Origin of the sequence: Streptomyces sp. NPDC048584, from assembly GCF_043199595.1 — a bacterium.
Classification (GTDB): domain Bacteria; phylum Actinomycetota; class Actinomycetes; order Streptomycetales; family Streptomycetaceae; genus Streptomyces; species Streptomyces edwardsiae.
On the sequence record NZ_JBICWF010000001.1, the window covers coordinates 228,189 to 343,531 of the forward strand.

The following is a 115,343-nucleotide window of genomic DNA, read 5'->3' on the forward strand; positions in this document are numbered from 1 at the left end:
CATGTCGCTGATCGAGCAGCTGCTGCGCGACAAGGACAATCTCTCCGGTGTCGCCCTCGCCAACGCCAAGTCCCTGATCCGTCGTTACGTCGACGAGGTCACCGAAGTACTGCGCACCCAGGTGGAGAAGTCCACGGTCGGCGAGCTCGACCGGTCCGTCCCGCCCAAGCGGGTCTACCGCAACCTCGACATCGACCGCACCATCTGGAAGAACCTCGTCAACTGGGACCCGGAGGAGGAGCGGCTCTACGTCGACCGGCTCTACTACCGGCACACCAGCCGCAGGACGACACCCCAGCGGCTCGTCGTCGTCGTGGACCAGTCCGGGTCGATGGTCGACTCGATGGTCAACTGCACCATCCTGGCGTCCATCTTCGCCGGACTGCCGAAGGTCGACGTGCACCTGATCGCGTACGACACGCAGGCGCTGGACCTCACGCCCTGGGCGCACGACCCGTTCGAGACGCTGCTGCGGACCCAGCTCGGCGGCGGCACCGACGGCACGGTCGCCATGGCGCTCGCCCAGCCGAAGATCGCGGAACCGCGCAACACCGTCGTGGTGTGGATCTCCGACTTCTACGAATGGCGCACCGACGAGCTGTTCGAGAGCATGGCCGCCATCCACCGTTCGGGGGCGAAGTTCATCCCGGTGGGTTCGGTGACCAGCTCGGGGCGCGGCAGCGTCAACCCGTGGTTCCGGGAGAAGTTCAAGGACCTCGGTACGCCGGTGATCTCCGGCCACATCAAAAAGCTCGTGCACGAACTCAAGACGTTTCTCACCTGATCACCGTTCGCCCTCATCACCGTGATCACCGTATGGAAAGGCTGTTCCCTCATGTCCGACCTGCTGCGCGCCCCTGCCGAGATCAAGTACGCCGAGGAGCTCGACTGGCTGGAGTCGATCGACGACGGCCCCAAGCCGTTCTCGTGGCGGCTGTCCCCGAAGATGGTCCGTCTGTTCATCCTGGGCTCCGAGCGGGCCGACGGGCTGGACCGGGAGGTGTCGCAGAAGTGGTTCGGCGACCGCAGCTTCGTGGAGCGGTCGATCGTCACCCTCGCCTCCGACCGCGGTCTGCTGCTCATCGGTGACCCCGGCACGGGCAAGAGCTGGCTGGCGGAGCTGCTGTCGGCCGCGATCTCCCGCAACTCCACGCTGGTGGTGCAGGGTACGGCCGGCACCACCGAGGACCACATCAAGTACTCGTGGAACGTGTCGATGGTCATCGCCAAGGGCCAGTCGCGGGAGTCGATGATCCCCTCGCCGATCATGACGGCGATGGAGGCCGGCTCGATCGGCCGTTTCGAGGAGCTGACCCGGTCGACGAGCGATGTGCAGGACGCGCTGATCTCGATCCTCTCCGAGAAGTACATCTCGGTGCCCGAGCTGGAGAGCGGCGGCGGTGACGACAACATCGTCTTCGCCAAGCCGGGCTTCTCCGTCATCGCCACGGCCAACAGCCGCGACCGGGGCGTCAACGACCTGTCCTCCGCGCTGAAGCGGCGCTTCAACTTCGTCCGCATTCCGGTGGTGACGAACAAGAGGAGCGAGGCGGAGATCGTCCGCTTCCGCACCGAGGAGCTGCTGCGCCGGCACCGGATCGAGCTGGACGTGCCGCCGACCCTGCTGGACGTGCTGCTGCAGAGCTTCGCCGATCTGCGGGCGTCCGCCGCGGCGGCCGGCAGCGACGACGAGAAGCTGGAGTCCGCCCTGTCGACGGCCGAGCAGATCGGTGTGCTGGAGGACGCCGTGCTGCACAGCAACTTCTTCGGCGAGCGCGCCCTGACCGCCCGCACCCTCGCCTCCTCGCTGGTGGGCTCCCTCACCCGGCGTGAGCCCGAGGACCTGGCGATCTTCAACAAGTATCTGCACGGTGTCGTCGAGCCGCGCAGCAAGGAAGAGGGCGGCTCCTGGCCCGAGTTCCTCGAGGGCGGCCGCGACGCGATCGCCACCCTGTCATGAGCGGGACCCACGAGAGCACGTCGTTCGCCGCTCTGCGCGGGCAACTGCAGGAAGCCGCCACCGAGTTCGCGGACGGTCCGGACGCCCTGGAGGGCATCCTGCTCGGCATGGTCGACGACGTCGACCGGGCGGTGCGGGAGCCGCTGGAGATCTTCCCCGTCTGCCACCACTCCCCCGCCTCCGCGCTCGCCATGGCCCGGCGGCTGCGGGAGAAGCAGCCCAAGGTGGTGTACCTGGAGCTGTGCGAGGACATGGCCCCGCTGCTGACCGAGCTGCGCAACTGCCGGCTGCCGGTGGCGGTGCAGGCGTTCGCCGGTGACGTCGACGGCTTCCCCGCCGCATGGGCGCCACTGTCGGTCGTGGCGCCGGTCACGGAGGCGTCCGCCGAGTACCAGGCGATCGCGTACGCCCTGGACACCCCGGGCGTGGAACTGGTCCTGGTCGACCGGTCCACGGACCATGTCTTCCAGTGGGACCGCGGGGATTCGAACGACGTTCCTCAGGAGGCGGAGGCCGCGCTGCACGGTGAGGCCGTCGGCGTGGAGATCGGTGATCTGCGGCCGCGTTTCGCCGAGCTGGAGGAGCATCTGCTGCGCCACGGCAAGGTGCGGCACTGGTCGGAGTGGTGGCACCAATATGTCGAGGTCCCGCTCGGGGACAGCGACCACGCCACCTACCGCCAGGTGATGTTCCTCATCGGCAGTCTGTTCCGGCGGCTCACCCCCGGCTACGGGGCCCGGCTGCGGGTGGACGAGGACCGCGAGCGGTACATGTGGACCCGGATGCGGGAGCATCTGGCGGCGACCGGCACGAACCCGGAGGACTGTCTCTACGTGTGCGGCGCGTTCCACGCGGCCAGCCGGGTCGAGGAGTTCGGCGTGGAGGGACGCTCGGACACGTTCACGATCTCGCCGCGCACCGCCACCACCTGGCAGTACGGACTGATCCCGTCCAGTCACGCGGCGATCGAGGCACAGTTCGGCCTCGCCGCCGGCTCGGTGTCGATCGCGGCGACGGAATGGGCGAAGGGGCTGAAGCGCACGCGCGTGAAGCCGTACGTACTGGAAGGGCAGGCCGGGAAGAAGAAGTCCACGGCGAAGAAGTCAGCCTCGGTCCCGGCACCGCCCCCCGAGGCGCCCGCCACGGACAGACTGTCCGGCTTCCTGCGGCGGCCGCCCGTGCTCGACGGACTGGACGAGGCCGAACTCCTCGGCTGGTCGGTGGAGATCGTCCGCGCGGCCCGGCGCAACGGTTATCTCGCCTCGACCGCCGACGCCATCGCCGTCTTCGAGACGTCGATCCTGCTCGCCGGCATGCGCGACCGCGCCAAGCCGACGCCGTACGACTTCCAGGACGCGGCGGTCACCTGTATCGAGAAGGACAGCGTCCCCGGACGGCGGGACGTGCGGCGGCTCGTCGAGATCATGATGGGTGGCGACCGGATCGGCCAGGTCGGCTACGAGTCACTGCCGCCGCTCGCCCGCGACGTGTACGACCGTCTCGCGCCGCTGGAACTGGGGCTGGAGCAGCGCGGGGTGCGCCGGGCGCTGCTGGACATGGCCTCCCGGCCCGAACTGAGCGCCTGTTCCGATGTGTTGTGGATGCTGCGGCGCCTGATGCCGCAGGGCGCGGCACGGCCCATCATGGGTGAGCGGCGGCTCGGCGAACGCTCGATCCAGGAGTCGTGGGACCTCGCGCTCGGCACGCACCAGCGGGCCCTGATCGAGCTCGGCTACGAGGGCGTCAGCCTGGAACAGGTACTGGAACAGCGGCTGCGGCGCGACGCGTACGGGCCACAGGCGACCACGGCGAGCGTGCTCGCGGCGGTCGAGGACGCGCTGCTGTACCTGCGCGGCCACCGTCTCGCCGACGAACTCGGCACCCATGCCCTGAAGTTGCTCGCCGCCGAACGCAGCGTGGACGGGGCGCCGGAGGTGCTGCGCCGGGTGCGGGCACTCCTGGCGTACTACCGCACCAGCGAGCCGGTGCTGCCGGGGTGGATCGAGTCGTTCGTCAAGACCGGTTACGCCCACTACTGCACGCTGCTGCCGACGGCGTTCCGGGACGAGGACGCGACGGTCGGGCAGGTCGCGGCGATGCTCGGCTTCCTGTTCTCCCTGGAGAGCCTCGCGCTGTCCCTGGGCTGCGACCGGCACCAGCTGGAGCTCGCCGTCGCCCAGTCCCACCCCGACGACCCGGCGAAGACGGCTCTGCTGTGGGCGGCCCAGGTGCAGCTCGGCACCCTGTCCCGCACGGAGCTGCGGGCACGGTGCGACGAACTGCTGGACAACCCGCTGGTGGTGTCCTCCTATCCGCGCTACCTGAGCGGCTTCGTGCACGCGCTGGAGCCGGTGCCGGGGCTGGCGGACGTGGTGGTCGAGGCGGTCTCGAACGCGTTCGGGCGGCTCCCGGACACGGTCCTGCTCCCCTGGCTCCCGCTCCTGATCACCACCCTGCGCTCGGGCGCGGCGGACCTGGCCCCGCTGATGGTCCGCGAGGCGGGCCGTGTCTTCCCGGGCCGGCTGCCGGAACTGGACGCCTGGACCCCGCCGTGGCGCATGCCGGAAACGGATCTGTTCGCCGCGAGGCCCGTGGCCCCTGTCCCCCGCGGCGCGGCGCTGCTGACCGCGCACCCCGCGACGTGCGACGCGGTGGCGGAGCTGCTCGGCTGCGAGGAGGGCTGGGCGTCGTCCGAGCTCCCGGCTCCGTCGGGCGCGGCGCTGCTGACCGCGCACCCGGCGACGTGCGACGCGGTGGCGGAGCTGCTGGGGTGCGACGGGGGATGGGTGACGGCGGTTCCGGCTCCGCCGGGTGCGGGCGCCGCCCTGACGGCCCGGCACCCGGCGACGGCCGGTGCCCTGGAGCCGCTGCTCGCCGCCCTGTGACAGCTGTGGCCGGGTCCCCCCGTTCGGGACCCGGCCACAGCCACCACCGGTCTGTCCGCGTCATCGGGTGAGCCTGCGCTCGGTCCACTCCTTCGCGGCGGTGAGCCGGGTGCGAAGCTCGGCGGCGATGTCGCACCGCTTCAGCGTGACGCCGACCTTCTTGCTGACCCTCCACGGCCACAGGCGGCGTCGGCGCTCTTCCGACAGGGCTGCGATGTACTTCTCGATCAGCCCGTCGAGGCCCTCGAGGGCCTCGGGCCAGCGCCGGGCATCGTCCTGGAGCTGACTGCGGAGCGTGTCGAGGGTGGCGAAGTGGCTTCCGGTCACCGTCCCCTTCGCCTCGAGCGTCTCCATCTCCCGCTCGACCGCGCGGAGACGGTCGTGGAAGGGCTGGAGCTGGGTCGCCATCTTGTCGAAGGCCCGCTTGCGCCAGCCCACGCGGGCGATCACCGCGGAGACGACGACCGCGGCGACCGCGATCACAGCGGTCCAGGTCCACCCGCCGAGGAAAGTGTCCCCGCCTTGCGCCGTGTGACCTTCCCGCGCCACTTCCACGCAGGTCTGGATCACCCTCCGGCCCGTCGAAGAAACAGAACAAGACATGTGGCGTCGTCCTCATGGAGATGGGGCCCGCACGCCAAAGGGGGAGGCGCGCCGAGTGACCGCTGTGTGTCCGCAGCCTCCCCGGAAGGGAAAGGCTCCCGCAAATGCACGCGTTGAGCCATTCGCGACGCCTCATTGAGGAGCGGACGCCACCGGTACTGTCCGCACGCTGGGCCGTCAACCCCGCCCCGCCGCGTATTCGTTGACGTCGTGTCATGCCTCTTTGAGATCCTTTGACGGGCTGGTGACGACGCTCCTACGCTACGGCGGGAATGAGGAGGTATGTGGGGTGCCCGCTTATCTGCACTGGGGCAAGGTGCTCGGAATCTACGACGACGAGGCGCCCGCGACCCTGCCGAGTCAGCTCGATCTTCTGCGCGCTCTGCAGGATCTCGACACGCCGGGTGTGGCGCTGGTCTATCGGCTCAGGACTTCACCGGAAGGCGGTCCGAACGCGGAGCCGAGTGCTCTTTTCGATCTACGGTGCCTGTCGAAAGACGCAGAAACCATTTCACCGGCCGAGGCACGCACACTCGATGATCTCAGCGCGGTTGCCCTGCTGCCCGCGTACAACATATCCGCGGCTTCCGAAGTCCGCGTGGGCTACAAGTACCGGACGCGGATCGTTCCGGCCGCCCGGCGGGGAGACGAACTTCCCATCAAACGGGACTGGGCCGAACTCGTGGATCTTTTCCGTCGCCGTGAGGACGACGTCGCCCTGGACATCACCTGCACGCTGACGGGCGCACGGGTCGGAAACCACCGGCCTTCGATGAGGACCGGCCACATCACCAGCATCGACCGGGCCACCGCGTTCTTCGAGGCGGCCGCGGCGGAGTGCCGATTCCATCAAGAGGACCAGCACCAGCTGATCGTGACGGTGGCGCTCCAGTCGACAGCGCCCATCGACCAGGTCTTCGCGAAGGCCACCGGCCGCATGCTGTTCGGAACACCGGTGAGACTACGGCCGGTCAACCGGTACCGGCCGATCACCAGCAGCGCAGAACTGGGCGTGGTCGGCTGCCCGGAACAGCTGATCCGGGTCTGGCACGCCCCGTACGGGAACATGCAGGGCCGGGGTCTCAGCTCGTGGCGGGACACGCGGATAGCCCTGCGCCGGAAGCCGCCCAAGGTCGAGGCGGGCGTCCTTCTGGGCAAGGCGCGATGGCACGGAGCACGGTTCACCACCAACGAAGTGGTGGAGGTCAGCGACGAGGACCGCACCAAGCACACTTATGTCGTCGGGAAGACCGGTTCGGGGAAGACCAACGTCCTGAAGTCACTGGTCCGGCAGGACATCATCAACGGAAACGGATGCGCCGTCATCGACCCGCACGGCGATCTCGTCGACTACGCCCTGGAGCACTCCGGCGACCGCCTGGAGGACGTCGTCCATCTGGACTTCGGCGACCCGGAGTATCTGCCGGTGGTGAATCCGTTCCTGATGGACGTGGAGGGGGAGAGCGACTACCAGATGGCGGTCGAGGAAATCCTCGAGATCATCATCCGGCGTTCGTTCAGTCAGTTCACCGGGCCGGTATTCGACGACACGACCCGGCTGATGCTGAAGACGATCTGGCACCAGGAGATCCGGGGCGACCTGCTGCCCAGCATCCCGCTCGCCCTGGAGGTCCTGCGCACACCGGTCATGCGCAAGTGGGCCACCGGCGTCATGCAAAGCGTCGACGCCGAACTTGCCGACCAGTGGCGGGCGTTCGAGGGAATGCTGGCCAGCACGGTGGCCGAGACGGTCCGCTGGGCGGCGGCGAAGTTCGCGGACTTCACCAGCGGCAATCCGCTCCAGTTGCTCACCGCCGGATCCTCGCCGCTGTCCATCCGGGACATCTACGACAAGCGGAAGATCCTGCTGGTCAGGTTGCCCGAGACCATGATGGGGCCGATGTCCGGCCAGTTCCTGGGCTCCCTGCTGTTCAACCGTATCTACCGTGCTGCCCGGGCGAGCGGCTCCACCACGTCAGCACCGTTCTTCATCCACGTCGACGAGTTCCAGCGCTTCGTGAGTCACGAGGTGGAGGAACTCGTGGCCGAGGCACGCAAGTTCAATGTGGGGCTGACCTTCGCCCACCAGAACCTGCGGCAGTTGGAGGCTTTCTCACGGTACGAGGGATCCGCCAACGCACGGCTCGCCGAGGCGATCTTCTCGAACGTGGGCACCATGATCGTCATGAAGACCTCGGGCCGGGACGTGAAGGCCTTCGCGGACGAGTTCTCGGTGAACGAGACACAGGTGCGCAACATCGCCCAGTACGAAGCTCTGGCACGCACGGTGATCGGGAATGTGGAACAGCCGGTGTTCAGCCTCGTCGTCGACCACGAAGTCTCGGGCCGCGGCGATTCGACGGTGGCCGCCCTGGTGCGGGAACGCATGATCGCTCAGGGGATCATGCGGCCGCGCGACGAACTGCGCACCGTCCAGAAGGAGCTGGAGACGTTCCGGGCCCACGGCAGACCCAGCCGGCCGCGGGCACCGGGCCGCCCCTCCCCCGCCCCCGCGACGCCGCCGGACGACGAGCCGTTCGATCTCGCCCCCGACGGTTCGGACGGCGAATCCGGCTCGTCGTCGACCAGCGCGTTCCTCGACGAATGGCTGGCCAAGCGCAAGTCACGGAACGAGCGGGGCACCCGGACGGACGCGAAGCCCGCCGACACCCCATCCGAATCCCCTAGCCTGCGGAGTTCACCATGAGCACCCCCGATTTCGAGAACCGTGCCGAACGGATCGACCCTGTACTGCAGACCGCATGGGAACACCTGGACACCGATATCGACGTCCGGATCGACGCGATCGCGGAGGAGCTGAACATCGAGCGCGACAAGGTCATCGCCCTGAGCGTGCTGTTCTTCTCCAGCCAGCTGCAGTTGCGGCGGGAGGACAAGATGGTCATTGTGTGCGGCCGGCCGGCCAAGGCGTATCCTGACCCGCTGGCCGCGCTCTTCGACCAGGACGACTCGGGCAAGTACACCGCGATCTATCAGCAGTTGGCCGGTACGTGGGAGGCGTCATGACCGAGGGCGATCAGGACATCGACGACTTCAACGAGAGCGCCGAACGCGCGGGGGAATCGAGCGGGATCCCTCCGGCGCCTTCCCGGGACAGACTGGAACCCGGATCGGGGTTCCGGACCTACCGGGTGTCCAAGGCCGGGCAGCTGACGCTGCCCGGCTCGGCGCGCAAGGAGTGGGAGCTGAAGGAGGGGGGACCGGTCCATGTCGCGCACATCGGGGACTTCGTGGTGATCGTGCGCTCCGGGGCATGGTCCCACCGGCTTCAACAGTGGCGGCTCGAAGCGGATCTGGCCGAACAGCTCCAGGAAGAGATCGATCGTGAGGCGTGATGGCGACGCGAGTGCTCATCGACCGCTGGGGGTTCGCCCTTCTGCTGAAAGGCCACCGCCCGCGGACGGTCGAGGGTGAACGGTTCGACGAGTATCTGATCGGCGAGCGGGAGTACCTTCGCTTCCTGACCATCACGCAGCAGGCCGAGCCGCGTACCGGCATCCTCCTGCTCCTGGAATCGATACAGCGCACCCAGGGGAAGTCGCCGTCGATCACCAGTGCGCTGTCCGCCCTCCTCAACCCGGAGCAGGTGCAGGAGCTGTACGGGATACCCGTCGCCCTCTCCCGGCTCCCGGAGCCCACCCTCGGGCTGCTGCCGGCCACCTGTCACCGCTTCGGCCTGCAGGAGAGCGAGGCGGAGAGCGTCCTGCTCGCCCTTCAGGAGGAGGTCGCGTTCCTGACCTGCTACCAGTCGCTGGTCATACGCCGCTGGATGTGGATGGCCTTGTCCAAACACAGGATCCACGCACTCGACCTCGACCACGGCTGCCCTCGGCTGAAGAAGGCCGGTCTACTGCCGCGCGGCAGTGGACCGGGGTGAGGTCCGCGAGGAACTGGCCGGTGAAACGGTCCGGTTCCTCGGGTGGCTACGCCTGGGGCCGGACATCCGGGCCGCGTTCGACCAGGACATCGGTGAGCTGCTCGCCAGTAACGCGGTCGAGGAAGGGCCATCGGGCTGGCGCTTTGGGAGGGACCTGCCGAAACCCACTGATGGACGGCCGGCCGCCGTCCCTGTCCTTCTTCGTCGGAGCTGACGGAGAGGGACAGGGACGGCGGCTCCTCTGGACGGCTCTCACGCGCCGCGCATGAGCTCCGCGTTGACGGCGTCGACCCACGCGTACGAGGGTTCTCCGGTGACGATGCCGTCTCCCTTTCCCCGACGCCAAGGATGCACGTCGATCACGGTGACGAGCGCGTTGTCCAGTCCGACCACCACCCACCAGAACCGTTTGTAAGCGGCGAACGGACAGGGGACGGAGGATGGCTGCTCTTCACCCTCCAGTTGAAGCCCTTCTCAGGCAGAGCCGCTCAAGGCCTGTAGGCGCACGGGCTCGGACAGCACCCTGCGAGCGCCTTCGAAGTCGGCCAGACGGGCCGCGACCGTGGCGACGGCGAGGCGTTCCGGGAGGGCGGCGGAGAACTTCAGGCCGCGTACGGCCCGGGGGTCCACGTCAGGGAGGACGAGGGTCTCACCGACGCTCTTTCGGGCGGCGTGCCAGTCGGCCGAGTCGAGGTCCTCGCGCAGGCGCAGCCAGCTGTCGGTGGGGCGCTGCAGCGGGTCGGTGACCGACTGGAGGGTGGCCGCGAGGGTTGCGTTGGCGCGGTAGCCGGCCCAGGTCCACCAGCGCACGTCGCTGCCGACGCGCGTGATCAGGGTGCCGCCCGGGTGCACGGTGTCGGGGGCGTCGGTCTCGCGCTGCTCGGTCAGGCACGACTCGGCGCGTCGGGTGAGGGAGACGGGCGGGTCCGCGCCCAGCAGTACCTCGCGCATGGCGCGGGTGAGGGCGTACGACAGTCCGGCGATGCCGCCGTTCATCCACTTGGCGACGCCACCCCCGTCGGCGGGTTCGACGAAGACGCGCTTGCGCAGCCAGTCGATGTAGGTGACCTGCCAGCTGCGTCCGCCGAGCAGCAGGCGGCGCGGGCCTGGGCGTTCCTCGGTGAGCACGCTCGGGTCGGTGCGGCCGATCTCGGTGCGCCCGGACAGGACGGTGAACTGCGGTGGCGCGGTGAAGGACGCGGTGAGTTCGATGAAGTGGCGCTTGCCGAAGCGGCGTTCCGCCTCGGGGCCGACGAACAGCAGACCGCCGTCGCTGTCGAGGAAGCCCTCCTCGGTGAGATGGCGCAGGATCGGGGCGGCGGACCGGTCGAAGGGAGCGAGGCCGTTCCACTGCTGTTCCCAGAGCTGGTCACCGAGCTTGTGCTGTTGCAGGGTGACGGCGAGGAGCTGCTGGGCCACGAGGTGACGCGGCTCGGGCGGCGGGAGGACCGGTTCGACCCAGCCGCGCGACCAGAGCAACAGCAAGCCTGCCGCTTGGAGCAGCGTGTCCTTGTGAGTGGTGAGGAACAGGCAGTTGCGTACGGTGCCGGACCGTCGCCCGGTACGGCCGATGCGCTGCAGGAAGGAGGCGACGGAGGCCGGCGAGTCGATCTGGATGACGCGGTCCAGGTCGCCGACGTCGATGCCGAGTTCGAGGGTGGAGGTGGAGACGATGACGCAGTCGCGCGCTTCGGCGAAGGCCTGCTCGGAGCGGTGGCGTTCGTCGACGGAGAGGGAGGCGTGGGACAGGAAGACGGTCACCTCGCGGGCGCGGAGCGCGGCACCCAGTTCCTCGACCTGGCGGCGCGAGTCGCAGAAGACGAGGCGTTTCTCTCCGCGGTGCAGGGCGGCGATGAGCTTGGCCGCGTTGTCGAGGGAGCCCACGTAGTCGAGTTCCACCTCGCCCGCGGGCTTGGGGGACGGGTCCGCAGCGGCCGGTTCTTCGTGTGCGACCGCACCGGTGGCGGGCAGGCGGACGCCCGGCGCGACGACCTGCCCGGTGCGGCTCCCGGCGCCGGACCCCTGTAGCCAGTGCAGCAGTTGCTCGGGGTTGCCGACGGTCGCCGAGAGTCCGACGCGCTGGATGCGTCGGCCGGTGACCCGTTCCAGCCGTTCGAGTACGGCGAGCAGGTGCCAGCCCCGGTCGTCACCCGCGAAGGCGTGCACCTCGTCGACGACGACGGCCCGCACACTGCCCAGCAGCCGCGCGTGGTCGGTCTTGACGCCGATCAGCATCGCCTCGAGCGACTCGGGCGTGGTCAGCAGGACGTCCGGCGCCTCGGTGCGGATGCGCTGCCGCCGCGACTCCTTGGTGTCGCCGTGCCAGAGGGCGGCGCGCCGCCCCAGCCACTGGGCGTAGGTGTCGACGCGGCCGATCAGGTTGTTGAGGAGCGCCTTGAGCGGACACAGGTACAGCACCGAGGTGCCGGTCCACCGCTGCCCGGCCATCGCCGACAGCAGCGGGAAGCAGGCCGCCTCGGTCTTGCCGCCGGCCGTCGGTGCGAGCAGGACGGCGTCCTCGCCGTCCATGAGCGGGGTGATCGCCGCCCGTTGGAGGGGGCGCAGGTCGGGCCAGCCGAGGGTGTTGACGATGTGGTGCAGGACGACGGGGTCGAGCCGGTCGAGCACGTCGGCCCCTCCCCGGGCCGGACCGTCCGCGTCCGCCATCACAGCTCCAGGTCGATGTCATCGGCGGACGCGGAACCGCCGAACACCGTGGCGGCCAGGTTCCGCTCCACGTCGGTGAGTTCACTGCTCGCGACCGTCAGCTTGTAGTGCTGTCGGGGGTCGAAGTCGTCGAACTGGTCCACGCGGTCGAGGACGTCCCCGACGAGCTTCTTCAGGAACAGCCGGGGAGCCACCCCGACCTTTCCGCCCAGCGCCCCGCCGACGGCCCGCGCGAGGTCGGCGACGTAGGCGTCGTCGACGACCGTCCGCACGCGCTCGGGCGATGTGGCGGCGTCCGCGTACAGGTCCCGGATGGTGACGCCGAGGCCGACCAGGGACTCCTGGGTGAAGCCGGGCAGCCGGATCTGCACCGCGCGGGGGTTGTCGAAGCGCGGGTCGGTGGTGAAGTCGGTGGCGAGCCGCTGGGCGAGCGGGGCCAGGCGCTGGACGCCCTGCTGGCCGTCGTAGAAGGCGGGTGTGCCGGTGATGACGAGGTACAGGCCGGGGAAGCGGCCGGAGTGCACCTCGTCGATGAGCTGCCGCAGCGCGTTGAGCGCCTTGTCTCGGGCGTCGGAGCGGACGCGCTGGAGCGTCTCCACCTCGTCGAGGACGACGAAGAGCCCGGTGTGGCCGGAGTCGCGCAGCACGGTGAGCAGGCCCTGCAGGAAGCCGAGGGCGCCGAAGTGGTCGAGGTCGCCGCGCACCCCGGCGGACCGGCGGGCGGAGGCCGCGACGTGCGGCTGGCCGCCGAGCCACGCCAGCACGGCCGCGGCGGTCGCCTCGTCGCCGTCGGCGAGGGCGGCCCGGTAGCCGCGCAGGGCGGTGGCGAAGGACGGGGCGTGCCGGGAGACCTCGGCGAGCCGCGCGACGAGCAGCTTCTCCACCTCACCGGGCAGCTCCTCCTCGGTCGCGCCGGCCGCGAGGGCGTCCTCCTCCAGGGCGTAGAACCAGGCGTCCACGACGGGCCGCAGGGCGCTGGGCGGGAAGCTGGAGGTGGCGAGGCGTTCGGTGAGCCGCCGGTAGACCGTCTCCAGCTTGTGCAGCGGCGTCTCGTTCTCGGAGACCTGGATCTCGGCCACGGCGAAGTTGCGGCGCTTGGCCCGCTCCCCCAGCCAGCGGGTGAAGAAGGTCTTGCCGGACCCGTACTCACCGCGCACGGCCTTGAACACGGATCCGCCGGACGCGACGGCGTCCAGTTCCGCGTCGAGGGCCGCCTCGAACCGGTCGAGCCCGGTGGCGAGCAGGTCGAGCCCGCTCTTGGGCACGGCCCCGCGGCGCAGGGCGTCGACGACGGTACGGCGGCGGGCGGCGCTGACCTGTGCGTGGCGCTTGGATCCGGTGGTGCTCACGGGGTCCAGTGTTCCATCTTCCGGAGTGTTGCCGTACGGGACCGGAAACAGCCCCGCGAGCGGTGCACGACCGGGCGTGAACCTCACCGCCTCTGACACTGCCGAGGCACAGTTCACCGTTCAGGGCGAGGTCGCCGTCGCGGCACTCCGTCAAGAGGCCGTCATATTGCTCAAGCCGCGTGTATGGGACAGGACTTGGTGGCAGAATGCGTTGCGTAGGTCGTTCCCGTCTTCCCGGAGGGCTCACTTGACTCGCTCGTCAGGCGCAGATCAATCAGCAACCGGCTGGTTGCGGGCTCCGTAGAGTCCGCCTGCGCATTTCTGGAAATAACGCCTCACCGAGGTGAGGCGTGCCCTTTTCCAGCGGTGCGAGTCAACAAGTCAATGGAGGACCGGTGTCGACCAACCCGACCCATCAGGGGTGTCACCACCCGGCGCGTGACATCACCATTGTCGCTCTCGTGGCCGGCGTGCTCTCGCTCGGTACGGCCGTCACGACGATGGCGTTCGGTGTCAGCCCGTTGGCGATCCTCACGAGCAGCGGTGGTGCGTTCATCGCCGTTCTCAGCGCGGGGATGAACGTGCTCAACCATGTGAAGCGCGAGTCGTAGCCCTTGCAGGGGTGGTCTGCCGGAAGCAGACCGCCCCTGCCTCAGGGGTGAGCGCTACTGAGATCACCCTCCGCGCAGACAGCGATGGACCGTGCTCAACGCGACCCCAGGACGAACTGCTCGCGCAGCAGTGCCTCGTGGAGTCGTAGGGTGCGGCCGTCCGGCAGGGTCTCCAGGACCTGTACGCCGTCGTAGTTGAGGAGTTGCCGCAGGACGGCGGCGAAGCCGTCGCCCCGGGTGACGGGCATGCCGGCGCGTTGGGCGAGCGCGGTGACGGGCAGGGTGCCGCCCGCGTCCAGCAGGGCGGCGAGCGCCTTGTGGACCTGTTCCTGCTGCGGCTTGCGGGCCAGGCCTCCGAGCTGTGCCTGGTACGTCTCCGAGTCGAGCAGTGCCGTCACCAGCGTCTCGGTGCGGGAGACGAGGGTCGGGGTGAGCAGGGCGTCGTCTCCCCCGGTGGTCAGCGCCACGTCGAAGAGCTCACCGTGGTGCATCCGGGCGACTTCTGCCTGGTCCCTCTTGGCCTTCGCCGTCGGCTTCTTGGGAGCGGGAGCCGTCGCGGTCACCGGCCGGGCGGTGTGCCCGTCCGGCAGCGGTGCCTTTCCGGTCTCCTCCGGGGCCCACCAGGCCGGCCGCTGGTCGCCCAGTTCCCGCCATCCCTTGGGGGGTTCCGCGCCGAACGGCAGGAAGGCGAGCACCGGGATGGTGACCTCGGCAAGGGAGGCGCCGCCGTGGTAGCCGGCCTTGAGGGCGGTGTAGCGGGAGTCGGCGTCCCACAGGGCGACGACGGACGCGCCGGGTTCGGGCCAGACCACGCGCGGCCCGGAGAGGGTGATCTCCCGTTCGGCGAGCGGGCCGTCGCCGGGCAGGCGGTGGCGGGCGGAGGCGGGGTCGGTGGCGGGGTCGACCTTCGTGCCGTGCCGGTCGACGACGTGGCCGTGGTCGCTGGTGACGATGACCGCCATGCCCTCGGTGGCCGCCGCCCGCAGCAGGTCGCGCAGGCCGGGCACGTCGTCGATCCGCCAGGCGCCGTCGCCGAGCTTCTGTTCCTTGGCGAGCCGGTCGTCGATGGCGTTGAGGACGACGGCGACGTGGGTCCTGCCGTCGCCGAGCGCCTCCGTGAGTGCCGGGCCGAAGGTGTCGCCCGCGGTCTCGGTGCGCAGGTCGTCCTTGTGGAACACGGCGGCCGGTGCCCCGCCCCACAGCTTCAGCGCGGGGAAGAGCCGCTTCTCGTCGGCCTGGGTGCCCTTCATCAGGGTGCCCGCGAAGAGGGAGGTGCGGGACACGGCCGTCACGGTGGGCAGGGCGGCGGCCATCGCCCGCCGGTGCGGGGTGCCGCCCTCGGGCAGCGGGTCGAACTCGGCCCAGGAGCGACGCAGTTCCTCGCCGAGTTCGTTGGCGATGGCTGCGCTCATGCCGTCGAGGACGAGCAGCAGGACCCGCCGTTCCTCCCCGCGTCGCACGACCGGGCCGACCACGCGGTCGAGGAAGGTCTCGACGGTGAGCATGGAGCCCGGCTGGGTGCCGGCCTGTGTCCAGGCGGCCAGGGAACGGGCGAAGGACGCGTCGATCTGCCGGCGCCGGTCCCGCACGCGGGTGCCGAGGGTGTCGTAGGCGGTTCTGAGGACGGGGTCCGGGTCGCCGCCGGCCTCGATGTGCTCCAGGGCGAGGTCCACCCAGCCGGTCTCGGCGACCTGTCGCTGTACGGCGTCGGCGACGGTGGGGGCGTCGGCGGGCGGGTCGGTGGCCAGCCAGCGGGCGAGGCGCTGGCCCATGCGGGCGCGTTCGATGCGGGCGGACTCCTCCGGCTCGGCGGCGAGCCGGTGGTCCTCCAGGCGGCGGACGGCGTCCGCCACCGCGGTCGTGTCGCCCGCCGCGAGGGCCCGGCCGACGGCGGTGAACCGGGCCTCGAGTCCGCCGCGCAGGACGGGGCTCGCCGCCACGGCCTCCTCCGCGCCGAACTGGCGGGCCAGCGCGGCGGCCCGGTCGAGCACGATACCGGTGGTGCGACGCGCCTCTCGGGCCTGGTCGGCGTCGGTGCCGCCGGTGCGGTGTCCGGCCGCCAGCAGTGTGGTCACGTACTCCTCGGCGGCCCGTCCGAAGACGCTCACCAGGGCGTCGAGCCGGTCGCCGGTCGCCGGGGGCTGGTCGCCGAAGTAGCGTTCCGCGCGGCCCCGGGCCCGGTAGGTCTCGGGGGCGGCTTCGGCGTGCTGCCACAGCGCCGCGCAGACGAGGCCGAAGGCGGCTGCGTCCGCGCCGCGTTCGGCGTCGACGAGGGCGAGCAGGGCGCGGCCGGCGAGGCCCGCCTGGTCCTCCTCGCCGAGGAAGGCGGTCAGCCCGGCACGTTCGGGGCCGCGCAGGGTGAGGAGCCGTTCGGGGGCGCCGGGCCGGGTCGACCAGTGCAGCAGGGCCTGGGCGTCGAGCCGGTCGTCGCCGGGGCGGCGCGTGCCGCCGTCGGTGTCGTAGCGGCCCAGGCGCAGGCGGCGCTGGGCGAGCGCGGTGAGGGCGTACTGACGGGACAGCCAGCCGCCGGGCACGGCCGGCCAGCTGCCGGGCGGGGTGGCGTCGAGCAGGGCCTCGGCCGCCCAGTTGACGTCCTTGAGCCGGGGGTCTATCTGCCGGGCGCCGAACGCCTCGCGGACGACGTCCCAGCTGTCGACCGTGTCGATGCGCAGCTTGTGCACGCGGGCGAGGATCGCCGGGTCGAGTTCGTGCTGCTCGCGGTCGGTGAGGACGACCAGGACGGCGGGGCCGGGGCGGCGGCCCGCCAGGTGGTCGAGGACGAGCTCGTGGACGGCGAGCGGCGACGGCGCCACCGCCACGCCGGTCGTGCGACCCTCGCCCCAGGCGGGTTCGGCGGGGCCGTCCCACTGCGGTGCGGACCGCAGCAGCACGACCCGGCGCCTGCCCTCGCCGTCCCTCGTGAGGGAGGCGGCGAGGGAGGACTGCGAGGACAGGTACTGGGTGACGGTCGCGGTGTTCAGCCGGACCGCGCCCGGTGCGACGGTGGCGGTGTCCGTCATTCGATGACCTGCCAGGTGATCTCGATGGTCGCGTTCGGGTGGCGGGCGGCCAGTTCGGACAGCTCCGCCTGGAGGTCGGCGGCGGCCCGGGACACGGTCGTGCTGCGGCGCCCGGACGTGCGCGCGGTGCCGCCGCCGCTCACCGGGGAGGGCGTCTCCTGCGGCGGGGTGTAGGGGATGCGCGGGTCGCTGGTCGGCGTGTCCAGGGACTGGCCGTCCGCCGTGGGGGGCAGGGACGTGGGCGGCGGGGTGGCGGCGGCCTGGGTGCGCTTGATCAGGGCGACGACCTCGCGCTGGGTGCGGGCGAGGGCGTCGCGCAGGTCGGCGGTGCGCTGGTCGTCGCGGGCGACGTTGCGCAGCGAATCGAGCAGCGCCGCTCCCTCGGGGCCGAGTCCGGCGGCGAGTTCCAGGGTGGTCCAGGGGGCGGAGGCGACGGCCTCCGCGACGGCGCGGGCTTTCTTGACGGAGGTGCCGTACCGGTCGGCGCTGGTCTCGCCCAGGTCGAAGGCGGCGAGGGCCTCGACGGTCTTCTTCGCCCCGGCCGCGCCCTTGCCGGCCTCCGCTGTGAGGGCGTCCAGCAGTTCCAGGGAGCGGCGGGCGAGGGCGAGCCGTCCGGTGTCGGCGGTCTGGTCGAGGCCGAGGAAGGTGGCGTGGGCCTCCAGCTGGTGCACCAGGTCGGCCGCGTGGTCCCGGTGGTCGCGGGCGGCCTCGATGATCTGGCGGGCGAACTGGTTGACCATCCGGCCGCGCCGCAGCGCGGGCGGCTTCGCGCCGAAGACCGTCTCGAAGCGCTGTCGTGCGGTGTCCCAGTCGGCCTCGGCGGGCAGCGGCTGGCTGCGCAGCGCGTCGTGGTCCTTGATCGCGGTCAGTTCGGGCGCGGGGTCGAGGACGGTGCCGCCGCGCACCCATACCCGGTCGTCCATCTCGGCGAAGGAGGCGACGACGAGCCGGGCGAGGAAGTCGGGCAGGCCGCGCGGGTCGGGCCGGTCGGTCCAGTCGGTGAGGGTGATCAGGGACAGGTCCCCGGTGACGCCCTGGGAGCTGGCCTGCTGGCGGAAGTGGTCGGCCCAGTAGCGGGACAGCTCGAAGTACGCCTCCTTCTGCTGTCCGAGGCGCAGGGGCCCGGCAATCCGCTGCATGAGCTTGCGGTCGGCGGCCGGGACCTCGATCCGCCCGTCGCGGGCCTCGGCGGCGGCGCGGACGTGGGTGAACACCTTCTTGGTGTCGGCGGGCTTGACGGCGGTGCCGGTGGCGTCGGGGTCGAGGTCGGGGTGGGCCGGGTACTGGTGGGCGAGCAGCTTGCCCGCGATGTGCCGGATGCCGTCGTGCAGGCTCTGCCCGAAGGACAGGGTGAGGCCGTCGACGTCGGGCAGTGCGACGAGGTGGTCGTCGAAGTCGGGTACGACGTCGGCGGCCTGCTTCTGGGCGAGTCCGTACGCCTGCTTGAAGGCGCCCTTGACCTGCTTGAGCAGGGCCTCGCGCTGGGTTTCGAGGAGGCCCTTGGCACGGCTGCGGTTGTCGGCGTTGAGGTGGCCGGCGTACTGGGTGTCGAAGCGGTGTTCGTCGGCGAGGGCCTTGTCGATGACGACGAGGCGCCGGAAGTCGGCGAAGCGCGTCGCGGACAGGTGCGCGGGCAGCCAGGCGACGGTGCGGGACCGTTCGCCCTGCTGGCGTTCGCGCAGCCGCCGGATGCGGTTGACGTCCTCGACCGGGCCCCATTCGCCCTCGTCGAAGGGGAGGTCCATGGCGATGCGCCAGCGGCCCTCCTCCTGCGGCATCAGGTCGTGGTCGGGCAGTTCGTCCTCGTCGGCGACGTTGCCGAAGACGATCTCGGCGGTGCGGGCGGTGCCGCGCCAGGTGAAGCCGAGCTGGTCGCTCAACTGGCCGTGTTCGACGCCCAGTTCTTCGGAGAGCAGGCGGCGGGCTAGGGCGACGCGGTTGCCGGGGTTGTCGTTGACCTGGGCGTTGGCGATGACGGAGTCCACGTCGACGCCGGAGAGTTCGAGACGGACGCCGGGGTTGGCGTCGGTGCCGGTCTCCTTGATCTCGGGGAACCGGGCCGCCCATTCGGCGACCTTGTTCTTGATGATGCCGACCTCGGCGCCGGGGATGGGCGCGAGGACCGATCCGTGGTTGAGTGCTCCGAGCCGCCGGATGGTCAGCTCGGACAGCGCGGGCACGCTGGGCGCGAGCGCGGACAGCAGCAGCGTGCACACGAGCCGGTTGTCGCCGGTGAACATCCGGCAGCCGTTGAGCCGTTTCGGGTCGGTGAGGGATTCCGGCCGGTTGCGGTACTGCTCGACGTCGTCCTCGGTGATGTCGTACGAGCTCAGCAGGTAGGGCCGCAGCTTGGTCTTGTAGAGCTTGTCGGCGGCCTCGAAGACGACCTTCAGGCTGTCGGTGAACGGCTTGTCGCCGCCCTGCGCGATCACCGGGTAGAGGTCACCGACGGGGACGAGCTGTCCGAGGCGGATCTCGTCGCGGTGGTCGGCGAGGAGCTGGCCCATCAGCTTCAGACCGGTACGGGAGCGCTGCAGCGCGGACGAGATGTGGACGAGGGTGTCCATGAACGCCGGCGAGAAGGGGTACGTCAGCCGGAACGACTCCGCGTCCGCGCCGGTGGTGCCCTTCTCCGAGCCGAGCAGGGTGTCCCAGACCTGGGGGCCGACCCGCTTGGTCTGCTCGAAGGCCGCGTCGACCTGCTGGGCCGCCTCGGAGTCCTTGGGCTTGAGGAGGCGGGCGTGGGCGATCTGCGGGAGGTTGCGGTCCTCCAGGGTGATCTTGTCGAACCGGCCGGACGCCAGGTTCAGGGTGTCCTGAATGGACGACTCGGCCGCGCCGGACACCTCCTCACCGACCAGCTCGCGCAGGTCGCGCTGGCGGGCGATGAACGACACGACGGGGACGGCGCGGCGGGCGTCGCCACCCTCCACGAAGTTCGTGATCTTGCTGGCCTCGCGCGCCACGAACTTCTCGTCGTGGATGAGGGTGGCCAGCCACAGGATCAGCTCGTCCATGAACAGGATCAGGCCGTCGTAGCCGAGCGACTTGGCGTGCTCGGCGATGACGGAGAGACCGGCGTCCAGGGAGATGAAGCCGTGCTCGTCCTCGGCGGCGTTCTTGGTGAAGCCGGGGAGGAGGTTGGTGCCTGCGTCGTTGACCAGCTTGGCCCGCAGCTCGATCGGGGTGGAGGGATTGGTGAGGTTGACCGGGACACCCGCCTCGTGGTTCTCCTCGGCGGCGAGCGCGGTGTCCAGGAGCTGCGGGGTCCAGGCGAAGCCCTCGCCCCACTCGTCCTCCTCGCCGCCGTCCACCCCGCTGCCGCCCAGGCCGCGGATGACGGCCTCGTCGCCCGTGCTGGCACGCAGTGCGCGGATGTCGTCGAAAAGGGAATCGGTCCGGTACACCTGCGGGGTCGGCGCCTCGGGGTGCAGCTTCTTGACGTGGTGCACGTACCCGCCGAGCACCCGCTGTTCGAGGGCCTTCGCGCCGAGCATGTGGTACGGCACGAGCAGGAACTTCTTGCCGTCCGTGCTCAGCCACTCGTGCCTGGTCAGCACCGGGTCGAACTCGGTGCGGGAGCGGGCGGCCTGGTTGCCGCTGAGGAGCGCGTACAGCACCGCCATGAAGTGCGACTTACCGGAACCGAACGAGCCGTGCAGGTACGCAGCCTTGGAGCGGTGCCCGTCCAGCGCGGACTTGATGAGGGCCAGCGCCTCGTCGAAGTTCTCCAGCAGCCGCTCGGTGACGACGTAGTCCTTGAGCGCGTGCTGGGCGCCCTCGGAGGTCGTCGCCTCGGCGAGGGACAGCACGAAGTCCGAGGTGGAGATGGACTCCTTGATGTCGATGACATCGCGGAGGAGGGGCGGCTGGGCCATTGCGGGTTCTCGCTCTCCCTGACGGTGATCGGTGCTGCTGCTCGTACACGGTGTCGTACGGGGTCCGCCGCCGAGGCCCGGGGCCGGTCCGAGGGATGGGGCGGGGCTCAGAGGTACGGATGGCCGATGCGGCGGGCCGGCGGTAAGGATGAATCCGGCCGGCCGTACGGTGGCGGGACGGGCACGACGCTCACGGCGTCGGCCGGTTCAGGTGGGACGGGTTCGCGGCGTCTGCACTCTTCGTCCCCCTCGTACTGAACGTCACCCGTACGGCCTGCGCATAGCACCCTACATCGGTACTCCCACCGGCCCCGTGCCGTATCCCCTCGCGCACCGCCTGTAGCGGGGCCTCACGGAGCGACCGCGCGTACGAGGAGCGTCCCGATGTGTCCCGGGTGAGGCGCGTCGAGCACCCGCGCGTCGGCCGTGGCGAAACCGGCTCGGGTGAGCAGGCGCTCCCAGACGGCCGGCCGGTAGCTGTAGCGGTAGGTGAACATCGCCTTTCCGGCGAAGCCTCCCTTGTACATGCCTTGCGGCCCGTACGCGCCCGGGATGGCGGGCGGCTGCGAGAACACGAAGACACCGCCGGGCCTGAGTCTCCGGCGGACAAGGGGGAAGAGACGGCTCGGGTCGGTGAACCAGGCGGCTCCGAAGATCGAGTAGACCGCGTCGTACACCTCCTCGTGCCCGCTCAGGTACTCCAGCACCTCGGAGCACACGAACTCCGCGCCGGTGCCGTGCCACTTCGTGGTGGTCTTCTCCACCATGACGGGAGACAGGTCGACACCCCGGGCGACGACACCGCGCTCGGCGAGGTGGGCGAGGGCGCGGCCTGTGCCGCAGCCGATCTCCAGCACGCGGTGCGGGTCGCCCAGCAGCTCCGGTCCGGGTCCGTGACCGGCGTACTGGGTCCAGCAGAAGCCCCGCTCCGCGTCTTCCTTGAAGGCGGAAGCGGCGAACGTGTCCCACAGCTCCGTCTCGGCGGCGATGTCGTGTTGTGCGGGCAAGGCGATTCCTCTTCGCGAAGGCCGGCCCCTTCTCCGGGGCCGAGGACAGGGAGGTGACGCAGGGCCGTTCGGGTGCCCGACGCCTGAGCTCCGGACATCGGCGCCCCGGTGTGCGGGGCAGGGGCAAATCCGCTGAGGTGGACCATGACGCGACCGGGCTGTCGGCCGGTGCCCGGGATCGGCTCCTCTCAGACTGCGATGACCTGCTGGGCCAGCAGCAGTGCCAGCGGTCCCCCTTGGAGCAGGAAGCGTCCCTCGGTGGCGGCCCGAATCGCGTCGGGCATCGGCCACCACATGAGCTTGAAGTCCTCTTCGCCGGGCGTGAGCTGCTGCGGGCCACAGGTGAGCCCTTCGGCCAGGAAAAGGTGGATGCGGGCAGTGGAGTCCAGGGTGATGGCGTACGAGCCGAGGGGCCGCCAGGTCCGGGCGATGACGCCGGCTTCCTCGCGCAGCTCACGCCGCGCGCAGTCTTCCGGTGTCTCGCCCTCCTCCCTGCGTCCCCCGGGCAGGAACACGTACTCGCCGCCGTGCTGGGTGAATTCGGCGCTCAGGACGGCGACCAGGCCCTCCGCGTCTCGGGCCACGGTGACGGAAGCGTCGCGCTTCGCCTTTTGTCGGGTTGTGTCGGTCATGGCCCGGGAGCGTATCCGCCTACTCCGACAGCCAGGCCGTCACTACGTCCGCTTGGCATGTTGGATGAAGATCGTCCAGGTGTCCCGCGGGACGGTCACGGTTCCCCGACTGCGTGCCTTCGTGTCCCGGATTATCACCTTGTTCGGATCGCTGTCGGCCAGTTCAACGCAGTTCTGTGTCTCGGTGTGGGAGCTGGTTCGCCAGTTCGGGGTCACGGGCTGCATGGGGCCGCTCCCCTAGTCCGTAGGCATCTGGTCGAAGTGCTGAATCGCTGTGGAGATGAGGCCGCGGACGGCGGTGCCGTAGACCGCTGACTGTTTCAGGAGGGCGAACGCCTTGGTGTACAGCTCGATTTCTCGGGGCTGGGTGACGGAGAGCTCAGCCGAGTAGGTCTCGACGAGGACGAGTCGGCTGTCGAACATCGAGAACGCGTTGCCCGGCCAGATGCAAGTGGGGGCGGACTTGGGGACGATGCCCAGGCTGAGGCGGGGAAGTCTCATCACGGCCAGGAGACGGTCGAGTTGCCCCTTCATCACTTCCGAACCACCGACGGTCACGCAGGCGCACGCACTCGGCCACGGTGTCGGGGTCCTCGACGATCTCCGACCCGAGCACTCTGCCGTCCGAGTCGAAGTGTCCGACTGCGAGGAGGCGGTTGTCGTACAGCCACCAGTCGTTTCCCTCCACGGGAAACGTGACGCCCTCGGGCAGGTGGTGTCGGGGCAGCCAGCGGATCTTCTCGCCGGCCTCCTCGTTGAGGCCGGTGGCGGCGTGCTCCCACTGGATGTAGGGGGTGTGGGGCTCTGTGACCACGCGGACGCGTCGGACTGTCCTCCCTTCCCCGGTGACCCGCCTGATGAGTTGCGTCCACGGTTCCATGTAGGAGTAGTCAACGCGCTCGCCGCGGAGCCAGCTCGTGAAGGGGCTGTCCTCGTCGGGGACGGAGTAGTCGTCCCTCAGCTCCAGATGGAACGCGTCCTGTGCGAAGCCTTCAAAGAGCTGGTTGCGCTCGGCGCTGGAGATCAGCTCCATGCGGTTCCTCCAGTAGGGCGGTGATCGCGGGCTTGGGGACCTCGACCACGGTCTCGTAGTCCGGAATCTCCATCTGGGCCAGGGCCTCGATGTCGGTGACCTCCCGGCCCTGGACGACGAACGTACCGCCCGACGTGAGGATCATGATCGGGTCCTCGACGCGCCTGACCTCCCCGGCCGGCAGGCCGTCCTTCACGAGGTGCTCGAACAGCTCTGTGGGGACCTCCACCGCCGTCTCCCCCTCCGGGATCTCAAGCTGCGTCAACAGGTCGTTCGCGAAGATCTTCCAGCCCTGGACAAGGTAGGTGTCCCGGTCCGTGGCGTACAGGGTCGGGCAGTCACCGACCGTGGAGTTCTTACCAAGGAACCGTAGCTTCATGGTCGTTCTCCTGTCTGCTGCCTTGCTCAGGTTTGCGCGACATGACGATGGTCTGCGGGCCGTTCCGGGCCGTCAATCGAGTTGCCGCAAACTCGCGCAATCTCCTGGGGACTTGAGTGACGACTGCTCTACGTTCGTCTCCGTACCCGAACAACCGACGCAGCCGCCGCGCGTTCCGGTACCGAGGGAGATGCGCTGTGACCAGCGTGGCCGACAGACGCAGGGCTCCAGCCGTCGACAACCTGCCCCTCGACCCGCATCCGATCGCGGACAGCATCGACGCCACCCTGAGGACGGAGCCGTACATCGTGTTCAAGCACCGAGCGTTGAGAAGTGTGGGCAACCAGGCTCTGGTCCGGGTCACGATGGACCGCACACTCCGGGTCAAGGTCATCGATGCCTGCGGAATGACCTGCACCTTCTGCCACAACGAAGGCACACCCGTCAGCGGCGACAACCACGCTCGGACCGCCGGCGAATTCGGCGCTGCCGGCCGGTCGGGACGGGTCTCCCTCTACCTGGCGACCAACGGAGCGCGCTTCGTGGCAGCTCCCATGTTCCCTGATGACGCCTTTCGCGCCGCCTTGGCGAGGCTGCGTGACGCCCTGGGCTTCGAGGAGGTTCACCTCACGGGAGGGGAACCGACCCTGCACCCCAAGCTCGCGGCGATCGTCGCCGTGGCCAGGGAGGAGGGATACGAGGTGGGCGTCACCTCCAACGGTGAGAACGGCGCCGGAGTCCTCCCCGCGTGCGCGAAGGCGGGCCTGGGCCGCGTCAACTTCTCGATCTTCGGCACCACGCCCGAGGAGCTGGCGCAGGTGCAGAACGTCCGGTTCCGGACGGCTTCCCTGGCGGCGCGGAAGATCGAGGCGCTGGAGCAATCGATCCAGGTGGCGACCGACGAGGGAATCGGCGTGAGCGCGAACGTGGTCATCCCGGACCACAGCCACATCGAGCGCGTCCACCGGCTCCTGGACCGGTACTCTCCGCAGGTGTCGTTGAGGATCCTGTCGTCGCTGGCCGACGGGGACAAGTCACTGGACGCCATCGACGAGCTTCTCGGCGGCCTCGGCGCGGTGCCTCAGGAAGTCCACGTCATCGCCGGAAGCTCCGGATTCCGCATCTCCTACACCCTGCCCGGCGGACGCGTGATCAAGGTCAAGCACATTCGGCCCCTGCGCCTGCCCGAGACCTGCGCAAGCTGCCGCTTCAACAACACGACCGACTGCCATGAGGGTTACTACGGGGTCCGTCTCTACCGCGACCCCAGGGGAACCTTCCACGTAGGCGTCTGCATTCAGCGCATGGACCTCTGTCTGCCCATCGACGAGTTCCTGGACGGCGCCGTGTGCAGGGAGATCAGCACGATGCGCGAGCAGGAGTTCCACGCCCTGACCGCTCAGACCGTCACATGACAAGGAGAACCATGGCGCAGAACGAGTACGAAGCGAAGTTCCTGGAGATCGACGTGGAGGCCACCCTCGACGCTCTGCGCACTGCCGGGGCGCAACAGGTCTTCCCCAGGACCATGTTCACGCGTCTGATCTTCGAGAACGACGCCGTGCAGGGCGAGCAGTGGCTGCGGTTGCGCGACGAGGGCGGCAGGACGACGCTCACCCTGAAGCAGGTCACCGACGCGACGCACATCCACGGGACCACCGAGATCGAGATCGAGGTCGGCGACCTGGCCAGGACCGCGGAACTCCTCGCGGCGCTCGGCCTGCGGCAGGTCCGCTACCAGCAGAACTATCGCGAGGAATGGCACCTGGACGGTGTCACCTACGACTTCGACACCTGGCCGGACCTCCCCACCTTCCTGGAGATCGAAGGCTCTTCCGAGGTTGCCGTGAAGGAGGCGGTGGCGGGACTCGGCCTGGACTACGACCAGGCCCGCTTCGGCAGCATCGACCTGATCTACAAGAGCGAAGAGGGGCGTGACATCCTCGCGGAGCCCACACTCCTCTTCGCCTGATCCGGCCGGCACCTCGGCGGTGTGCCCGCGGCAGCGGCCTGACTTCCGACATCACCGCTCAGAGCGGGTGGAGGCTCTCACCTGCGCACAGGGCCCTCGGTGAGCACTCGCCCGCCGAGGGCCCTGTCCCGTCAGAGTGCCGCGAACTCGACGAACGCGGCCCACGCCGTGGGTTCTACGGCGAGTGCGGCGCGGGTGGTGTCCTTCGAGTCGCGGACGTGGACTTTGGCGGGGCGGGTGGCGACCTCGATGCATTCGCCGCCCGAACCTGTGCTGTAGCTGCTCTTGAACCAGGCCGACTCAGGTACCGGCTTTATGGGCTGTTGGGTTTTCATCTCTCTCCAAGCAACTTCTCGACGACGGCCAGCGACTCGCGCGGAGTGAGCGCCTGGGCCCGAAGGATGCCGTACTGATCCTCGATCTCCCGTACCAGCCTCCGCTCCGTGTAGAGACGGCTGTCCTTGTACGCCTCCACGTAGGCGATCCTCTGCCCTTCATGCGTCTCGATCAAGGTGAAGGGACCTTCCAGCCCAGCATGCTCGTCCCGCTCGATCGGCATCACCTGGATTTCCACGTTACGCCGGTGCCCGTACAGCAGAATCTGCTCCAACTGGCCCTGCATCACAGCTCGCCCACCGAGTGGTCTCCGCAGAACGAACTCCTCGATGACAAAGCTGATGGTGGGCATCGAGGTCTGCGAGAAAGCCTCCTGGCGTGCCAGGCGAGCCGCCACCCGCTGGTTGATGGTCTCCTCGGCCAGCAGCGGACGCCACATGGAGAACACCGCTCGCGCGTAATCTTCCGTCTGCAACAGCCCTGGTACTGCCTTCGTCGCGTACACATGCAGAGCTACCGCCTTGGCCTCCAACCTGGCTGCGTCCCGGAAGAACGCCGGATACTGAGCCCGAGCCACCTCCTCCTTGCTCGCGCTCAACACCCCACCCGCGCCCAGCACTTCATCTGCCTGGTCGATGAACTTGGGCTGCGGAATACGTCTCGCCTGCTCGAACGACGCAATCGTCGAGGCCGAGTACCCGGTCAGGGACCCGAGCCCCGCGCGGTCCAGGCCCGCCCGTTCCCGGAACAGCTTCAACTGCCGCCCGAACAGGCACAGCATGCCCGTCCCGACCTCGTACTCCTCCGGCTGCTGAACCTCTTCGTCCACGCCGCAGCTCCTCTCGTACAACCGCCCAGTCAGCCAACTCGGGGCCCGGGAACCGGTCACGCCCAACACCGGGTACAAGCGCACCGACCGCGTGTACAGCCCGTACCCGTCAGTGCATCGCTCCTGGTCAACGCTACGCAGAGTCCGTGATCGTTGACCCTATGAAGTCGGAAACTCCCCCGAATGGGCATATGCCGCAGCGTTCCGCACCCGAACCCGAGTTCGCCATGCGCTTCACCTCGACGTCGCGCGGTGCCCGCCTCGCCCGCCGGCTCGTCTCGCACCGCCTGGACGACTGGGGCCACCCCTACACGAGCCCGGTGAACGAGTCGCTCACCCTCATCACGGCGGAACTCACCGCTAACGCCGTACGCCACGCCCACGTCCCCGGCCGGGACTTCCACGTCCAACTCACCCTGGCCGAGGGCACCCTCCGTATCGAGGTGACCGACACCCTCACTGAGAAACGGCCCCCGGCCAGTCCCTCGGCGACCGACTCGCTTTCCGAGTCCGGCCGGGGCCTGTTCCTCGTCGCCGCCCTCGCGGACGACTGGGGTGTCAGCCCTCGCCGGGCCGCCCCGGGCAAGACCGTGTGGGCGCAGCTGCACGTACGGACAAAGGGCCACCCGCTCACGCACCGGGTGGCCCCTGGACCGACAGATGTCGATCTACTCCTGGCTACTGCTTCGCTGCTGCGCGACGACCTCGGGTCGCGGCCGGAGGACGCCAGCCACGGAGGTCGTCGTCCGTGAGTCCGTGCTCACCCTGCTTCTGCTGGCGGTAACTGGCGAAGAAGTCCGCCGGGGAGCCGCTGTAGAGCATGTCGAACTCGTTGTGCCACTGGGACAGCCAGGGCTGGAGTTCCAGCAGGCCGGCGAGGAACGGCGTGATCTCCTCGGTGGACAGCGCGGTGTTGGTGAAGTACGTCGCCAGCGCCTGCGCCTGCTCCTTGTGGTCCCAGCCGGCCCAGCCGTACAGCTCGGGAGTGGCGGCATTGGTCTGCCCGTAGGAGATGAACCGCTCCTTGGGCACGTCGAGCTTGCCACGCGCCCTCCAATAGGAGGGGCGGAGGAAGTCGGCCGAGGTGTACTTCGGCGGCACGGGGATGGAGTCCCGGATCTTCCGCTTGGCCGACTCGTCGGGAGCGGCATCCTCCTGGCGCTGCAGGTCCCACACCTCCTCCCAGTCCGCGCGCTTCTTCAGCCCGGCGGGCTTATAGCGCAGCGCGGACAGGAACGGCACGTGCTCATCGGTGATCAGCTCCGCGACGACCTTCGCCAGGTCCTTGCGGGGCGCGTAGAGCCTGGCCACGGAGACGAAGTCCTCGTCGCGGGAGAGGGCGTCGGTGAGCCGGGCCAGGGTGAGGATGGCCGACTGGCCGTTCTCATCGAACCAGTGATCGCGGTTTTCCATGCGGTCGAGCAGCCAGGAGCGCAGAGCCTTCTCCTGGAGGGCGTCCCAGCCCTCGGTGGCCCATCGGCGCTTGTACTCGGGCCGCTCGACCATGCCGATGGCCCGGTTCGACTCGATGGCGGCGATCCGCTTTTGGACGATCTCGCGGTAGGCGGCGGGCCAGTGGGCCGGGATCTCCGTGATGGGGGTGGAGTGGTGCCGCTTGAACCACTCGTCGCTGACCTCGCCTGCGGCTACGCGGCGGGCAAGGACGATCTCGAAGGCGCGCTCACCGAGAGCGAGTTCCGGGATGTTGGGGTCGTCGGGCTCCTCGGAGACGCGGAGGTCTTCGGAGTGGAGGTGGTAGAGGGAGTAGACCTGCCAGTCCAGCTCCTCCTGGAGGGCGATCATGCGGGCACGGATGGCATGCCAACGGGCCTCGGCCTCGCGGAGTGCTCCAGTGGTAGGGGTTGACTGGGTGGCCACGGCGGCGGCGCTGGTAGAGGTCAGCTGCTGGGCGAGAGCGTCCATTGCTACCGCCAATACGCTGGGATAGGCGGCAGGTAGCGGAAACTGTTCAACCTTGGAACCGTTGTACTGCCCCCGTTCTTCCCAGGCTTCATCCTGGAATCCCCTGCCGAGCCCACTGCCTCCCTTGCTATGGCAGTTTAGCTTAAGCCAAAGAGCAGCAACGGAGCTGTTAAGCAAAGCTGTGAGATCAACATGCTCCTGGTCACTCGAACCCTTGCGTAGTTTGATAACAGGAGCAGACTGCTTATAGATGGAATGACCTCGGTCCAAAATGAAGTGGTTGTGAGTAGCAACCTCGGCGAAGGTGATAGCCCAATGATGGGCATCTTTATCTCTGGGCAGTTGATGCCATTCCCACCATGGGCGGCCAGCTGAGCTATAGGTTCCACCCGAGAAGGTTGCACGGGATCCAAGTTCCGCCCGAAATGGCCACAGTCCTATGGACGTAGCAACAGATTCCGTCAAAGGCTTCAGAACCCGTTCGGATGTATACGGAAAGAATGCCGAAGTCTCGACCGATGCCACCCAGTCACGCACATCGTCACCTCCCGCGATTGGTTGCAGAAAGTCCTTCATTTCGGCAGGCCAAGTCCTGTGAGGACGCACCATCACGTCATCCGCGTGAGTCATGCCCACGAAGCCGACCCTTTGAGCAAGACTTGCCAACTGAGTTACCGAGAATGCAGCTACCGACTCAATGATTTCGAGTCCGCCATCAGCTAGAATCCATGGCTGCTTACGGAAATACCGAGCCCGATCCAAATCCTCTACAGAAACCCACTGGCTCAGTGACCCCGGAACATCGATTTGGCCCAAAATCGCACGCCAAACTCTCCCTTCTTCAGCAAATTCAGGCACGCCCGGTTCTCCCTGGACACTACGCACCGCCCTAATCGCCGTCGATCGCCTGCTCCCCTCCCGTCGCTTTCCCACGAGGATGACGGTCGGCGTCCCGTGCCCGGGAATGTAGGCCCCTGAAGTGTCGATGACCTCCGTCAACTCAACCCGGTCACGAAAGTAGTTTTCAATCAACTTCGTACCGAATTCGCGTTTCATGAAAGAGTTTGCAGTGATCTGCCCCACCATGCCGTACCCGCGACCCTCGGCATCACCACGCTTGGCAAGTTCGAAGAAGCGCTGAGCAAAAGGCACGGAGAGAGCATAAATGCCACCGCATGCGTCGTACAGGTCCCGGTACAAAGCGTTCAGCTTCGTGTCCTTCACCGTGATGTACGGCGGGTTTCCTACAACCAAATGGTAGCGTCCCTGCTGAAGAATCCCCGGGTGCTCATGCACATCCTCCGTGGCATACGCGAACGACGCCAACGGGTCTTCCATCCCGTCCTCACCCGAACCCAGCGTCAGTTCCAACTGCCGAGCCTTGATGAGCGAGTCGCCCACCGCCAGGTGCATCGGCCACTCGTATTTGGCCGCCTCCGCCAGCGTCTGCACCCCACTCGCCGCCATGGCCGCAACCAGCAGTCGGAACCGGGCAATGGCCACCGCGAACGGGTTGATGTCCACGCCGTGCACCGAGTCCAGCGCTTCCCGTACTCGCTCGTGCACGTCCTTCCCCGGCTGCCCCTCCCCCCACAGCCGCACCAACCGCCGGAACGCCCCCAGCACAAAGTGCCCCGACCCACACGTGGGGTCGATCATCTTCAGTTTCTCGTGCCCAAACTCCCGCACCGCCGGGTTCATCGTCCGGTCGAGGATGAACTCCTCTACGAACTCCGGCGTCTGGAGCAGCGCGTACGTCTTCCGTGCGGCCTCGCTCAGGTCCTGGTACAGGTCGCCCAGGAACCGCGTGTCCCAGCCCTCCGTGCCGTCCTCGTTCAGCGGGTCGGTGAAGTCGTGGACGAGGACGCCCACCTCGTCGCGCCCCCGCCAGAACTCGACCAGTTCGCCCGCACCGTCGTGCGAGAGCGGGACCTGATACAGCGGGTTGTGCCGCTTGTCGAACAGCAGCCGACCCGCCTGGCCCTGGCCCAGTTCGTCGAACGCCTTCTCCAGCCAGCCCCGGTACGTCGGGTTGTCGTCCGACTCCACGTACGCGTCGTACCGCGACTCCGCCAGCTCGCGTCGGTCACCGTCCGGCCCCGTCAGGTACGGCTCCGGGATCAGCCGGTTGTCCTCGCAGAACCGCACGAACACAGACCCCAGCACCCACGCCACCGCGACCTGCGTGACCCGCTCGTCCAGCCACGAGGTCCACGTCGCCGCCGTACGCCCCAGCTTGCGCGCCTGGTCGTACTCGGCCCGCAGCCGCGCACCGACCTCATCGAGCGCCTTCACCTGCTTGCCAAGGTCGGTCTCGACCGTCTTGACCTGCTGCTTCAGGTCGTTCAACAGAGCCTTGCGGTCGATCACTTCGCGTCTCCCTCGACACCACTTGCCACAACCTCGCCGGACCCGCGATGGCGGTTGCCCACCCACGTGTCCGGAAGCTGGATCCACTCCCCCAGGCCGGCCTGGTACGGCACGGCCACCTGCCCGAGCCGGGGCTCGCGCGAGGGGTCGTTTTGCGGGACCAGGAGCCACAGCCCCCGCCCGCCCCGCCGGGCCGCCGACGCCAGCCGGTCCAGGACGCCCATCGCGTCGTACCGGGCGAACACCCCGGCCTCCGTCAGCAGGACCGGCCCCGCACTACCGCCACCGTCGCCCAGCAGCCCAGCGATCCGGGGCTCGACCGAGCCCCACGCCGTCCGCGCGTACTCCGCGAACCGCACCGCGCCCTTCGATCCCGGCTCGGCGGCGTCCGCCTTGAGCAGGGTTTCCCAGGTCGGCTTGGTACCCGGCGTGACCTGCCCGTGCAGGGCCTCCAGGAACAGCTCGGTCACCGACAGGGCCCGCGCGTCCAGCCGTTCGGCGCCCAGTTCCCGTACCGCGTCGCGCACGAGCTGCTGCCGTACGGTCAGCACCCGGTACCCGTCCCGGCGGGCCGAGGCGAGGAGCCGTTCCTCCGCGCGCACCGCGCCCGCGAGCTGCGGGTCGTCCGCGTACCGCGTCACCGTGCCCGTGCGCGTCGACTGCCGCCACGCGCCCGTCGTGAGGTAGCTGGAGACGTCCTCCACCCGGGTCGGCAGGTAGCGCAGCGTGCCCGTGTCCTCGCGCATGCTGAGCGACAGCTCGAAGCCCGCGTCGCGCAGCGCCTTGGTGAGCGGGCCGGCGGTCGGCAGTTCGTGGGTCGTGCCGCCGCGTCCGTCCGGGACGCCCAGTTCGGGGAAGCGGGCACGGACCCGCTCGTGCACGTCCTCACCGGTCAGGCCGGGCTGCCGCCCCTCCGGGACGCCCGGGATCCAGCGGACGAGCCCGGCCTGCGTGAGGCGCAGCGCCCGGACGAGCGACAGGTCGCGCGGGTAGATCTCCAGGCGCGGGGTGGCGGCGGCGTTCACGGACGCGGCGGCGGCCAGCTCCACCATGCGCCGCTCGTCCCAGTCGACGGCGCCGGGCGGGACCGTCAGCGCGCCCAGTTCGGCCAGGACGGTCGCGGCCGTCGGCAGGGTGTCCAGCTCGGCCAGCCGGCCGGCCGTCCTGCCGAGGCGCATCGCGTAGTCGAGCAGGCCGGGTGCGGTCGGGGTGTCCGGGGCGTCGTTCTCGCGCACGTCGAGGGCGAGCAGGCCGGCGCCCAGGGACTCGTCGGTCGCCTTGCGGTTCGGCTGGTGCTGGAACTCGGCCTCCTGCGGCACCAGTTGCTCGACCTCGACGACGGCCCGTACCGCCGCCAGGGCCATCGCGCGCCGCTGTTCGCGTCCGGCGAGGTGCGTGCCGCGGCGGACGGCGAGGGCGTCGGCGATCTCCACGGCGGAGGCGACGCGCCCCATGCTCTCCAGCAGGTCGATGATCTCGTCCCGCAGGGCCTGGACGGCGGGCTCCGCCTTCCAGCGCTTGCGCTCGTCCTTGAGCATCTGCGGGATGCGGCCGTGGCTGAGGCCGAGCGCGTCGGCGACGTCCTTCTGCTTGGGCCAGACGCCGATGCCGGGCAGGACGCCGTGCTCGTCGGGCAGGCGCAGCAGCAGCCGCACCATCTCCGCCTTGTTGCGGTTGGAGCCGTTGTTGTTGACGGCCGGCACGAGGACGGTGGCGAGGGTGTCGAGGCTGACCGAGCGCAGGGTGCGGGCGGACAGCGCGCCCGCCGACTCGCCCGTTGCGAGCTGTCCGACGAGGGCGGACTCGGCGGCGGTGAGCTGCTCCAGCTCCTCCTTCGCCTCCGCCCTGCCCTTCGGCGTGAGCGGCGAGACGGGGGCCTCGCGCAGCCGCTCACCCCACTCCCGCTGCCGCTGCTGGACCTCGTTGCGGGTCTTGGCGCCGAGGCCGGGGGCGTTGACGAGCTTGCGGCGGCTGTAGTCGAGGAGTTCGCCGACCGTCGTGAGGCCCAGGCCGTAGAGGAAGGACTGGGCGGCGGGCGTGAGGCCGGAGACGGTCAGTGGGGTGTCGAGGGCGGCCTCGGCGGCGAGGCGGTCGCGCTGCTGCTCGGCGGTTTCCGGCTCGGCGTCCGCGATGGCCGCCGCAGCGGCGCCCTCGGCGGGTGCGGTCCCGTCGGCGGGGGCCGCGGGGCGGGTGCGGTGGCTGGAGGGGACGGTCTGCGAGGCGTCGAGGAAGACCTTGCGCCAGGCGTCCCGCATCGGCTTGAGCTCGGGATACCGCTGGCCCGCGTCGCGGTGCAGGGCCTTCTGGAAGAAGGCGACAAGACCGTCCCGCACGGCCGGGTCGAAGGCCTCGGCAGCGATGGTCGGGTGCGGCCACTCCTTCTGGTCGGTCATGCGCGGCAGGACGCTGCCGTCGCCCCACCTGGGCAGCTCGCCGGAGGCCATCTGGTGCAGGGTGACGGCGACGGCGTACCGCTCGGCGTGGGAGTCGTAGGAGCCGCGTGTGATGACGTCGACGAAGGGGTCGAGGTAGCCGTCGGTGCCCGCGTCGGTGCTCTTCGCCGGGTAGCCGGCCAGCGAGAAGTCGATGAGGACCAGCTCGCGGGTGCGGTTGGGGCGGACGCGGACGGCGATGTTGTCCGGCTTGATGTCGCGGTGCCAGACGCCCTCGCCCTCCAGGAAGTCGACGGCGCCGAAGAGGTAGTCGCCGTACGCCTCCAGCTGGTCGACCGGGAGGCGGCCGTGCTCGCGGAGCTGGCGGGCGACGGTCTCCTCGCGGCGGCGCGGGCGGGCCGCACCCTCGGCGCCCTGGCCGTCGTCGTCGCGCTCGTCGCCGACGTACTCCATCGCCAGGACGGTGCGGCCGGCGATGTGCAGCGGCTCGGGCTCGACGAGGCGGATGATGCCGGAGTGGGGGCGCAGGCGGCCCATCGCCTCGGCCTCGCGGACGAGGATCTCGCCGCGGCTGTCGGACAGGGCGACCTTCAGCACGGCCAGCGGGCGTGTCCTGCGGGTCTCCGCCTCCAGGTCGCGGACGAGGAAGGCGCGGCTGGTGGAGCCGGTGCCGAGGCGGCGGCGGACCTCCCACCGGCCGGCGAACACGTCACCGGCGACGGCCTCCAGCGGGTCCTTGTCGACGCTCGCCCCGGTCTCCTCCTCGGCGTGCCCGTCGAGGGAGGCGGCGGGGGCGGTGAGGGAGTCCTCGACGACCTCCAGCAGCTCCAGGAACTCGTCGACGCTGGAGAGGCGCTGGCCGGGGCGGTAGGCGGTGGCGGCCTGCACCAGCTCGTCCACGTCCTCGGAGAGGCCGTCCACCAGGGAGCTGGGGCGCAGGCCCTCGCCCGCCTCCAGGCGGGCCAGCAGCTCGGCCTGGCTGGCGGCGGGAGCCTTGCCGGTGACCAGCAGGTAGGTGAGGACACCGAGCCCGTACACGTCGAGGTAGACGGGGTCGGGGTTGAGGGCGGTGAGTTCCGGGGCGAGGTAGGCGTCGGCGTCGTCGGACAGGTGCATGGCGGACAGGGCAGTCGGCGCGAACCGGGTCATGCCCTGGCCCTGCGAGGAGTCGCCGCTGCGCTGGGTGGCGATCTGCCAGTCGGAGATCTGCAGCTGCGGGGTGAGCCAGGCGGCCTCCTCCCCGACGGCCTGCCCCTTCCGGCCGCGCGGCCGGGGGACGACGTGGACGGAGCGGGCGGCGAGCCCGCGGTGGTGGATGCGGCTGGCGTGCGCGGAGCGCATCGTCTCGGCGAGCTGACGCACCAGGGCCATCCGGCCGAGGATGTCCAGCTTCTCCCCGTACTGGACCAGGTACTCGTCGAGCTTCAGGGTGTCCGGGTGGTAGTCGAAGATCAGCGCGGGGCCGGCGGCGTGCCCGGAGGGGAAGTACTGCTTGAGCTGGACGACACCCGGGTGCTTGAACCGGCCCAGCACCGCGGCCTCGCGCCGGGCGGCGTTCTCCACGGACTGGCGCAGGGAGGCGTCGGAGCCGCGCTCGCTGAGGTAGATCCGCACGCGGGCGGCCTCGGGCAGGTCGCTGTGGCGGGCGAGGTAGTCCGCCCAGGTCTGCCCGGACTCGAAGGACTTCCGCTCCAGCTCGTACGGGCCGACCTTGTACTGCGCGTCGCTCTTGCGGATGCCGATGTTCGCCAGGGCCGCCGCGACCTCGCGCGAGCCGATCGCCGTGATGCGACGCCGCTCGTCGGCCGGGGCCTGCTTGAGCATGTCGACCAGCTCGTCGACCGTGTAGACACCGTTCTGGTCGTGGGCGGGCAGCCGTACGCGCAGGCCGCTGTCGGTGAAGCAGACGGCCTCGGCGACCCAGACCCGCCTGGCGCCGGGCTGGGCGAGCAGGCCGGCCAGCTCCTTGGCCTTGCGGTTGACCAGATGCAGCGGGTTGCCGTGGGTACGGCGGTAGCCACCGGGCGTGGTCTGCACCCAGGTGCCGTTCTCGGAGGTGACCGAGCCGTGCCAGTCCTTCAGCTCGATCATGCACAGGCCGCCGGGGGCGACGACCAGCAGGTCGACCTCGCGGACGTGGCCGGTGTTCGCGGTGAAGGTGAAGTTCGACCAGGCCCGCCAGGGGTCGCCGTCCGGCAGCTTCCGGCGGATCGCCTCCAGGCCGCGGCGTTCATGCTCGAACTCGGACTCGGTGACCGTGACCCACCGGCCTTCCCGCATGCCTGTTCCCCACTCCTCGTGTCCCTCGAGGCCCACCGTTCCCCATGGCTATGCCCTCGGGCAGATCCTAGTGGTTGCCTGTGTCATGAAAAGAAGCGGTGAATGACAGGACTATAGGACATAGGGACCGCATGATCACCATGGGATGCCGCGCTTCAGACAGACGTACGGTGACGACGAGAGTCCACCTCTTCGCAAATTGACCGAAACACCCCAGGTCGACCTGACCACGCGAGTCGAGGGCCGCCCCGCTCTCCGCTTGTCGTGCACGCGTACGAATCGGAGAGTATGCCTGACCTCCACATAGTCGTTGCTCCCTGGCTTCTGAAAGTCGCCCTGCACGGCGGAAGCTCGTTGACGTCCCTACGTATGCGAGTTCCGCGATCCGCCCTTCCTCTCCACCGGAGGAACACTAAGGTCGCCGTCAGGCACGTCGACAAGGGGAGCCGACGTGGGCAGCGCCGGGGGGAACAATGACGATCAACACCAAGACCGACGCGAACGTCCGCGGACTGTTCGACGACTTCGGGGCCTTCCGCACTCCGACTGCTGCGGACTTCAGCTCGGTGCTGACGAATGGCCTCGTCACCCCGGACGCCAACGTGCTGCTCAATCTCTACCGCTACACCGAGCAGGCGCGTGCCGATCTTCTGGCGGCGCTCGGCTCCCTGGGCGATCGCTTATGGATTCCCCACCAGGTCCTGGTGGAGTTCTGGCGGAACCGGGAGACCACAATCTCCGACGCACGGTCGACCAGCGCCAAGGCCGCCCAGGAGATGAGCGGTCACTCAGTGCAGGCGGTACAGACACTACGCACCTGGGCCAACCGGGTCGCCTTGAGCGATGACGACTTCGATGACCTTCGCGATCGGTTGAGCGAGGTCTTCGAGGAAGTCCGAAAGAAGATCAATGAGGTTGGCGAGGGCGAGTGGCAGCACATCGGGCATGACACGAGGACCGATCCGGTGATTGCCAAGCTGGAGCCGGCACTGACCGGCAGGGTGGGGGCTCCCTTCTCCCCAGAAGACCGCACCGCGTTGACCGCGCTGGGTCAGAAGCGCGTCGACCAGCGCGTTCCACCCGGTTACATGGACGCCAAGAAGGACGGCAACGGAGCGGTCGGTGACTTCTTCGTCTGGGAACAGTTGCTGCGCGAGGCATCCCGCCGTCAGTGCGATGTCCTGTTCGTGACCGCGGACGCCAAGGAAGACTGGTGGCGCAAGGAGCGCGGCCACAGCCGAGGCCCGCGCCCGGAGTTGACGGCGGAGCTCCGGGCGCGTGGCGGAGGTCGACTTTACCTGTTGTCACCGAAGCAGTTCCTGGAAGTCGCCGCCCCCGTTCTGCAACTCAGTCTTCAGGCCGGTTCCGTCGAGGACATCGAACGGGTCGAGCGCATCGAAGCAGGGGCCACATACGGCGGATGGACCGCCGAGGCCCTGGAGGCTCTCTTCCGCGGGCTGGCTTACGAGGGTTACACCAACCGCGTCGACGTCATCCGCTACGCGGCAGATATGGACGGTCACGCGGAACCGGAAGCGGTCTACGACCTCTGTGACTACGACGACGATCGAACACTGAGAGGCTTTACCAAGCCGATCACCCGGATCAGCCGCAAGCTGCAGGAACAAGGGCTGATCCCGGACTCGGCGGTTCCTGTTCTCACGGCCGAGTACAAGAACGGCCCGGGCCGCACCTCCGGCTTCAGAGTCCACCCGCTCCTCGCTCCCCTCATCAACGACGCGGGGGACGATGACGAGGAGTCGTGACACAACACCGGCGCCCGGCGTGCACGTGCCCTCTCCTACGGTCGTCAAGGAACGAGCAGTCCACCTTCGACCACCTCGGCGACCAGCTTGGCGAGGCGTTGCTCCCGCACCCTCCCGAGCCGTCGGTTCGCCTCGTCCGCAAGATCCCGTTGCGTGATCCCGGCAGGGAAGGCAAGGACGAACTCCGCGCTCTTCCTTGCCGTCCCGGAAGCGGCCGGCCCACTCCCCATGCCTCCACGCCCCTTGCCGCCACGGTTCTGTGCGCAGAGCTGCATGGCTTCCGCCCTCCAGTTCCGCCAGCGAATCCTTACTTTCGCAACCTCCTGAAGTGAACAAGGCATTCAAATCTCCTTGCATGTCCGCAGATTGACCACGTAGCTTTAAATTTGCTTTCACGAACTCCAGTCATGTCGTCAGATCGGAGCAGAGAAGATCGGGGGACCGGGCCATGGTTGTGGTGATGGCGGCTGCGGCCATCTGGAGTGTGCTGCAGTTGTTCGCTGTCGCATGGCCGACACGCTCGGTTCGCCTGTCGACCGTACTGATCGCCTTCGCGGTGGGCGTGTACGGGTGCGGTGTCGCGACGGGGCTGCTGGAACTCGCGTACACACGCCTCTACGCGGATCGGTCCGGGCTGTCGCTGGTGAAGGTGGAGACCATCACCAGCTACACGGTCGCGCCCTGGTTGGAGGAATTGGTCAAGGTCTCACCGCTCCTGCTGGCCGGACTGAGCCTGAAGGTCCGACGGCAGTGGGGACTGACCGACTTCGTGGTAGTGGGTGCCGCACTGGGCGGCGGGTTCGGACTGCTGGAGGCGGTACTCAGGTTCGGCCTGGACGTGGATCGAACCCTTGCACGGGACGGCGGGTGGATCATCCCGGACTCGCTGTTCCCGCCCTATGTACCCAGCCCTGGTGAGGTCTTCACCGCCTGGTTACCCGCACCCTTCGGACAGTTGTCGACGGGTGGTGCGTTGGTCGCCGAGACGTTCACGCACCTGGTGTGGACGTCCGTGGCCGGGCTGGGCGCCGGCTTGCTGTGGCGCAGCCGGGGATGGGTGCGTCTCCTGGCAGCGGGACCGGTTCTGGCGGCGGCCGCGCATCACACGCTGAACAACTACGTCATCCAGAAGTCCGGCGGGCAGGCCGAACAATGGCTGGAGACGCTGGACGCCCAGGCGTGGGCCGCACCGCTGGCCTGTCTGGCCGTCGCCGTGGTCGTCGACGCACGCCAGTTGCACCGCGGCAAACGCACCATGCCGGATGTGCTCCTGCCCTCCGAACAGGCCGACGGCGACAGCGTGGGCGCACTGCTGCGCTACGCCGCCTGGAGCGTCCCGTGGAGTCTGCTCATCGCCCTGCGCTATCTGCGGCTGCGCCGCTCCCTGCTGTACGCCACCGCGGTGACGTCCACGGACGACGCCACCGTGCGGCTGCGCGAGGCAGTGGCCGGCATCGCCTCCCGCATGGGTGCCTCCGACCACCCGGAAGCCTGGCAGAGGAACACACTTCGCGCCTGGTTGAAGCATGCCCGTCCGCGCGACGCCCGTCGCATATGGCTGCTCCTCATACCCTTCGTTCTCAGTCTGCCGGCGTTGCTGTTCCTCGGCGCCGGCTCCTTCACCGTGACATCCGGTCTCCAGGAGTTCTTCAGCACCGGCGCGGGACCGAAGATCCTGCTGGGCTTCGGTGTCGCCGCCCTCCTCTGGATCGCCTGGCAGTTGTCCGTCCTGCTGCGCACTTGGCGGACGACGTCGGCCCAGCTCCTGGGCGAGCCGCTCGCCGTCCACCGTTTCCGCCTCGCCACCGCGCTCGGGGCCGGCACAACGGGCGTCTTCCTCCTCCATCGCGGGCTCGGCAGCGCGGGTCCGGACGGCAGGTCCATTTCGACTTTCCACCTCCTCGACGCGCTCGACGCCTTCCTGGTCCACCTCGGTTTCGCCCTGCTGCTGTTGTCCCTGCTCGCACTGTTCCCGCCGGAAGGAGTCGCCCTCGCCGGAGTTGGCACGGTCGGTTCGGCCGCGGCCGGAACGGTGTTCCCCGCCGCTCTTCTCGGTACGGCGGGCATCGTCCTCATGGTCGTGGGCGCGGGCGGAGGCGCCGGCGCCCACGACGGCTTCTCGCAGCATGCTTGGCCTCGCACCAAACGGAAGGGCCCGGTCAAGCCCAGGCACCGCGCAGACGTCAAGGGGGACGAGGGCAAGAACGGATCGCACACCATCGGGCGACATGTGAAGAAGACAACGCAAGACATGCGCCGTCGTCTACGCAGCGAGCCGGAACTCGACGCCGACTCACGGTTCCTGAGCGAATCCGACGCCCAACGCTTCGCCGACGGGACCCTGCTGCGCAATCAGAAGCGCATCGACAACTGGCTGCAGGGGAAGAGGAGCAAACTCAGACTGGACGCGGCCTTCGACGAGACCACGGGCCTTCACCTGACCCGGTACGACTTCAAACACGGCAATCCACCACAAGAGGTGCGTTCAGTCCGTGTCATCCTGAAGCGTGATCCGGAGGCCCCCGCCGGCTACCGCGTCCTGACCTCGTTCCCCACTCCCTGATCCCACACTTGACGGAGCAGCCTCATGCCATCGACTCCCGCGCCGGGTTTCCGGTTCTCCGAGGTTCAGGACCTCCTGGAGGCTTACGCGGCACAGGACTACACCTTCAACGACTCCCCCGAGGCTCCCGGACCGGCGCTGTCCGCGTACCTCAGGGTCGTTTCGAACGATCCGCAGCGGGCCGCCACGGCTGTACAACAGCTCGATGACCTTCTCCGCACCGGCCTCCAGTCCCCGGAGATCGGTGACGACATCGCACTCCTGCCGGAGATCGCGCCAGTCTCGGGCAGAAGCGTCGAAGAAAGTTTGCGTATCGCCCGTGATCATCTGGCCCGTCGGATCGGGCACGCCGCACCGGACGCACGCTTGCCGCAGAACAGCTGGGAGTACCGGGAGCAATTCCCCGAATTGAGCCAGTTCCTCGGTGCCTATTTCCACCAGGACTTCTTCGACGAGTACGCCTCGTACGGTGAGGCCGTCGACGACTACTTGGCGGGGGCGTCCGAGGCCGACCGGGGGCAGCTCGTGCGGGACATCGGGGAACTGCGTGCCCTGGCGGGGACGGACAGGGCGTTGAAGGAGGCCGTGTCCGTCCTCGGCATGGGCGTGGCTTCGCCGGCTGGGGTGGGGATCCGCCAGTGGTTGGATGACGTGTCCGGCATCGTTTCCCGCCACACCGGTGGTGGTCGGTAGCAGCTGCTCAGCCGTAGCAGGCCGGCAGGGGTTCCAGGCCCTCCGGCACTCCGTACCTGATGACCGCCGTGTACGCCTCCGCGATGTCGCAGCCCCTGTCGAACCATGGGTAGGCGAAGAAGCTCCAGATCACGAAGGCGATGACCAGCGTCCGGCGGGTGACCTTCGACATGGCTGGGTTGTTCCACCTCGCACGGCGGAATATGCGCTACCGCGTCAGCCCGTCACGCCGGCAGGGCGTGCAGCTTCCTGCCATGGAGGGCGAAGACCCGCTTGCCGTCGGTGGCGACCAGCCAGGCGTGGAAGTCACCGGTGCCGTCGTTGAACGTCCAGCGCACGTCACCGGTCTTCGCGTCCAGGGCGACGATGCCGCCCTTGTCGTCCAGGTCCGTGGCGCCGTAGAGGGTGCCGCCCGCCTTGACGTACTGGCGCGGCACCTGGAGTCCCGCCTTCGCCAGGGCCTCGGACTGCCAGAGCAGCTTGCCGGTGCGCGGATCGACGGCCCGCAGCGTCCTGTCGCTGTCGGCGATGTAGAGCACGTCCTCCAGGACGGCGGGCTCCTTGAACGCGGCGAATCCCGAGGTCTTCAGGGACCACTTCTCCTTGCCGTCGGACAGGTTGAAGGCCTGGAGGGTCCGGCCCTGCGGGACGATCACCAGCTCCTGGTGGACGGCGAAGAAGCCGTAGTTGGTCCTGGTCGTCCTGTGTGTCCACACCTGGCTGCCGGTGGCGGTGTCGCGGACGGTGAGGTTCTTCCTGAAGTCGGTGTAGACGAGGTGCCGGCCGCGGACGGCGGCGTGGATGCCGTTCTGCTCGGTTCCGGTGTCGCGCTGTTCCTTCCAGGCGATCCTGCCGGTGGCGCTGTCGAGGGCGGCGATGACGTTGGTCTTCGACGAGCCGTCGTCCTCGAGGATCTCGGCGATGACGTACACCTGCCGCTCGTCCACGGCGATCGGCCGCGGCTGCCGGTAGGCCTTGCTCAGGTGGCTGCGCCAGGTCTCCTTGCCGGTGGCGGGGTCGTAGCCGATGACGGAGCCGTCGTACTCGCTGCTCGCCAGGTACAGCGTGCCGTTGCCGAGCAGCAGGGGTGCGCCGGGTATGGCGCCGCCCGGCAGGGACCACTTCTTCCCGCCGGTCGCGGTGTCGAGGGCGGCCAGCGGACTGCCGCTCGCGATCACCACGCCGGCCGCCGTCACGAGCTCGTCGTTGTCGCCGTAGGTCTGGGCCGAGGTCGACTCGGTCCACAGCGGGTCGGGGGCCTGGCCGTCCTTGCCGGAGCCGGTGCCGCTGCCCGCCTCCTTCGGCTTGCCGGCGCCCGAACCGCCCGTGCCGCCGGCGTCCTCGACGTCCACCGCGTCCTCGTCGCAGCCGACCGCGCCCAAGGCCAGGGCGCCCAGTGCGAGCCCGCCGCCGGCCAGCCGCAGCATCCGCCGGCGCGAAGACGTCCCGGGCCTCGTGGTCGCTCCGTGGTTCACCATGCCGTCGCGCGTGGCCATTCGCCGTACCCCCGTGATGTGTCGGATTTCCGTGCGGGAGCCCTCGACGTGTCGCACGTGCGGACGCAGGCCCCTGCGACCAGGCACGTTAACCGGACTTTCGCGATGCAAACGCGGCAGGATCCCAACCGGGACAGCACCGTGAACCAATCGAGACAACATGGCGCCGGAGACCGGGATCAGCCGCCGTCGGTGCCCAACGCCCCCAGCAGCATCGGCAGTGACGCGTGCAGCTCGCGTTCCCAGTAGGCCCAGCCGTGGGTACCCGGGCCGTAGAAGTGGGTCGTCACCTGCCGTGCGCCTACGCGGTTCAGCTCGGCCGCGAGGGCGTGGTTCTGGCGGTTGAAGTCGGCCTCCAGGGCGCTGGTGGCGCCCGGTGGGTCGAGGGGACCGGTGGTGCCGTCGCCGCAGGAGAGGTAGACCGGGAGTGCTTTCAGGCGCTTGGCGAGATGGACGGGGTCGTGCGCCTGCCAGATCCGGCGCTGGGCGACCGGGTCGCCCCAGACGCGGAGCGGGTCGGTGTCCTGGCCGGCGAAGAAGCCCATGATGCGGTCGACGGACTCGGAGTCGAGAAGGGGGTGGGCGGAACCGGAGTAAGCCGCCGTCGCCTTGAACATTCCGGGGTGCCGGGCGGCGTACAGCAGGGCGCCCTGGCCACCCATGGACAGTCCGGCGACCACGCGGTCGCGGCCCGCGCCCCAGTCGCTTTCCAGGAGGTGACGCAGGTCCTTGGTGTGGAACGTCTCCCATGCCGGGTCGCCGCCCTGCCCGTGGTTCCACCAGTCGCTGTACCAGCCGTTCCAGCCGGCCTCGGGCATCACGACGAGGACGTCGCGCAGGCTGTCGGTCTCCGCCACGTCGGTCATGCTCGTCCACGACGTGTAGTCGCCGCAGCAGCCGTGCAGCAGCCAGAGCGTGGGCCAGTGCCGGTGCCGCTCACCGGGGTTCCAGCCGTCGGGTGTGAGGAGGCGGACCTTGACCGTACCGCCGCCCAGCGCCGTCGAGCGGACCGACAGGTCCACCTGCCGGGGCGCGACCTGGGTGACGGCCACGACCTCCGCGCCGGGACGGCGTGCCGTGTCGGCGGCCAGCGCGCGGGGCGCGGCCGGCGTGAGGACGGCGGCCAGCACCACGGCCACGGTGAGCAGGAATCTGGCTCGCGGGTTCGTGAACACGGCGGCTCCCGGGGAGGGTTGCCGGTCGCGCTGCCGTTCCGGCCACGGACACCGACCGACCCATGCTGCGCACAAGTATCGGCCGGTTCCGGCTTACGTCAAGACGGCCCCGTGCTCCGCCCGGGGGACGCGCGCGACGCCCACGTAGAAGCCGCTGCGTTCCCGCGCCGGTGCCGGTTCCTCCTGGTACCACTCGGTGGCGAACACCAGGCCGGGCGCGACGAGTTCCAGGCCCTCGAAGAAGGGCTCGACCTCGCCGCGGGTGCGCATCCGGAGCGGGATCGCACCCTTCTTGTACGCGGTCTCGGTCTCCTGCTTCAGCTCCGGGTGCTGGTCGGCTGTTCCGTGCGAGAGGAGCAGGTAGCTGCCGGAGGGGAGTTCTTCGACGAGGGTGCGTACGAGGCGGTACGGGTCCTCGTCGTCGGGCAGGAAGTGGAGCAGGGCGATCAGGGAGAGGGCGATCGGGCGGTCGAAGTCCAGGACGGCGCGGGCGCGTTCGAGGATGGTCGCGGGCTCTCGTACGTCGGCGAGGAGGAAGTCGGTGGTGCCTTCCGGGGTGCTGGCCAGCAGCGCTTCGGCGTGGCGGAGGACGATGGGGTCGTTGTCCGCGTAGACGATCCGGGCGTCCGGTCTGGTCGCCTGCACGATCTGGTGCAGGTTGGGTTCGGTGGGGATTCCGGTGCCGATGTCCAGGAACTGGCCGACGCCCGCCTTCGCCAGCCAGGCCGCGGCGCGGTGCATGAACGCCCTGTTCCGGGCCGCGTTGCCCCGCGCCTCCGCCGGGAGGGTCTCGCCGACCTGCTGGTCGACGGGGTAGTTGTCCTTGCCGCCCAGCAGCCAGTCGTAGACGCGGGCGGGGTGCGGCTTGCTCGTGTCTATGTGGGCTCTGGGTGTACCGGTGGTCACAGGACACTCCTCCGTGCTGCGGAACGGCATCGTCGGGTCGTCAGCCTAGCCGGGCACGCCTACGCGCCCAGGGCGAGTGAACACCCGTCGACCAGACGGTTGTTGAGCCGCGTAGGGGAACAGCGACCAAGGAGCGTCGGGCTTCCTCCTCGTGCCAGGATGATGTTCCGTCAGGCACTCACGCGGGTGCCGGCCCGCGAGTTGAGAACGGAGCCAGGTCGCATGACCTCCCTGAGCAGCGGCGAGAACGCCGACCGGATCGACACGAGCAAGCCCCACCCCGCCCGGATGTACGACTACTTCCTCGGCGGGAAGGACAACTACGAGGTCGACCAGCTGGCCGCCGAGCAGTTCATGAAGGCGGCGCCCGAGGTGCGGGAGGGAGTTCTGGCCAACCGGCACTTCATGCACCGCGCGGTGCGGCATGTGGTGGCCGAGGGCGGGATCCGCCAGATACTCGACGTCGGCACGGGCCTGCCCACCGAACCCAACGTGCACCAGATCGCGCGGTCGATCGCCCCGGAGACCCGGGTCGCCTACGTCGACAACGACCCCATCGTCGCGACCCACTCGAGGGCCCTGGCGGACGACCCGGACACCACCGTCGTCCTGGCCGACCTGCGCGATCCGGGCGCGATCCTCGATGACCCCGAGGTGCGCGCGGTCATCGACTTCGACCGGCCGGTGGCACTGCTGCTGGTGGCCGTCGTGCACTTCGTCGCCGACGCGGAGGACCCGGCGGGCATCGTCGCCACCCTGCGCGACGCACTGCCGGCCGGGTCCTACCTCGTCCTGTCCCATGCGACGGGTGACGTCCACGAGGACCGGCGCGAGGACGCGGCGGCCGTTTACAGGAAGGCCACCGCGTCCCTCAACCTGCGCGCGCACACCACGGTGCTCGACCTGTTCGGCGACTTCGCGATGGTCGAGCCGGGGCTGGTACGGGTCACCGACTGGCGCCCCGAGGAGGTACGGCGCCCCGACGCCCCGCCGATCGGCATCTACGGCGGAGTGGCGCGCAAGGGCGCCTGACGCACGACGGCGCTACCCCTTCTGCTCGACCCGCACCCAGTCCACCTCCGCCCGCACTCCCCCGGCCGCGATCCGGTCCACGCTGGACTGCGGCAGGCCCCAGTACGGGGTGGTGACCTTGTTCCAGCCGGCCGGGTAGGCGCCGCCGAGGGCCAGGTTGAGGATCACGTACTGGTTGTGGTCGAAGACCCAGGCGCCGCGTGTGGATTCGAGCTTGTTGCGGGTCGTCTCCTGGACGAGGCGGTCGTCGACGGAGAACTTCATGCCGGTCGGGGTCCACTCCACCGCGTAGGTGTGCCACTGGTCGGCGCGGCCGCCGTTCGGGTAGGTCTGGCGGGCGCCGATGTTGCCGTCGGCCGAGTAGCCGGGGCCGTGCAGGGCGGTGCTGGTCCAGTCGCCGTAGCCGATGTTCTCCATGATGTCGGTCTCGCCGGACGCCGGCCAGGACACCGTGGGGTCGTCGACGTTGCTGCCGAGAAGCCAGAAGGCGGGCCAGAAGCCGTCACCGACCGGGAGCTTCATACGGGCGCTGACCCGGCCGTAGGTGAAGTCGAATCTGGTGTTGGTGTCGATTCGGCCGGAGGTGAAGTCGTAGGTGCCGCCGCCGGCCTTGGTGCAGCCCTTGCAGTGCTTGGCCTCGAGGACCAGACTGCCGTTCTCCTGGCGGATGTTGTCCGTGGAGTCGACGTACGCCTGGGACTCGCCGTTGACCGAGCCCATCTCCGTGCCGGTGCGGACCACGCGCCACTTGGCGCGGTCGAGGGAGGCGGTGGTGAAGTCGTCGAAGAACGTGGTGCGGTACGAGCCCGGCTGCTCCGCCGGGAGCGCCGGGTAGGCCGCCGCCGCGCTGCCGCCGGTGCCCCAGACCTCGAACTCGTAGAGCGAGTAGCCGAACTGGGCGGTCGCGGGAGCCGGGTTGTAGAAGGAGCGGCGCTCCTTGCCGAGCATACGGACGTAGCGGCCGGTGGCCGGCTGCGTGAGCCGGACCGAGTCGTGCAGGCCCACCGCCTCACCCGGGGACTTCACGTTGGCACGGCGGGACGCCACTTCGGAGGCCGAGGGGCGGTAGACCGTACGCCAGGTGCGGTTGTCGTCGGAGACCTGGAGTTCGTAGTCGACGGCGTAGGCGGCCTCCCAGTAGAGGTCGACCGTGTCTACGGTGGAGCGTGCGCCGAGGTCGACGGAGACCCAGCGGTCGGCGTTCCAGTCGCTCGACCAGCGCGACTGGTCCGCCTTGAGGTCGGCCGGCCGCCCACCGTCGGTGACGAATGCCGGTGAGTTGCCGGCGTGTTGGTAGAAGTTCGCGTACGCGGGGTGGTTGAGGGCGAGGTTGGTGCGGGTCGTCGACGCGGGGGCGGGTTCACCGCCGTAGACCTTGAAGGAGTAGAGGGAGTAGCCCCACGGGGTGGCGCGTTCCACGCCGCGCATCCGGACATAGCGGCCGGTGACGTCCTGGGGATAGGTGTGGGCCGTGACCGAGCCGCCGGTGCCGTCGGTCTCCGTGTAGAAGGGGGTCCAGTCGGTGCCGTTCCCGGAGACCTCGAGGACGTAGCGTTTGCCGTAGGCGGCCTCCCAGTCGAGGACGACGCGGTCGATACGGATCGTGGTGCCGAGGTCCAGGCGGATCCAGGCGTTGTCGGCGAAGTCGCTGGACCAGCGGGTGGCGCCGTTGCCGTCGAAGGCGAGGCCGGGGGCGACGCCCGCGTTCTCGCTGCCGGAGGCGGTGGCCCCGGCCGGGTTCGCGGCGTACGCGGTGGCCGCGCGGTCGGTGTCCCAGGCGGCGGCCGCGGCGAGCGGCCCGGCGGTGGGGGCGGCGATGGCGGGGCCCGCGGTCAGTACGGCCGCCGTGGTGAGGGCGGTGAGGAGGAGGCGTGGGGTACGGGATGACATGCGGCTCTCCTTGGGAGGGAGGGTGGGGCGCCGGTTCCCCGCGAGATCTCACTGAATGACACGCTCATGACATGCATGAGCCCGGGTGGCCCCCGGTGGGCGCGGACGACCGTCCGTCCGCGCCCACCGGTCACATCAGGCCGCTCGCCGTGCGCGGTCCGCGTGGCCGCGGATGATGTCCGCGTACCGGTGGCCGGAGCCCTTGATGGTGCGGGCCTGGGTCTCGTAGTCGACGTGGACGAGGCCGAAGCGCTTGTCGTAGCCGTACGCCCACTCGAAGTTGTCCAGCAGCGACCAGGCGAAGTACCCGGCCAGCGGGGCGCCCTTGCGGGCGGCCGAGGCACAGGCCGCGAGATGGGCGGCGAGGTAGTCCCGGCGCTCCGGGTCGTCGATCGTGCCGTCGGGGCGGACGACGTCGGGGAAGGACGAGCCGTTCTCGGTGATGTACAGCCTGCGCGCGCCGTAGTCGTCGGTCAGGCGCAGCAGCAGGTCCTCGATGCCGCTCGCGTCGATCTCCCAGTCCATGCCGGTGCGCGGGACGCCGTCGCGGCGGACGGTGCGGACGCGTGGGGCCGGTCCTGTGGGGTCGTCGGCGACGGTCTGCGGGAAGTAGTAGTTCAGGCCGAGCCAGTCCAGGTCGGCGCCGATCAGCTTCATGTCGCCCTCCTGCTCGGGGAGTTCGACGCCGTACACCTCCCGCATGTCCTCGGGGAAGCCGCGGCCGTGGACCGGGTCCAGCCACCAGCGGTTGGTGTGGCCGTCCATGCGGCGGGCCGCCGCCAGGTCCTCCTCGCGGTCACTGGCCGCGTGGATGGTGGAGAGGTTGTTGACGATGCCGACCTGGGCGCCCGGGGCGGCCGAGCGGATCGCCCGCATCGCCATGCCGTGGCCGAGGAGCAGGTGGTAGGAGGCGCGGACCGCCGCCGTCAGGTCGGTCAGGCCGGGGGCCATGACGCCTTCGAGGTGGCCGATCCAGGCCGAGCAGAGGGGCTCGTTGAGGGTGGCCCAGTGGCCGACGCGGTCACCGAGGCGTTCGGCGACGACGGAGGCGTACGAGGCGAAGTGCTCGGCGGTGGAGCGCTCCTGCCAGCCGCGGTCCCGGTCCTGGAGCGCCTGCGGGAGGTCCCAGTGGTAGAGGGTGACGGACGGGGTGATGCCCGCCTCGAGCAGGCCGTCGATCAACTCGTCGTAGAAGGCGAGGCCCTTGGCGTTGACCGGTCCGTCGCCGCCCGGCACCACGCGCGGCCAGGCGATGGACAGACGGTAGGCGTTGGTGCCGAGCCGGCGCATCAGGTCGATGTCCTCGCGCCAGCGGTGGTAGTGGTCGCAGGCGACGTCGCCGTGGTCGTCGTTGTCGATCTTTCCCGGGGTGTGGGAGAAGGTGTCCCAGATCGACGGTGAACGGCCGTCCTCCGCCGCGGCTCCCTCGATCTGGTACGCCGATGTGGCCGTGCCCCACAGGAAGTCGTGCGGGAGTGCGGCGAAGTCGATGCTCACGTAAGTCCTTTCGTTCTGTTCGGGGAGGATCTGTTCACGGAGGGCGGTCACTTGACCGCGCCCGCGGTCAGTCCGGCCACCAGATAGCGCTGGAGCAGCAGGAAGCCGGCCACCACGGGAATGCTCACCACCAGCGACGCGGCCATGATCTGGTTCCAGTACACGTCGTTCTGGGTGGAGTAGCCCTGGAGGCCGACGGCGAGGGTGCGGGTGGTGTCGTTGGTCATGACGGAGGCGAAGAGGACCTCGCCCCAGGCGGTCATGAAGGCGTAGACGGCGACCGCGACGATGCCGGGGATGGCCGCCGGGACCACGACCTTGATCAGCGCCCTGAGCGGGCCGCAGCCGTCGACCAGGGCCGCCTCGTCCAAGTCCTTCGGCACCGAGTCGAAGTAGCCGATCAGCATCCAGATGGAGAAGGGGAGGGAGAAGGTCAGATAGGTGAGGATCAGGCCGCCGCGGGAGCCGAACAGGGCGATTCCGGTGGCGTTGCCGATGTTCACGTAGATGAGGAAGAGGGGCAGCAGGAAGAGGATGCCCGGGAACATCTGCGTGGACAGGACGGTCACCGAGAAGACGCGCTTGCCCCGGAACTCGTAGCGGCTGACCGCGTACGCGGCGAACACCGCGATCACGACCGAGCAGACGGTCGCCACGCCGGCCACGATCAGGGAGTTCACGAAGTACTTCGCCAGCGGCACCGTCGACCAGATGTCGATGTACGGGCGGATCGTCAGGCCGGTGGGCAGCCAGCGGAACTTGCCGGTGACGTCCTCCAGCGGTTTGAGTGAGCTGGAGACCATGACGTACACCGGCAGCAGCACGAAGCCGGTGAGCAGGGTCAGGAAGACACGGCGCGTCCACAGGAAGGACGCCGGGACGGCCATCGGGGACCGGGTCACGGCCGTACGGGACCGGGGTGCGGCCGTCTTGGTGCTAGACACGGGCGGACCTCCGCCGTTCGCGCGACGTCAGGAACAGGTACACGCCCGTCACGACGAGCAGGAAGAGCAGCAGCAGGACCGACATGGCGGAGCCGGTGCCGAAGTTCCAGGTGACGAACGACGACTGGTAGATATGGATGGAGATCAGGTCGGCGGCCTCGGGGGCGGCCTTGCCGAACAGCACGTACGGCGTGTTGAAGTCGTTGAACGTCCACAGGAACAGCACCAGGACCAGTACCTGGTTGACCGGGCGCAGCGACGGCAGGGTGATGCGGCGGATCTGCTGCCAGACGCCGGCGCCGTCCAGCGCGGCGGCCTCGTACAGCTCCTTGGGGATGTTCTGCAGGCCGGCCATGACGATGAGGAACGCGAACGGCCAGCCCTTCCACACCGATACGACGAGCAGCGCGATGAAGCTGTTGTCGCCGATCAGCCAGAAGGAGGGCTTGTCCGTGAGACCGAGCTGGTCGTGCAGGACGTGGTTCACCAGGCCGTTGTCGTGCTGGAACATGAACGCCCAGGTGATGACGGCCGCGTAGACCGGCAGGGCGTACGGCACCAGGAAGACGGCCCGGAGCAGGCCCCGGCCGCGGAAGGTGTCCTGCATGCAGATCGCCGCGACCGTGCCGATGAACCAGCACAGGCCGACGGAGAGCAGCGTGAACGCGCAGGTGACGAGGAAGGAGTGGAGCAGCGCCTCACCGACCGGGGCGCTGAAGTCCACCGACATCCTGTAGTTGTCGAGGGCGGTCCAGGGCGCCGTGGTCCAGTCCCGGATGTAGAACTGGGTGAGCTCCTTGAAGCTCATCACGATGCCGATGACCATCGGCACCAGGTGGACGAGGAGTTCGAGCAGCAGGGCCGGCAGGAGCAGCAGGTAGGGCAGTCCGATGCGGCGGATCCGCCCGGTGCGGCGGCGGGGTCCGCGCGCCGCACCGGGGGAGTTCTTGCCGACCGTCCGCTCGCCCGGCCCCGCCGGGGCGGTCGTGGTGGTCATGGAGATGTCCGTGTCCGTGTCGGAGTCGGGTGGGCGGTCACTTGGCCGGCATCTGCTGCTGCGCCTTGGCGAGCTTGGCCTTCACCGACTCGGTGGTCACCTCGCGGCCGGCGGCGGCGTCGGCGAACAGTTCCTTCACGGCCGTACCGACCGCCGTCTCGAACTGCGACTCGTCCGGCACCTGCGGCAGCGCGGCGGCGCTGGTGGCGAGCGTCTCCCGCAGTACTGCGGTGGCCTGGGTGTTGAACGCCGCGTCGGACTGGGCGGCCTTGACCGGCGGGATGGAGCCGTAGGCCTTGTTGAGGATCTTCTGCTCGGCGTCGCTGGTCATGAACTTCACGAACTTCGTGGCGCCGTCGACGTTGTCGGTGTTCTTGAACACGGCCATGTTGATGCCGGCGACCATGGAGTTGGTGCTCTCGCCGGTGCCGGGGGTGCCGGACGCGACGGGGGCGGGGGCGACGCCCCACTGGTCGTCCTTCATGCCCATGGTCTTGAAGGTGGCCGAGGCGGTCTGCCAGAGCACCATCGCCGTCTTGCCCTTGGCGAAGTCGCTGAGGGACTGGTTCTGCGCGTATTCGGCGTTGCCGGGGGCGATGACCTTGTCCTTGGCCATCAGGTCGACGTACTGCTTGACGGCGGCGACGGCGCCGTCGGAGGTGAAGTCGGGCTTGCCGTCGGCGGTGAAGAAGTCGGCGCCGTGCTGTTTGCCGAGGACGAAGATCTGGTGGATGTTGTTCGACAGGTTGGAACCCTCGGCGCCGAGGCCCCACTTCCCGTCCTTGGAGATCTTCTTGCCGGTCTCGACCAGCTCGTCCCAGGTGGCCGGCGGCTTGGTGACGCCCGCGTCGGCGAACATCTGCTTGTTGTAGTAGAGCGCGTAGGCCATCGAGTACAGCGGCACCGCGGCCGGGTCCTGACCCTCGACGCCGGTCGAGCCGAGCGCGGAGTCGACGAAGCGGTCCTTACCGCCGATCTTGCCGAAGTTCTTGGCGTCCCAGGGCAGCAGCGCGCCGGTGGCCTGAAGGGAGGCGCTCCAGGTGTTGCCGATGTTCAGGACGTCGGGGCCCTGGCCGGAGGTGGTGGCGGTGAGGATCCGGTTGAGCAGGTCGGACCAGGGAACGACCTCCAGCTTCACCTTGATCCCGGTCTCCTTCTCGAACTTGTCGAGCTCCGGCTGAAGGACCTTCTTGTCGATCTCGACGCTGGCGCCCTGGTTGGAGGCCCAGTAGGTGAGTTCCTTCGGCGAGTCGTTGGACCCGCCGCCCGTCGACGAGCCCCCGCCGCAGGCCGAGGCGGCGAGTGCGAGAGACATGGTGACGGCGCCTATGGCTGCGGCTCGGATGCTGCGCATGGCTTCTGGGTCCCTTTCCGGGAGGCGAGAAGTCAGAGGCCTGCTTCCGGAAACGACACCCCGTTCGCGTCCCGAAGCTCCTCATGGCTTAATTTAGGACGTGAGTTAAACCTCAAGAGAAGGACACGTCAAGGTGTCGCGCACGGTCGGACGCCGGCTGTGGGCCACGGAGGAGGGGCGCAATGGCCAGACAGACCGGACGCACCGTCCGTGACCTGCGGCGGGACAACCGCACCGCCGTTCTGCAACGGTTGTATTTCGACGGGCCGATGAGCAGGCTCGCGCTGGGTTCCGCCGCCGGGATGAGCTCGGGCTCCGTCAGCAACGTCGTAGCCGAACTCCTCGCCGAAGGGCTGGTGGAGGAGGCCGGCAGCCTCGGCGCGGACGGCGGCCGGCCGCGCACACTGGTCCGCGTCGTGGCGGACCGGGGGCGGTTGATCGGGGTCGACGTGGGGGAAACCCGGGTGCGGGTCGAGCTGTTCGACCTCGCGATGAGCGAACTGGCGCGCACGGAGCGACTGTTGCCCGGTCATGGGAGACGGTCGTACGACGTCGGCGTGGTCGCCGGGCATATCCTCGACGGTGTCGCGGAGGTGCTGGGCGCGGCGGGGGCGGGGGGCGGTGAGCTGCTGGGCGTGGGCATCGGGGTGCCCGGGATCGTCGAGCAGACCTCGGACGGTCCCCTGGTGCACGGGCAGACCGTCGGCTGGGACGCCGTACCGCTGGAGCGGCTGCTGCGGGCGCCGGGGCGGCTGCCGTCCGGTCTGCCGGTGTTCATCGACAACGGGGCGAGGACGCTGGGACAGGCCGAGATGTGGTTCGGCGGGGGGCGCGGGGCGCGCGACGCGGTGGTGGTGCTGTTCGGTTCGGGGGTCGGGGCGTGTGTCGTCGCCGACGAGCTGGCGGGGGGCCGGGCCGTGGAGTGGGGGCATCTGACGGTACGGGTGCGGGGGCGCCGGTGCCGTTGTGGTGCGCGGGGGTGTCTGGAGGCGTACGCGGGTGCGGAGGCGCTGGTCGCGCGGTGGCGGGAGGCGGGGGGCCGGCCGCCGGACGGTCTGGACGAGGAGGGGGCGCTGACGGCGTTGCTGGCGGAGGGGGCGGCAGGGGATGTGGTGGCGGTGGGGGTGCTGGAGGAGACGGCGGAGTATCTGGGGGCGGGGCTGGCCGACCTGATCAATCTCTTCCAGCCCGAGCGGATCCTCGTCGGCGGGTGGGCGGGGCTGCAGCTGGGGGCGCGGTTCCTGGAGGATGTGCGGCGGCATGCGCTGGCGTACGCGCTGCGGCGGCCCGCCGCACGGGTCGACATCGTGCTCGGCCGGCTGGGACCGGACGCGGTGACGGTGGGGGCGGCGATCCTTCCGCTGGCGGACTTCTTCGGGCGCGGGGGGCAGCGTGCGCCGATGCCTCCGGCGCCGGCGCCGGCGTGGCGGGCGGCGCTCGGGGGGCGGCTGGCGCCGCCTGCTGTGGTGAGCGGGGGCACGCCGGAGTGAGGGCGAGCCGGGAGGCGCCGCACGTCACGGTGAACCGGGGCACGCGGGAGCAAGGGCCCGCCGGCAGGCACCGCACCTCACGGTGAAACGGGGCACGCGGGAGCAAGGGCCCGCCGGCAGGCACCGCACGTCACGGTGAACCGGGACACGCGGGAGCAAGGGCCCGCCGGCAGGCACCGCACCTCACGGTGAACCGGGGCACGCGGGAGCAAGGGCCCGCCGGCAGGCACCGCACCTCACGGTGCCCCGGGGCACGCGGGAGCAAGGGCCCGCCGGGAGGCGCCGCTGCGCCCACCCGTGCCGCCCCAGCGGCACGATTGCCCGCAGCTGGGCGGGCTGGGCAGGGCCCACCTCTCCAGCACCGCACCGGAAACACCCCCAGGGGCGCGGGGAACCGCGCGACCAGCCACCGACGGCCCGCAGCCGAGTGCCCTCAAGGAGGCGTGGAACCGCGCGGCCGGGGCCCGCTGCCGAGCACTACGCGGAGTCGCGTACCACCAGTTCCGGGTCGAAGATCACCGATGTCGGGGCGGCGCGCCGCCCGCCGATGTGGTCGTCGAGGAGGGACGACATCGTCGACGCCATGTCCTCGACCGGCTGGCGGATCGTCGTCAGGCGGGGCCGGCACGTGACCGCCACGCTCGAGTCGTCGAAGCCGACGACCGCCACGTCCTGCGGCACCCGGCGCCCCTGGTCGCGCAGGACCTGGATCGCCCCCTGGGCCATCAGGTCGTTCGCGGTGAACACCCCGTCGACGTCCGGGTGCTGGGCGAGCAGCGACGCCATCGCCGACATGCCGCTGTCGACCGTGAACCCGCCCTCGGCGACCGGCACATACGGGTCCCCGTGCCGGGCCAGGGTGTCCCGGAACCCGGCGAGGCGTTCCTGGCTCGCCGCGACCGCGAGCGGACCGGTGACGGTGGCGATCCGGCGGCAGCCGCGCGCCAGCAGATGCTCGGCGGCGAGCCGGCCGCCCTCGCGATGGGCGAGGTCGACGTAGCTGAGCGGCACCGGACGCCCGGGCCGGGCGAACAGCACCGCCGGCAGCCGGGCGTCGGCCAGCAGCGCGGGCAGCGGGTCGTCGTGGTGGGTGGACACCACGAGCGCGCCGTCCGCACCGCCCTGGCGGAGGTACGACACGACCTCCTGACGGCTCTCTGGCGTCTCGGCGAACATCAGCACCGGGTGCATTCCGCGCGGCCGCAGCCGTCCGACCACACCCCCGACGACGCGGCCGAAGAAGGGGTCGGCGAACACCCGCGTGGCGAAGGCGTTCTGCTCCGTGTCGGAGGAGTCCCCCGCGCCGGAGACGACCAGCGCCACGGTCGTGGTGCGCCGGGTGACCAGTTGCCGGGCCGCCTGGTTGGGGGTGTAGCCGGTGCGTTCGATGGCCCGGCGGACCAGGTCCTGGATGCCGGGGTCCACGTTGCGGACGCCGTTGACCACCCGGGACACGGTGGCCCGGGAGACGCCGGCCTCCCGGGCCACGTCCTCCAGGGTCGGGGCCTGTCTGCTCATGACGGCACCTTAACCGTCGGGCCCGCGCGCCCGGTAGAGCGCTCTCCCGCACTCGCCCCGGCCGGGGGTGCCGCCCCGGCCCACGGACCCGGGCCACCACCGCCGGCGCCGGCCCGGCAGGGCGCACTCCCGCGCGCTCCCCGGCCCGCCCAGGTACACCGGGGCGCGCTCCCCAGCCCGCCCCGGTGTACCTGCCTTCCGCCGGGCCCCGCCCGCCGGAGCGCACCCCGATCCCGTCCTCGTCCGAGGTGTCACGCCGACGCACGGACCTCCGCCGCCAGGGGCAGCTCCCCCGCCGAGCGGCCCGCCAGTACCCGGCACGGGCCCGGTTCGACCTGCCAGGTGTGGTGCTCCACCGACCAGTGCCGCAGTGCCCGCGCCGGGAGCCGTACCCGTGCCGTCACCGTCTCCCCCGGACCGGCGTGCACGGCCGCGTACCCGGCGAGCCACCGTTCGGGGCGGTCGACCGGGCCGGGTGGCCGGGCGAGATAGACCTGGACGACCTCCCGGCCCGCCCGCTCACCGGTGTTGCGCACCCGCACCGTCACCGACAGGTCCTCCCCCGCCCGCCAGACAGGTGGCACACTCAACTCCTCGTACGACCATGTCGTATAGCCGAGGCCGTGCCCGAACCAGTACGCGGGAACCCGCCGTTCGCGCAGCCAGCCGCGGTAGCCGACGTGCAGGCCCTCGTCGTACGGGAGCCGGCCGTCGACCGGGCGGGTGCGGGTGACGGGGGCGTCGGCGAGGACGGCGGGCCAGGTGGTGGGCAGCCGGCCGCCCGGCTCGGCGCGTCCGAAAAGCACGTCGGCCAGCCCTCCGCCGCCCTCCTGCCCGGGGAACCAGGCCAGCAGGACCGCGGCCGCCGCCTCCCGCCACGGCATCTCGACGGGCCCGCCGCTGTTGACCACGGCGACCGTGCGCGGATTGGCGGCGGCAACGGCGTGGACGAGCGCGTCCTGGCCGGCGCCGAGAGCGAGGTCGGTCCGGTCGTAGCCCTCGGACTCGCCGTGTTCGGTCGTGCCGACGACCACGATCGCCGCGTCCGCCTCCCGTGCCGCGCGGGCCGCCCCGGCCAGCGACGCGGCGATGTCCGGGGCCGGCGGGGCGGCGCTGACGACGGTCGCGCGGCCGGTGCCCGGCGCCAGTTCACGGCGGGCCACCAGCAGCACGTCCCGGCCGGCCACCAACTCGGCGGCGGCGTACCGGGCGGGCGGGTTCACGTGGACGACCGCCGGATCGTCGGTCGCGGGCGGGTACTGCCCGTCCAGGATCACACGGCCGTCCAGGGTCAGGCTCATCCGCCCGAAGCCCGCGACGCCGAGCGTCCAGCGGCCCCCGGTGTGGGGAAGCAGCCGGGCGCTGACCTCGACGGTGCGCGCGCCCGGCACCGGACGCGGCTCCAACAGACGCCCTCCGCCCCGCCGTTCGGCGTACAGTTCGGCGCCTTCGGCATCGAGTACGCGCAGCAGCACTCCGGGCAGGCCGGAGCGCGGGTCGGCGCACATCGCGGCGTCCAGCGCGGGTGCGGGGCCGTCCGGTCGGGGGCCGGGGACGTGGACGACGTGGGCGCGGCCGCGCAGTGCGGCCCGGACGCCGTCCAGGACGGAGACCTCGTCCTGCGGGAAGACGCCCGCGCTGCCGCCGCCCTGGGTGCGGGTCCGTGCGGCGTGCTCCCCGATCACGGCGACCGTCCCGAGGCGGCCGGGGTCCAGGGGCAGGACGCCCCGGTTGCTCAGCAGCACCGCCCCGGCGGCGACGGCCCGCCGGGCCAGGGCGCGTACGTCCCGGGTGCGCATCGGGGCGCGGGCGGGGGGCCGTTCGTCACCGAGGGCGCCGCAGCGGGCGGCGAGCCGCAGCAGGCGCCGTACCTTGTCGTCGACGGCCGCCTCGGGCACGCTGCCGTCGGCAACCGCGCGGGCCAGGGCCTCGCCCCAGGGGCCGTCCGGCCCGGGCATGGCGAGGTCCAGCGCGGCACACGCGGTGGGTACGGTGTCGCGCACCGCTCCCCAGTCGGAGACGACGACACCGTCGAAGCCCCATTCGCTCTTCAGCGGGTCGGCGAGCAGCCCGCTGGCGGTCATCGTGGTGCCGTCGACCGCGTTGTAGCCGGCCATGACCAGTCGTACCCCGGCGGCCACCGCGGCCTCGAAGGGCGCCAGATACACCTCCCGCAGGGCGCGTTCGCCGACGCGTACGTCGACGGTGAGCCGGTCGGTCTCGGAGTCGTTGGCCACGTAGTGCTTGGCCGTCGCGGCCACCCCTCCCGCCTGGACGCCGCGGACGAGGGCGGCGCCGATCCGGCCGGTCAGCTCCGGGTCCTCGGAGAAGCACTCGAAGTGCCGGCCGGCCAGCGGGCTGCGGTGCAGATTGAGGTTGGGGGCGAGCAGGACGTGCACGCCCTTGCGCCGTGCCTCGGCGGCGAGGAGGCCGCCGAGGCGTTCGACGAGTGTCTCGTCCCAGGTGGCGGCGAGTGCGGTCGCGGACGGCAGCAGCACGGCGGTACTGCGCTCGTCCCACGACTGCCCGCGTACGCCCGCCGGTCCGTCCGACATCACCAACTCGCGCAGCGCCACGGCCGGTTCGGCGCGGGTGCGCCAGGTCGTGGCTCCGCTGAGCAGCAACGCCCGTGCGCGCGGCGTCATTTTGCCCAGCAGCCGCTCGATGTCTTCCTCGCTCGTCCCCACCCGGGTCCCCACCCTCTCTCTTCTCGATGTCGCTTCAGCTGTAGACGCCGAACTCGTACAGCGAGTAGCCGTAACCGGTGCCGCGTGCGGTGCCGTTGACCCGGACGTAGCGGCCGGTCCCGGTCACGTCGAGGGTGTCGACACCGCCGTTGCCGTCGGTGACGGTGCGTACGGTCTGCCAGTTCTGTCCGTCGTCGGAGGTCTGGATGGTGTACGCCCGGGCGTAGGAGGTCTCCCAGTACAGCTGCACATGCCGGAAGGCGGTACGGCTGCCGAGGTCCACGCGCAGCCACTGCGGGTCGCTCCAGTCACTGGCCCACCGCGTGGTCGCGTTCCCGTCCACGGCGTTGCCGGCGGGGCAGGGGCAGTCGCCGTAACTCTGCTGGTACGACGAGGCGGTGGCCGGTCTGCCGAGGGCCACGTTGGTGCCGTCCACGGCGGGCGGCACGACCCGCGCGGAGAGGGTCTCGACGCCGACGTTGCCGTGGCCGTCGGTGGCCTTGACGTACAGCTTCCACACACCGGGCCGTTCGGGCGCGGTGACCCTCAGCCGCCCGCCGCCCAGGTCGGTGACCGGCAGGGTGGTCAACTGCTTGCTCTGGTCGATGTAGTTGCTGTTGGCCTGCACCTCGTAGGCGATCCGGTCGCCGTCCGGGTCGGTGGCACGGGTGGTGAGCATCAGGTCCTTGCCCGCCTGCACCCGCCCCGCGTCGCCCTCGACGCCGAAGCCGGAGACGACCGGCGGGGTGTTGTCGCGCGAGGTGTCACCGCCGTACGCCCGCTTCACGGCGTAGTACGACAGCCGTTTCTCGCCCGCCGGGAGGAGGTTGAACCAGATGCCGCCGAAGTCGTACTCGGTGCCGTAGTGGAACAGGGTCGCGCCGAGGGCGACGCCGCGGTGCCCGGTGACGCAGTTCCAGGCCTTGGTGTACCCCTCGGCCTTCGCCTGGTCGGTGGGCTCCTTCGGTACGCCGTTGGCGTCGTCCGGCACCTCCCACTCGCCGGCCGGACCGGACTCGGTGACGATGTACGGCTTGGTGTAGCCGCCCTGTTCCCAGGCGGCCCGGACGTCACAGACGGCGTTGTACGAGTTGACCGCGTACAGGTCCAGGTCGGGGGCGTTCCTCTTGTAGTACGGCCAGGCACCGACCCAGGCATCGGTGGAGGTCACCGGGTGGTTGGGGTCGACGGCGTGGACCTGCTTCGTCACGTCGTTGACGAAGGTGGTGTAGGCGTCGCGCTGCCGCTCGAGTTCGTCGCCGCTGTAGCAGTTCTGCAGGCCGAGCACGGACTCGTTGCCGACGTTCCACATGAGGACGCCCGGGTGGTCCTTGTACTCCCGCACCCAGCGCGGGAACTCGGCGAGCATCTGCTCCTTGTACGCCGTGTCGGTCAGGTAGTTCACGCAGCCGCCGCTGCCCGGTCCGCCGCCGGGTTGCAGCCAGAACCCGGCGATGACCTTGACGCCGTGCGCGGCGGCGGAGTCGAGCAGGGGCCTGCTGCTCGCGTCCGTGCCCCAGGTGCGGATGGTGTTGACGCCCATGGACTTCAGGTCGGGCATGTAGCGGTCGGCGTCGGCGACGGAGGGGCCCCAGGTCAGGCCCTTGATCTGGTAAGGGCTGCCGTCGACGGTCAGCTGCCAGTTCCCCTGGCCGCCGGTGACCTTCACCGTGCTGCCCGCGGCGACGGCCTCCGGGACGGGCAGGGCGGTGAGGGCGCCGACGGTGAGCAGGGCGGCGGTCAGGGGTGCGGTGAGTCTGCGGGCGTGTGGTCGGCTCATGTGGGGTCTCCGGGTACGGGGTGGGGGGCGGCCCGGCCGTGACAGGGCGTGGACGGCCGGGCCGGCCCGTTCGGTGCGGCCGGCCCGCCCTCGCGGGGAGCCGGCCGGGAGGGCGGGTTCAGGGCAGTTCGTAGTGCTCGTTCAGGGCCGCGCCTGCCTCCGGGTGGTTCTGGTCGTAGCCGCGCGCGTCGCACTGCAGACCGCCGACGACGCAGTGGTCGACCATGGCCTTCAGGGTGCGTTCGTCCCACGCGTTGAAGAAGTCGTAGTGGAACGAGTAGCCCGCGCCACTGGCCAGCCGCACCCGTGAGAGGTCGCCGTTGACCGGGAACGCCATCTTGAACTCGATCATCGGCAGGGCCACCGGGTGGGAGGCCGGGCAGATGTTGTTGTTGGTACCGGGGTTGACCACCGGATAGGCCATGTGAGCCTGGTGGTTCGGGGTGTCCAGGTTGCGGCCGTCCCAGCAACTGGGTGCCTGGAAACGGATGTTGACCTGGACATCACGGCGGTCGGGGCAGTCGGCCGGGAAGTCGACGTTGAAGAAGCTGTCACCGCACTCCCAGCCCTCGACGAAGCCCCGGTGGCCGCGGAACTCCTGGGCGCTCTGCATGGGGCTGCCGACGACATAGCGCAGCCCCTTGGGGAAGGGCCGCACGCTGGTGTAGTCGGTGACGCCGGCCTTGTAGTAGATGACCTGCGGACCCACCGGCAGCACCGGCTGGTCGCCGTCGTACATGGTGGGCATCCAGTACGCCGACCGGTCGCCGGGGGCGAGACAGGTGGTGGAACCCGCGGCGAGCGAGGCCGTCGTGCTGTTCGCGTTGGTCGTCGTGTTGCCCATGAACGTGTGGTCGTGGGACTTGCCGGGCTGCTGCGGGTAGACGATCGGGTCGTCGGGCGCCGTGTGGGTGACCGAGCAGTTGGCCTGGAACTCGTGGAAGTAGCGGTGCGGCGGCTCCTTCGTGGACGGGCTGACACCGGTGACGGGCGGGTTCGCGGGGATGTAGCCGTCGCCGTCCGGGTCCTCGGGCGAGGCGGCGGTCGAGACCGCCATGGTGTGCCCGGCGGGGTGCACGGCCGGAGCGTCGGCGCCGGCCGCGACCGTGCCCACCCCGATCGAGGTCAGCAGTAACGCGGTCGCGATCAGTGTGCCGGACAGAACTCTTGATCTCCGTGGCATGGAGACCTCCTGAGAGGGGTCGGGGAAAATCTCGGAGAGCGCTCTCCCACGGACGGAGTGTTGAGCTCCTGACGGGAAGGTGTCAAGGGATCCGGCACAAGGATCAACAGGTCATGCGCTCACATCGCCAACGGGCGACGTACGCACACTTGTTGAACACGGCGAAGGTTGAACGGTCATAACTCTTGACGTGTCTCGCACACAGATGAAACATGCAGACCCAGAGAGCGCTCCCCCACCCCCACATCGTTCACTTTCCGAACAAGGAGAGAGACGCCCCATGCCCGCTTCCCCCACGAACTCCCCCGCACCCGAGCCCTCCGGGGTACGGCGCCGGGCCCTGCTGGGCGCCGCCGCGGCCGCTCCCGTACTGGCCGCCGGCCTGTCCACAACGGCCGCCGCCGCGCCCCCGGCGGGGCGGAAGAAGCCGCGCCGACTGCGGGCCGGCGGCGATCTCGGCCCCAACGTGATCGTCTTCGACCCGTCCACGCCGGGCATCCAGGGCCGCCTGGACGAGATCTTCCGGCAACAGGAGAGCGCCCAGTTCGGCACCGGCCGCTATCAACTCCTGTTCAAGCCGGGCACATACAACGGGCTCAACGCCCAAATTGGTTTCTACACCTCCATCTCCGGGCTGGGTCTCTCCCCCGACGACACCACCATCAACGGTGATGTGACGGTCGACGCGGGCTGGTTCGACGGCAACGCCACACAGAACTTCTGGCGTTCGGCGGAGAACCTCGCCGTCGTCCCGGTCAACGGCACCAACCGGTGGGCGGTCGCGCAGGCGGCCCCGTTCCGGCGGATGCACATTCGCGGCGGACTCAACCTCGCTCCGGACGGCTACGGCTGGGCCAGCGGCGGCTACATCGCGGACAGCCGGGTCGACGGCACGGTCGGGCCGTACTCGCAGCAGCAGTGGTACACCCGTGACAGTTCGGTCGGCGGCTGGACCAACGGCGTCTGGAACATGGTGTTCTCGGGTGTCGAGGGCGCTCCCGCGCAGGGCTTCCCGGAGCCGCCGTACACCACGCTCGACAGGACCCCGATCTCCCGCGAGAAGCCCTTCCTGTACCTCGAAGGCGACCAGTACCGCGTCTTCCTGCCCGCGCTGCGCACCGACGCGCGCGGTGTCACCTGGGGCAACGGCACCCCGCGCGGCACCTCGCTGCCGCTGGACCGCTTCTACGTCGCGAAGCCGGGCGACTCGGCGGCCACCCTCAACCAGGCGCTCGACCAGGGCCTCAACCTGCTGCTCACGCCGGGTATCTACCACGTCGACCAGCCGGTCCGGGTGGACCGCGCCGGCACGGTCGTCCTGGGCCTCGGCTACGCCACCCTGATCCCCGGCAACGGGGTCACCGCCCTCAAGGTCGCCGACGTCGACGGCGTACGCCTCGCGGGCTTCCTCATCGACGCCGGGCCCGTCAACTCGCCCGTCCTGCTGGAGGTCGGCCCGGACGGCGCCTCCGGGAACCACTCCGCCGACCCCGTCACCGTGCAGGACGTCTTCCTCCGCGTCGGCGGGGCCGGTCCCGGCAGGGCGACCACCGCGATGGTGGTCAACTCCCGGCACACCATCGTCGACCACACCTGGGTCTGGCGCGCCGACCACGGCGACGGCGTCGGCTGGGAGACCAACCGCTGCGACTACGGTGTCGTCGTCAACGGCCATGACGTCCTCGCCACCGGCCTGTTCGTCGAGCACTTCAACAAGTACGACGTGCAGTGGAACGGCGAGCGGGGCCGCACGATCTTCTTCCAGAACGAGAAGGCGTACGACGCCCCCGACCAGGCCGCCGTGCAGAACGGCTCGGTCAAGGGCTACGCCGCGTACAAGGTCGGCGACCATGTCACCACCCACGAGGGCTGGGGCATGGGCAGTTACTGCTACTACAACGTGAACCCGGGCATCGTCCAGCACCACGGCTTCGCCGCCCCGAACCGGCCGGACGTGCGCTTCCACGGACTGCTGGTGGTGTCGCTGAGCGGCAACGGGCAGTACGAGTGCGTCATCAACGACACCGGTTCACCGACGTCCGGCACCGACACGGTGCCCTCCAAGGTGGTGTCGTACCCCTGATCCCGCCGCCGAGGGGCATGCCCCGACCGAACGCCGGCGGTCGGGTGTGCTCGTACGGCGGCGGTGGCGGCCCCTCCCGGCTGAGTTGCGGGAGGGGCCGCCGTCCACGCGTTACCGCGCGGGCGCGGGCGCGTAGCCGGTGGGCCGGGTGGTGAAGGTGCCCCGGCCCTGGGTGCGGCTGCGCAACCGGGTCGCGTAGCCGAACAGTTCGGCCAGCGGCACGGTCGCGGTGACGACCGTGGCACCCGCCCGGGTGACCGAGCCGGTCACCCGGCCGCGGCGCGCGGCCAGATCACCGAGCACCCCGCCGACCGAGTCCTCGGGCACGGTGACGGTGACCTCGACGACGGGTTCCAGCAGGACCATCGCGCAGGCCCGCAGGGCGTCCCGGAGTCCGAGCCGTCCGGCCGTGCGGAACGCCGTGTCCGACGAGTCCTTCACATGGGTCGACCCGTCGGTGAGCGTGACGCGGAGCCCGGTCACCGGGTGGCCGCCCAGGGGTCCTTCGGCCAGGGCGTCCCGGCAGCCGGCCTCGACCGCCCGGACGTACTCCTGCGGCACCCGGCCGCCGACGACCGCCGAACGGAACCCGAACCCGTCCTCCGGGGAGTCCAGCGGCTCGACGTCCAGCACGACATGGGCGAACTGTCCCGCCCCGCCGTCCTGTTTGACGTGCCGGTACACGAAGCCGGACACGCCCCGTCCCACCGTCTCCCGGTGACTCACCCGGGGGCGGCCGACGTTCACACCCAGCCCGTGCTCACGCCGGACCTTCTCCACCGCGACCTCCAGATGCAGTTCGCCCATGCCGGACAGCACCGTCTGCCCGGTCTCCGGGTCGCTGCGCACGACCAGCGAGGGGTCCTCCTCGGCGAGCCGCGCGAGCGCCGACGCCAGACGCCCGGTGTCGGTGCCCTTCAGCGCCTCGACGGCCACGGAGACGACCGGTTCGGCGACCCCCGGAGGTTCCAGGACCAGCGGGTTCCCCGGTGCGCACAGGGTGGCGCCGGGGCGGGCGGACTTCAGCCCGATCACGGCGACGATGTCCCCGGCGACGGCCCGGTCCAGCCGGTCGTGCCGGTCGGCCTGGACGCGCAGGATGCGGGCGACGCGCTCGGAGCGGCGTGCGGTGGCGTCCCATACCGTGTCTCCCTTCTCGATCGTTCCCGAGTACACCCGCAGATAGGTCAGCCGCCCGGTGGCGGTCGCGTTCACCTTGAACGCGAGGGCCGCCAGCGGTGCCGCCGGGTCGGCGGCCCGCCGCTGTTCACCGCCGTCGCGGTCCGTGCCGTGCACCGGCGGCACGTCGAGCGGCGACGGCAGGTAGGCGAGTACGGCGTCCAGCAACGGTTCGACACCGCGGTTGCGGTAGGCGGAGCCGCACAGGACGACGACGGCGTCACCGCGGTGGGTCAGGTCCCGCAGCGCGGCGGCGAGCGTGGCGTCGCCGAGCGTGCCGGTGTCGCAGAACTCCTCCAGCGCGCCCGGATGCAGTTCGGCGACGGTCTCCTCCAGCAGCCGGCGCCGTGCGCGCGCCTCCTCGCGCAGTTCGTCCGGCACCGGTGCCGCGTCGTCGGCCTTGCCCTCGTCGGTCCAGGTCAGGGCACGCATACGCAGCAGGTCGACGACGCCGGTGAAGGTGTCCTCCGCTCCGATGGGCAGTTGCACCGCCAGGGGTACGGGGTGCAGCCGCTCCCGGACGGAGGCGACGGCGGCGTCCAGGTCGGCGCCGGACCGGTCCATCTTGTTGACGAACGCGATCCGCGGCACACCGTGCCGGTCCGCCTGCCGCCACACCGACTCGCTCTGCGGTTCCACACCGGCGACCGCGTCGAACACGGCGACCGCGCCGTCGAGGACGCGCAGGGAACGCTCGACCTCGTCGGCGAAGTCGACATGGCCCGGGGTGTCGATGAGGTTGATCCGGTGACCGTCCCAGGCGCAGCTGACGGCCGCGGCGAAGATGGTGATGCCCCGGTCGCGTTCCTGCGGGTCGAAGTCGGTGACGGTGGTGCCGTCGTGGACCTCGCCGCGCTTGTAGGTGGTGCCGGTGGCGAACAGGATCCGCTCGGTGACGGTGGTCTTGCCGGCGTCGACATGGGCGAGGATGCCCAGGTTGCGGACGGTGGCGAGGGGGTTGGTGCGCATGGCCGGTGGCCTTTCGGATGTTTCCGGGAAAGGGCGGCGCGATTCCCCGGCGCACGGCCTCGTACGCCCCTCGTCGGTCGGGGCGTTCGAAGGTCAGACGTGCGTCACGGGCATCCGGTGCCGGCCGCGCTGCGGGCACCGGACGGCGGGAGACACCAGGATCACCACGGACCGGCGGGACCGGGAACGGGGGGCGGCAGCGGTGGCGTGGTCGCGCACGGCTGTACTCCCCTCAACGGTCATGGAAGCGCGGCCCGTTGGCGGGCGGCGCCTGTGCGGTGAGTGTAGGGAACGCGGTGGCAGCCGGGCCACGCCTTTTCCCCCGGGCCACCGCTGCGGCTGTCCCGTCGCGGACGCCTGATCGCATCAACGATCAACAAACCCTGGAGTCTTGGGTTCCAGAACGTCAAGATGTCCTTACACTGCGGCAGAGGCATGGGTGGTCGTTCTCCCATGACATGACCGGGAGTGGTGTTCGTGGAAGCGCGCGAAATGGGGGTCCTCGGGCTGTCCGCCGCCGAGGAACACGTCTACCGGCATCTGCTGCGCAACCCGGGCGCTCCCCTGGACGACGCGCACATCCTGCTGCGGCACAGCGCGGACACCGTACGGGCCGCCGTGGACCGGCTGCGCGTGCTGCAGATCGTCCGCGAGGACGACGGGACGGTCTGGGCCGCCGAGCCGCAGCTCGTCGTGGCCCGGCTCGCGGAGCAGCGTCTGGAGGAGCTCTACGGGGAGATACGCGTCCTCACCCATCTCGGCCCGATCATCGACGCCCTGACGCGTGACATGCCCGCCACGGCGACCCCGGAGGCCGTGCCCACCGTCGAGCGGATCACCGATGTGAAGGAGATCCGCACCCGTCTCGACGAGCTCTCCTTCTTCGCCCGCGCCGAGGTGCTCTCCGCCGAGCCCTACGACGCGCTGAGCGTCGAGAACATCGAGCACGCGCGTCCGCTGGACATGCGCTGTCTGCGACGCGGCGTCGTCATCCGCAACCTGGTGCGTCCCGAGGCGCTGGAGGACCCGCCGACCGTCGCGTATCTGACGGAGCTCGCCCTGGCCGGTGCCCAGATCCGGGTCTCGGGCGAACTCACCGAGCTGATGCTGGTGTACGACCAGCACACCGCGCTGGTGCCGATCGATCCGCAGGACACATCGAAGGGCGCGCTGTGCGCCCGGGAGTCCGGGATCGTCACCAACATCATCCGGCACTTCGAGCGGCTGTGGGACTCCGCCGACGTGTTCAGTCCCCTGACCGGGCTCGCGGAGTCCGCGGGCGCCGAACCGTCGGAGGCCCAGCGGAGAGTACTCACGGCCATGTGCTCGGTCGGCACGGACGAGGCCGGCGCCCGTGCCAGCGGGATGGCCCTGCGCACCTACCGGCGTCACATCTCCGCCCTGATGCAGCTCCTGGGCGCGGAGAACCGGGCGCACGCCGCACTACTCGCACGCGAACGCGGCTGGATATGACACCCCCGCGCCGCTGGGCCCGCTCCGTTCGGGCGCGGGCCGGCGCGTCGCCTACTTCTCGCACTCCTCCGGATCGGCCGGCCACTGCATGCCGCCCTGCCAGCCGTTCGCCGGGCCCCGGCAGGTCTCCTTCGGCGGGCCGTCGGCGGTGAGCGGTGTCCGGGCCGGACCGCCCGACTGCCCCGCTCCCCACGCCACGCCGGTCACGGCCAGGGCGGCCACGGCCGCTCCCGCGAGCGCCGAGCGCACCACTACGGCTCTGTTCCTCACAACGTCCCCCTCGTCGTCCGAACCGCTGCTCACTCCGGTCATGTCATGGTCCGGCCGGCCGACCGGACCGCAGCGGCATCAGGGATTCTGGCACGCGGCGGGCCGGGCGGACTCCGTCGCAGCGGGCAGCCTCCTGCCAGCCGCGCGGCAGCATCCTGCCGGTCCGGCCGCGAGACGGCTCCGTGGCTCAGTGGTGGACCCACGCGTCCTCGGCGAAGCACTCGAACACGGACGTGGTCCCGTCCCCCGGTATCCCGTCGATCAGGGGAGCGGGCCGGCTGCCGCTCCGGCCGGACGGGGCCGTCGGTCCGCCGGGACGCGGACGCCGTTCAACCGCCGACATGCAGCGGTCGGACGCCGGCGTGCCCTGGACACCTTTGACACACACGAGGGGCCGGAAGCACTCTGCCGCCCCGGCTCAGCTGCCGAGCCCCGCCGGATCCACGCCTCGGAAAGGACCGTCATGCAGTCGATGAGACGTCTCAGGGCATGTGTCGTCACCGGAGCCCTCACCACGGCTCTCCTCGGAACGGGGGCCGCCGTCGCGCCGTCCGCCTCCGCCGCGCTCTACACCTGCGTCAAGGCAGGCAACATCGTCTACCCCTCGTACTACATCCGGATGCCCGTCAACTCCGGCGGAACCGGTGAGGTGGACTGTCTGCTCCCCGTGGGCAGCACCGGATCGGCCGTGACGGCACTGCAGCGCACGCTCAACCGGTGCTACGCCGCCGGGCTGGAGCCGGACGGTGTGTACGGGGAGCTGACCGAGGCGGCCGTCCGGGAGGCGCAGCGCGCGGCGGGGGTGACCGCGGACGGGGTGTACGGGCCGCGTACCGCCGCGGCCGTCCGGCACGCCACATGGTCGAGGGAGGTGCCGGACCGTTTCCTCGGCTGCCGCCGCTACAGCCCGAGTTGACCCCGCCCGTCACCCGGGCTGAGCGGCCGCCGTACGCCGCTCCCGCAGATTGCGGACGAACCTGCGGGGCGTGGACCGGCCCGAGAAGAGGTCCGCGACCTCCTTGCGCAGGCCCGCGCGCCAGACCGGGTGGACGGCCTGCTCCCAGTTCAGCCTGAACGCCGGTGCTTCACCCACCAGTTGGTACTGGAATCGGATGAACTCGGGGTGGGGAGCAGTACCGAGCCGGCGCGCCGCGGCGGCCGTGACGGGCACCTCACCGGCCGCCAGCAGGGCGTCGGTGTGCTCCGGGGTGGAGAACTCCTCCAGGAAGCCGAGAAGTTCGTCCCCGCCGCCGGTGAGGTCCCCGGCCGACAGATAGCCGGCCGGGGTGCCGACCAGGTTCCTCGGGTCGCCCTTGCCGCCTTCGACGGCAGGGAAGGGGAGCCAGCCCAACTGCTCCCGGGCGAAGGCGGGGAAGCGGTCGACGAGCGCCGCGTGCTCACTGGAGTCCATGAGGTGCATGGCCGCCCGCCCCCGGGCGAACCGGGCGGTGGCCGATCCGCCGGTGGCCGAGACCTCCGCGAAGTCGTCGCCGAAGGCGCCGTCCTCGGCCAGGGACGTCACCTCCTGCGCGGCCCGCAGGACCGCCGGATGCTCCCACTGGGTGTAGTCGCCCGCCTGGATCCGGCCGAACACCTCGGGACCGCCGAGGCGTTCCACCAGATACGCCAGCCACATCAGCTCAGCCGACGGATCCGCGCCGGCCAGCGCGAACGGCGTGATCCCCGCCTTCTTCAGGCGTGCGGCGGCCCGGCGGAGCGTAGCCCAGTCGGACGGCGGGCGCAGCCCGAGTCCGGCGAAGAGCGCCTTGTCGTAGAAGAGCAGCACGGGCCGGGTTCCGCGCACCGGGACGCCGTAGGGACGCTCGTTGACGCGACCGCCCGCCAGCGCGGCGGGGAGGAAACTCCGCCCGAGTTCCGGATGGTCCAGCATGAGGTCGTGGAGGTCGGTCACCCGGTACTCCTCCGCGGCGGTGCGGATGGATCCGCTCCCCCAGTGGAAGAAGAGGTCGGGGCCGCCGCCGTCCAGCGCGGCGCTCAGCTCGGCCTCGTAGGCGTCGGGCGGCACCCGGCGCAGCCGCACCGAGGTGCCGGAGGACCGGTGGTAGCGCTCGGCGGCCGCTTCGAGGAGGCGGATGGCGCCGTCGTCGGGAACGAGGGCGGTGAGCGTCCGCCGCCGGGGCGAGGGCGTGGTCGCGCCGCAGCCGGTGAGACCGGCGGAGAGCAGGGCGCCGACGCCGAGGAAGCACCGTCTGGTGGGGGACAGCATGGGGCAAGTGCCCTTCCGTGAGGAGCTGTTGGCCGTGCCGCCGGATTCGTCCAGGCGGACGCGACCCGGGACGGGCCGGGCCCGGCGCCGTCACCGCGACGCCGGGCCCGGGGCTGGACGGGAACCGTCAGAAGTTGGAGCAGCCCGGGGCGCTCCAGAACGGTGACGGGTCGTGGGCCAGGTGCGTGTGGTCGTTGTGACCGTCGTAGCCCTGGCCGAGGATCTCCGAGAAGCCGGCGGTCTTGCCCTGCACGGCGTAGGAGCAGCGCCGGGCGAGGGTGCCGGTGAGGTCGGCGGCGTCACCGTAGCGGTGGCGGCTGCTGGGCGCGCTGTCCGGCGGCTGGCAGGCGTCGGAACGGAAGCCGCTGGAGACGGTCATGGAGGTGTCGCCCAGCTTGTGCCGGATGGCCTCCAGCTTCCACATGGTCTTCAGCGCGTTGGCCTTGGCGGTGGCCGCGCTGACGGCCCCGCCGGCCCAGGTGGAGTTGCACCGGTTGAGCTCGGCGTAGGAGAAGTGGATGGGGGTGCAGTCGCTGTCCGACAGCTGGTTGATCTTGGTGATGGTCTGGGTGCCGGCGACGCCGTCCACGTCCAGGTTGTAGGCCTGCTGGAACTTGCGGACGGCCGCTTCCGTGCGGTCCCCGTAGACGCCGTCGTACGACAGGCGTTCGCCGGAGGTCACCCAGCCCGCGACGCGGATCTGCAGCTGTCTGACGTCCTCGTTGGACTCGCCCGGTTCGAGGGGCAGGTTGGACCAGGTCCGGCAGGCGACCGCGTGCGCGGTGCCGGCGGTGACGCCGGTTCCCACCATTCCAATCATGAGCATGACACATGCAAGCAGGGAGTACAGAGCTCTCCTGACCATGCCGATCTCCTCGGTTCTCATGGGATTCCGTACGGGCCCGGGGCCCGATGGGCGGGCTCACCATAGGCGTGGGCGGCGCGACGGCAAACCAGTGCGCTGAACACCGCCGGACGGCGTGTGAACTGGCAGGATGCGGCCACCGGCCTGCACCCTCCTGCCGCGGACGAGGGGCCTCACGACGGCCGCGAGGGAGCACACTCCTGGAGGCGGCCCGCCGGCCGACGCACCGTCACCGGAGCGCTCGCCGCGAGCAGTCACCCGTCCTTTTCTTCTCTGCACCGGGAGAGCCCATGTTCCTCAACCGCACCCTGCGCAAGACCCTCCCCGTGGCCCTGGCCGCCGTGACGGCTCTCGGCCTCGACATCTGCGTGGCCACGTCCGCCTCGGCCAACATCAACGACGGCTACGTCTCGGGCTCGGGCGCCTTCGCGGACGACTGGGACGACGAAGGCACCCTGGCCCAGGGCTACCCGGGGACGTACTCCAACGCCACCTGTCTGTGGCAGAAGGTCCTGTACGCCGACGGCTACCTGTCCACCTCCGAGGTCGACGGGGTCTTCGGCAGCACCACGGACGCGGCCACCTACACCTGGCAGTACGACCATGGCCTGGAGGCCGACGGTATCGTCGGGAAGAAGACGTTCAGCCGGGCGGGCGACAAGCTGCGCGACCAGACCGGGGACGGCCAGGTGGACACCTACCTCGGGAAGACGCACCACATCACCATGGTCCGCAACTCCGCCGGACGGTACGCGTTCTCGGAGGGCGCCGCGACGCACGTCGCCTCCTACACCAGCCGCACCTGCTCCTGATCCGCACCCACCGCCGCATCGCGCCGCCGGGCCACCCGGCGGCGCGATGCCGTGCGTGGGCGCGGCGCCCAGGCCATAGCGCCCGCTCCCGCCCGTCACACGGCGACGCCCGGACCGTCCTGCCCGGGCTCGCCGTCGGCGACCTGCGCGCCGAAGCGCTGCCAGCCCTCCGCACAGGCACGGGCCACCAGCTGGAGCGCCTCCCGGGACTGGCTCGCGGCCGCCTGCGCGGCGGAGTCGGGCCGTTCCATGAAGGCCAGGGTCGACGTCACCAGGCGCAGCAGGGTGCGCCCCTGGTCGTTGTACCGCAGCGACGGATCCCGCAACAGCTGTTCCAGCCGGGGCCGCAGGGAGTCGGCCGGCGCGGCGGCCGGAGTCTCATCGGGCTCCGCCGCGAGCCGGCGGCGTACGTCGAGGGCCGTCCCCACGGAGATTCCCGCCCGGCGGGCCACGGCCCGCAGACTCGCCTGCGGCTCGCGCGTCATGATCTCCCGGGCCCGCTCCCGCCCCTCCCGGGCGGAGAGCGGGCGACGCCGCCCGTCCCGGCCGACGCGGTAGCCGGCGGTCTCCCCCTCCGGCGCGGCACGCGCGCGCAGTGCGGCGACGGTACGCGGCGCGACCCCGCACACCGAGGCCACCCACCGGTCGGACCGCTCCGGACACGAGTCGAGCAGACGGCGCGCGGCGGCGGCGCGCTCGTGCGGCGCCAGGGGCAGTCCGTGCGAGGAGTTCAGACGTACGGCGGCCACGAACGCCTCGTCGTCGGAACCCACGAACCACCGCACGGGCACCCGGTCCAGGCCGCGCGACCGTGCCGCGGCCAGCCGGTGGTGCCCGTCGATCACCCGCATGCCCGCCCTGCGGACCAGCAGGGGCGGCATCGCGTCCACGCGGTCGGCGAGCGACCGGACATGGACCATGTCCAGGCCGCCCAGCCGAGGGGAGTCCCCTTCGGCCAGGGCGGCGATCGCGACGCTCGCCGCCGGGGCTCCGCCGTGGTCCTCGGTGTCCCGGTGCGGCTCACGGATGTCGCGCGTCGTCATCGGGCCCCTCCCGGGAAACCTCGGCCGCTGACCGGCGCGCCCACGCGTCGCCGCCGTCAGAAGCCTGCCAGCGGCCGGCACCCGGCGGGACCGGCGGAGGTGGCAACTTGCGGTCACCCGCCGACACCCTCTTGCCACGCCGGCCCGCGGGACGCCCCGCCGTCTCACACTCTGGTACGGCGTTCCTGATAAATGAGATGTCTGGGATCGTTGGGCAACCGTTCTACCTGGAAAGACCGTGAAATGCCCGCACCATCCGCCAGCCCGGCCCCCGTCAACTCCCGGTCCCGCGTCCTCGTCGCGAGCCTCATCGGCACGACGATCGAGTTCTACGACTTCTACATCTACGCGACCGCCGCCGTCCTGGTCTTCCCCTCACTCTTCTTCCCGAACAGCGACCCGACCACGGCGCTGCTCTCCTCGTTCGCCGTGTTCGGGGCCGCGATGGTCGCCCGCCCGATCGGCGCCGTGGTCTTCGGACACCTCGGCGACCGGCTCGGCCGCAAGGGCACCCTGGTGGCCTCGCTCCTCACGATGGGCATCGCCACCTTCCTCATCGGCGTACTGCCCACGTACGCGCAGGCCGGCTGGGCCGCCACCGCGCTGCTGGTGCTGATGCGGCTCGCGCAGGGCTTCGCGCTCGGCGGCGAGTGGAGCGGCGCGGCCCTGGTCGCGACCGAGAACGCCCCGAAGGGCAAGCGCGCTCTCTACGGCACGTTCCCGCAGCTGGGCGCCCCGCTCGGTTTCATCATCGGCAACGGGCTGTTCCTGATCATCGGCGCGCTGCTGCCGTCGTCGGCGGGCGCCGACCCGTCCCAGCCCTCGGACGCCTTCCTGAACTGGGGCTGGCGGGTGCCGTTCCTGTTCTCCGCCGTGATGGTCGCGATCGGCCTGTGGGTGCGGATGCGCCTGGTGGAGGCACCGGTGTTCGCCCGGACCCGGGAGGCCGGCCTGGTGCGGAAGCTGCCGCTCGCCACCGTCCTGCGCGGTCACTGGAAGCAGCTGGTCCTCGGCACGTTCTTCATGCTGGCGACGTATGTGCTCTTCTACCTGATGACCACGTTCTCGCTGAGCTACGGCCGTACGGCCGAGGACGCCGCCGTACCCGGCCTGGGGTACGACTACACGACCTTCGTCCTGATGATGATCTTCGGTGTGCTGTTCTTCGCCGTGTTCACCCTGGTCTCCGGCCCGCTCGCCGACAGGTACGGCCGGCGCCTCACGCTGATCCTGGTCACCGCGGGCATCCTGGTGTTCGGGCTGGTGTGGGTGCCGTTGATCGGCCTGGGCACGCTGGGTGTGGTGCTGTGGCTGGTGCTCGGCTTCACCCTGATGGGCATGACGTTCGGCCCGATGGGCGCGCTGCTCCCGGAGCTCTTCCCGACGAGCGTGCGGTACACGGGCTCCGGGATCTCGTACAACGTCAGCTCGATCCTCGGCGCGGCCGTCGCCCCGTTCATAGCGGTGGCCCTGTGGGAGGCCGGCGACGGCTCGCCGTGGCTGGTCGGCGTCTACCTCTCCTCGATGGCTCTGCTGACCCTGGTCGCACTGCTGCTGGGCAAGGAGACGAAGGACGTCGCTCTCGACGAGGGCGAGGCCGTCACCGGCCCCGAGCACGACGAGGTGCCCGCCGCCACCGCGGCTCCCTGAGCCGTCCGGCGGGCCCGCCGAGGCCCTCCGCGCCCGTGCACCGGGCGCGGAGGGCCTCGGTGTGTCCGGCCGCCCGCGGGCGCAGAGGGGCGGGGTCCGGTGCCGGTCGGCCGCGCGGCTCCGCCCGGAAGCGCGTCTGCCGTGGCCGGTCGGCCACACGGCTCCGCCCGGGAGCGCGTCGTCGGCCACGCGACGGGCGACCGTGGCCCCGTGCGGTCCTGAGACCCCGACAGGACCGCGGAACCGGCGGTCGCCCGTCGCGGCGGTCGCGGCGGTCGCGGCGGTCGCGGCGGTCGCGGCGGTCGCGGCGGTCGCGGCGGTCGCGGCGGTCGCGGCGGTCGCGGCGGTCGCGAGACCGTACGCCCCGTACCGGCGGGATTCCGCACCTCCCCGGATGACACGGAAGCGACTACGATCACCCGTCGACGAGCGACGGGGGGAGCCTGAGCCGTGCGTGAGGGAGAGAGGGAGCGGCGTAGCGGGGACGACGCCACGCCGCGCCGTGTCGGGCCGTACGTCCTGGAACGGCTGCTCGGTGAAGGGGGGATGGGGGAGGTCCACCTCGCCCGGGGGACGGACGCGGGCGACGGCCCCCCGGTGGCGTTGAAGGTCGTACACGCCAGGTTCGCCCACGACCCCGGCTTCCGGGCGCGGTTCCGGCGCGAGGTGGCGGCCGCCCGCAAGGTCGACAGCCCCTTCGTCGTGTCCCTGGTCGAGGCCGACACCGAGGCCGCACGGCCCTGGCTGGCGACCGTCTACGTACCCGGTCCGACACTCGCCGACGAGATCCGGTCCTCCGGCCCACTGCCGGAGGACCGGCTGCGGGAGCTCGGCCGTGCGCTGGCCGGCGCGCTGACGGACATCCACTCCGCGGGCCTGGTGCACCGTGATCTGAAGCCGTCCAACGTGCTGCTGCATCCTGACCGGGGGGCCCAGGTGATCGACCTGGGCATCGCGCGTGCCGTGGACGGGACGCGGCTGACGGCGACCGGTCTCATGGTCGGTTCGGCCGGCTTCATGGCACCCGAACAGCTGACGGGTGACGGCGTGGGTCCGGCCGGCGACGTGTTCGCGCTGGGCGCGGTGCTCGCGTACGCGGCGACCGGCAGACCCCCGTTCGGCGGCGGGCCCGCGCACCGGATCGGCCACCGGACGCTGACCGGGGAGGCGGATCTCGACGGGGTGCCCGCCGCGCTGCTGCCGCTGCTGGTCTCCTGCCTCACCAAGGATCCGGCACAGCGGCCCACTCCGCACCGGATCAGGGGCGCGCTCGACGGCTCCGCCCCGTTACCGCGGCCCGGTTCGGCCCCGACGGTGCCGCTGGGCCCGGGACCGTCGCCGTCTTCGCCGGCACCGGACCAGGGCCGGCCACCCCGTCCCTCTCCCTTTTCCACGCCCGCGTCCCCCCGTGCTCGTCGGCCCGTGGGCGGCGGCCGGCTCCCGCTCGTCGCCGGCGTCCTGGCCGTCCTCCTGGCGGGCGCCCTGGCCGCGGGCCTTCTGGCGCTGCGCGGCGAGGACAGCCCGTCCGACGGCGGCGGTGCCGACGACCGGGCGTCGGCCCGGCCGTCGCCCTCGGTCCCGGCGCTCGCCGAACCGGTCAGCGCCCTCGGCCCGGCCGTTCCCCGGGGCGTCTGGTCGCGGACCTGGCAGGACACCATCATCCGCTACGACACGAACGAGGCGGAGTACGAGAAGGCGACGGAGCGGGGCAACGACTACGCCGTCGAGGCGTGGCTCACCGACCGTGTGCTCGCCCGTGTCGGACACCGCTCCGTCCAGGGACTGTCCCCCGACACGGGCCGGGTCCTGTGGACGCTGAAGCCGCCGGCACCCGGGATGGTCCCCTGCGCCGCCTCCCGCACCGCACCGGGCGGCATCGGCGCCGTGCTCTTCGGCGCGGCGGACGAGGACGGCGAGCGGAACGGAACCGTCGGCTGCGACCGCGTCGTCGCGGTGGACCTGGCCTCCGGCACCTCCCTGTGGGAGCACCGCCGGCCGGGCGACCCGTACGCGACCTCGGGCATCGACTCGGACGTCCTGGACATCGGCAAAGACCGCGTGGTGGTCATGACCGGCGGCCTGGTGACCGCGTGGCGCCTGCGCGACGGCGCCCCCGCCTGGTCGCACGAGGGCAGCCGCGACCGGTGCGCGATCAACGGGATGGCGGTCGGGCAGTCCAGTGTCGTCGAGGCGCTGACCTGTCCCGTCACAGAGGACTCCCGGCTCGACAACCGTCCCACGACGGTCCGTTCGGTGAACATCGCCGACGGCCGGGTCCGCTGGACCTCCACCGTCCCGGACGACGTCCCCGTGGCGCGCGTGGAGACGGCCGAACCCCCGGTCGTCAGCCTGCCGGGACCGATCGGCGACACCGAGGGCCCCATGATGGTCTTCGGCAACGAGGGCAAGCCGGGTCCGCAGCTCCGCGAGACCCAGCCCCAGGGCACCCTCGGCGCCTGGACCCGCAACCGTTTCCAGCTCACCCCCGCCTTCTTCGGGTGGCGCGACACCGCCGTCACCCTCACCCAGCAGGACGGCCTCCGGCAGACCGGCATGGACGGGGTCGCGGCCCTCGACTCCCGCACCGGGAAGATCCGCTGGCACCGTCAGGCACCCGACGGTTCCTCCCCGGTGATCGCGGGCGTCGACGACCGGGGCGTCCTGGTGGTCCACGTGACGGAGCCGGGAACCACCGCCCTGGTCCGGTACGCGCTGGACGACGGCACGCCGACGGCGGCCGGGGAACTCCCCCGGCTGCCGGACCGCGCGGAGTTCGGCGGCGTCCGCCTGTACGGCGACCGGCTCGCGCTGATGACCGGTGAACACAACCTGCTGACCAAGGGAATCATGATGTTCAAAGCCTCGGGGAGCGGGTCGTGAACGAGGGGACGACCACGCCCGCGCCGAAGGACCCGGAGCGGATGGGCGGTTACCGGATCCTCGGTCTGCTCGGACAGGGCGGCATGGGCCGGGTGTTCCTCGCCGAGGACGCCGAGGGCCACCGGGTCGCGCTCAAACTGATCCACGAGGAGTTCACGGCCGACCCGGAGTTCCGCAGGCGCTTCAGCCGCGAGGTGGAGGCGGCGGGGAAGGTGCTGAGCTTCTTCACCGTGCCGCTGGTGGACTCCGGCGCCGACGCGGAGACGCCGTGGCTCGCCACGCAGTACGTCCCCGGCCCCTCGCTGAGCGCCGCCGTGCGCCGCGACGGACCGCTGCCCGTGGAGCGGCTGTGCTCGCTGGCCGCCGCGCTCGGCGAGGCGCTCATCGTCATCCACGCGGCGGGCATCGTGCACCGCGACCTCAAACCGTCCAACGTACTGCTGGCCGACGACGGTCCCCGCGTGATCGACTTCGGCATCGCCAGAGCGGTGGACTCGGAGGAGCTGACGGGCACGGGTCACGCCCTGGGCACCTTCGGCTACGCGCCGCCCGAGCAGATCGTCGCGGAGGAGCCGGTCGGGCCGGCGGGTGATGTCTTCGCCCTTGGCGGCGTGCTGCTGTTCGCGGCGACCGGGCGTGATCCCTTCGGCGAGGGCCCGCCGGCCGTGCTGGCGTACCGGACCGTGTACGAGGAACCGGAACTCGACGGCCTGCCCGAGGAGCTGACCGCGCTCGTACGGCGCTGCCTGGCCAAGAACCCCGCGCTGCGGCCCACTCCGCGCGAGGTGATCGGCGCCGCCCGTGCCGCGCAGTCGCGCGTACCCGTCCGCACCGGTCCGGTCCCCGCCCGTACGGCCGAGGAGCCCACGTCGTACCGCATCGCGCCGCCCGCGCCGCCGTCCCCGGCCGTCGCCGGCTCCCGACCGGATCCGGGGACGGCCGCAGGGGAACGTGCGCGGCGCCGTCGCCGGGCGCTCACCGCCGCGGCGGCCGTCGTCGCGCTGGCCGTCGCGGGCGTCATCTACCTGCCGGACCTGGCCGGGGAGAAGCGGAACACGGACGGCGCGACCGGCAAGGGGCCCGGCATCGGTCCCGCCGCCGACGGTGCCGACCCGCTCCCCGACGTCACCGCGAAGGGCGACCGTCGGGTCGCGTGGACCGCGCAGCCCGGGGTCTTCGAGGTCGACTCGGAAGTCATGGGCGCCTGGCTGACACCCAAGGCACTGGTACGCATCGACGGCTCCGGCGTCCGGGGCTTCGCCCCACGCACGGGAACCTCCGAGTGGACCGTCCCGCCGCCGGCCAAGGGCCTCGTTCCCTGCGGGGCCTCGGACGCCGGGACGGCGACCAGCGGCGGCGTGGGACTCGTCAGGTACGGCAAGGCCTACACCTCGCCCGCCGTCTGTGACGTCGCCGCGGCCCTGGACTCCGGCACCGGCAGACTGCTGTGGCACCGGCGGGTCGGTGAGGCCCCGCGGCACGTCGCCTCGGTGTCCGGCGACATGATGGTGGTGTCCGGTGAGAGGGGTGTCCTCGGGCTGGACCGGGCCACCGGCAAGACGGTCTGGACGTACCCCTGGACCCGGGGGGACTGCGAAGTGGACGACGTGGTCCCCGGCGTGCGCACGATCGCCGTGTCCGACACGTGCGACCAGGAGGACATCGACACCAGACGCGTCGTCGTACTCGACCTCGCCACCGGCAGGGCCCGCGCCACCCACGAGGTCGAACGGAGCGGAGCCACGCCCGTGGAGGTCGTGGCGGCCGAGCCCCTCGTGGCCCGCTACGCCGACCCGTCCGGTGACGTGTACCTGAGCATCCTCGGATCCGCGGGCGGGAAGCCGCTCGACCTGCCGGTCAAGCAGTCCTTCGGCACCCTGCGGCGCTCCGGGACCCTCGTCGGGCGGAACGTACTGGTGATGGAGGCGCAGTCGGGGCCGGGCGGTACCGCCCGGGGGCTGGCGGCGATCGACCTCGGCACGGGAAAGGTCCGCTGGCACACCGAGCCGCGGGAGGAGGTCCTCGAACTCGACCCGCTGCGCATCCAGGGCGACTCGCTGTACGCCGTGGAGGGCGAGGACACGGAGGACCTCGGCGACTGGCTGTTCACCGTACGACGCCGTTCCCTGGCCGACGGCACCGTGACCGAGACCAGCAGGCTTCCCACCGCCTACCAGCAGAACCACCCCGACCGGCTGCTCGCCTCCGGTGGCCTCGTCGTCCAGGTCAACTCGTCCGACGACTACGGCCTCGCGGCCTTCGACACCGAGCCGGACAGCGGTCGCTGAGCGCCGCGGCCCGCGACCACCGGCCCGAACCCTCCCGGTGCTCGCCCTCACCATCGCGCCCCGGCCGTCCACCCGCTTTCCGACCGCCCGATGAACTCCGGCTGGGGAATCCGCCGCCCCCACTCCACCGACGTGGCCATGTCCTCGCCGTAGCTGAGCTTCGCTCCCCACTCCGCCCGCGTCAGCCCCCTGCTCGTCCGCAGCGACCGCAGCATCTGGCCGAAGCACCGCAGGATGCCCGTCTCGCCCTCACCGTGAGTTGTAGTCACCAGCGACCTCACCCACCCGCACAGTGACACCCGCCCCTCAACCCGCCGCAGGCACCACACCCGTCTGTCACTCACGGCTCACTCCAGAGACACACACCGTGGCTCTCACGCCACTTCGGCCCGCTGTCCCCGTACCGCTTACGAACACCCCGCCCGCCGCCACCAGCGCTCCCTCCGCGCGAGCGGGCACTCGACCCCTGCCCGGGCGCGACGGGACGTGCGCCGCGGAATGGGCTATGCGCCCCCGTCGTCATCGCGCAGGGAACGGATCATCCTCTGCAGGATGCGGAACGCGTCCGACTGCTCGGTCCCGCTGAGATCGGCCAGCATTCTGGCCTCGACGGACCGGACGGCCGCGCTCGCCTTCTCGAGGCTCCGTCGGCCGCGAGGCGTGAGCCGCGCGGGGAGCGCCTTTCCGACGGGTGCCTCCGCGGGCCTGGTCACGTAGCCGTCCCGTTCCAGGGCCTGGAGCAGCACGCTCATCGTCTGCCGTGTCACGAACGCGCCCCGCGCGAGCTCGGAGTTCGACAAGCCCGGTCGTTGCGCCAGCAGTTCGAGGCAGGAGTAGTGCGTCACGCTCATCCCGAGCGGCCGCAGCACTTCCTCCATGGCCGCGCGCAGGGCGCTCGACGCCTCTTTGAGCAGGTAGCCCAGTGACGTCTCCAGATCGACGCCGACACCTTTTTGACTCATGTCAGCATTCTGACATAGATTGCCGTGTGTCAGAAAACTGACATGGAGAGAAGGAGCATCATCATGCCCGCCACCGGCCCCGACTTCATCTCGCTCCAAGTGCGCGACCTCGACGCTTCGCAGGCGTTCTACGAGCAGTACCTGGGCCTCGTCCGCTCGCCGGCCGGCCCTCCGCACGCCGTCGTCTTCGACACGAAGCCGATCGCGTTCGCAGTCCGCGACATCGTTCCCGGAACCGACCTCGCATCCGTCGCCCAGCCCGGCATCGGCGCCGCGATCTGGCTCCACGCCACCGACGTCCAGGCCATCCACGACGCGCTCGCCGCCGACGGTCACAGCATCGTCTCCGCACCGATCGACGGCCCCTTCGGCCGGACCTTCACCTTCGCCGACCCCGACGGCTACCAGGTCACGCTCCACGACCGCGCCTGACCGGCCGGCGAACACGGCCGCGAGGAGCGCGCGGGCCCGTACGGCGAGGGTGATGCGCGGCGCCCCGGCCCGCCAGCAGGCGCCGATCCATGCGCGCTGGGCCCGGGCGGGGGCCGACAGGGGCGGGACGAGGAAGTCGGACCCCCGGCGGCGCCAAAACGGCTAATATCGCCTGAGTCTCGGCTGGGGGGGAGGGCATGGTGGCCGGCGCATCCGATGACCATTCCACTGCCAAGGTGTGGGCGCTGATCGGCGGAATCGCGTCCGTGCTCTCGATTCTGGGCTGGCTGGGCTTGAACGACGCGGGCGAGCTGAAGGACCTGCTGGCCGACTCGCCCCCCTCCAGTTCCAGCCCCGGCCCGCGCACGTCTGCGCCGACCGACCGCATTACCGATGACTCCGGCACCGGTGAGGGGAGCGCCGACGAGCCCGACCCCGAGCCGTCGACACCCACTCCGGATCCCACCGGAGAGGCGTTCGAAGCCGTCTCGGCCGGCGACTGCCTGGCGGTCTACGACACGGGTCGCGGGGGCACGACCAGCGTCGACTGGAGCGTCGGCGCTCCGCCGGACCCCGTGTCCTGCGCCGGCGAGCAGGCGCAGGTCCAGGTGACCGCCATCAACACGGCCTGCCCCACCGGCTACGGGAAGTCGTACTGGAGCTACCGGTCCGCCGCCACCGGCGACACCACGAAGCTCTGCCTCACCCGCGTCTACCACGCCAACTACTGCATTCTCGGGCGGCAGTCCGGCGACTCGATCTCCCTCGCCCTGATGACGGCCGTGGCCTGTCGACGCGAGCCGGTGCCCGTCCCGTACAACCAGATCATGCACGTCACAGGCGTCTACCGCGCCCCGGCGGGCGCCGACGCGAACAACTGCCGCCGGGTGGCAGGCGACCAGACGCGCTACTGGGCCGCCCTGGTGGACGATGGCGCCACGTTGCTGTGCACCACGATCTACCAGGGCAGCTGACCGACAGCCCGGTCCCCCGGCCGCCGCGAACCCGACGCCTTGCGTCCAGGGAACCCAACTCACCCACCATCGCGCCCGATCCGCCGGCTGCTTATCCTTGTGGCCATGACGGCCCAGACTCCGAAGCCCTCTCCGCTCCCTGTTCCGCCGGGAGAGCTCCGCGCCTCCCACGACGACCGGGAAGCAGTGGTGGAGCAACTGCGCGATGCGGCAGCCGATGGGCGAATCGACCTCGAAGAGCTGGATTCGCGCCTGGAGCAGGCACTGAACTCCAGAACCTACGCCGAGTTGGCCGTCCTGACCGCCGACTTGCCCAGGGTGCGTTCCACTGAGGACCTGCCGCCGCTGGTGCTCAAGGGCGGCCTGTACGGCGCGTCCCGAGGCCCCGGTCGCTGGGAGGTTCCCGGACACGTGATCGCTCACGGAGGCCTGGGGGGTGTGAAGGTCGACTTCACCCGGGTCGAGTGCCGCCTCACGGAGGTCGCGGTCGAGGCGTACGGGGAGACAGCCGGCGTCACCCTCGTCATCCCCGAGGCCTGGGCCGCGGACACCAGCGGCATGGATCCCGGCATCGGCGGTCTGAAGGACAGGACCACCCCCGACCGGCTTCCGGGAACTCCGCTGATCCGGCTCACCGGGTCCGGCGGCATGGCGGGAGTGGTCATCCGCCATCCCAATCGCCGGGAACGGCGCAAGCTGGACAGCGACCCGACGCTGGACTAGTGCTGCATCAAGGCGGAGCTTCGGGAGCGGTGACGGGCACCGCGTGGGCCGGCCGGGGAACGGCCCGTCCCGATGAGCGGGGTGCGGTCGTCGGGCCGTCCCGCCTCACGACCGTACGGCTCAGTCGCCTATCCGATCGGTCACCGGCTCGCTGCATTCGTCGTTGCCCAGATCGGGACCCTGGGTGCAGACCCAGAGAGTGATCGTTCCCTCCTCTCGCATGTTGTAGTTGCAGGTCTTCTCCGCCTCCGGTGTGCTCACGCTGCAGGAACCCGAGCGACCGTAGTCCGTGAACCACTCGACGGAACTCGTGCGGTGCTCGTAGTGCTCCACCCAGACTTTGTCGCCGTACCGGATGAATCCGCCCCAGGAGTAGCCGTTGGTCACCACCACATCGGCATGGGCCGATGTCGAGAACCACAGGACGGTCGCGGCAGCGCCGACGACGGCCACCGCTGCACGGGAGAGTACTCGCATGGAGTTCTTCCCTTCACTGGAGGTGGGTCATCGGCGATGACCCGGGCAGGTGATGCCGGATCGGTTCGAGCTGGGCGTACCGGCCGCCGGCGGCCATGAGTTCCTCGTGATCGCCCTGTTCCTCGATCCGCCCGTCGGACAGCACGACGATGTGGTCGGCGTGGCGGACGGTGCTGAGCCGGTGCGAGATCGGCACACAGGGCCGGCGAGCCTCCCGCCCCAGCTTTCGGTGCACGGTCTGCCTCCTCACGTTCGGAAGCGTGGGGCCACAGTTCCGGGCGCGGCGTCGGCAAACCTTCCGAGAAGCTTGAATCCGCTCAGGGAGCGCACCGGGTTCGGAGCCGGATGTCACCAGCCGGCGGGGCGCAGGTGGGGCAGGGACAGCGGATGGTGCAGGTCCAGCCGGACGCGGATGTCGGCAGCCGTCCTGTCGTGCTGCCGGGCCGTACGGGGGTCGGTCGCGGCCAGTGTCCGGGCGAGTTCGCCGTGAGCCTGGGCCTGCTCGTGGAGATGGTGTCCCTCGCCGGCGACGATGAGCGCGAACTCGTACTGCCCGATCGCCTCGGCCGTGCGTCCGAGCGCTGTGAGGGTCCGGCCGAGTTCGACCCGTGCGTAGGCCTGGAGCCGGGTGTCGTCGTCCAGCAGGGCGACGGCGACGCGCAGGAGTTCCAGCGCGTCGCCGGCGTGCCCGGAAGCACGCAGTGCCGTTCCCATGAGGGTCAGCGCCTCGGCTTCGCCTTCCTTGTCATGGATCCGATGCCGCAGTTCTCGTACCTGGCGCAGGTGGCCGAGGGCCTCCTCATGGTCGCCCAACGCGATGAGGCATCGGGCCAGGGCAGTGACCACATGGTCGTTGGGACTGGCCTGTCCCAACTCCTCGCACCCTGCGTGGGCGGCACGCAGGTACGGCAGCGCCGCCTGGTTCTCCGCTCTCAGCACCCGGTTCACACCGCGGATCCAGAAGGTGATGATCTTTGCATCGAGTCCCAGGGGGGAGAGGCCGGGGAGTTTCCCGAGTTCCGCGTGGGCCCGTTCCGCGTATTCCTCGGCCCCGGAGTGATCGCCGCCGCGCAGTCGCATCAGACCGAGCAGCGCGAGGCTGTGCGCGTGGAACTCGGTGTCCTCCTCCGTGCCCGCGGAGGCCGTCAGCAGGTCGTGTGCGAGGGAGACACGGCCGGCCGACCAGTGGGCCAGGGCCAGCAGCGTGTTGAGCATCGCTTCGCCGCCGTCCGCCGCCTCCCTCGCGGCGGACACACCCTGTTCGAGCAACTCGATCGGATCACCGGCGAGGTCGCGGCCGAGGAAACGCCAGAAGGAGATGGCGAGCCGCCAGGCGTAGTCGCTGTGTCCTTCCGCCGCGGCGCATCGTGTCGCGGCCAGCAGGTTGCTCTTCTCCGCCGTCAACCAGGCATGTGCGGTCTCGACGTCCCCTCTCCCGTCGTCAAGGCGGGCTGTCGCGGCCACGACAGCGGCCAGGTAGTGGTCCAGCATCCGCTCGATCATCCGCGGGTCCTCGGACAGACCGCGGGCGTACTGGCGCAGGAGGTCGTGCTGCCGGTAGCGGCCGACGACGGCTTCCTCGGCCAGGTGCGCGTCCACCAGTCGCTGGAGACAGTCGTCGGCCCGGGCCGTCGGCATGTCTGCCATCGCCGCTATGACCCCGGCGTCCGCGTCCATACCGGGATGCCGCCCCAGAGCGTAGAAGACGGTGCGGTCGGCCGGCGCCAGTTGCTCGTGGGACATGCGAAACGCCAACGCCACCTCCCGGTCGGCGAACAGCTTCGGCAACCGCTCACGCTCTCTGGACAGTTGCCCGGACAGATGGGCTATCGGCCATGCGGTGCGGTGTGCCAACCGGGCGCCGGACAGTCGCAGTGCCAACGGCAGTCCCGCGCACAGGCGGACGACGTGTGCCACGGCGTCCGGTTCGGCGGCCGCCCTGTCGTCGCCTACGAGGCGCGCGAAGAACTCCGTCGCCTTCTTCTCCGGCAGGACCGCCAACGACAAGGGCCTTGCTCCGGCGAGAGCCGACAGCCTGGCCCTGCTGGTCACGATCACGAGACTGCCGCCGGCCGGCAGCAACGGAGGCACCTGCGTCTCGTCGACAGCGTTGTCGAGAACGAGCAGAAGCCGCAGTCCGGCGGTCCTTGCCCGCCAGTGGGCCTGGGCATCGCCCGGCACCTCGATCTCCAGCTGTCCCAGCAGTACTTCCAGAGCCTCGTTGGCGGTCAGGGGAGTCTTTCCCGGGCTGTGCCCCTGCAGATCGATGAAGAGCACACCATCCGGAAATCGCCCGGCAAGCTGATGCGCGGCATGGACGGAGAACGCCGTCTTGCCGACCCCGGCCATCCCGTCGATCGTGTAGACGGCGCCTCCGTCCGCGGCGGCGGCCGTCAACCGGGCGAGTTCGTCTTCCCGCCCGATGAAGTCCGGCAGGTCGCGGGGGAGGTAGTTGCGCCCGCGCTGGTGTGCTCCCGAGGCCCTTTCGGCCGAACCGGGCACGGCACTGCGCACGAGTGGGGCACTCGTCGGAGCATCATCGTCGGTCAGAACCCTGGTGGTGGACGGAGTCCGCTCGCGGGTGACCGGCTCCGGCGACGGCCGCGGGCCGGTGACTCCGGACGCCGGACCGGTCAGCTCCAGCGACGGATCGGCGACGAGGACCTGCTGACGCAGCCGGCGCAGCCGTGCGCCCGGCTCCAGCCCCATTTCCTCCGACAGCCGGCGCCGGGCATGCTCGTAGCACTCCAGCGCGTCGGCCTGCCGCCCGCTCCGGTACAGCGCGAGCATGAGCTGACCACACACCCGTTCGTCCAGCGGGTCCTGTTCGGCCCAGGCCGACAGCTGGGCCAGCAGGGCGCCGTGCTGGCCGAGCCGTAGTCGCGCCTCCACCAGTTCGCCCTGCGCGGCCAGTCGTTCCTGGTCCAGGAGGGAGCGCTGCGCGTTGAACCACGGAGTGTCCGCCCCGGCGAAGGCCTCACCCCTCCAGAGGCCCAGAGCCTGTTCCCACAACGCCGCCCGCCGCTCGTCCCCGTCCGCCACCCGGACGGACCGAGCCCGGACCGACAGCTCACGGAAGCGGTGCGCGTCCACCGCCGCGGCCCCCACCGTGAGCCGGTATCCGCCCTGCTCACGGAGGATGTCCGCTCCCGAGGGCGCCAGCGCCCGACGCAGACGGGACACATATCCGTAGAGAGCCTCCCGGCCGCGCCTCGGCTCCCGCTCCCCCCATACCCGGTCCACCAGCACGTCCGCCGGCACCACCCGGTCGGCATCCATGAGCAGCACGGCCAGCACCTGGCGCTGCCGCGCATGACCCGCGTCCACCGGCTCGTCGCCCCGCCACACCTCGACGACGCCCAGGACCCCGAAGCGCACCGACATCTGCCCCCACCTCGTGTCACGGACTCTGCATCACCCGTGTACCTGCCGCTGACCAGCGGACCAAGACCAATTCGAGACGTTCCGAACGTTTCCTCCCGCTCGCCAAGGGGATCCCGATCCTGGGAGACATCGTCGGAGGGGCTGTGGCCGCGTCAGCGACCGCTGGCATCGGACGGGCCACGGACAAGGTACTGCGCGGAGACACTCTGGGGGCCGAGGAGCCGATGCGGAGACGTACACGAGAACGATCGATGGCCCCCACCGACACGGTGGGGGCCATCGATCGAGCGATGTGTCCGAGGGGGGACTTGAACCCCCACGCCCGATAAAGGGCACTAGCACCTCAAGCTAGCGCGTCTGCCATTCCGCCACCCGGACCAGGTGTCCGTCGCCTCGGCGGGTGTTCCCCCGTGGCGACATGGACAACCATACCAAGGTTTCGCAGTGCCTTTCACCTGCGTTTTCCGTGTCTGAGGGCCATGGTGGGCCGGGCGCACGGTGGGTGTCCGGGCGGTCACACGGGTCAGGGCATGAGCTGGTACTCCGGGAAGTTGCCGGGCAGGCGTTCTCCCGCCGGTCCCCGGGTCACGGCGCGGACCAGGAGGTCGCCGCCGACGAAGGCGCCGCGCCAGGACGCGCCGAAGCCGCCGAACAGTTCGTCGCGGTCGCCGCGGGAGCGCGGGACGCCGTGGCCGACCTTGAACGCGCGGATGTGCGGGGCCAGCCGGTCGTAGGTGGACCGGTCGTCCGTGGACAGGGTGGCCACCAGCGCGCCGTTGGACGCGTTCATGGCGGCCAGCAGTTCCGCCTCCGTGTCGACCAGGACGATGGTGTCGACCGGGCCGAACGGCTCCGCGTGGTGCAGCGGCGACGAGGGGGGCGGGTTCAGCAGCGTGACCGGCTGGACGTACGCCGAGGTGTCCTGGCCGGGCAGGAACCGGGTCTCGGACGGCGTGCCCCGGTGCAGCGGGACGGCGCCGCGGTCGACGGCCTCGGCGACCTGGTCGTGGAGCTCCTTCGCCTTGGCCGCGTTGATCACCGGCCCGAAGTCCAGCCGGGGGTACGGGTCGGTGGGGTGTTCGACGGCGAGCGGGTGGCCGACCCTGAGCGTGCGGACCGCGGGGAGGTAGGCGGCCAGGAAGTCGTCGAAGAGCCGGCGCTGGACGACGAAGCGCGGGTAGGCGGTGCAGCGCTGCTTGCCGTAGTCGAAGAGTTTGGGGATCACCGCGCTCAGGGTGTCCCAGTCCGAGTGGTTCCAGATGCCCCAGGTGTTGAGTCCCTCCTGTTCGAGGATGTGCCGCTTGCCGAGGTCGGCCACGGCCGTGGCGACGGCGGCGCCGGTGTCGCGGCCGCCGACGAAGGAGACGCAGCCGACCTCGGGCGCCCGCACCAGCACCTCGGACAGCTCGCCCCCGCTGCCGCTGACGAGGGTGACGGGTATCCCCTCGCGGGCGGCGAGTGCCGAGGCCAGGGTGAGGCAGGCGACGCCGCCGTCGGTCGGGGTCTTGGCGATGACCGCGTTGCCGGCCAGTGCCTGTACCAGCAATGCGTGAACGAGCACGCTCATCGGGTAGTTCCAGCTCGCGATGTTGGAGACGGGCCCGTCCAGCGGAACCCGGCCGTCGAGCATCCCGTCGACACCGTCGACGTACCAGCGCACGCCGTCGATGGCGCGGTCGGCGTCCGCCTGGGCGAGCCGCCAGGGCTTGCCGATCTCCCAGACGAGCAGCAGCGCCAGCAGTTCGCGGTGCTGGGTGAGGGCGTCGAGGGTGGCGGCGACGCGGGCCCGGCGTTCGGGCAGCGGGACGTGCCGCCAGGCGCGGTGCTGGTCGAGCGCGGCGCGCACGGCCTGCCGGGCGGTGACCCGGTCCAGACGGGGCGGGCCCGCGACGGGGGTGCCGTCGACGGGGCTGACGGCGGGCAGTGCCCGGCCGTCCGGCTGCCAGGCGGAGTTCCAGAGGTTGAGGACGCGGTCGTCCCGGAAGGCCTCGGGGGCGACGGCCTGGCAGCGCTGCCAGGCGTCGGTCCAGGAGGCGCCGGATTTGAGGGTGAGGGTGGGTGGCATGTGGTTGGCTCCGCTCTCGGTGCACGGTCGAGAGAAGTCGAGAGAAAGGGGGATGGGGCGCGGAGAGGGCTCAGCCCTCGCCGTTCAGGACGGCGAGCACCTGCCGGGCCGTCTCCGTGGGGGTGGCGCCGACCCTGACCCCGGCCGCCTCCAGGGCCTCCTGTTTCGCCCGTGCCGTACCGGACGAGCCGGAGACGATCGCGCCGGCGTGGCCCATGGTGCGGCCCTCGGGTGCGGTGAAGCCGGCGATGTAGCCGACGACGGGTTTGGTGACGTGGTCGCGGATGTAGGCCGCCGCGCGTTCCTCCGCGTCGCCGCCGATCTCGCCGATGAGGACGATCAGATCGGTGTCGGGGTCGTCCTGGAAGGCGGCGAGACAGTCGATGTGGGTCGTGCCCACGACGGGGTCGCCGCCGATGCCGACGCAGGTGGAGAAACCGATGTCCCGCAGCTCGTACATGAGCTGGTAGGTGAGCGTGCCCGACTTGGAGACGAGTCCGATACGGCCCGGCTTGGTGATGTCGGCGGGGATGATGCCGGCGTTGGACTGGCCGGGTGTGATCAGGCCGGGGCAGTTGGGGCCGATGACGCGGGTGCCCTTGCGCCGGGCGTGGTCGGTGAAGGCGACGGAGTCGTGGACGGGGATGCCCTCGGTGATGACGACCGCGAGGCCGATGCCGGCGTCGGCGGCCTCGACGACCGCGTACCTGGCGAAGGCGGGCGGTACGAAGACGACGGTGACGTCGGCTCCGGTCGCGTCCATGCCCTCGGCGACGGAGCCGAAGACGGGGACGGCTCGCTCGTCGAAGTCGACGGTGCGGCCGGCCTTGCGGGGGTTGACGCCGCCGACGACGTTCGTGCCGGCGGCGAGCATCCGCCGGGTGTGCTTCATGCCCTCGCCGCCGGTCATGCCCTGGACGAGGACCTTGCTCTCCTTGGTGAGGTGGATCGCCATGTCGTCCGGTCTCCTCAGGGTGTGGTGGCGAGGCGGGCGGCCCGGCTCGCGGCGCCGTCCATGGTGCTGACCTGTTCGACGAGCGGGTGCCGGTGCTCGTCGAGGATGGCCCGTCCCCGGGCCGCGTTGTTGCCGTCGAGCCGTACGACGAGCGGTTTGGTGAGCCGTACGGTGTCCAGGGCGCGGACGATGCCGTCGGCGACCGCGTCGCAGGCGGTGATGCCGCCGAAGACGTTGACGAAGACGGACTTCACGGACGGGTCGGAGAGGATGACCGACAACCCGTCCGCCATGATCTGGGCGGAGGCGCCGCCGCCGATGTCGAGGAAGTTGGCGGGCCGGGCTCCGCAGCCCGCCACCACGTCGAGGGTGGACATGACGAGTCCGGCGCCGTTGCCGATGATGCCGACCTCGCCGTCGAGCTTGACGTAGTTGAGGCCCTTCGCGGCCGCCGCGGCCTCCAGCGGGTCGTGGTGGTCCGCGTCGTCGGCGCCCCAGCGGGCCTGGCGGAAGACGGCGTTGCCGTCGAGGGTGACCTTGCCGTCGAGGGCCATGATCCGGCCGTCGCGGGTACGCACGAGCGGGTTGACCTCGACGAGCAGGGCGTCCTCGCGTACGAGGACGTCCCACAGCCGGACGAGCACGTCGACCGTCTGCGGCGGCAGTCCGGCCGCCTCGGCGATACGGGACGCCGTCGCCGACGTGACCCCCTCGGCCGGGTCGACGGGGACCCGCGCGACCGCCTCGGGGCGGGTCGCCGCGACCTCCTCGATGTCCATGCCGCCCTCGGCGGAGGCGATCGCGAGGAAGCGGCCGGCGGCGCGGTCGAGGACGTAGGAGACGTAGAACTCCTCGGCGATGTCGACGGGCTGGGCCAGCATCACCGTGCCGACCGTGTGGCCCTTGATGTCCATGCCGAGGATCTGACGTGCCGTGAGCTCGGCGGCGGCCGGGTCGGCGGCGATCTTGACGCCACCCGCCTTGCCCCGTCCGCCTGTCTTGACCTGCGCCTTGACGACGACGCGGCCGCCGAGCCCGCGGGCTATCTCGCGTGCCCGTTTGGGCGAGTCGGTGACCTCGGCCCGCGGCACCACGATGCCGTGTTCCGCGAAGAGTTCCCTTGCCTGGTGTTCGTACAGGTCCATCTCGGCTCCTGTCTGCGACGTCGCCGGAAGGTCCGGGGAGAGGCTGGAGACCGGCGACCGAAAAGTGCCGCGCACCCCCTGGACACCACCCATCGGATGCGGGATAACAAGCTTCATACAGTATTCGTCGACTGTATGCAATGTACCGCGAGAGCGTTCCCCGCCCCCTAGGAAGGGACAAGGACTTCGCCATGCCCGACGACACCCAGGACGTCATCTCAGGCGGTCACCTCGTCGCCAAGGCCCTCAAGGCCGAGGGCGTCGACCGCATCTACACGCTGTGCGGCGGCCACATCATCGACATCTACGACGGCTGCGTCGACGAGGGCATCGAGGTCGTCGACGTACGGCACGAACAGGTGGCCGCCCATGCCGCCGACGGCTACGCGCGCATCACCGGAAAGCCCGGCTGCGCGGTCGTCACGGCCGGACCGGGAACGACCGACGCCGTCACCGGGGTCGCCAACGCCTTCCGCGCGGAGTCCCCGATGCTGCTGATCGGCGGTCAGGGGGCGCACACCCAACACAAGATGGGGTCGCTGCAGGACCTGCCGCACGTCGACATGATGACCCCCATCACCAAGTTCGCGGCGACCGTGCCGGACACCGCGCGGGCGGCGGACATGGTGTCCATGGCCTTCCGCGAGTGCTACCACGGCGCCCCCGGCCCCTCCTTCCTGGAGATCCCGCGCGATGTGCTGGACGCCAAGGTGGCGGTGTCCAAGGCGCGGGTGCCGCGGCAGGGCGCCTACCGGGCGTCGACCCGCTCGGCCGGCGACCCCGAGTCGGTCGAGAAGCTGGCCGATCTGCTGGTACACGCCGAGAAGCCGGCGATCCTGCTCGGCAGCCAGGTGTGGACCACCCGGGGCACCGAGGCGGCCATCGAGCTGGTGCGCACGCTGAACATCCCGGCGTACATGAACGGCGCGGGGCGAGGCACGCTCCCGCCCGGCGACCCGCACCACTTCCAGCTGTCGCGCCGGTACGCCTTCTCGGGCGCCGACGTCATCGTGATCGTCGGTACGCCCTTCGACTTCCGCATGGGATACGGCAAGCGCCTCTCCCCCGACGCGACCGTGGTGCAGATCGACCTCGACTACCGCACGGTCGGCAAGAACCGCGACATCGACCTCGGCATCGTCGGCGACGCGGGGCTGGTGCTGAAATCGGTGACCGAGGCGGCTTCCGGACGGGTGAACGGCGGCGCGTCCCGTCGCAAGGAGTGGATGGACGAGCTGCGGGCGGCCGAGCAGACCGCGCTGGAGAAGCGGCTGCCGCAACTGCGCTCGGACGCCTCCCCCATCCACCCGTACCGGCTGGTCAGCGAGATCAACGACTTCCTCACCGAGGACTCGATCTACATCGGCGACGGCGGCGACATCGTCACCTTCTCCGGGCAGGTCGTGCAGCCCAAGTCACCCGGGCACTGGATGGACCCGGGGCCGCTGGGCACCCTCGGCGTCGGCGTCCCCTTCGTGCTCGCCGCCAAGCAGGCACGGCCCGACAAGGAGGTCGTCGCCCTCTTCGGCGACGGCGCCTTCTCCCTCACCGGCTGGGACTTCGAGACCCTCGTCCGCTACGACCTCCCCTTCGTCGGCGTCGTCGGCAACAACTCCTCGATGAACCAGATCCGCTACGGCCAGGCCGCCAAGTACGGCAAGGAGCGCGAGCGGGTCGGCAACACCCTCGGCGACGTCCGGTACGACCGGTTCGCGCAGATGCTGGGCGGCTACGGCGAGGAGGTCCGCGACCCCGCCGACATCGGCCCCGCCCTGCGCCGGGCCCGTGAGTCCGGAAAGCCGTCGCTGATCAACGTCTGGGTGGACCCCGACGCGTACGCCCCCGGAACCATGAACCAGACCATGTACAAGTGAGGTGCACGCCCATGACCCCCAAGGCACTTGAGGGCATCCGCGTCCTCGACATGACGCATGTCCAGTCCGGCCCCTCCGCGACCCAGCTGCTGGCCTGGCTCGGCGCGGACGTCGTCAAACTGGAGGCGCCCACCGGCGACATCACACGCAAGCAGCTGCGCGATCTGCCGGACGTCGACTCCCTCTACTTCACGATGCTCAACTGCAACAAGCGGAGCATCACCCTCAACACCAAGACCGAACGCGGCAAGGAGATCCTCACCGAGCTGATCCGGCGCTCCGACGTCATGGTCGAGAACTTCGGGCCGGGCGCGGTCGACCGGATGGGATTCACCTGGGACCGCATCAAGGAGATCAATCCACGGATCGTCTATGCCTCCGTCAAGGGGTTCGGGGACGGCCCGTACACCAACTTCAAGGCGTACGAGGTCGTCGCCCAGGCCATGGGCGGGTCGATGTCGACCACCGGTTTCGAGGACGGGCCGCCGCTGGCGACGGGGGCCCAGATCGGGGACTCGGGCACGGGTGTGCACGTGGTGGCCGGCATTCTCGCCGCCCTCTTCCAGCGGGAGCGCACCGGGCGCGGGCAGCGGGTGAACGTGGCCATGCAGCACGCGGTGCTCAACCTCTGCCGGGTGAAGCTGCGCGACCAGCAGCGCCTGGCCCATGGTCCACTCGCCGAATATCCCAACGACGACTTCGGCGACGAGGTTCCCCGGTCCGGGAACGCGTCCGGCGGCGGCCAGCCCGGCTGGGCGGTGAAGTGCGCGCCGGGCGGCCCGAACGACTATGTGTACGTCATCGTGCAGCCCGTCGGCTGGAGGCCGCTCAGTGAGCTCATCGGCCGGCCCGAGCTGGCCGACGACCCCGAGTGGGCGACGCCGGAGGCCCGGCTGCCCCAGCTGAACAAGATGTTCCAGCTGATCGAGGAGTGGTCCTCGACGCTGCCCAAGTGGGAGGTGCTGGAGCGGCTGAACGCGCACAACATCCCGTGCGGGCCGATCCTGTCCACCAAGGAGATCATCGAGGACCGTTCACTGGTCGCGAACGAGATGGTCGTCACCGTCCCGCACCCCCAGCGCGGCGAGTTCGTCACCGTCGGCAGCCCGCTGAAGCTCTCCGACTCCCCCGTGGACGTACGCAGTTCCCCGCTGCTCGGCGAGCACAACGAAGAGGTCTACGTAGGCGAACTCGGCCTCGGGGACGAGGAACTGCGCCTGCTCAAGTCGAACGGGGTGATCTGAGGTGATGGCCGGGGAACGGACACCGAAGGTGCGCGCGCTGCTCGACGCCGTGCGCGCCGAGGGGCGCACCGCGCTCACCGCGCCCGAGGGCAAGGTGATCGCCGACGCGTACGGCATCGCCGTGCCCGGTGAGGAGCTGGCGGCGGACGTCGACGAGGCCGTGGCGTACGCGGCGCGGTTCGGCGGGCCCGTGGTGATGAAGATCGTGTCGCCGGACATCCTGCACAAGACCGACGCCGGCGGTGTGATCGTCGGAGTGGAGGGGGCTGCTGACGTCCGCGCCGCGTTCTGCCGGATCGTCGAGAACGCCCGCGCGTACGCTCCCGGCGCCCGGATCGAAGGCGTGCAGGTGCAGGAACTGCTGCCGAAGGGGCAGGAGGTCATCGTCGGCGCGGTCACCGATCCGACGTTCGGGAAGGTGGTGGCGTTCGGCCTCGGCGGGGTGCTCGTCGAGGTGCTGAAGGACGTCACCTTCCGGCTGGCACCGGTGGACGCCGACGAGGCGCTGTCGATGCTGGACTCGATCCGCTCGGCGGAGATCCTGCGGGGGGTGCGCGGCCAGGCGGGCGTGGACCGGTGGGCGGTCGCCGAGCAGATCCGGCGGGTGTCACAACTCGTCGCGGACTTCCCGGAGATCGCCGAGGTCGACCTCAACCCGGTGATCGCGACGGCGGACGGCGCGGTCGCCGCCGACATCCGTGTGATCCTCTCCACCGAGACGCCGAAAAAGCGCCGCCGTTATACGCGCGAGGAGATCCTCACCTCGATGCGGCGGCTGATGCAGCCGCGTTCGGTAGCGGTGATCGGGGCCTCCAGCGAGTCCGGCAAGATCGGCAACTCCGTGATGCGCAATCTCGTCGACGGCGGCTTCGCCGGGGAGATCCATCCGGTGAACCCCAGGGCCGATGACATTCTCGGCCGCAAGGCGTACAAGAGTGTCACCGACGTTCCCGGTGAGGTGGATGTGGCGGTCTTCGCGATCCCCGCCCGGTTCGTGGCCGCGGCGCTGGAGGAGGTGGGGCGCAAGCGGATCCCGAACGCCGTCCTGATCCCCTCCGGGTTCGCGGAGACGGGTGAGCACGAGCTCCAGGACGAGATCGTGGCGATCGCCGAGCGGCTCGGCATCCGGCTGCTGGGCCCGAACATCTACGGCTACTACTCGACCTGGCAGGACCTGTGCGCCACGTTCTGCACGCCCTACGACGTCAAGGGCGGGGTGGCGCTGACCAGTCAGTCGGGCGGCATCGGGATGGCCATCCTGGGCTTCGCGCGGACGACGAAGACCGGCGTGTCGGCGATCGTCGGTCTGGGCAACAAGTCGGACCTGGACGAGGACGACCTGCTGACCTGGTTCAGCGAGGACCCGCACACCGAGTGCATCGCGATGCACCTGGAGGACCTCAAGGACGGGCGCGCGTTCGTCGAGGCCGCGCGGGAGACCGTGCCGAAGAAGCCGGTCGTGGTGCTGAAGGCGGGGCGTACGGCGGCGGGCGCGAAGGCCGCCGGCTCGCACACCGGCGCGCTGGCGGGCGACGACGCCGTGTACGACGACATCCTGCGGCAGGCCGGCGTCATCCGCGCGCCCGGTCTGAACGACATGCTGGAGTACGCGCGCGCGTTGCCGGTGCTGCCCGCTCCCCAGGGCGACAACGTGGTGATCATCACCGGGGCCGGCGGCAGCGGCGTACTGCTGTCGGACGCGGTGACGGACAACGGGCTGTCGCTGATGGAGATCCCGGCCGACCTGGACGCGGCGTTCCGGGAGTTCATCCCGCCGTTCGGCGCCGCGGGCAACCCCGTCGACATCACCGGGGGCGAGCCTCCGTCGACGTACGAGGCGACGATCCGGCTGGGGCTGGAGGATCCGCGCATCCACGCGCTGGTGCTCGGCTACTGGCACACGATCGTCACCCCTCCCATGGTCTTCGCCGAACTCACCGCGAGTGTGGTGGCCGAGTTCCGGGAGCGCGGGATCGAGAAGCCGGTGGTGGCGTCCCTCGCGGGTGACGTGGAGGTGGAGGAGGCCTGCCAGTACCTCTTCGAGCACGGGGTCGTGGCCTACCCGTACACCACCGAGAAACCGGTGGCCGTACTGGGCGCCAAGTACCGGTGGGCGAGGGCCGCGGGCCTGTTGGGGGGCGGCTCATGACGTGAGACGGCGAGGGGCCGGCCGGCGGGTGCGCGCCGGCCGGCCCCGGGGACCCGCGCGCGCACGAAAGGCATTGGACAGGGGGCGCTGGCCAGAACTTTCGACGCTAGGGGTGCAATCGACATGACAACCACCGATGTCTCACGGGTCGCCGCCTACCGGGAGGTGACCGACAGAAACGGACGCGTCTACCGCGTGGGCGAGTCCGACATCGACATCATGGGGCGCAAGCGCAAGTGGATGGTCATCCTGCCCTGGATCGGCATGATGGGCATCTCCTCCGCCGAGTACGCGTTCGCGTCCGCCGAGGACACGCTCCATGAGGCCCACAACTGGTCCAGCGGCAGCATCTACTGGATGATGACCGCCTGGGTGTTCTGCCAGGCCGCGGTCGCCTTTCCGGCGGGGCGGCTGCGTGAGAGCGGCAAGCTTCCCGCGCGCTGGGCGATGATGCTGGGCTCGGCCGGCACTCTGCTCGGCTATCTGTCGCTGGCGTTCGCGCCGCACGTCGCGCTCGCGTTCATCGGGTTCGGCGTCTTCAGCGGTATGGGCGCGGGAATGGTGTACGCGACCTGCGTCAACATGGTCGGCAAGTGGTATCCGGAGCGCAGGGGCGGCAAGACCGGCTTCGTCAACGGCGGTTTCGCCTACGGTTCGGTGCCGTTCGTCTTCATCTTCCACGGCTACATGGACGGCTCCAACTTCCGCTGGGTGCTGGTCGCGTGCGGGCTCTTCCTCGCCGCGATGGTGGCCGTCGCCGGCTTCTACTTCCGGGACCCGCCGAAGAACTGGTGGCCGGCCGCCATAGACCCGCTGAACCCGCCGGACGACCCGCGCGCCCGGCGTTCGCTGGAGAAGAACCCGCCGGCCGTCAAGCAGTACTCCCCGCTGGAGGCCTGGCAGACGGGCCGGGTGGCGCTGATGTGGTTCTGTCTCGCCTGCACCTCGGGCGTGAACATCTTCGGCATCGCCTTCCAGGTCGACATCGGTGAGGACGCGGGCTTCGCGGCCGGCATCGTGGCCACCGCGATGTCGCTGAAGGCGATCGTCAACGGCACCGGACGCGGCGTCATCGGCTGGCTCTCCGACCTGTACGGCCGCAAGCAGTGCCTGCTGTACGTGTGCGCCATTCTGGGACTGGCCCAGTTCGGCATCATCTGGTCGGCCGAGATCAAGAACCTGCCACTGTTCCTCATCTTCTCGGCCGTCTCGGGCTTCGGCGGCGGGGCCATCTTCCCGATGTTCGCGGCGCTGACGGCGGACTACTTCGGCGAGAACAACAACGCCACCAACTACGGGATGGTCTACAGCTCCAAGCTCGTCTCCGGTCTGGGCGCGGGCATGGGGGCCGTGGTCGTCGGCGCCTGGGGCTACAACGGCGCCTTCACCCTGGCGGGCTGCATCTCGCTCTTCGCCGGGATCGTGGCACTGTTCCTGCATCCGCCGGGACGCACCAAGGACAAGCACGTCACGCCCAACCCGCGGCCGCTCGGCGAGGGCTGACCCGACGGAGCCTCCCCCCCACACACGGACCGGGCGGCCCCTCCCGCAGCGCGCGGGAAGGGCCGCCCGGTCCGTGCCCGGCTCAGTGGCGGCGCTTGCGCAGGGCCGCCATGTTGTCGTAGCTGATCTTGGCCTCACGCAGCGACTGCGCGGGGTCGGTGGCGCTCGGGGAGTTGTCGTCCTCGACCATCGGGTTGTGGTAGTTCCGCTCCCCGACCCGGGAGAAGAAGGTCGTGTAGTCGATGACCCCGGTGCCGAAGGGCACCATGTCGTAGCCCATGCCGTTGGTGGTGCTGACGACGCCGTCCTTGGCGTGGAACAGCGGGTAGCGCCGGTTGTTGCGGGTGACAAGTCCCGCCGGGTCGAAGACGTTCTTCCGGGTGGAGCCGTCGTGGGCGGTGTACGTGTGGAACTTGTACTGGGCGACGTGCGCCCAGAAGATGTCCATCTCCAGCCAGACCACCCTCGGGTCGGTGATCTTGAGGAAGTACTCCAGCTTGCGGATGCCGGAGCTGCGGGTCGGCCGGCCCTGGTCGTCCAGCGGGCCGCCGTCGAGCAGGAAGCCGTAGGCGCTGTCGTGGTTGTGGGTGTAGAGCTTGATGCCCTCGCGGTGGGCGATCGCGCCGAGGGCGTTCCACTTGTCGGCGGCCACGTCCCAGTCGGCGCGGTACGAGCTGCCGGTGGGGTCGCCACCGGTGCCCATGTGGTCCATGCCGAGGATGTTGGCGATCTCGAGGTGCTTCTTGAAGGTGTCCTTGTCCGCCGTGGTCAGCGGCCAGGAGGACGGGATGAAGCCGTGGTTGCCCTGGGCGCGCAGTCCGTAGTCGTCGAGCCAGCAGCGCAGCAGCCTGGCGCCCTCGACCGACTCCAGGCTCGCGCCGCCCGGGGCGTTGGCGTGCTGGTTGTAGCCGGCGAACTCCACCTGGCGGTAGCCGTGGCGGGAGAGCTGCTTGAACACCTCGCGGAAGCCGGAGGGCAGGTCCGAGGCGAGCGGGTCGCGGGCGGTGGCGTCACGGACGGTGTAGAGGATGATGCCGCGCTTGTGCGCCGGGACGAGCACCTGCCCCTGACCGTGGCCATGGCCGTGGTCTCTGTCCCGGCCGTGGGCCAGGGCGGGGGCGGCGCCGAAGACGGGGGCCGCGACGGCTCCGGCGGCCACGGCGGTGCAGGTGCTGAGGAAACGGCGCCGGCCGACGCCGAGGGTACGGCGCAGTGCCTCGTCCGGGGTGTCGGCGGCTTCGGTGCGCGAGGGGTCGGGGTTCGGGGTCACGGGGGCCTGCCTTCTCGGTCGTGGCCGGTTCCGGTCCCGCCGGGACCGGCCCTTGTCAGTGCCGTGTGTTTCACTCTCGGTAGTCGGATGTCGGGTGCCGTACCGGAGGGTGCGTCAGCCGAGTCCGGCGAGCCGGAGCAGGAGTTGTTTGACATCGGTGGCCGCGACGCGGTCTCCGACAGCGCGGGGGGTGGAGCAGATGAGGAGCGGACCGTCGTCGTCGCTCGCGGGGAGGCGGCCGTGGCTGCCGCGAATAGGTGAGGGGTCCAGGGGCACGACCGCCATGCGGTAGCGCATACCGAGCTTCTTGCGGGCCAGGGCGCCTGCCGCCTTGACCTTGACGTAGGGGTCGAGGGGGTCCATGAACAGCTCGACCGGGTCGTAGCCGGGTTTGCGGTGGATCTCGACGAGCTGAGCGAAGTCGGGCGCGCGGTCGTCGTCGAGCCAGTAGTAGTACGTGAACCAGGCGTCGGGTTCGGCTACGGCGACGAGCTCGCCGGCGCGCGGATGGTCGAGGTGGTGGGCCTTCTTGCCCTCGTCGTCGAGGAGCTGCTCGATGCCGGGCAGTCCGTCGAGGGCGGCGCGGGTGGCGTCGAGGTCCTCGGGGCGGCGCACATAGACGTGGGCGAGCTGGTGGTCGGCGACCGCGAAGGCGCGGGAGGCCATCGGGTCGAGGTACTCCATGCCGTCCTGCGTGTGCACCTCGAGGAGACCGGCGCGGCGCAGGGCGCGGTTGATGTCCACGGGCCGGTTCACGCGGGTGATGCCGTACTCGGACAGGGCGACGACGGTACGGCCCTCGGCGCGGGCGTCGTCGAGCAGCGGGGCCAGGGCGGCGTCGAGGTCGGCGGCCGCCTTCAGGGAGCGCGGGTCGTCGGGGCCGTAGCGCTGCAGGTCGTAGTCGAGGTGAGGGAGGTAGCAGAGCGTCAGGTCGGGACGGCGGGTGCTCATGATGTGACGGGTGGCGTCGATGATCCACTGGCTGGACACCAGGTCGGCGCCGGGGCCCCAGAAGTGGAAGAGGGGAAACGTGCCGAGTTTCGCGGTGAGTTCGTCGTGCAGGGCGGGCGGCCGGGTGTAGCAGTCGGGTTCCTTGCGGCCGTCGGCGTAGTAGACGGGGCGGGGGGTGACGGTGATGTCGGTGTCGGCGCCCATCGCGTACCACCAGCAGATGTTGGCGACGGTATAGCCGGGGTGGGCGCGGCGGGCGGCGTCCCAGAGTTTGTCGCCGGCGACGAGGCCGTTGTGCTGCCGCCACAGCAGTACGTCGCCGAGCTCGCGGAAGTACCAGCCGTTGCCGACGATGCCGTGCTCGGAGGGCATGGTGCCGGTGAGGAAGGTGGACTGGGCGGCGCAGGTGACGGCGGGCAGGACGGTGCCGAGCGGGGCGCGGGAGCCGGACTGTCCGAGCGTCTTGAGGTGGGGCATGTGGTCGAGGAGACGGGGGGTGAGGCCCACGACGTCGAGGACGAGCAGGGGGGTGGGTCCGGTCATGGGAGTTCCTTGAGGCCGAGGTCCGTCAGGAGGTCGCGAGCCAGGGTGAGTTCGGCGGCGATGCCGTCGGCGAGCTGGGTGCGCCCGCGGGGGCGCAGCTCGGGCGGGAGGGCCTGCCAGGTGTAGGTCTCGACCTCCAGATGGCGGGTGAGCGGGTGCGGGCCGCCGACGAGCCGGGTCAGGACGGACTTCAGTACGGGCAGCGTGGAGGTGAGGGGCGCGGCGGGTGCCGCGTGCAGCGGGACGTGGAAGTGGGAGCGCCAGGGAGCGGCGTCGGGCAGGGTGTCGCCGGCCAGCGCCTCGCCGAGGTCGTCGGTGCCGCGCAGCCCGGCCGGAGTGGCCGTGCGGGTCTGGTGCAGGAAGCGGGGTTCGGCGAAGGCGGCCAGGGCCTCACGGACCTCGGGGAGGTGGGGGTGTTCGGCGTGCAGGGCGGCGGAGAGCTGGGACTTGACCACGGGCACACCGGCCCGGGTGAGGTCGTCCAGGGCGGTGTGCGGGTCTTCGAAGGAGGTGGCGAGGTGGCAGGTGTCGACGCAGATGCCGACGCGGTCGTGGGCGACGGCGGTGAGCGGGGCGATGGCGTCACGGGTGGTCTCGACGACGCAGCCGGGTTCCGGTTCCAGGGCGATACGGATGGAGCGTCCGGTCAGTTCCTCGAGGGCGTCGAGGCGTTCGGCGAGGGTGCGCAGGGCGGTACGGGCCGTCTGCGCGCGCTGCTCGTCGTAGGCGGTGCGCCAGGCCAGCGGGAGAGTGGAGATGCTGCCGTCGGTGACGTCGTCGGGGAGGAGTCCGGCGAGGAGGCGGGCCAGGGAGGTGGTGTGTTCCAGGCGCTCGGGGTCGGCCCAGTCCGGTGTGTAGACGCGGTACTTGACCTCCTGGGCGCCGAAGCCCTCGTAGGGGAAGCCGTTGAGGGTGACGACCTCCAGGCCGCGCCGGTCGAGTTCGCAGCGCAGTCCGCGCAGCGCGGACGGGTCGGTGACGAGGGCCCGTGCGGCGTCCTTGGCGAGCCACAGGCCGATGCCGAGCCTGTCGCGGCCGAGGCGGCGGCGGACGGGTTCGCAGTGGTCGCGGAGCTGGGCGAGGACACCGTCCAGGGTTTCGGCGGGGTGCACGTTGGTGCAGTAGGCGAGGTGGACGGTGGAGCCGTCGGGGTGGCGGAAGCGCATGGCTCACGCCCCGCCGCGCAGGATGGAGTTGCCCTCGTGCGTGGCGTCGGCCGAGGTCACGTCCAGTTCCAGCCGTCCGCTGAGCCCGTAGAAGGCGACGGGGTTGCGCCACAGCACCCGGTCCACGTCGTCCTCGCCGAAGCCCTCGGCGAGCATCAGGTCGCCGACCTTGCGGGTCTTGAGCGGGTCGCTTCTGCCCCAGTCGGCGGCGGAGTTGACCAGGACCCGCTCGGGGCCGTACTCACGCAGCAGGGCGACCATCCGGACCTCGTCCATCTTGGTGTCCGGATAGACGGAGAAGCCGAGCCAGGCGCCGGAGTCCTTGGCCTCCTCGACCGTCGTCTCGTTGAGGTGGTCGACCAGCACCCGGTCCAGGGGCAGGGCGGACTCGCGCACCACGTCCAGGGTGCGGCGCAGGCCGGTGAGCTTGTCGCGGTGCGGGGTGTGCACGAGGGCGGGCAGGCCGTGGTCGGCGGCGAGCTGGAGCTGGGCGGCCAGGGCGGTGTCCTCGGCGGGCGTCATCGAGTCGTAGCCGATCTCGCCGACCGCCACGACCCTGTCCTTGACCAGATAGCGGGGCAGTTCGTCGAGGACGGGCAGGCACCGGGGGTCGTTGGCCTCCTTGGGGTTGAGGGCGATGGTGCAGTGGTGGGCGATGCCGTACTGGGCGGCGCGGAAGGGTTCCCAGCCGAGCAGGGCGTCGAAGTAGTCGCGGAAGGAGTCGGGAGAGGTGCGGGGCTGGCCCAGCCAGAAGGAGGGTTCGACGACGGCGCGGACGCCGGCGGCGTGCATGGCCTCGTAGTCGTCGGTGGTGCGGGAGGTCATGTGGATGTGGGGGTCGAAGATGCGCATCAGGACTCCTTGCCGTGGGGGTCGGCGGTGCCGGGCGCGGCAGGCTCGGTCCCGGTCAGGGCCAGGACGCGGTGCAGGTCTTCGGGGACGGTGCGGCCCGCGGCGGTGCGTTCGGCGGCGTAGTCGGCGAGCATGCGGGAGAGTTCGTCGTCGCCGTGGGCCCGGCGGGCGAGGTCCGCCACGCGGTCGACGGGGACGCCGGTGAACAGGCACTTCAGTACGGCGTGCCGCCACTGGTGGGTGCCCAGGTGCCGGGCGGCGTACGGGCCGAGGGCGGCGGCGACGAGCCGGGTGTCGTTGGTGCGCAGCGCGTCCTCGACGAGCGGGAGGGCGTCCGGCCCGGGCACGAGGTGGGGCAGCGCGTACAGGACGGCGCGGCGTTCGTCGGCGGTGCCCTGGGAGTAGACCCGTCTCAGGGCGTCCGTGTCGGCGCGGGCGGCGTGCAGGACGAGGACCCGGGCGGCGTCCGCGTGGGCGGGGCCGCAGCGGCGGCCGGCCTCGGCGAGGCGCAGCTCCCACACCGAGATGGGCCCGTGGGTGCCGGGGTGGGCGGCGGCCTCGTCGAGGGCCTGGTCCAGCCAGGCGCGGGCGGCTCCGTCGAGCTCGGCGGTAAGGGCTGCACGCAGACCGGTGGGCGGGACGTGGGCGGGGGTGGTGCCCTGGGGGTCGTGCCCGGCGGGGGTGACGTGGCCGGCGTCGTGCTGCGTCATGGGTGTGGCTCCCTTCAGCGGGTGGCGGAGGGCTCGCCCGGGCGGTGTGTGAGGGGGGGCGCCGCCGCGGCCCCGCGGAGGAACGGGAGGGAGTGGGCGGCGAAGTGGGGGCCCGCGTGGGAGTGGCGGGGCAGTTCGACGACCGTCAGGCCCTGGTAGCCGGTGGCGGCGAGGGCCTCGAGGACGGGCGGGAAGTCGATCTCGCCGTCTCCGAAGGGGAGGTGTTCGTGGACGCCCCGGCGCATGTCCTCGATCTGGACGTGGCGCAGCCAGGGGGCGGCGTCGCGTACGCAGTCGGCGGGAGGGAGGGGTTCGAGGCACTGGCAGTGGCCGATGTCCAGCGTGAGGCCGAGGGGCTCGGGGTCGCCGAGCGTGCGGCGCAGGTGGTGGAAGTCGGCGAGGGTGGCGAGGAGGTGGCCGGGTTCGGGTTCGACGGCGAGGGGGACGCCTGCGCGGGCGGCGGCGTCCAGGACGGGGGTGAGGGTTTCGGCGAGGCGTTTCCAGGCGGTGTCCTCGTCGGTGCCGTCGGGGACGATGCCGCTGAAGCAGTGCAGGGCGTGCGCGCCGAGGTCGGCGGCGACACGGACCGCCCGCAGGAGCAGGTCGACGCGGCGGGCGCGGTCGTCCGGATCGGGGTCCAGGAGCGAGGGGCCGTGTTTGCGGCGGGGGTCGAGCACATAGCGGGCACCGGTCTCGACCGTCACGCCGAGCCCGAGTTCGTCCAGGCGCCGCGCGACCTTGCGGGTGCGGGCGGCGAGGTCGGGGGCGAGCGGGTCGAGGTGCATGTGGTCGAGGGTCAGGCCGACGCCGTCGTAACCGAGGTCGGCGAGGAGCGCGAGGGCGTCGTCGAGCCGGAGGTCGGCGAGCCCGTTGGTGCCGTAGCCGAAGCGGAGGGGGGTGGGCGGGTTCGTGCCCCGTGCCGCGTCGGCACGTCCGCCCCGGCCGACGTCCCGGGGCGTGTCCGTACGTGCGGCTCGGCCCATGTCCCGGACCGGGTCACCGCTCGCGTCCCTGCTCGCCTGCGGGGCCGGGACACGAGCGTCACCGCTCGCGCTCTGGTTCGGGTTCGCGGTCACGTGATGCTCACCTTCCTCATGGCGGCCCTCCTCGCGAACATCCGCCCGGCCGGGGCCAGGGCCGCGACCAGGAGGGAGGTGGCACTCGCGCCGGAGCGGGCGGCGAGGGCGGCCTGGAGCGGGATGGTGGCGCGGATGCCACCGCCGACGGCGCGCTGGGTGAGCGGGGGTGACGGGTTGAGCGTGGCGTGGAAGTAGGGCCGGGCGGCCGTGGCGGCGTAGGCGGCGGCCAGGGCGGTGGCGAGGACGCCGGCGGGGCCGGAGCCCGGCAGGCCGGGGGCGGCTGCTGCCCGCCGGCCTGCCGGGAGTCGGGTACGGCGGTGGGTGGCGACCAGCCGGGTCAGCACCCCCGTCGTCGCGAGGGCCGCCAGCGGGGCCAGGGCCGAGCCGCCGGTGGTCTCCCTGCGGGAGACGGCCGTGACCGCGAGGGTGTGCGTGCCGAGCAGCGCGGCGGAGGGCAGTGCGGCGCGGGTGCCGCCGCTGGTGGCGGCGGCACCCAGGAGCAGGTCCAGTCCGCGGGCGGCGGCCATCGCCGCGGGACCGGCGGGCGTGTGCTTCAGGCCGAGGTCGTAGGCCCACACGGTCGCCGCCAGCGGCACGGCCACCGTGAGCGCGGGGCGTCCCGCGCGGGCGGCGAGCGCGAGTCCGGCACCCGTGAGGGCACCGGCGGCGGTGAGGGCGGCGGCCGGCCGGATACGGCCGGACGGCAGCGGGCGGTGCGGCCGCTCCACGGCGTCCTCGGCGCGGTCCGCCCAGTCGTTGAGGGCCATGCCGGCCTCGTACAGGCACAGGGAGGATCCGACGGCGAGCAGCGTGCGCGGTCCGGGGCGCACCCCCGCCGCGGCGGCGCCGGCGAGGGCGTCACCGGGGACGGTGAACAACGCGGGCAGTCGCAGCAGTTCCGCCCACGCGGTCGCGCGGCCCGTCGTGGTCCTGTGCGGGTGCGTTGTGGTTGTTCGCGCAGTTCCCCGCGCCCCCGGGGAATCGGCCTGCACGGAGTCGCCTTCTGCGGGTACCTCGTGCGTATCGACCGTCGCGGTCTGGCGCGGGTGTGCTGGGGCTGATCGCGCGGTTCCCCGCGCCCCCGGGAAGTCGGCCTGCACGGCAGCGTCCTGTACAGGCCCGCCCCGTGCGGGTATGTCGTGGGCGTCGGGCGTCGGGCGGGTCACCGGTGGGCCTCGGGGGCGGAGGTGTCGTCCCGCAGTCGTTCGGCGAAGTGCCTCAGCTCCGTGTACTGCTCGGCCAGGGAGGACGGGCCGTCTCCCACCGGGTCCTTGAAGTAGAAGCCCAGTTCGGCCAGGGGGCCGGTCAGGCCCTGCTGGTGGGCGCGGACCGTCAGGCGGGCCAGGTCGAGGACGAGGGGCGCCGCGAGGGACGAGTCGCAGCCCTGCCAGGTGGTCTGGAGGATCATGCGGGCGCCGAGGAAGCCGTCGAAGGCGATGTGGTCCCAGGCGGTCTTCCAGTCGCCGAGGGCCGGTACGTCGTCGATGTGGACCTCGCCCTCGGGGGTGGTGCCGAGGGTGTCGGCGAGGACGCGTTCCTTGCCGGCGTTCTTCGCGGCGGCGGCCGCGGGGTCGGCGAGGGCGGCCCCGTCGCCGCCACCGAGCAGGTTGGTGCCGGACCAGGCGCGTACGGCGAGGGCGCGCTGCAGGAACATCGGGCCGAGGACGGACCGCAGCAGGGTCTGCCCGGTCTTGCCGTCGCGGCCCGCGTACGGCAGACGGGAGGACTCGGCGAGTCCGGCGAGCGCCGGGTGGTGCAGCCCCGTGGAGGGGGTGAAGTTGACGTAGGGGCAGCCGGCGCGCAGGGCGGCCGCCGCGTAGAGGGAGCTGGGCGGGAGGCTGCCGTCGGCGGGGGCCGGTTCGGTGGAGGCGACGTTGACGACGACGGCGCCCTCGAGGTCCTGGCGGCGTACGAAGTCGCGGATGTCGGCGGCGAACACGTCGATCCACTCGTCCTGGGTGCGCCCGGTGTCGCCGGGCGGCGGTCCGCCGGGCCTGATCTCCCGGTCCGCGGCGATGAGTTCGGCGTGTACGGCGGCGGGCAGGCCGTGCGGCAGGACCCCGCCCTCGGCAAGGTGCTCGGCGCGCTTGGGCAGCGGGCAGTCGACGGTGTCGTGCCCGCCGAAGACGAGGGACGACAGCGCGGGGAGACGGGCCGCGGCGAACGGGGCGGTCTCGGTGACCATGCCGGTCGGCGGGTGGAGTCCGGCGGCAACGGCGGCGCAGCCCGCGATCGCGGTCGTGGCGACGGAGCCGCGTGCGCCGATGAGCCAGACGCCGAAGCGGGGGGCCGGGGAGGTGGTGGGGAGGGACGGTTCGGCGGACATGGGCAGCCTCCTTGTCGTACGCGAACCTGGTGCGAGTGCCGGTGGGGGGACGAGCGGGGTGCCGGGCGCGGGCCCGGCGGGACGGCGGGCGGAGGTCCGGCGTCCTCCGCCCGCCGCCGTTCCGGTTGCCCCCCGGGTCAGGGGGCGGGGTGCCCTAGGAGGGCAGTTCCTTCAGCTGGATGTCGCGGAAGGAGACCTGGTCGTCGGCGCCGTGGTTCTGCAGACCGATGTAGCCGTCGGTCAGGCTCCGCTCGGGGTCCTTGTTGGTGAAGTCGTTGATCTTGACTCCGTTGAGGAACACCTGGAGGCGTTCGCCCTTGACCCTGATCTCGTAGGAGTTCCACTGGCCGGGTGGCCGCAGCACCTGGTCCCGGGCCTTGATGTCCGCCGACTTGAAGGAGTAGACCGCACCGGTGGTGCGGTCCACGGCATCCGTGGCGTCGATCTGGATCTCGTAGCCCTTGTTCACCGCGGACCAGGGGTCGTCGGAGGCCGGGAAGCCCACGAAGATCCCGGAGTTGTCGTCGCCCCGCATCTTCCAGTCGAGCTTGAGGGAGTACGACGTCAGCTCCTTGGCCTGGTACCAGAGCAGGCCCATGCCGCCCTCGGACTGCAGGGTGCCGTCCTTCACGTCGAACTTGCCGGGGCCGGCCTGCTTCCAGCCGTCCAGGGTCTGGCCGTTGAAGATCTCGCGGTAGCCCTTGTCCGGCTTGCAGTCCGCCTTCACCTGGCCGGTGGCGTACCGCAGACCGCCGAGCAGATGGTTGCGGAAGGCCTCGTCGGCGTACGACTCCTTGGTGTGGCCGCCGCCGGTGTAGAAGGAGCGGCCGCCGCCGTAGCTCTGGCACCAGGCGATCGGGTGGTCACCCTTCATGGTGCCGCCGGAGTAGGTGGTCTCGTCGAGGGTGGCGAGGACCTTGGCCTGCTCACGCGGGTTGGTGCGGTAGTTGTACCACTCGTCGGTGCGCTCCCAGGCGTCGTCCAGGTGCGCGGTGGACGGGTGGTCGTGGTCGTGGACGCGCACGGTGGCCTTCTGGATGGCCGGGTGCGAGTCGAAGTAGGCGCCGACGAGTCCGCCGTAGAACTCCCAGTCGTACTCGGTGTCGGCGGCGGCGTGGATGCCCATGTAGCCGCCGCCGTTCTTGACGTAGTTCTCGAACGCCGCCTGCTGCTCGGCGTTCAGGACGTCACCGGTGGTGGACAGGAAGGCGACCGCGTCGTACTTGGCGAGGTTGGTGGTGGTGAACTGCCGGGCCTCCTCGGTCGCGGTGACCGAGATGCCGGCCGGGGCGCCGAGTTCCTTGAGGGCGGCGATGCCCTCGGGGATGGAGTCGTGCCGGAAGCCCGCGGTCTTGGAGAAGACCAGGACCTTCTTGCCCTTCTTGAACGGCTCGGTGGAGAACTCGAAGTCGTCCACGTCGTACAGGGCGCCGTCACCGCCGCGGAAGACCAGGTAGATCTCGGTGGTCTTCTTCGGCAGGGACCGCAGCGGCACGTCGACGTTCTGGAACGTCTCCCAGCTGCCGGTCGGCGGGATGTACGCCGAGCCGTGCAGCTTGCCGGTGGGCGAGCCGGTGCGCAGCTCGATGTAGCCGCCGGAGCCGCCGGAGGAGGCGCGTACGGTCAGCTTCTTCTGGCCCTTGAACAGGTAGGGGCTGAAGGAGATCCAGTCGCCGTCGTTGATGTCGCCGACGGTCTTGCCGCCGTTGGCCTCGGCCTTGTCGAAGATGTTCACACCCGACTGGGCGCCGAAGTGCTCGGCCTGGCGGTGCAGCGGCTGGATCACGGTGCGGGCGGTGCCGGTCAGGGCCTCCTGGCCATTGGCCCCGCCGTCGGTGTAACTGGCGCCGACGACACCGTAGATGTTGGCGTTGGGGTCGTGACCGCCGTCCCCGGCCGGCGGGTTGAGGGTGCCTTCACAGCCCATCTCGCTGGTGAGCTCGTGGGCGTGGGAGTCGTGGCCGAGGCTGTAGGCGACCTTGACCTTGGAGCAGTCGATCGTCTCCTCGGGGTCGGTGACGGTCACCTTGAACGGGACGGGCTGCCCGAAGGGCGCGAGGCTGCCGTTGCCCGGCACCGTGATCTTCACCGTGGGCGCGGTGTTGCCGACGACGATCCGGGTGCTGGCGCTGCCGGTGTTGCCCTCGGGGTCCGTCGCGGTGAAGGTGGCGGTGTAGGTGCCGACCTTCTTGTACTTGTGGGTGGGGGTGAGTCCCTCGCCCTTGGTGCCGTCGCCGAAGTCCCAGGCATAGGTGAGGTCCGGGGAGTCGGCGTCGTTCGCGGTGCCGGTGAACTTGACCTTCAGGCCCGCCGCGCCGGACGTCCTGTCCGCGCTGACGCCGGCGATCGGGGAGAAGCCGTCCTCGGCGTTCTCGATCCGGTACAGCGCGGAGTCCTTGTCGCCCTGGAACCAGGAGAGTCCGTAGTCGAGGACGTAGAGCGCGCCGTCGGGGCCGAACTCCATGTCCATGATCTGGGTGCCGGTCCACGGGAAGTCGTTGATCTTCGCGACCGTGCCGTCCTCGTTCTGCTCGATCCGCTTGATCCAGCGGCGGCCGAACTCACCGGCGAAGAAGTCGCCGTCGTACGCCTCGGGGAACTTCACCGAGGAGTCGAGCTCGGGGTCGTAGCGGTAGACCGGGCCGCCCATCGGGGACTCGGAGCCGGTGCCGAACTCGGGGACGGAGGCGCCGTCGTAGGGGATCCAGGCGGTCTGCGCGGGGGGCAGGTCCTCGATGCCCGTGTTGTGCGGCGAGGTGTTCTTCGGGGCGGCGCAGTCGAACTTCGGTCCGGAGGCGCCGGTGGCGAAGTCGTAGTCGTTGTAGGCGTCGTTGTCGCCGGTGCAGAACGGCCAGCCGAAGTTGCCGGCCTTCGTCACCTTGGCGAACTCGACCTGTCCCGCGGGGCCGCGGTCCGGGTCGGCGGCGCCCGCGTCGGGGCCGTAGTCACCGACGTAGACGGTGCCGGTCGGCTTGTCGATGTTCATCCGGAACGGGTTACGGAAGCCCATCGCGTAGATCTCGGGGCGGGTCTTCTCGGTGCCCGGGGCGAAGAGGTTGCCCTCCGGGACGGTGTACGAGCCGTCCTCGGCGACCTTGATACGCAGGATCTTGCCACGCAGGTCGTTGGTGTTGCCGGAGGTGCGGCGGGCGTCGAACGCCGGGTTGCGGTCGCCCCGTTCGTCGATCGGCGTGTAGCCGTCGGACTCGAAGGGGTTGCTGTCGTCGCCGGTCGACAGGTACAGGTTGCCGTCGGCGTCGAAGGCGATGTCGCCGCCGACGTGACAGCAGATGCCACGGGAGGTCGCGACGTCGAGGACCTTCTTCTCACTCGCCAGGTCCAGTGTCCCGTTGGCGCCCAGAACGAAGCGGGAAAGACGGTTGACGCCGTCGAACTTCGCGAAGTCCGCGGCGGTGCCGGTCGACGGGGCGTCGCCCGCGGGGGTGTCCAGCGGCGGGGCGTAGTAGAGGTAGATCGCCCGGTTGTTCTCGAAGTCCGGGTCGATGCCTACGCCTTGGAGGCCTTCCTCGTCGTGGGTGTAGACGGGGATCTTGCCGGCCACCTTGGTGACGCCGCCCTGGTCGGTGAGGCGCAGTGTGCCGTCGCGGGCGGTGTGCAGGACGCTGCGGTCCGGGAGCACGGCGAGCGACATCGGCTCGCCCGTCTCGGGTTCGCCCTTGGCGAGCGGCACCTGCTGGAACTGCCCCTCGGCGGCTGCCGGTTCGTCGTGTTCCGGGTGGCCGGGGTGGGCGCCGGCGACGGTCGCGGGAGCGCCGACGGCCAGCAGCAGGCCGGTGAGCAGGGCAAGGCCGGTACGAAGTCTGGGGCGCTGTGAGGCGTGGGCGGATTTGAGTCTGGTTCTGTGCACGAAGTCCCTCCGGGAACGGGGTGGGGCCGTACGGAACGGGTGCGTGGGCAAGCGGTGCGTGCGGGCGCCGGGGTGCGCCGTCACCCCGGAGGCGTGGGTGTCCTGAACACTTCAGGGACGGTAACCGCCTTCCATCGGGGCCGACACCCCTTGGACCAGGACCTGTTGAACTTTTTCCCAACTCAGGACAAAGCGGGATACGGGCAGGCCGGACCCGGGGACCGGCGGTTGTCCCGGTCCCCGTCCCCGACCTGTGGCCGGCTCGGGTCAGCTGTTGAACGCGGCGTCGAAGGAAGCGCTGGGCGGGTCGAAGTCGAACGCCTTGAGGCGGGTGAGCGCCTCGGGGGCGCCCTGCAGCCGGTCCATGCCGGCGTCCTCCCATTCGACGGAGACGGGACCCTGGTAGTCGATGGAGCGCAGCATGCGGAAGACGTCCTCCCAGGGGACGTCGCCGTGGCCGGCGGAGACGAAGTCCCAGCCGCGCCGGGGATCGCCCCACGGCAGATGGGAGCCGAGGCGGCCGTTGCGGCCGTCGAGGCGCTTGCGGGCCTCCTTGCAGTCGACGTGGTAGATCCGGTCGCGGAAGTCCCACAGGAAGCCGACCGGGTCGAGGTCCTGCCACACGAAGTGGGACGGGTCGAAGTTGAGCCCGAACGCCGGCCGGTGGCCGACGGCCTCCAGGGCGCGTACGGTCGTCCAGTAGTCGTAGGCGATCTCGCTGGGGTGGACCTCGTGCGCGAAGCGCACGCCCTCGGCGTCGAAGACGTCCAGGATCGGGTTCCACCGCTCGGCGAAGTCCTCGTAGCCGCGTTCGATCATCGACTCGGGGGCGGGCGGGAACATGGCGACCAGATGCCAGATGGCGGAGCCGGTGAAGCCGATCACGGTGTCGACGCCGAGGAGGGCCGCGGCACGCGCGGTGTCCTTGATCTCGGCGGCGGCCCGCTGCCGTACACCCTCGGCGTCGCCGTCGCCCCAGATGCGGGCGGGCAGAATGGCCTGGTGGCGTTCGTCGATGATGGCGTCGCACACCGCCTGCCCGACCAGGTGGTTGGAGACCGCCCAGCATTTCAGGCCGTACTTCTCCAGGAGCTGGTGGCGTCCGGTGACGTACGCCGGGTCGGCGAGGGCTTTGTCCACCTCGAAGTGGTCACCCCAGCAGGCGAGTTCAAGGCCGTCGTAGCCGAAGTCGCGGGCGAGTCGGCAGACCTCCTCCAGCGGCAGGTCCGCCCACTGGCCGGTGAACAGCGTGAAGTTGCGCGGCATGCGTATCCGTCCCTCTCAGGCGGCGATCGATGTGTAGACGGAGTTCTTCTCGGCGCTCTCCTCCACCGCCGCGAGGACGCGCTGCACCTGGAGCCCGTCGGCGAAGGAGGGTTCGGGCGCACGGCCCTCGGCGACCGCGTGGACCAGGTCGCGGGCCTGGTGCACGAAGGTGTGCTCGTAGCCCAGGCCGTGGCCCGGCGGCCACCATGCCTCGAGGTAGGGGTGCTCGGGTTCGGTGACGAGGATGCGGCGGAACCCGCCGTGCGTGGCGGGCTCGGTGCCGTCGTGGTACTCGAGCTCGTTGAGCCGCTCCAGGTCGAAGGCCAACGAGCCGCGCTCGCCGTTGAGTTCGATGCGCAGGGCGTTCTTGCGTCCGGTGGCGTACCGGGTGGCCTCGAAGGAGGCGAGGGCGCCGGAGGCGAACCGTCCGGTGAACAGGGCGGCGTCGTCGACGGTGACCTGTCCGGTGCCGACCGCGGAGACGGCGGCCAGACCGCTGCTGGGCCCGGTGGGCAGCGGCCGCTCCCGTACGAACGTCTCGGTGAGCGCCGAGACGCCCGCCAGCCGCTCGCCGGCCAGGTACTGGGCCAGGTCGACGATGTGCGCGCCGAGGTCGCCGAGGGAACCGGAGCCGGCGTGCTCGCGGCGCAGCCGCCAGGTCAGCGGGAACTCCGGGTCCACCAGCCAGTCCTGCAGATAGGCGACCCGCACGTGCCGCAGCGTGCCGAGCCGGCCCTCGGCCACCATCCGCCGGGCCAGCGCGGTCGCGGGGACCCGGCGGTAGTTGAAACCGACCATCGCCAACTGACCGCGTGCGGTGGCCTCTTCGGCGGCACGGGCCATGGCCTCGGCCTCTTCCACGGTGTTGGCGAGGGGTTTTTCGCACAGCACGTGCTTGCCGGCGGCGAGTGCGGCGAGGGCGATCTCGGCGTGACTGTCGCCGGGGGTGCAGATGTCGACGAGGTCGACGTCGTCCCGTTCGACCAGGGCGCGCCAGTCGGTCTCGGTGCCCGCCCAGCCGTGCCGGTCGGCCGCCGCGCGGACGGCGTCGGCGTCCCGGCCGCAGATCACCGCCATCTCGGGGCGCAGCGGCAGATCGAAGACGCGTCCCGCGGTGCGCCAGCCCTGGGAGTGGGCGGCGCCCATGAAGGCGTAACCGACCATGCCGATGCGCAGCGGTGGCTTCCCCGTCTCCGCCCCGTCGGACGCTTGCGGCTGTGCCATTCGGATGTCCTCCTCGTCGTCGTGGCGGGCGGGGGCGGCCCCCGCCCGGTGGGCTGGTCAGGCCCGTGGGGCGGGGCCCCTCACTTGAAGCCGGTGGGCATGTACTGGTCCACGTTCTCCTTGTCGACGACGGCCGAGTAGCAGGTCACCGACGACGGGATCTCGAACTCGGCGAGGCCGCCGATGCCCTTGCCCTGGCCGAGGGCGCGGGCCAGGTCGATCGCGGACGCCGCCATCGTCGGCGGGTACAGGACGGTGGCCTTGAGGACGCCGCTGTCGGCTTTGATGGCCTCGAACGCGGAGAGCGCGCCCGCGCCGCCGACCATCAGGAAGTCGTCGCGCCCGGCCTGCTCGATGGCGCGCAGGGCACCCACGCCCTGGTCGTCGTCGTGGTTCCACAGGGCGTCGAAGTCCGACTGGGCCTGGAGCAGCTGGGCCATCTTTGCCTGGCCGGACTCGACGGTGAACTCGGCGGCCTGGCGGGCCACCTTCTTGATGTTCGGATAGTTCTTCAGGCCGTCGTCGAAGCCCTGGGTGCGCTGCTGCGTCAGTTCCAGGTTGTCGATGCCGGCCAGCTCGATGACCTTGGCGTCCGGCTTGTCCTTGAGCTTCTCGCCGATGTAGTGGGCGGCGTTGAGCCCCATGCCGTAGTTGTCGCCGCCGACCCAGCAGCGGTATGCCTGCGGGCTGTTGAAGATCCGGTCGAGGTTGACGACGGGGATGCCCGCCCGCATCGCCTTCAGGCCGATCTGGGTGAGGGCCTTGCCGTCGGCCGGCAGGATGACCAGGACGTCGACCTTCTTGTTGATGAGGGTCTCGATCTGGCCGATCTGCTGCGCGGTGTCGTTGGAACCCTCGGTGATCTCCATGGTGATCTCGGAGTACTTCTCGGCGCGCTTCTTGGCCTGGTCGTTGACGGCGTTGAGCCAGCCGTGGTCGGCCTGCGGGCCGGCGTAGCCGATGGTGACGGGCTTGCCGGGCTTGTCGTCCGCGGCGGGCTGCGTGTCCGCGGCCTTGTCGTCGCCGTCGTCCGGGTCGTTGCTCGTGCACCCGGTGAGGACGGCACCGGCGGACACGGCGGCGGCTCCGAAGAGCAGCCCTCTGCGGCTCGTGAGGTTCGTCATGACGGTGGACCCTTTCCTCAGTGCGTGCTTGCGGTACGGCGCTGGACCAGCACGGCGGCGACGATGATCGCGCCCTTGGCGATCTGCTGGACGGCGGTCTCGAGGTTGTTCAGGGCGAAGATGTTGGTGATGGTGGTGAAGATCAGGACGCCGAGCACGGAGCCGAGGATGTGACCCCGGCCGCCGGTCAGCAGGGTGCCGCCGATGATCGCGGCGGCGATGGCGTCGAGTTCGTAGAGGTTGCCGTTGGTGTTCTGGCCGGAACCGGCGAGGGCCACCAGCAGGAAGGCCGCGATGCCGCAGCACAGCCCGGACAGCAGGTAGAGGTAGAGGCGCTGGCGGCGGACGTCGATGCCGGCCAGCCGGGCGGCCTCGGCGTTGCCGCCGACGGCGACGGTGCGGCGGCCGAAGGTGGTCCGGTTGAGCACCAGCCAGCCGATGACGGTGACGGCCGCGAAGACCATGACCAGCGGGGGTACGCCGAGCACGTACGAGTCTCGCTCGGCGAGGTCGAGGACGCCGGGGACGGTGACGACCTGGGTGCGGCCGTCCGTGATCTGGAGCGCGAGGCCGCGCGCCGAGGCCAGCATGGCGAGGGTGGCGATGAACGGGACCATCTGGCCGAAGGCGATGAGCACCCCGTTGACCAGTCCGCAGCCCACTCCGACCACGATCGCCGTGAACAGGATGCCGAAGAACCCGAACTCCTGGGTGGCGACCGTCGTCGCCCACACCGAGGAGAGGGCGACGATGGCGCCGACGGACAGGTCGATGCCGCCGGAGACGATGACGAAGGTCATGCCGACGGTGACGACGCCGATCACGGACGCCTGGGTGAGCACCAGTTGGAGGTTGCGGGTGTCGAGGAACGCGTCGGGCTGGGTGACGCCGCCGATGATGACAAGTGCGGCGAGCACGCCGAGCAGGGTGAGGGTGCGGACGTCGGCGCGGCCCAACCGGACCCGCCAGGCGGGCGGTCCCTCCAGTGGTGCCGCCTTGCCGGTGCCGTCCCGCGGCGGGGACACGTGCTGCGTCATGACGCCGGGCTTCCTTCCATCACGAGGTCGAGTACGCGGTGTTCGTCGAGGTCGCGGGCGGGGGCCTCGTGCACGACGCGGCCCTCACGCAGCACCAGGACGCGGTCGGCGAGGCCGAGCACCTCGGGCACCTCGCTGGAGACCAGCAGTACGGCGAGGCCCTCGTCCGCCAGCCGGCGGACGACCGCGTAGAGCTCGGCGCGGGCGCCGACGTCGACGCCCCGGGTGGGTTCGTCGAGCAGCAGCACCCGGCAGCCGCGCAGCAGCCAGCGGGCGAGAACGGCCTTCTGCTGGTTGCCGCCGGACAGGGTGCGCACGGGCACGTCCGGGTTGTCGGGCCGCAGCGAGAGTTCGCGGACCGCCGCGCGCGCCGCCCCCAGTTCGGCGCCGCGGTCGATCCAGCCGGCCTTCGCGAAGCGGGACATGGAGGAGACCGACACATTGCGGGTGACGGACTCCAGCATCAGCAGGGCCTGCGCCTTGCGTTCCTCGGGGGCGAGCCCGAGTCCGGCGCGCACGGCGGCCCGTACGCTGCCCGGCTTCAGGGGGCGGCCGTCGACGGTCACCCGGCCCGTGTCCGGTTTGCGGGCGCCGTAGATGGTCTCCAGGACCTCGGAGCGTCCGGAGCCGACGAGTCCCGCCAGCCCCACGATCTCCCCGGGGCGCACCTGGAGGTCGAGCGGGGCGAACTCGCCCGCGCGGGAGAGCCCTTCGACGGTGAGCACCGGTTCGCCGTCCGGCGCGACGGCGGGCCGCTCGGGGAAGACGTACTCGACGTTGCGTCCGGTCATCAGCGCGACGACCTCGCGGGTCGGCGTCGACTCGGCGGGCAGCCCGCCGGCGACGGCACGGCCGTCCTTCAGTACGGTCACCCGGTCGCCGATGCGGCGGATCTCCTCGAGCCGGTGCGAGATGTAGACGACGGCCACGCCGTCGGCGGTCAGGTCGCCGACGATGCGGAAGAGGTTGTCGACCTCGTCCGGGTCGAGTGCGGCGGACGGCTCGTCCATCACGATGAGCCGTACGTCGTGGGAGAGCGCCCGCGCCATGGACACGATCTGCTGGTGAGCGGCGGAGAGTTCGCCGACCAGACGACCCGGGTCGATCTCGGGGTGTCCGAGCCGCTTCAGCAGCTGGGCCGTGGACGACTTGGCGGCTTTGGCGCGTACGACGAACCCGGCGGCGGTCGGTTCATGGCCGAGGTGGACGTTCTCGGCGACCGACAGGTGTTCCACCAGGTCGAGTTCCTGGTAGATGGTGGCGATACCGAGGCGCATGGCGGCGATCGGCGAGCGCAGCGTGACG

The 115,343-nt window shown here is 70.7% G+C and carries 85 protein-coding genes, 1 tRNA gene and 1 pseudogene (2 of these 87 cut by a window edge); 30 read left to right on the plus strand and 57 right to left on the minus strand.

Annotation, left to right across the window (positions count from 1 at the left end; translation table 11 throughout):
* The 3 genes in view from ACGFR9_RS00950 to ACGFR9_RS00960 are tightly spaced (at most 51 nt apart) and all read left to right on the plus strand, a layout consistent with a single transcriptional unit that may run on beyond the window.
* On the plus strand, nt 1–784 hold the 3' portion of the coding sequence (locus ACGFR9_RS00950; RefSeq protein ID WP_393201627.1) for a VWA domain-containing protein. 644 nt of this gene lie to the left of the window's left edge; only the last 784 of its 1,428 coding nucleotides appear in the window; the start codon falls outside the window, past its left edge; its stop codon occupies nt 782–784.
* A gap of 51 nt (nt 785–835) precedes the next feature.
* A complete protein-coding gene (locus tag ACGFR9_RS00955; protein ID WP_393201630.1) occupies nt 836–1,960 on the plus strand; it encodes an AAA family ATPase in 1,125 nt (374 codons plus the stop codon).
* Nucleotides 1,957–4,845, plus strand: a complete 2,889-nt coding sequence (locus ACGFR9_RS00960; RefSeq protein WP_393201633.1) for a hypothetical protein — start codon at nt 1,957–1,959, stop codon at nt 4,843–4,845. Before ACGFR9_RS00955 ends, ACGFR9_RS00960 begins: the two co-directional genes overlap by 4 nt.
* 60 nt (nt 4,846–4,905) lie before the next feature.
* Here ACGFR9_RS00960 and ACGFR9_RS00965 read toward each other — a convergent pair whose 3' ends face one another.
* Nucleotides 4,906–5,328: a hypothetical protein gene (locus tag ACGFR9_RS00965; RefSeq protein WP_393201635.1), complete on the minus strand. Its 423-nt coding sequence runs from the start codon at nt 5,326–5,328 to the stop codon at nt 4,906–4,908.
* A 409-nt stretch (nt 5,329–5,737) separates the two neighbouring features.
* Between ACGFR9_RS00965 and ACGFR9_RS00970 the strand changes: the two genes are divergently transcribed.
* Genes ACGFR9_RS00970 through ACGFR9_RS00985 form a run of 4 tightly spaced genes read left to right on the plus strand, consistent with a single transcriptional unit; the run spans nt 5,738 to nt 9,346 of the window.
* On the plus strand, nt 5,738–8,155 hold the full coding sequence (locus ACGFR9_RS00970; RefSeq protein ID WP_393201637.1) for a type IV secretory system conjugative DNA transfer family protein: 2,418 nt from the start codon (nt 5,738–5,740) through the stop codon (nt 8,153–8,155).
* Nucleotides 8,152–8,475 (plus strand): hypothetical protein, encoded by a 324-nt coding sequence (locus ACGFR9_RS00975; RefSeq protein WP_393201639.1) that lies wholly within the window; start codon nt 8,152–8,154, stop codon nt 8,473–8,475. Before ACGFR9_RS00970 ends, ACGFR9_RS00975 begins: the two co-directional genes overlap by 4 nt.
* Entirely contained in the window at nt 8,472–8,804 is a 333-nt protein-coding gene (locus ACGFR9_RS00980; RefSeq protein WP_393201641.1) for an AbrB/MazE/SpoVT family DNA-binding domain-containing protein, read from the plus strand. Before ACGFR9_RS00975 ends, ACGFR9_RS00980 begins: the two co-directional genes overlap by 4 nt.
* Entirely contained in the window at nt 8,804–9,346 is a 543-nt protein-coding gene (locus ACGFR9_RS00985) for a hypothetical protein (RefSeq protein WP_393201643.1), read from the plus strand. Before ACGFR9_RS00980 ends, ACGFR9_RS00985 begins: the two co-directional genes overlap by 1 nt.
* Nucleotides 9,347–9,598: 252 nt before the next feature.
* Here ACGFR9_RS00985 and ACGFR9_RS00990 read toward each other — a convergent pair whose 3' ends face one another.
* From ACGFR9_RS00990 to brxD, 3 genes are all read right to left on the minus strand, one after another.
* Nucleotides 9,599–9,742: a hypothetical protein gene (locus ACGFR9_RS00990; protein WP_393201645.1), complete on the minus strand. Its 144-nt coding sequence runs from the start codon at nt 9,740–9,742 to the stop codon at nt 9,599–9,601.
* 78 nt (nt 9,743–9,820) lie between these two features.
* A complete protein-coding gene (locus ACGFR9_RS00995) occupies nt 9,821–12,013 on the minus strand; it encodes a DEAD/DEAH box helicase (RefSeq protein ID WP_393201647.1) in 2,193 nt (730 codons plus the stop codon).
* On the minus strand, nt 12,013–13,362 hold the full coding sequence (brxD, locus tag ACGFR9_RS01000; protein WP_393201649.1) for a BREX system ATP-binding protein BrxD: 1,350 nt from the start codon (nt 13,360–13,362) through the stop codon (nt 12,013–12,015). Before brxD ends, ACGFR9_RS00995 begins: the two co-directional genes overlap by 1 nt.
* A gap of 395 nt (nt 13,363–13,757) precedes the next feature.
* Here brxD and ACGFR9_RS01005 point away from each other — a divergent pair, with 395 nt between their 5' ends.
* A complete protein-coding gene (locus ACGFR9_RS01005) occupies nt 13,758–13,973 on the plus strand; it encodes a hypothetical protein (RefSeq protein ID WP_393201651.1) in 216 nt (71 codons plus the stop codon).
* Between the two features lie 95 nt (nt 13,974–14,068).
* On the opposite strand, the gene pglZ is transcribed toward ACGFR9_RS01005, so the two are convergent.
* The 8 genes and pseudogenes from pglZ to ACGFR9_RS01045 all read right to left on the minus strand — a co-directional run bounded on the left by pglZ (nt 14,069) and on the right by ACGFR9_RS01045 (nt 23,922).
* Nucleotides 14,069–16,993, minus strand: a complete 2,925-nt coding sequence (gene pglZ, locus ACGFR9_RS01010) for a BREX-2 system phosphatase PglZ (protein ID WP_393201653.1) — start codon at nt 16,991–16,993, stop codon at nt 14,069–14,071.
* A complete protein-coding gene (locus ACGFR9_RS01015) occupies nt 16,990–20,871 on the minus strand; it encodes a phage resistance protein (protein ID WP_393201655.1) in 3,882 nt (1,293 codons plus the stop codon). The genes pglZ and ACGFR9_RS01015 overlap by 4 nt, the downstream gene beginning before the upstream one ends.
* Before the next feature lie 350 nt (nt 20,872–21,221).
* On the minus strand, nt 21,222–21,878 hold the full coding sequence (locus ACGFR9_RS01020; RefSeq protein WP_393201656.1) for a class I SAM-dependent methyltransferase: 657 nt from the start codon (nt 21,876–21,878) through the stop codon (nt 21,222–21,224).
* A gap of 188 nt (nt 21,879–22,066) precedes the next feature.
* Nucleotides 22,067–22,510, minus strand: coding sequence for an NUDIX hydrolase (locus tag ACGFR9_RS01025; RefSeq protein WP_393201658.1), 444 nt, complete (start codon nt 22,508–22,510; stop codon nt 22,067–22,069).
* Nucleotides 22,511–22,552: 42 nt separating this feature from the next.
* On the minus strand, nt 22,553–22,735 hold the full coding sequence (locus tag ACGFR9_RS01030; RefSeq protein WP_393201660.1) for a DUF397 domain-containing protein: 183 nt from the start codon (nt 22,733–22,735) through the stop codon (nt 22,553–22,555).
* A gap of 12 nt (nt 22,736–22,747) precedes the next feature.
* The gene (locus tag ACGFR9_RS01035; RefSeq protein WP_393201662.1) at nt 22,748–23,044 is read right to left on the minus strand and encodes a Scr1 family TA system antitoxin-like transcriptional regulator; all 297 of its coding nucleotides are present in this window, start codon (nt 23,042–23,044) and stop codon (nt 22,748–22,750) included.
* 70 nt (nt 23,045–23,114) lie between these two features.
* A pseudogene (locus ACGFR9_RS01040) lies at nt 23,115–23,543 on the minus strand (DUF6879 family protein); the annotation flags it as partial.
* The gene (locus tag ACGFR9_RS01045; protein ID WP_393201664.1) at nt 23,503–23,922 is read right to left on the minus strand and encodes a hypothetical protein; all 420 of its coding nucleotides are present in this window, start codon (nt 23,920–23,922) and stop codon (nt 23,503–23,505) included. The gene ACGFR9_RS01045 and the pseudogene ACGFR9_RS01040, both read right to left, overlap by 41 nt.
* A 197-nt stretch (nt 23,923–24,119) precedes the next feature.
* Between ACGFR9_RS01045 and ACGFR9_RS01050 the strand changes: the two genes are divergently transcribed.
* Together ACGFR9_RS01050 and ACGFR9_RS01055 are read left to right on the plus strand one after the other, a co-directional pair.
* Nucleotides 24,120–25,337 (plus strand): radical SAM protein, encoded by a 1,218-nt coding sequence (locus ACGFR9_RS01050; protein ID WP_393201666.1) that lies wholly within the window; start codon nt 24,120–24,122, stop codon nt 25,335–25,337.
* Between the two features lie 11 nt (nt 25,338–25,348).
* On the plus strand, nt 25,349–25,894 hold the full coding sequence (locus tag ACGFR9_RS01055; protein ID WP_393201668.1) for a class IV adenylate cyclase: 546 nt from the start codon (nt 25,349–25,351) through the stop codon (nt 25,892–25,894).
* Nucleotides 25,895–26,025: 131 nt separating this feature from the next.
* Here ACGFR9_RS01055 and ACGFR9_RS01060 read toward each other — a convergent pair whose 3' ends face one another.
* Both ACGFR9_RS01060 and ACGFR9_RS01065 read right to left on the minus strand, forming a co-directional pair.
* Nucleotides 26,026–26,229 carry a DUF397 domain-containing protein gene (locus ACGFR9_RS01060; protein WP_393201670.1) on the minus strand — a complete coding sequence of 68 codons (204 nt, stop codon included), beginning with the start codon at nt 26,227–26,229 and terminating at the stop codon, nt 26,026–26,028.
* The gene (locus tag ACGFR9_RS01065) at nt 26,226–27,059 is read right to left on the minus strand and encodes a helix-turn-helix domain-containing protein (protein WP_393201672.1); all 834 of its coding nucleotides are present in this window, start codon (nt 27,057–27,059) and stop codon (nt 26,226–26,228) included. The genes ACGFR9_RS01060 and ACGFR9_RS01065 overlap by 4 nt, the downstream gene beginning before the upstream one ends.
* Before the next feature lie 191 nt (nt 27,060–27,250).
* Here ACGFR9_RS01065 and ACGFR9_RS01070 point away from each other — a divergent pair, with 191 nt between their 5' ends.
* Nucleotides 27,251–27,811, plus strand: a complete 561-nt coding sequence (locus ACGFR9_RS01070) for an ATP-binding protein (protein WP_393201674.1) — start codon at nt 27,251–27,253, stop codon at nt 27,809–27,811.
* Here the strand turns inward: ACGFR9_RS01070 and pglX are convergent.
* Together pglX and pglW are read right to left on the minus strand one after the other, a co-directional pair.
* Nucleotides 27,738–31,352 carry a BREX-2 system adenine-specific DNA-methyltransferase PglX gene (pglX, locus tag ACGFR9_RS01075; protein WP_393201676.1) on the minus strand — a complete coding sequence of 1,205 codons (3,615 nt, stop codon included), beginning with the start codon at nt 31,350–31,352 and terminating at the stop codon, nt 27,738–27,740. The genes ACGFR9_RS01070 and pglX overlap by 74 nt on opposite strands.
* The gene (gene pglW / locus ACGFR9_RS01080) at nt 31,349–36,025 is read right to left on the minus strand and encodes a BREX system serine/threonine kinase PglW (protein WP_393201678.1); all 4,677 of its coding nucleotides are present in this window, start codon (nt 36,023–36,025) and stop codon (nt 31,349–31,351) included. The genes pglX and pglW overlap by 4 nt, the downstream gene beginning before the upstream one ends.
* Nucleotides 36,026–36,498: 473 nt before the next feature.
* Here pglW and ACGFR9_RS01085 point away from each other — a divergent pair, with 473 nt between their 5' ends.
* The 3 genes from ACGFR9_RS01085 (at nt 36,499) to ACGFR9_RS01095 (ending at nt 41,047) form a co-directional block, all read left to right on the plus strand.
* Nucleotides 36,499–37,791, plus strand: coding sequence for a PIN-like domain-containing protein (locus ACGFR9_RS01085; RefSeq protein WP_393201680.1), 1,293 nt, complete (start codon nt 36,499–36,501; stop codon nt 37,789–37,791).
* A gap of 460 nt (nt 37,792–38,251) precedes the next feature.
* A complete protein-coding gene (locus ACGFR9_RS01090) occupies nt 38,252–40,354 on the plus strand; it encodes an RNase A-like domain-containing protein (protein ID WP_393201682.1) in 2,103 nt (700 codons plus the stop codon).
* Between the two features lie 24 nt (nt 40,355–40,378).
* The gene (locus tag ACGFR9_RS01095; RefSeq protein ID WP_393201684.1) at nt 40,379–41,047 is read left to right on the plus strand and encodes a contact-dependent growth inhibition system immunity protein; all 669 of its coding nucleotides are present in this window, start codon (nt 40,379–40,381) and stop codon (nt 41,045–41,047) included.
* Between the two features lie 7 nt (nt 41,048–41,054).
* On the opposite strand, the gene ACGFR9_RS01100 is transcribed toward ACGFR9_RS01095, so the two are convergent.
* From ACGFR9_RS01100 to ACGFR9_RS01115, 4 genes are all read right to left on the minus strand, one after another.
* Nucleotides 41,055–41,219 carry a hypothetical protein gene (locus ACGFR9_RS01100; RefSeq protein ID WP_393201686.1) on the minus strand — a complete coding sequence of 55 codons (165 nt, stop codon included), beginning with the start codon at nt 41,217–41,219 and terminating at the stop codon, nt 41,055–41,057.
* Between the two features lie 52 nt (nt 41,220–41,271).
* Entirely contained in the window at nt 41,272–42,543 is a 1,272-nt protein-coding gene (locus tag ACGFR9_RS01105; protein WP_393201688.1) for a PQQ-binding-like beta-propeller repeat protein, read from the minus strand.
* Nucleotides 42,544–42,722: 179 nt separating this feature from the next.
* A complete protein-coding gene (locus tag ACGFR9_RS01110) occupies nt 42,723–43,718 on the minus strand; it encodes an alpha/beta hydrolase (RefSeq protein WP_393201690.1) in 996 nt (331 codons plus the stop codon).
* A 93-nt stretch (nt 43,719–43,811) separates the two neighbouring features.
* Nucleotides 43,812–44,624: an SAM-dependent methyltransferase gene (locus tag ACGFR9_RS01115; protein WP_393201692.1), complete on the minus strand. Its 813-nt coding sequence runs from the start codon at nt 44,622–44,624 to the stop codon at nt 43,812–43,814.
* 222 nt (nt 44,625–44,846) lie between these two features.
* Here ACGFR9_RS01115 and ACGFR9_RS01120 point away from each other — a divergent pair, with 222 nt between their 5' ends.
* On the plus strand, nt 44,847–45,656 hold the full coding sequence (locus ACGFR9_RS01120) for an SAM-dependent methyltransferase (RefSeq protein WP_393201694.1): 810 nt from the start codon (nt 44,847–44,849) through the stop codon (nt 45,654–45,656).
* Nucleotides 45,657–45,668: 12 nt separating this feature from the next.
* Here ACGFR9_RS01120 and ACGFR9_RS01125 read toward each other — a convergent pair whose 3' ends face one another.
* From ACGFR9_RS01125 to ACGFR9_RS01145, 5 genes are all read right to left on the minus strand, one after another.
* On the minus strand, nt 45,669–47,546 hold the full coding sequence (locus ACGFR9_RS01125; protein ID WP_393201696.1) for a discoidin domain-containing protein: 1,878 nt from the start codon (nt 47,544–47,546) through the stop codon (nt 45,669–45,671).
* Between the two features lie 135 nt (nt 47,547–47,681).
* On the minus strand, nt 47,682–49,043 hold the full coding sequence (locus tag ACGFR9_RS01130) for a GH1 family beta-glucosidase (protein WP_393201698.1): 1,362 nt from the start codon (nt 49,041–49,043) through the stop codon (nt 47,682–47,684).
* Between the two features lie 47 nt (nt 49,044–49,090).
* Nucleotides 49,091–49,930 carry a carbohydrate ABC transporter permease gene (locus tag ACGFR9_RS01135; protein ID WP_393202730.1) on the minus strand — a complete coding sequence of 280 codons (840 nt, stop codon included), beginning with the start codon at nt 49,928–49,930 and terminating at the stop codon, nt 49,091–49,093.
* Nucleotides 49,931–49,979: 49 nt separating this feature from the next.
* Complete coding sequence (locus tag ACGFR9_RS01140) at nt 49,980–50,984, minus strand: carbohydrate ABC transporter permease (protein ID WP_393201700.1); 1,005 nt, start codon at nt 50,982–50,984, stop codon at nt 49,980–49,982.
* Between the two features lie 37 nt (nt 50,985–51,021).
* Nucleotides 51,022–52,338, minus strand: a complete 1,317-nt coding sequence (locus ACGFR9_RS01145; protein ID WP_393201701.1) for an ABC transporter substrate-binding protein — start codon at nt 52,336–52,338, stop codon at nt 51,022–51,024.
* A gap of 182 nt (nt 52,339–52,520) precedes the next feature.
* Between ACGFR9_RS01145 and ACGFR9_RS01150 the strand changes: the two genes are divergently transcribed.
* Nucleotides 52,521–53,828: an ROK family protein gene (locus ACGFR9_RS01150; protein WP_393201703.1), complete on the plus strand. Its 1,308-nt coding sequence runs from the start codon at nt 52,521–52,523 to the stop codon at nt 53,826–53,828.
* Nucleotides 53,829–54,305: 477 nt separating this feature from the next.
* Here the strand turns inward: ACGFR9_RS01150 and ACGFR9_RS01155 are convergent, their stop codons facing one another.
* From ACGFR9_RS01155 to ACGFR9_RS01170, 4 genes are all read right to left on the minus strand, one after another.
* Complete coding sequence (locus ACGFR9_RS01155) at nt 54,306–55,346, minus strand: LacI family DNA-binding transcriptional regulator (RefSeq protein ID WP_393201705.1); 1,041 nt, start codon at nt 55,344–55,346, stop codon at nt 54,306–54,308.
* Nucleotides 55,347–55,597: 251 nt separating this feature from the next.
* Nucleotides 55,598–57,991, minus strand: a complete 2,394-nt coding sequence (locus tag ACGFR9_RS01160; RefSeq protein WP_393202732.1) for a glycoside hydrolase family 3 C-terminal domain-containing protein — start codon at nt 57,989–57,991, stop codon at nt 55,598–55,600.
* Nucleotides 57,992–58,067: 76 nt separating this feature from the next.
* Nucleotides 58,068–59,813: a discoidin domain-containing protein gene (locus tag ACGFR9_RS01165; RefSeq protein ID WP_393201707.1), complete on the minus strand. Its 1,746-nt coding sequence runs from the start codon at nt 59,811–59,813 to the stop codon at nt 58,068–58,070.
* A gap of 118 nt (nt 59,814–59,931) precedes the next feature.
* Nucleotides 59,932–60,996: a DUF1996 domain-containing protein gene (locus ACGFR9_RS01170; RefSeq protein ID WP_393201709.1), complete on the minus strand. Its 1,065-nt coding sequence runs from the start codon at nt 60,994–60,996 to the stop codon at nt 59,932–59,934.
* A 280-nt stretch (nt 60,997–61,276) separates the two neighbouring features.
* Between ACGFR9_RS01170 and ACGFR9_RS01175 the strand changes: the two genes are divergently transcribed.
* Nucleotides 61,277–63,079, plus strand: a complete 1,803-nt coding sequence (locus tag ACGFR9_RS01175) for a coagulation factor 5/8 type domain-containing protein (protein WP_393201710.1) — start codon at nt 61,277–61,279, stop codon at nt 63,077–63,079.
* Between the two features lie 111 nt (nt 63,080–63,190).
* On the opposite strand, the gene fusA is transcribed toward ACGFR9_RS01175, so the two are convergent.
* Nucleotides 63,191–65,227 carry an elongation factor G gene (gene fusA / locus ACGFR9_RS01180; RefSeq protein ID WP_393201712.1) on the minus strand — a complete coding sequence of 679 codons (2,037 nt, stop codon included), beginning with the start codon at nt 65,225–65,227 and terminating at the stop codon, nt 63,191–63,193.
* Between the two features lie 477 nt (nt 65,228–65,704).
* Here fusA and ACGFR9_RS01185 point away from each other — a divergent pair, with 477 nt between their 5' ends.
* Entirely contained in the window at nt 65,705–66,700 is a 996-nt protein-coding gene (locus ACGFR9_RS01185; RefSeq protein ID WP_393201714.1) for a helix-turn-helix transcriptional regulator, read from the plus strand.
* 51 nt (nt 66,701–66,751) lie between these two features.
* Here ACGFR9_RS01185 and ACGFR9_RS01190 read toward each other — a convergent pair whose 3' ends face one another.
* Nucleotides 66,752–67,012, minus strand: a complete 261-nt coding sequence (locus ACGFR9_RS01190; RefSeq protein WP_393201716.1) for a hypothetical protein — start codon at nt 67,010–67,012, stop codon at nt 66,752–66,754.
* A gap of 430 nt (nt 67,013–67,442) precedes the next feature.
* Between ACGFR9_RS01190 and ACGFR9_RS01195 the strand changes: the two genes are divergently transcribed.
* On the plus strand, nt 67,443–67,886 hold the full coding sequence (locus ACGFR9_RS01195; RefSeq protein ID WP_393201718.1) for a peptidoglycan-binding protein: 444 nt from the start codon (nt 67,443–67,445) through the stop codon (nt 67,884–67,886).
* Between the two features lie 9 nt (nt 67,887–67,895).
* Here the strand turns inward: ACGFR9_RS01195 and ACGFR9_RS01200 are convergent, their stop codons facing one another.
* The gene (locus tag ACGFR9_RS01200) at nt 67,896–69,197 is read right to left on the minus strand and encodes an ABC transporter substrate-binding protein (RefSeq protein ID WP_393201720.1); all 1,302 of its coding nucleotides are present in this window, start codon (nt 69,195–69,197) and stop codon (nt 67,896–67,898) included.
* Between the two features lie 127 nt (nt 69,198–69,324).
* Nucleotides 69,325–70,062, minus strand: a complete 738-nt coding sequence (locus tag ACGFR9_RS01205; RefSeq protein WP_393202734.1) for a D-Ala-D-Ala carboxypeptidase family metallohydrolase — start codon at nt 70,060–70,062, stop codon at nt 69,325–69,327.
* Between the two features lie 290 nt (nt 70,063–70,352).
* Here ACGFR9_RS01205 and ACGFR9_RS01210 point away from each other — a divergent pair, with 290 nt between their 5' ends.
* Complete coding sequence (locus ACGFR9_RS01210) at nt 70,353–70,874, plus strand: peptidoglycan-binding protein (RefSeq protein ID WP_393201722.1); 522 nt, start codon at nt 70,353–70,355, stop codon at nt 70,872–70,874.
* Between the two features lie 95 nt (nt 70,875–70,969).
* On the opposite strand, the gene ACGFR9_RS01215 is transcribed toward ACGFR9_RS01210, so the two are convergent.
* On the minus strand, nt 70,970–71,917 hold the full coding sequence (locus ACGFR9_RS01215) for a ParB N-terminal domain-containing protein (RefSeq protein WP_393201724.1): 948 nt from the start codon (nt 71,915–71,917) through the stop codon (nt 70,970–70,972).
* Nucleotides 71,918–72,160: 243 nt separating this feature from the next.
* Between ACGFR9_RS01215 and ACGFR9_RS01220 the strand changes: the two genes are divergently transcribed.
* The 3 genes from ACGFR9_RS01220 to ACGFR9_RS01230 all read left to right on the plus strand — a co-directional run bounded on the left by ACGFR9_RS01220 (nt 72,161) and on the right by ACGFR9_RS01230 (nt 78,735).
* Entirely contained in the window at nt 72,161–73,567 is a 1,407-nt protein-coding gene (locus ACGFR9_RS01220) for an MFS transporter (protein ID WP_393201725.1), read from the plus strand.
* Between the two features lie 450 nt (nt 73,568–74,017).
* Nucleotides 74,018–76,447 (plus strand): protein kinase, encoded by a 2,430-nt coding sequence (locus ACGFR9_RS01225; protein ID WP_393201727.1) that lies wholly within the window; start codon nt 74,018–74,020, stop codon nt 76,445–76,447.
* The gene (locus tag ACGFR9_RS01230; protein ID WP_393201729.1) at nt 76,444–78,735 is read left to right on the plus strand and encodes a protein kinase; all 2,292 of its coding nucleotides are present in this window, start codon (nt 76,444–76,446) and stop codon (nt 78,733–78,735) included. Before ACGFR9_RS01225 ends, ACGFR9_RS01230 begins: the two co-directional genes overlap by 4 nt.
* A gap of 47 nt (nt 78,736–78,782) precedes the next feature.
* Here ACGFR9_RS01230 and ACGFR9_RS01235 read toward each other — a convergent pair whose 3' ends face one another.
* Both ACGFR9_RS01235 and ACGFR9_RS01240 read right to left on the minus strand, forming a co-directional pair.
* Nucleotides 78,783–79,004, minus strand: coding sequence for a helix-turn-helix domain-containing protein (locus ACGFR9_RS01235; protein WP_393201731.1), 222 nt, complete (start codon nt 79,002–79,004; stop codon nt 78,783–78,785).
* 234 nt (nt 79,005–79,238) lie between these two features.
* Nucleotides 79,239–79,697 carry a MarR family winged helix-turn-helix transcriptional regulator gene (locus ACGFR9_RS01240; protein WP_393201733.1) on the minus strand — a complete coding sequence of 153 codons (459 nt, stop codon included), beginning with the start codon at nt 79,695–79,697 and terminating at the stop codon, nt 79,239–79,241.
* Between the two features lie 63 nt (nt 79,698–79,760).
* Here ACGFR9_RS01240 and ACGFR9_RS01245 point away from each other — a divergent pair, with 63 nt between their 5' ends.
* The 3 genes from ACGFR9_RS01245 (at nt 79,761) to ACGFR9_RS01255 (ending at nt 81,826) form a co-directional block, all read left to right on the plus strand.
* Complete coding sequence (locus tag ACGFR9_RS01245; RefSeq protein WP_393201734.1) at nt 79,761–80,129, plus strand: VOC family protein; 369 nt, start codon at nt 79,761–79,763, stop codon at nt 80,127–80,129.
* Nucleotides 80,130–80,329: 200 nt separating this feature from the next.
* The gene (locus ACGFR9_RS01250; protein WP_393201736.1) at nt 80,330–81,103 is read left to right on the plus strand and encodes a hypothetical protein; all 774 of its coding nucleotides are present in this window, start codon (nt 80,330–80,332) and stop codon (nt 81,101–81,103) included.
* 105 nt (nt 81,104–81,208) lie between these two features.
* The gene (locus ACGFR9_RS01255; protein ID WP_393201738.1) at nt 81,209–81,826 is read left to right on the plus strand and encodes a DUF1707 domain-containing protein; all 618 of its coding nucleotides are present in this window, start codon (nt 81,209–81,211) and stop codon (nt 81,824–81,826) included.
* Nucleotides 81,827–81,946: 120 nt separating this feature from the next.
* Here the strand turns inward: ACGFR9_RS01255 and ACGFR9_RS01260 are convergent, their stop codons facing one another.
* The 7 genes from ACGFR9_RS01260 to sucC all read right to left on the minus strand — a co-directional run bounded on the left by ACGFR9_RS01260 (nt 81,947) and on the right by sucC (nt 89,852).
* A complete protein-coding gene (locus ACGFR9_RS01260; protein ID WP_393201739.1) occupies nt 81,947–82,303 on the minus strand; it encodes a hypothetical protein in 357 nt (118 codons plus the stop codon).
* 13 nt (nt 82,304–82,316) lie between these two features.
* Nucleotides 82,317–82,538, minus strand: a complete 222-nt coding sequence (locus tag ACGFR9_RS01265) for a hypothetical protein (RefSeq protein WP_393201741.1) — start codon at nt 82,536–82,538, stop codon at nt 82,317–82,319.
* 113 nt (nt 82,539–82,651) lie between these two features.
* Nucleotides 82,652–85,687 (minus strand): BTAD domain-containing putative transcriptional regulator, encoded by a 3,036-nt coding sequence (locus ACGFR9_RS01270; RefSeq protein WP_393201743.1) that lies wholly within the window; start codon nt 85,685–85,687, stop codon nt 82,652–82,654.
* Between the two features lie 293 nt (nt 85,688–85,980).
* Nucleotides 85,981–86,065, minus strand: a tRNA-Leu gene (locus ACGFR9_RS01275).
* 145 nt (nt 86,066–86,210) lie between these two features.
* A complete protein-coding gene (locus tag ACGFR9_RS01280; RefSeq protein WP_393201744.1) occupies nt 86,211–87,752 on the minus strand; it encodes an aldehyde dehydrogenase family protein in 1,542 nt (513 codons plus the stop codon).
* A gap of 70 nt (nt 87,753–87,822) precedes the next feature.
* Nucleotides 87,823–88,707, minus strand: coding sequence for a succinate--CoA ligase subunit alpha (gene sucD, locus ACGFR9_RS01285; RefSeq protein WP_311644900.1), 885 nt, complete (start codon nt 88,705–88,707; stop codon nt 87,823–87,825).
* A 14-nt stretch (nt 88,708–88,721) separates the two neighbouring features.
* Nucleotides 88,722–89,852 carry an ADP-forming succinate--CoA ligase subunit beta gene (gene sucC / locus ACGFR9_RS01290; RefSeq protein WP_393201746.1) on the minus strand — a complete coding sequence of 377 codons (1,131 nt, stop codon included), beginning with the start codon at nt 89,850–89,852 and terminating at the stop codon, nt 88,722–88,724.
* Between the two features lie 191 nt (nt 89,853–90,043).
* On the opposite strand from sucC, the gene ACGFR9_RS01295 reads away from it, so the two are divergent.
* From ACGFR9_RS01295 to ACGFR9_RS01310, 4 genes are all read left to right on the plus strand, one after another.
* The gene (locus ACGFR9_RS01295) at nt 90,044–91,726 is read left to right on the plus strand and encodes a thiamine pyrophosphate-binding protein (protein ID WP_393201748.1); all 1,683 of its coding nucleotides are present in this window, start codon (nt 90,044–90,046) and stop codon (nt 91,724–91,726) included.
* Between the two features lie 11 nt (nt 91,727–91,737).
* On the plus strand, nt 91,738–92,970 hold the full coding sequence (gene frc / locus ACGFR9_RS01300; protein WP_393201750.1) for a formyl-CoA transferase: 1,233 nt from the start codon (nt 91,738–91,740) through the stop codon (nt 92,968–92,970).
* A 4-nt stretch (nt 92,971–92,974) separates the two neighbouring features.
* Nucleotides 92,975–95,119 (plus strand): acetate--CoA ligase family protein, encoded by a 2,145-nt coding sequence (locus tag ACGFR9_RS01305; protein WP_393201752.1) that lies wholly within the window; start codon nt 92,975–92,977, stop codon nt 95,117–95,119.
* A 123-nt stretch (nt 95,120–95,242) separates the two neighbouring features.
* On the plus strand, nt 95,243–96,622 hold the full coding sequence (locus ACGFR9_RS01310; protein ID WP_393201754.1) for an OFA family MFS transporter: 1,380 nt from the start codon (nt 95,243–95,245) through the stop codon (nt 96,620–96,622).
* An 82-nt stretch (nt 96,623–96,704) separates the two neighbouring features.
* Here the strand turns inward: ACGFR9_RS01310 and ACGFR9_RS01315 are convergent, their stop codons facing one another.
* The 14 genes from ACGFR9_RS01315 to ACGFR9_RS01380 form a co-directional block, all read right to left on the minus strand.
* Nucleotides 96,705–97,892 (minus strand): sugar phosphate isomerase/epimerase family protein, encoded by a 1,188-nt coding sequence (locus tag ACGFR9_RS01315; protein ID WP_393201756.1) that lies wholly within the window; start codon nt 97,890–97,892, stop codon nt 96,705–96,707.
* A gap of 114 nt (nt 97,893–98,006) precedes the next feature.
* Entirely contained in the window at nt 98,007–99,386 is a 1,380-nt protein-coding gene (locus ACGFR9_RS01320; protein ID WP_393201758.1) for an alkaline phosphatase family protein, read from the minus strand.
* The gene (gene eboE, locus ACGFR9_RS01325; protein WP_393201760.1) at nt 99,383–100,552 is read right to left on the minus strand and encodes a metabolite traffic protein EboE; all 1,170 of its coding nucleotides are present in this window, start codon (nt 100,550–100,552) and stop codon (nt 99,383–99,385) included. Before eboE ends, ACGFR9_RS01320 begins: the two co-directional genes overlap by 4 nt.
* A 3-nt stretch (nt 100,553–100,555) precedes the next feature.
* Nucleotides 100,556–101,404, minus strand: coding sequence for a TatD family hydrolase (locus tag ACGFR9_RS01330; protein ID WP_393201761.1), 849 nt, complete (start codon nt 101,402–101,404; stop codon nt 100,556–100,558).
* Nucleotides 101,404–102,114: an EboA domain-containing protein gene (locus ACGFR9_RS01335; protein ID WP_393201763.1), complete on the minus strand. Its 711-nt coding sequence runs from the start codon at nt 102,112–102,114 to the stop codon at nt 101,404–101,406. Before ACGFR9_RS01335 ends, ACGFR9_RS01330 begins: the two co-directional genes overlap by 1 nt.
* A gap of 14 nt (nt 102,115–102,128) precedes the next feature.
* Nucleotides 102,129–103,190 carry a sugar phosphate isomerase/epimerase family protein gene (locus ACGFR9_RS01340; RefSeq protein WP_393201765.1) on the minus strand — a complete coding sequence of 354 codons (1,062 nt, stop codon included), beginning with the start codon at nt 103,188–103,190 and terminating at the stop codon, nt 102,129–102,131.
* On the minus strand, nt 103,187–104,293 hold the full coding sequence (locus ACGFR9_RS01345) for an SCO3242 family prenyltransferase (protein WP_393201767.1): 1,107 nt from the start codon (nt 104,291–104,293) through the stop codon (nt 103,187–103,189). Before ACGFR9_RS01345 ends, ACGFR9_RS01340 begins: the two co-directional genes overlap by 4 nt.
* 62 nt (nt 104,294–104,355) lie before the next feature.
* Nucleotides 104,356–105,519 carry an inositol-3-phosphate synthase gene (locus tag ACGFR9_RS01350; protein WP_393201769.1) on the minus strand — a complete coding sequence of 388 codons (1,164 nt, stop codon included), beginning with the start codon at nt 105,517–105,519 and terminating at the stop codon, nt 104,356–104,358.
* A gap of 154 nt (nt 105,520–105,673) precedes the next feature.
* Nucleotides 105,674–109,387: a ThuA domain-containing protein gene (locus tag ACGFR9_RS01355; RefSeq protein WP_393201771.1), complete on the minus strand. Its 3,714-nt coding sequence runs from the start codon at nt 109,385–109,387 to the stop codon at nt 105,674–105,676.
* Between the two features lie 267 nt (nt 109,388–109,654).
* Nucleotides 109,655–110,653, minus strand: a complete 999-nt coding sequence (locus ACGFR9_RS01360) for a sugar phosphate isomerase/epimerase family protein (protein ID WP_311644917.1) — start codon at nt 110,651–110,653, stop codon at nt 109,655–109,657.
* A 15-nt stretch (nt 110,654–110,668) separates the two neighbouring features.
* Nucleotides 110,669–111,877, minus strand: a complete 1,209-nt coding sequence (locus ACGFR9_RS01365) for a Gfo/Idh/MocA family protein (protein WP_393201773.1) — start codon at nt 111,875–111,877, stop codon at nt 110,669–110,671.
* Nucleotides 111,878–111,957: 80 nt separating this feature from the next.
* Entirely contained in the window at nt 111,958–113,001 is a 1,044-nt protein-coding gene (locus ACGFR9_RS01370) for a substrate-binding domain-containing protein (RefSeq protein ID WP_393201775.1), read from the minus strand.
* Nucleotides 113,002–113,018: 17 nt separating this feature from the next.
* Entirely contained in the window at nt 113,019–114,038 is a 1,020-nt protein-coding gene (locus tag ACGFR9_RS01375; protein WP_393201777.1) for an ABC transporter permease, read from the minus strand.
* Nucleotides 114,035–115,343: the 3' portion of a sugar ABC transporter ATP-binding protein gene (locus ACGFR9_RS01380; RefSeq protein WP_393201779.1), read on the minus strand. 209 nt of this gene lie beyond the right edge of the window; only the last 1,309 of its 1,518 coding nucleotides appear in the window; its start codon lies off the right edge, out of view; it ends in the stop codon at nt 114,035–114,037. The genes ACGFR9_RS01375 and ACGFR9_RS01380 overlap by 4 nt, the downstream gene beginning before the upstream one ends.

Bases quoted from the DNA above. Each gene is read 5' to 3' on its own strand.
- ACGFR9_RS00955 (WP_393201630.1), top strand. From the start codon at position 836: ATGTCCGACCTGCTGCGCGCCCCTGCCGAGATCAAGTACGCCGAGGAG.
- ACGFR9_RS00960 (WP_393201633.1), top strand. From the start codon at position 1,957: ATGAGCGGGACCCACGAGAGCACGTCGTTCGCCGCTCTGCGCGGGCAA.
- ACGFR9_RS00975 (WP_393201639.1), top strand. From the start codon at position 8,152: ATGAGCACCCCCGATTTCGAGAACCGTGCCGAACGGATCGACCCTGTA.
- ACGFR9_RS00980 (WP_393201641.1), top strand. From the start codon at position 8,472: ATGACCGAGGGCGATCAGGACATCGACGACTTCAACGAGAGCGCCGAA.
- ACGFR9_RS00985 (WP_393201643.1), top strand. From the start codon at position 8,804: ATGGCGACGCGAGTGCTCATCGACCGCTGGGGGTTCGCCCTTCTGCTG.
- ACGFR9_RS00995 (WP_393201647.1), bottom strand. From the start codon at position 12,013: ATGGCGGACGCGGACGGTCCGGCCCGGGGAGGGGCCGACGTGCTCGAC.
- pglZ (WP_393201653.1), bottom strand. From the start codon at position 16,993: ATGACGGACACCGCCACCGTCGCACCGGGCGCGGTCCGGCTGAACACC.
- ACGFR9_RS01015 (WP_393201655.1), bottom strand. From the start codon at position 20,871: ATGGCCCAGCCGCCCCTCCTCCGCGATGTCATCGACATCAAGGAGTCC.
- ACGFR9_RS01025 (WP_393201658.1), bottom strand. From the start codon at position 22,510: ATGACCGACACAACCCGACAAAAGGCGAAGCGCGACGCTTCCGTCACC.
- ACGFR9_RS01030 (WP_393201660.1), bottom strand. From the start codon at position 22,735: ATGCAGCCCGTGACCCCGAACTGGCGAACCAGCTCCCACACCGAGACA.
- ACGFR9_RS01035 (WP_393201662.1), bottom strand. From the start codon at position 23,044: ATGAAGGGGCAACTCGACCGTCTCCTGGCCGTGATGAGACTTCCCCGC.
- ACGFR9_RS01045 (WP_393201664.1), bottom strand. From the start codon at position 23,922: ATGAAGCTACGGTTCCTTGGTAAGAACTCCACGGTCGGTGACTGCCCG.
- ACGFR9_RS01055 (WP_393201668.1), top strand. From the start codon at position 25,349: ATGGCGCAGAACGAGTACGAAGCGAAGTTCCTGGAGATCGACGTGGAG.
- ACGFR9_RS01060 (WP_393201670.1), bottom strand. From the start codon at position 26,229: ATGAAAACCCAACAGCCCATAAAGCCGGTACCTGAGTCGGCCTGGTTC.
- ACGFR9_RS01070 (WP_393201674.1), top strand. From the start codon at position 27,251: ATGCCGCAGCGTTCCGCACCCGAACCCGAGTTCGCCATGCGCTTCACC.
- pglW (WP_393201678.1), bottom strand. From the start codon at position 36,025: ATGCGGGAAGGCCGGTGGGTCACGGTCACCGAGTCCGAGTTCGAGCAT.
- ACGFR9_RS01085 (WP_393201680.1), top strand. From the start codon at position 36,499: ATGACGATCAACACCAAGACCGACGCGAACGTCCGCGGACTGTTCGAC.
- ACGFR9_RS01090 (WP_393201682.1), top strand. From the start codon at position 38,252: ATGGCGGCTGCGGCCATCTGGAGTGTGCTGCAGTTGTTCGCTGTCGCA.
- ACGFR9_RS01095 (WP_393201684.1), top strand. From the start codon at position 40,379: ATGCCATCGACTCCCGCGCCGGGTTTCCGGTTCTCCGAGGTTCAGGAC.
- ACGFR9_RS01100 (WP_393201686.1), bottom strand. From the start codon at position 41,219: ATGTCGAAGGTCACCCGCCGGACGCTGGTCATCGCCTTCGTGATCTGG.
- ACGFR9_RS01105 (WP_393201688.1), bottom strand. From the start codon at position 42,543: ATGGCCACGCGCGACGGCATGGTGAACCACGGAGCGACCACGAGGCCC.
- ACGFR9_RS01120 (WP_393201694.1), top strand. From the start codon at position 44,847: ATGACCTCCCTGAGCAGCGGCGAGAACGCCGACCGGATCGACACGAGC.
- ACGFR9_RS01125 (WP_393201696.1), bottom strand. From the start codon at position 47,546: ATGTCATCCCGTACCCCACGCCTCCTCCTCACCGCCCTCACCACGGCG.
- ACGFR9_RS01135 (WP_393202730.1), bottom strand. From the start codon at position 49,930: ATGGCCGTCCCGGCGTCCTTCCTGTGGACGCGCCGTGTCTTCCTGACC.
- ACGFR9_RS01140 (WP_393201700.1), bottom strand. From the start codon at position 50,984: ATGACCACCACGACCGCCCCGGCGGGGCCGGGCGAGCGGACGGTCGGC.
- ACGFR9_RS01145 (WP_393201701.1), bottom strand. From the start codon at position 52,338: ATGCGCAGCATCCGAGCCGCAGCCATAGGCGCCGTCACCATGTCTCTC.
- ACGFR9_RS01150 (WP_393201703.1), top strand. From the start codon at position 52,521: ATGGCCAGACAGACCGGACGCACCGTCCGTGACCTGCGGCGGGACAAC.
- ACGFR9_RS01155 (WP_393201705.1), bottom strand. From the start codon at position 55,346: ATGAGCAGACAGGCCCCGACCCTGGAGGACGTGGCCCGGGAGGCCGGC.
- ACGFR9_RS01160 (WP_393202732.1), bottom strand. From the start codon at position 57,991: ATGACGCCGCGCGCACGGGCGTTGCTGCTCAGCGGAGCCACGACCTGG.
- ACGFR9_RS01165 (WP_393201707.1), bottom strand. From the start codon at position 59,813: ATGAGCCGACCACACGCCCGCAGACTCACCGCACCCCTGACCGCCGCC.
- ACGFR9_RS01170 (WP_393201709.1), bottom strand. From the start codon at position 60,996: ATGCCACGGAGATCAAGAGTTCTGTCCGGCACACTGATCGCGACCGCG.
- ACGFR9_RS01175 (WP_393201710.1), top strand. From the start codon at position 61,277: ATGCCCGCTTCCCCCACGAACTCCCCCGCACCCGAGCCCTCCGGGGTA.
- fusA (WP_393201712.1), bottom strand. From the start codon at position 65,227: ATGCGCACCAACCCCCTCGCCACCGTCCGCAACCTGGGCATCCTCGCC.
- ACGFR9_RS01190 (WP_393201716.1), bottom strand. From the start codon at position 67,012: ATGACCGGAGTGAGCAGCGGTTCGGACGACGAGGGGGACGTTGTGAGG.
- ACGFR9_RS01195 (WP_393201718.1), top strand. From the start codon at position 67,443: ATGAGACGTCTCAGGGCATGTGTCGTCACCGGAGCCCTCACCACGGCT.
- ACGFR9_RS01200 (WP_393201720.1), bottom strand. From the start codon at position 69,197: ATGCTGTCCCCCACCAGACGGTGCTTCCTCGGCGTCGGCGCCCTGCTC.
- ACGFR9_RS01205 (WP_393202734.1), bottom strand. From the start codon at position 70,062: ATGGTCAGGAGAGCTCTGTACTCCCTGCTTGCATGTGTCATGCTCATG.
- ACGFR9_RS01210 (WP_393201722.1), top strand. From the start codon at position 70,353: ATGTTCCTCAACCGCACCCTGCGCAAGACCCTCCCCGTGGCCCTGGCC.
- ACGFR9_RS01215 (WP_393201724.1), bottom strand. From the start codon at position 71,917: ATGACGACGCGCGACATCCGTGAGCCGCACCGGGACACCGAGGACCAC.
- ACGFR9_RS01220 (WP_393201725.1), top strand. From the start codon at position 72,161: ATGCCCGCACCATCCGCCAGCCCGGCCCCCGTCAACTCCCGGTCCCGC.
- ACGFR9_RS01240 (WP_393201733.1), bottom strand. From the start codon at position 79,697: ATGAGTCAAAAAGGTGTCGGCGTCGATCTGGAGACGTCACTGGGCTAC.
- ACGFR9_RS01245 (WP_393201734.1), top strand. From the start codon at position 79,761: ATGCCCGCCACCGGCCCCGACTTCATCTCGCTCCAAGTGCGCGACCTC.
- ACGFR9_RS01255 (WP_393201738.1), top strand. From the start codon at position 81,209: ATGACGGCCCAGACTCCGAAGCCCTCTCCGCTCCCTGTTCCGCCGGGA.
- ACGFR9_RS01260 (WP_393201739.1), bottom strand. From the start codon at position 82,303: ATGCGAGTACTCTCCCGTGCAGCGGTGGCCGTCGTCGGCGCTGCCGCG.
- ACGFR9_RS01270 (WP_393201743.1), bottom strand. From the start codon at position 85,687: ATGTCGGTGCGCTTCGGGGTCCTGGGCGTCGTCGAGGTGTGGCGGGGC.
- ACGFR9_RS01280 (WP_393201744.1), bottom strand. From the start codon at position 87,752: ATGCCACCCACCCTCACCCTCAAATCCGGCGCCTCCTGGACCGACGCC.
- sucD (WP_311644900.1), bottom strand. From the start codon at position 88,707: ATGGCGATCCACCTCACCAAGGAGAGCAAGGTCCTCGTCCAGGGCATG.
- sucC (WP_393201746.1), bottom strand. From the start codon at position 89,852: ATGGACCTGTACGAACACCAGGCAAGGGAACTCTTCGCGGAACACGGC.
- ACGFR9_RS01295 (WP_393201748.1), top strand. From the start codon at position 90,044: ATGCCCGACGACACCCAGGACGTCATCTCAGGCGGTCACCTCGTCGCC.
- frc (WP_393201750.1), top strand. From the start codon at position 91,738: ATGACCCCCAAGGCACTTGAGGGCATCCGCGTCCTCGACATGACGCAT.
- ACGFR9_RS01305 (WP_393201752.1), top strand. From the start codon at position 92,975: ATGGCCGGGGAACGGACACCGAAGGTGCGCGCGCTGCTCGACGCCGTG.
- ACGFR9_RS01310 (WP_393201754.1), top strand. From the start codon at position 95,243: ATGACAACCACCGATGTCTCACGGGTCGCCGCCTACCGGGAGGTGACC.
- ACGFR9_RS01320 (WP_393201758.1), bottom strand. From the start codon at position 99,386: ATGACCGGACCCACCCCCCTGCTCGTCCTCGACGTCGTGGGCCTCACC.
- eboE (WP_393201760.1), bottom strand. From the start codon at position 100,552: ATGCGCTTCCGCCACCCCGACGGCTCCACCGTCCACCTCGCCTACTGC.
- ACGFR9_RS01330 (WP_393201761.1), bottom strand. From the start codon at position 101,404: ATGCGCATCTTCGACCCCCACATCCACATGACCTCCCGCACCACCGAC.
- ACGFR9_RS01335 (WP_393201763.1), bottom strand. From the start codon at position 102,114: ATGACGCAGCACGACGCCGGCCACGTCACCCCCGCCGGGCACGACCCC.
- ACGFR9_RS01350 (WP_393201769.1), bottom strand. From the start codon at position 105,519: ATGTCCGCCGAACCGTCCCTCCCCACCACCTCCCCGGCCCCCCGCTTC.
- ACGFR9_RS01360 (WP_311644917.1), bottom strand. From the start codon at position 110,653: ATGCCGCGCAACTTCACGCTGTTCACCGGCCAGTGGGCGGACCTGCCG.
- ACGFR9_RS01365 (WP_393201773.1), bottom strand. From the start codon at position 111,877: ATGGCACAGCCGCAAGCGTCCGACGGGGCGGAGACGGGGAAGCCACCG.
- ACGFR9_RS01370 (WP_393201775.1), bottom strand. From the start codon at position 113,001: ATGACGAACCTCACGAGCCGCAGAGGGCTGCTCTTCGGAGCCGCCGCC.
- ACGFR9_RS01375 (WP_393201777.1), bottom strand. From the start codon at position 114,038: ATGACGCAGCACGTGTCCCCGCCGCGGGACGGCACCGGCAAGGCGGCA.